Source organism: Williamsia muralis (genome assembly GCF_051487485.1).
Classification (GTDB): domain Bacteria; phylum Actinomycetota; class Actinomycetes; order Mycobacteriales; family Mycobacteriaceae; genus Williamsia; species Williamsia muralis_B.
The window spans coordinates 403,468-518,810 of the sequence record NZ_JAHVCV010000003.1; the positions used below are offsets into that span (position 1 = coordinate 403,468).

Genomic DNA, 115,343 nt, shown 5'->3' on the forward strand with positions numbered 1-115,343 from the left:
GTTCGCCCAGCACGGTGTGCGGGTGCACGTACTGCCGGCGGGCACCGCGTACGACGCCATCGCCGACATCAAACCGGACGGCGTGTTCCTGTCCAACGGACCCGGCGACCCCGCGACCGCCGACCACCCGGTGGACTTCACCCGCAGCGTGCTCGGTGACGGAATCCCGTTGTTCGGCATCTGCTTCGGGAATCAGATCCTGGGCCGCGCACTCGGCCGCGGTACCTACAAGATGAAGTTCGGCCACCGCGGGATCAACATCCCGGTGGTCGACCATACGACCGGAGCCGTGTCGATCACCGCCCAGAATCACGGGTTCGCCCTGGAGGGTGAGGCCGGCGAAGAGTTCGACAGCGATTTCGGGCGTGCCCGGATCAGCCACACCTGTGCCAACGACGGCACGGTGGAGGGCATCGAACTCATCGACGGCCGAGCGTTCTCCGTCCAATACCATCCCGAGGCCGCGGCAGGCCCCCACGACGCCGCGTACCTCTTCGAGAAGTTCGTCTCTCTGCTGCAAGGAGCGCGTGCCTGATGCCCCGCCGTACCGACCTCAAGCACGTCCTGGTCATCGGATCCGGACCGATCGTCATCGGTCAGGCCTCCGAGTTCGACTATTCGGGCACACAGGCCTGCCGGGTCCTCAAGGCCGAAGGCCTGCGAGTGAGCCTGGTCAATTCCAATCCCGCGACGATCATGACCGATCCGGAGTTCGCCGACGCGACCTATGTCGAGCCGATCACCGCCGCCTACGTGGAGAAGGTGATCGAGGCCGAGCGTGATGCCGGATATCCCATCGACGCCGTGCTCGCGACCTTGGGCGGGCAGACCGCGCTCAACACCGCAGTGGATCTGCACGATCAAGGCATTCTCGCCAAGTACGACATCGAGCTCATCGGCGCCGACTTCGAGGCCATCCAGCGCGGCGAGGACCGGCAGAAGTTCAAGGACATCGTTGCCAAGGTCGGCGGCGAAAGCGCCCGTTCGCGAGTGTGTTTCACCATGGAAGAGGTCCACGACACGGTGGCCGACCTCGGTTACCCGGTGGTGGTTCGCCCCTCGTTCACCATGGGTGGGCTCGGTTCGGGCATGGCCTATGACGCTGACGACCTCAACCGGATCGCCGGTGGCGGGCTGGCGGCGTCGCCGAGCGCCAACGTCCTGATCGAGGAATCGATCTTGGGTTGGAAGGAATACGAGCTCGAGCTGATGCGCGACAACCGCGACAACGTCGTGGTGGTCTGTTCCATCGAGAACGTCGATCCCGTCGGTGTCCACACCGGTGACTCGGTCACGGTGGCGCCGGCGATGACGTTGACCGACCGCGAGTACCAAAAGATGCGCGACCTCTCCATCGAGATCATCCGCGAGGTCGGTGTCGCCACGGGCGGCTGCAACATCCAGTTCGCGATGGATCCCGCCGACGGCCGGATGGTGGTCATCGAGATGAACCCCCGGGTGTCACGGTCGTCCGCCCTCGCATCGAAGGCGACCGGGTTCCCGATCGCCAAGATCGCGGCCAAGCTGGCGGTCGGCTACAGCCTCGACGAGATCCTCAACGACATCACCAAGAAGACCCCGGCGTGCTTTGAACCCACCCTCGACTACGTCGTGGTGAAGGCGCCGCGGTTTGCGTTCGAGAAGTTCCCCGGCGCCGACGACACCCTCACCACCACGATGAAGTCGGTGGGTGAGGCCATGTCGCTGGGCCGATCGTTCGCGGAGGCGCTCGGAAAGGTGATGCGTTCGCTGGAGACCAAGGCCGCCGGGTTCTGGACCGAACCCGAGACCGACGAACCGGCTCCGTTGCTCCCTGAACTGCTCGAACGGCTCCGCACGCCCAAGGACGGTCGGTTGTACGGCCTGATGCAGGCATTCGGCATGGGCGCGACCGTGGAGCAGCTGTTCGAGTCGACCGCCATCGATCCCTGGTTCCTCGCCGAGATCGAAGCAGTCCACCAACTCGGCCAGCGGGTCCGCGAGGCGGACACCCTGGATGAAAATCTGCTCCGCGAGGCCAAGAGCAACGGGTTGTCCGACCGGCAGATCGCCGCGCTGCGCGACGACGTGGACGACGAGACCGCGATCCGCGACCTCCGGCACTCGCTGGGCGTGCGTCCGGTCTACAAGACAGTCGACACTTGTGCCGCGGAGTTCGAGGCGGTCACGCCGTACCACTATTCGACGTACGAGCTCGATCCCGCCGCACAGAGTGAGGTCGCGCCACAACGCGAGCGTCCTAAGGTGCTGATCCTCGGGTCCGGCCCGAACCGGATCGGCCAGGGCATCGAGTTCGACTACTCGTGTGTGCACGCCGCCATGACGCTGTCGGAGGCGGGCTACGAGACGGTGATGGTCAACTGCAACCCGGAGACCGTGTCCACCGACTACGACACCGCCGACCGGCTGTACTTCGAGCCGCTGACCTTCGAGGACGTGTTGGAGGTGTTCCACTCCGAGTCGGAGTCGGGCACCGTCAAGGGCGTCATCGTGCAGCTCGGCGGGCAGACCCCGCTGGGTCTGGCCCACCGGCTCGAAGCTGCGGGCGTTCCGATCGTGGGCACCAGCCCGGCGGCGATCGATCTGGCCGAGGACCGCGGCGAGTTCGGCAACGTGCTTAGCGAGGCGGGTCTGCCCGCTGCGAAGTACGGCATGGCGACCACGTTCGATCAGGCCAAGGCCATCGCCGGTGACATCGGGTACCCGGTGCTGGTGAGGCCCTCGTACGTGCTCGGCGGGCGGGGTATGGAAATCGTGTACGACGAGGATTCCCTGGCCAGTTACATCTCCCGGGCCACCGAGATCACGCCCGAGCACCCCGTTCTCGTCGACCGGTTCCTGGAGGACGCGATCGAGATCGACGTCGACGCGCTCTACGACGGCACCGACTGCTACATCGGCGGGGTCATGGAACACATCGAAGAGGCAGGCATCCACTCGGGTGACTCCGCGTGTGCGTTGCCGCCCATCACACTCGGCCGCTCGGACCTGGAGAACGTCCGCAAGTCCACCGAGGCGCTGGCCAAGGGCATCGGTGTCCGTGGTCTGCTCAACGTCCAGTACGCGCTCAAGGACGACATCCTGTACGTCCTCGAGGCCAATCCGCGGGCCAGCCGTACGGTTCCCTTCGTGTCCAAGGCCACCGCGGTCCAGCTGGCCAAGGCCTGTGCGCGGGTGATGCTGGGCGCCACCATCGCCGAACTCCGTGCCAGTGGCATGTTGCCGGCCGAAGGGGACGGCTCCGAACTGCCCGACACCTCGCCGGTGTCGGTGAAGGAAGCCGTGTTGCCCTTCAACCGGTTCCGCCGCGCCGACGGCACCGGTGTGGACTCCCTGCTCAGCCCGGAGATGAAGTCGACCGGTGAGGTGATGGGTATCGACGCCGACTTCGGTCGTGCCTTCGCCAAATCACAGACGGCCGCCTACGGTTCACTGCCCGTGTCCGGCAAGGTGTTCGTGTCCGTCGCCAACAAGGACAAGCGCGCCCTGGTGTTCCCGGTCAAGCGGCTCGCTGATCTGGGGTTCGACATCCTCGCCACCAAGGGCACCGCGCATGTGTTGCGGCGCAACGGAATCAAGTGCACGCAGGTGTACAAGCATTCCGACAGCGATCTGCCCGAGGGTGAGGTCAGTGTGGTCGAGCGGATCCGGGCCGGGGAAATCGGCATGGTGATCAACACCCCTTACGGGAACTCCGGGCCGCGTATCGACGGCTACGAGATCCGTAGTGCCGCTGTGTCGGTGAACATCCCGTGTATCACCACGGTGCAGGGCGCGAGCGCGGCGATCCAGGGCATCGAAGCCGCGCTGGGCGGGGCCATGGGTGTGCAGTCGCTGCAGAAGCGGCACCGGACGATGCTGGGCGCGTAGGTGGACGCGAGATCGGGGGCGGTCGGCGGCTCATCGTTCGCCGACCGTTACCGGGCGGCGGTCACCGACCGCGGCCGGTTGTGCGCCGGTATCGATCCCCATCCGGAACTGCTCGAGGCGTGGGGCCTGCCGGTCGACGGTGCCGGCGTCCGTGCCTTCGGAGACATCTGTGTCGAGGCCTTTGCCGGGTCCGTAGCGGTGATCAAACCCCAGGTGGCGTTTTTCGAGACGTTCGGTTCGGCGGGTTTCGCGGCTCTGGAGTCGGTGATCAGCGGTTGCCAGGCCGGTGGCGCGCTGGTGATCGCCGACGGGAAACGCGGCGACATCGGATCGACGATGGCCGCGTACGCGCGGGCCTGGCTCGAGCCGGAATCACCGCTGTGCGCCGATGCCCTCACCGTCTCGCCTTACCTCGGTTTCGGATCGCTGAGCCCCGCCATCGAACTCGCGCGCTCGGAGGGACGGGCCGTGTTCGCCCTGGCTCGCACGTCCAACCCCGAGGGGGAGTCGCTCCAGCGGGCCCGGACCGACGGTGACGTGACGGTGGCCCAGAGCATCGTCGATGCGGCTGCGGCAGAGAACTCAGATGGTCGCGCGACCGTCGGACTGGTGGTCGGAGCCACCCGGCACCACGGCCTGCAGTTGGCGGATCTCGGCGCGCCGATCCTGGCTCCGGGCCTTGGTGCCCAGGGAGCCGCGGCGAGCGATCTGCCCGCTGTGTTCGCGGACGCAGATCAAAAGTGGGTGCTGCCGGCCAGCTCCCGATCGGTGCTGCGACACGGCCCCGACGTGACCGCACTGCGCGATGCCGCACGCCGCACCCGGGACGAGATCGAGGCGGCGTTCGGGGACCAGGTCTAGCCCGAGACCTCTTGTTCCAGTACGTCTTGTTCCAGTACGTCGGCCTGGCCGTCGCGGTGAGGCTTGGCATCGTCTGCCGGTGCAGAGTCCACCGGTAGCGACTCCAGAAATGCATCGATACGCGGCCACGTCCCTGACACGGCTTCGGGTCCGGCGATCAGTCCCAGATGACTTGTCTCGACGGTGTCGAAGTGCACCTGTGGTGATCCCTCGAGTAGGTCGACACCGTGCCGGGCAGCGGCCCACGGCACGATGGCGTCGCGGTGGCTCCCGAACAGCTGGACCGGGATCGCGATGCTCGTCAGATCGATGCGGCGCCCTCCGAGATCGAGCACACCGGTGGCCAGTTCACCCCGATAGATGAAGCACTCCCACATCTGTTCGGCCAGACGGCCCGGGTAGCCGGGGAATTCGCGCTGGAAGCGATTGACGATCTCCATCCGTGCGAGCCTCTCGGTGTCACCGAGATTGGACAAGATGAAGGCCGGCTTCTTCAGCTCGCGTTGCCATGCTGTGCCGCGGTAACCGATCTGCACCAGGGGCGCGGGAATGCCGCCGAGCAGCCGGAGAATGCCGGTGACCGCCAGACCCTTGGTCGGCCGGGTCAACTGCCGTACGAGGGGATAGGGGGGCACCAGCGCGTAGTCCAGGGGAGTGCCCACGGCTGTGACCGATCGGACGGGCAGGGCGGGATCGGCGGCGACGGTGAGCAGGCTGATCGTTCCGCCGAGACTCCACGCGATCAGGTCCACCTGACCGGGGCCATCGGTGCGCGTGGAGTTGTCCTGTTCCGGGGCGTAGAAATCGCTCTGCGCGCGGGTGATCGCCTGCGGGACGATGTCGTCGAAGAAGTCCTCGAAACCGAGGTGTCGGTCGCTTCTCCGGATCTCGCCGATGTCGAGCACGTACGGGATGCGGCCGGTCTGGAGCAGATGGTTGACCAACGAGTGATCTGGCTCGAGGTCGTAGCAGCTGGCGGGCGCAGCAATCGGCGGAACGAGGACCACCGGCGGGTGCCCGGCGCGGCGGGCGGCACGGAGTTGCTCGGTGTTGCCGAACCGGCGCAGACGACGGTGTGGTTCGTCGTGCAGCAGGACGTTCTCGGTCGACACCTCATCGCGGATGCCGTCCCCCAGGGTCAGCGCGTAGAGGTTCCGGAGCCGATCGGGCAGCAGACTCTCTCGCGGAGTCTGTTGGTTGGTCACGATGATGAAACCCCGTCCCGGCTGAGAATTGTCAGTGTGTGCGATCCACATCTAACACGAGGCGCTGAACGCGGTTCACGAGGCCATCGATGCGGTCGGGTGGGCATTCGCACAGGTCACACGGCCCTCCGACACGCGCGCACCGGCAAAAAACTTCGAAAAATCCCGATGCGGAACACCCGTCACAGCAGCACCACGGATGTGACCTACGTCATGCAGCCCGACATTTCTGTTGAGAACCTCGAATCCCGTTGTCGTGCAACGGCATTCGCTGGATCAATCAGATACTAGGCCGATTTAACTGCGACTGATGTGTGACGACGGGGAAGCTCGTTCGAAAGGCTTACAACACCCGTTTTAGTGGGGGAATGCCGGGGTGGGGGTCGCAAAAGGCGACGTGCGTGGGTACGGTCGCTTTCGCTGCCTCCCCACAGAGGCGGCCGCCCTGACGCCACCGGCGCGGGGCAGAGAATCACACAGACGAAATCGGAGGAACCGTGGCCCTTCCCCAGTTGACCGATGAGCAGCGCGCCGCTGCATTGGAGAAGGCAGCTGCCGCTCGCCGGGCCCGTGCCGAGCTCAAGGAGCGCCTGAAGCGAGGCGGCACCGATCTCCAGCAGGTTCTCAAGGATGCCGAGAACGACGAGATCCTGGGCAAGATGAAGGTGTCGGCACTGCTCGAGGCGTTGCCCAAGGTGGGCAAGGTCAAGGCGCAGGAAATCATGACCGAGCTCGAGATCGCTCCTACCCGCCGTCTGCGCGGGCTGGGTGATCGTCAGAAGAAGGCGCTGTTGGCCAAGTTCGACTTCGCCTGATCGCTGCTCAGTGAGCCCAGAACAACGACAGAGGGGCCGGCTTCTCGTTTTGGCCGGCCCTTCTGCTGTCGGAAAGTCCAGCGTGGTCCGCCGTCTGCGCGAACTGTTGCCCGACCTGATGTTCAGCGTCTCTGCGACCACCCGCGCCCCGCGCGCCGGTGAGGTCGACGGACGTGACTACTTTTTTGTCACCCCGGGTGAGTTCGACCGGTTGATCGCCGACGGCGAACTGCTGGAGTGGGCCGAGATCCACGGGGGCCTGCAACGCTCGGGCACACCCTCGCGGCCGGTGTTCGAGGCGATGGAGCAGGGTAGGCCCACGCTCGTCGAGGTCGATCTGGCCGGAGCCCGCAACATCAGGGCAGCGGTACCGGAGGCTGTGACAGTTTTCTTGGCGCCGCCGAGTTGGGAAGAACTGGTGTCCCGGCTACGCGGCCGGGGGACCGAATCCGACGAGGTGATCGAGCGGCGACTGCAGACCGCGAGGGCCGAATTGGACAGTGCCGACGAGTTCGATCACGTCGTGGTGAACGACGAAGTCGACTCGGTGGCCAAGCACTTGGTATCCTTGCTGGTTGAATCCCATTTGAATAATTCGTAGGAGCAATGTGAGCAGCTTGACCACCCCAGACGAGTTCATCGGCGAGGTCGACGCAACCGCGTACGACACACCCCTGGGCATCACGAACCCGCCGATCGACGAGCTGCTGGAACGCGCTTCTTCGAAGTATGCGCTGGTCATCTACGCCGCCAAGCGTGCGCGTCAGATCAACGACTACTACAACCAGCTCGGTGACGGCATCCTCGAGTACGTCGGCCCCCTCGTCGAGCCGGGCCTCCAGGAGAAGCCTCTCTCCATCGCCATGCGCGAGATCCACGCGGACCTTCTCGAGCACACCGAAGGCGAGTAGCTTCCCTTTACCCGGTCCGGAGGCGAGAGTTCGTGGGCGAGAACGTCAGTACGACGCGTAAGAACATCGTCATCGGGGTCGGTGGCGGCATAGCCGCGTACAAGGTCGGCTCGGTGGTACGTCACTTCACCGAGGCCGGCCATCATGTGCGTGTCATCCCTACCGAATCGGCATTGAAGTTCGTCGGGGCGGCCACCTTCGAGGCGCTCAGCGGTAACCCCGTCAGCACCGAGGTGTTCGACGATGTGCCGCGCGTGCCACACGTCCGTCTCGGTCAGGAAGCGGACCTGGTGTTGATCGCGCCGGCGACCGCCGATCTGATGGCCCGTGCTGCGAGTGGTCGCGCCGACGATCTGTTGACGTCGACGTTGTTGACCGCGCGCTGCCCGGTCCTGTTCGTCCCGGCCATGCACACCGAGATGTGGGAGCACCCGGCGACGCAGGCGAATGTGACCACCCTCCGAGAGCACGGCGCCACCGTGATGACCCCCGCATCGGGTCGACTGACCGGTGTCGACACCGGGGCCGGACGTCTGCCCGACCCGCAGGAGATAGCGCTGCTCGGTGAGCTGCTGCTCGACCGCCCCGACGCCCTCCCGTACGACCTCGCCGGGGTCAAGTTCCTGATCAGTGCCGGCGGCACGCGCGAACCCCTCGATCCCGTCCGCTACCTCGGCAACCGCAGCTCCGGAAAACAGGGTTACGCCCTGGCCCGCGCCGCTGCCCAGCGGGGGGCCCAGGTGACCATGGTCGCCGGCGCCACCTCCAACCTGCCCGATCCCGCGGGAGTGGAGATCATCCGCATCGCCACCGCAGCGCAGCTGGCCGACGAGATCGGGAAACGAGCTCCCGAGACCGACGTGGTGATCATGGCCGCGGCCGTGGCCGATTTCCGGCCCGTCCAGGTCTCCGACGCCAAGATCAAGAAGTCCGACAGCGGACCGGCCCCCATCGAACTGACCACCAACCCGGACATCCTCGCCGGTCTTGTCACCGCTCGCCGCAGTGGCTCGGTCCCGCAGTCGACGGCCATCGTCGGCTTCGCTGCCGAGACCGGCGACCTCCAGCACGGGGTTCTCGACCACGGCCGGGCAAAACTGGCCCGCAAAGGATGCGACCTCTTGGTCGTCAACGCGGTGGGTGAGGGCAAGGCATTCGGCATGGACCACAACACCGGTTGGATCCTGGCCGCAGGGGGCGAAGAAACCGCCCTGCCACTCGGGTCGAAAACACTCATGGCGACCCGAATACTTGACGCGATCAACGCTGTACGCACAGATGGTGTTGGCGCAGAAGGTCGATGTCCGTAGCTCGACCCACGTGTGTAATTTGAGGTCCGCGGGTAGTCGCGCACCGTACCGAACTCTTCAGGACCACCGCCTCCGAGAGGAAAACATGACCGATACCCGTTTGTTCACCAGCGAGTCCGTCACCGAGGGCCATCCCGACAAGATCTGTGACGCGATCAGCGACTCGATCCTCGACGCCCTGCTGACCGAGGATCCGCGAGCCCGGGTTGCGGTGGAGACCCTGGTCACCACCGGTCAGGTTCATGTGGCGGGTGAGGTGAACACGACGGCGTACGCCGACATCCCCAAGATCGTGCGTGAGAAGGTCCTGGATATCGGCTACGACTCGTCGGCCAAGGGGTTCGACGGCAACTCGTGCGGTGTCAACGTCGCCATCGGCGCGCAGTCCCCGGAGATCGCCCAGGGTGTCGACAACGCGTACGAGTCGCGCGTGGAAGGCATCACCGAAGACGAGATCGCTCGCCAGGGTGCCGGCGACCAGGGCCTGATGTTCGGGTACGCGACCAACGAGACCCCTGAGTTCATGCCGGTTCCGATCGCGCTTGCTCACCGTCTCGCCCGTCGCCTCACCGAGGTACGCAAGGAAGGTGTGCTGCCGTACCTGCGTCCGGACGGAAAGACCCAGGTCACCATCGAATACAACGGTGACAAGCCGGTCCGTCTCGACACCGTGGTGGTCTCCACGCAGCACGCCGCCGACATCGACCTCGAGAACCTCCTCACCCCCGACATCCGCAGCAAGGTCCTGGATTCGGTGTTCGCCGATCTCGATCTGCCGTTCCTCAACACCGATGATGTCCGTCTGCTGGTCAACCCGACCGGCAAGTTCGTCCTCGGCGGACCCATGGGCGACGCCGGACTCACCGGCCGCAAGATCATCGTCGACACCTACGGCGGCATGGCTCGTCACGGTGGCGGCGCCTTCTCGGGCAAGGACCCGTCGAAGGTCGACCGCAGTGCTGCATACGCCATGCGCTGGGTGGCCAAGAACGCAATCGCGGCAGGCCTGGCCAGCCGTATCGAGGTGCAGGTCGCCTACGCCATCGGCAAGGCTGCCCCCGTGGGCCTGTTCGTCGAGACCTTCGGCACCGAGACCGTCGACCCCGCCAAGATCCAGTCGGCCATCTCCGAGGTGTTCGACCTGCGTCCGGGCGCGATCATCCGTGACCTCGACCTGCTTCGGCCGATCTACGCCCCGACCGCTGCCTACGGACACTTCGGTCGCACCGACATCGATCTGCCGTGGGAGCACACCGACCGGGCCGACAAGCTGAAGGCTGCTGCCGGCGCGTGAAACCAGAGCGGCAGCTCGCACCTGAACTGCCGGTCGCGCGTGTTCTGCCGATGCTCGGGCTGGCCCATCTGGACCGGCCGTTCGATTACCAGGTACAAGATGCCCAGCACCTGGACGCCCAGCCGGGCGTCCGGGTGCGGGTGCGTTTTTCCGGCCGTCTCGTCGACGGATACATACTCGACCGCATCGAGGCGAGCGACCATCCCGGCAAGCTCGGGTGGCTCGAGAGGGTGGTCTCGCCGGAACCGGTCCTGACCCCTGAGCTGGCCACGTTGGCGCGGGCAGTCGCAGATCGGTACGCGGGCACCATGACAGATGTCCTGCGGCTGGCCATCCCGCCCCGTCATGCGCGCACCGAGCAGACCGTGGGTGCACCGCCAGGCACCCCCAGGCCACCGACCGTCGATGTGGACGGATGGAAACCATACGAGCATGCAGAGTCGTACCTGGCTGCTGTCGCCGATGGCAAAGCCGCTCGGGCGGCATGGCAGGCGGTGCCCGGGGAGGACTGGCCCCGGCGACTGGCCGAGCTCGCATGCCACACGGTGATCGCCGGCCGCAGCGCCATCATCGTGGTCCCCGACCAGCGCGATCTGGTACGGCTCGAGGCAGCGTGCGAGCCGATCTTGGGCGACCGGGTGGTGTCGTTGTCCGCGGGATTGGGCCCTTCGGCACGGTATCGGCGCTGGTTGCGAGCACTGCGCGGGCAGGCTTCGGTGGTGATCGGCACCCGGAGCGCAGTGTTCACGCCGATTCCCGACCTCGGACTGATCTGCGTGTGGGACGACGGGGACGACAGTCTGTGCGATCCACGTGCGCCGTACCCACATACCCGCGAAGTGGCGGTCCTGCGGTCGCACAGCGACAAGTGCGCACTGGTCCTCGGTGGTGTCGCTCGTACGGCGGAAACCCAGGCCCTCGTCGATGCCGGCTGGGCTCACGACCTCACCGCGTCACGCTCGGTCGTCCGTGAACGATCCCCCCGCATCTCGGCGCTCTCCGACGAGGACAACCGGGTGGCCCGTGACCCGCTTGCTCGGTCGGCCCGAATCCCGGCCGTCGCGTTCGATGCGGCCCGCGCCGCCGTGGCCGCCGACGCCCCCGTGCTCTTCAGTGTGCCCAGGCGCGGTTATCTACCGTCGCTGGCCTGTGAACGGTGCCGTTCGCACGTACGTTGCCGTCGATGCCACGGGCCGATGCAGGCAGACGGCCCGGTGCCGACCGACGGTGCCGGGCCCGACAGCAACTCGGTGGGTTTGTTGAGCTGCCGGTGGTGTGGTCATCCCGACGCCGATTTCCGCTGCACCGAATGCGGTTTCACCAAGGTGAGGGCGCTGACGACGGGGGCTCGCCGGACGGCCGAGGAACTGGGCCGCGCATTCCCGGGTGTTCCCGTCCTCACCTCGGGCGGAGACAAGATCGTCGACAGCATCGGCAGCGGTCCACGTGTTGTCGTCAGTACCCCGGGCGCCGAGCCCGTGGCCGAAGACGGTTACGGCGCCGCCATCTTGTTGGACACCTGGGCACAGCTCGACCGCACCGAACTGCGAGCCGGCGAAGAGGCGGTTCGCCGCTGGCTGTCCGCCGCCATGCTCGTACGTCCCCACGGACGTGGGGGAGCAGTGGTGATCGTCGCCGACGCGGGACTAGGTCCGGTGCAGTCGGTGATCCGTTGGGACCCCGTCGGCTTCGCCGAGAACGAGGTGGCACAGCGGACCGAACTCGGGTTCCCGCCTACGGTCACGATGGCCTCGATCGACGGCGCCGGTCCGGCCATCGTCGCCTTCGCCGAAACCGTCCACCTCCCGCCGGGTGGTGAGGTGCTCGGTCCGGTGGAGCTACCCGCCGGTGTGCGGTTGCCCTCAGGCCTCAATCGCGACGAGATCTCCGACCCGCAACGAATACTGCTGCGGTGCAAGAGATCTCAAGGTCGAGAACTGGCTGCTGCGCTTCATGCAGCGCAGGTCGGCCGGAATGCACAACACGATTCACAGCCGATCAGGGTGCAGATGGATCCGCCCACCATCGGCTAGGGCTTCTGGGTGGCTAGGCTGTTGGTCGGCCGCGAACACGCGGACCGAACTCGGAGATTGGGGTACTACATGCGGGTGGTGTTCGCAGGCACGCCCGAACCCGCGGTTGCGTCTCTCAAGGCATTGATCGAGTCGTCCCGCCATGAGGTCGTCGGCGTGATCAGTCGGCCCGATGCAGCAGCGGGCCGGGGACGGAAGATGACCCGCTCACCGGTGGCTGCCCTCGCCGACGAGCACGCCATACCCGTGATCACCCCGCGAAGGCTCAAAGATCCCGAGGCTGTCGAGCAACTACGAGAGTGGGCGCCCGAGTGCGCGCCGGTGGTGGCCTACGGCGGACTGGTACCGCCGGAGCTGCTGGATCTTCCCACCCACGGCTGGGTCAATCTGCATTTCTCGTTGTTACCGTCATGGCGCGGCGCTGCGCCGGTGCAGGCGGCGATCGCTGCCGGCGACGAGATGACCGGCGCCAGCACCTTCCGGCTCGAAGCAGGCCTCGACACCGGCCCGGTCTTCGGCGTGGTGACCGAACGGATTCGCTACACCGACACCGCAGGTGATCTGCTGGGTCGGCTGTCAGAGACGGGGGCGCACCTGCTGGTGACCACCCTCGACGGCATCGAGGACGGCTACCTGGAGGCCAAACCGCAACCGGCCGACGGCATCAGCACGGCTCCGAAGATCACCATCGACGACGCACGCATTCGCTGGGACCTACCGGCGCACCTGATCGATCGGCACATTCGGGCGATGACACCCCACCCGGGCGCCTGGACCACGCTGGATGATCTGCGGGTCAAGGTGTTACGTGCGTCGATGGTCACCGACCCGGTCGATGTGACGCCGGCTCCGGGCGAACTGGCCGTGACGAAGAAGGCCCTGTATGTAGGTACCAAGACGGTGCCGATTCGACTGGATTCCGTTCAGCCGCAGGGCAAAAAAGCAATGGCCGGTCCCGACTGGGCGCGCGGGGCCAGGCTCACCGATGGACAGGCACTCACATGAACCGCCCCGTTGACGATCAGGAACACACCCCGATAGATCCAGCCCGGCAGGCTGCCGTGGAGGTGCTGGCCGCAGTGCGTGAGCGCGACGCCTACGCCAACCTGGTGCTGCCGAAGATGTTGCGCGACCGCAAGATCACCGGTCGCGACGCCGCGCTGGCCACGGAACTGACCTACGGCACCAGCCGTGCGGTGGGGTTGCTCGACCAGATCATCTCCGAGGTCGCGAAACGGCCCGTCGAGGAGATCGACGGGGTGGTGCTCGATGTGCTGCGGTTGGGTGCATACCAACTGCTGCGGACGCGGATCGGCGCGCATGCCGCCGTCTCGACGTCGGTCGATCTCGTCCGGTCCCGCGCCGGTCACGGACCTGTGGGTTTCGCAAACGCAGTGTTGCGCAAGATCTCTCAGCGCACCGAAGAGCTGTGGGTGGACGCGCTCGCACCGTCGATCAGTGAAGACCTCATCGGCCATCTGGCATTTCAGTACGCCCATCCGCGCTGGATCGCCGAGGTGTTCGACGACGCGCTCGGTGGTTCGGCGGGTGCTCTGCAGGCCGCACTGGCTGCGGACGACGAACGCCCGTCGACCCATCTGGTCGCCCGGCCGGGCATGATCACCGCCGACGAACTCGCCGCCGTCACGGGAGGTGACGTGGGCCGCTACTCGCCCTACTGCGTGTACCTCGACAGCGGCGATCCCGGCGACATCGAGCCGATCCGTGAAGGTCTGGCCGGGGTCCAGGACGAAGGCAGTCAGCTGGTGGCGCGCGCCTTGGCGATCGCTCCACTCGACGGGGATGACGCCGGTCGATGGCTTGATCTGTGCGCCGGTCCTGGTGGCAAGGCGGCTCTACTCGGGGCTCTTGCCGACATAGATGGTGCCCGGGTCACCGCGGTCGAGAAAGCTCCGCACCGTGCCGAATTGATCCGTAAGGCGACCCGGGAGCTACCCGTCGACGTGATCGTCGGCGACGGGCGTGACCCGGGCCTGGAGCCCGGGTTCGACCGTGTCCTAGTGGACGCCCCGTGCACCGGTCTCGGTGCCCTCCGACGCCGGCCAGAGGCCCGGTGGCGACGCAATCCAGGCGACGTTCCCGATCTTGTCGCGCTGCAGAAGCAGTTGCTCGCGTCGGCGGTGGACCAGCTGCGGTCGGGCGGTGTGGTGGTCTACTCCACGTGCTCGCCACACCCGGCCGAAACCCGCGAGGTGGCGGATTGGGCGATCGCCGAGTTGCCGGTGAACGCACTGGACACCCGTGACCTGGTACCCGTCGACGATCTGACCGGAGGGCCGTACGTGCAGCTCTGGCCTCACCTGCACGGCACCGACGCCATGTTCTTCGCGGCGCTCCGCAAGAACTGATCGGCGGGATACGACGCGTCAAAACGCGTGTGCAGCAGTCCGGACCGGTCCGTTGGGTTGGGTCTCGACCCGACATTAGGATGACTGCATGTCGAATCAGCCGATGATCGCGCCGTCCATCCTGTCCGCCGACTTCGCCAGGCTCGGAGCCGAAGCAGATGCGGTGACCGGTGCCGATTGGCTACACGTCGATGTGATGGACGGTCACTTCGTCCCGAACCTCACTCTCGGATTACCGGTGGTGAAAAGCCTGCTCAAGAGCACGGATATCCCGATCGACTGCCACCTGATGATCGAGGACCCGAAGCGGTGGGCCCCGGGTTATGCCGAGGCGGGGGCACACAACGTCACATTTCACGCGGAGGCCACCGACGATCCCGTGGCCGTGGGGCGCGACATCCGGGCCGCCGGCGCGAAGGCGGGATTGAGTATCAAACCCGGCACGTCCCTCGACCCATACCTCGAGATCCTCAGAGAGTTCGACACGTTGCTCGTGATGAGTGTGGAACCCGGTTTCGGCGGACAGTCGTTCATCCCTGACGTGCTCGACAAGGTCCGGCGGATCCGGAAGCTCGTGGATTCCGGTGAATTGCGGGTGATCGTCGAGATCGACGGGGGCATCAACGCGGACACCATCGAACAAGCGGCCGCGGCCGGTGTCGATTGTTTTGTTGCAGGGTCGGCGGTCTACGGGGCCGATGACCCAGCGCAAGCCGTGGTATCGCTTCGCGCACAGGCGCTCAGCGCGCGACAGTGACGAGCGCGGCAACTCCCGTGACCGGCCCTGTCTCAGCGGCGATGCACCGCGCGATGAGTGAATCGATCGGTGCACGCGGACTGAGTACGCCGAACCCGCCGGTCGGCGCGGTGATCCTGGACGCCGACGGAAACGTGGCCGGGGTGGGACACACCAGGGAGGCCGGGGGCCCGCACGCCGAGGTGGTCGCTCTCGGGCAGGCAGGAGACAGAGCTGCGGGTGGGACCGCGGTGGTGACCCTCGAGCCGTGCAATCACACCGGGCGAACCGGGCCGTGTTCTGAGGCACTGATCGCCGCAGGCATCAGAGTTGTCCATTACGCGGTCGCCGACCCCAACCCCGTTGCCACGGGCGGACATCGGCGACTCGAGGATGCGGGACTCGAGGTGCACGGCGGCGTGTGCGCCGACGCGGTTGCCGCCGGCCCTCTGCGTGAATGGTTGTTCCGCCAGGAGCACGGTCGTCCGATGGTGACCGCCAAGTTCGCCGCATCGGTCGACGGCCGGGTCGCTGCGCCCGACGGCTCGAGCCAGTGGATCACGGGTCCGGCCGCGCGCGAGCGTGTGCACGACGAGCGTGCGCAGATCGACGCGATCGTGGTCGGCACGGGCACCGTACTGGCCGACGACCCGAGTCTCACCGCGAGGTACCCCGACGGCTCACTCCGCGAACACCAGCCACTGCGAGTTGTTGTCGGATCGTCGGCCATTCCGCCGGAGGCAAAGGTGTTCGACGGTCGAGCGCGCACGATCCGTGTTCGTGAGCACGAACCGGCGGCGGTGGTGGAGGCTCTGGCCGAGCTGAGCAATGTGCAGATCGAGGGCGGATCACGGTTGCTCGGTGCGTTTTTCGCGGCGGGTCTGGTCGACCGCGTGCAGGCGTATGTCGCCCCGCTGGTGATAGGCGGGGGACTCGCGGCAATCACGGATGACTCGGTCACCACGCTGCAGCAGGCGAGGCGATTTTCGACCGATCGTGTGGAGACACTCGGAGACGACGTTCTGCTCACCCTGACTGCAACCTGCTGACCGGCCATTTCGTGGTCTTCTCGCTGGTCAGCGGGATCGATGGATGTGCTAACTTCGTAAGTGGAAGTTCTCGGGGCGGGGTGCAATTCCCCACCGGCGGTAATCGTGGGCGACAGTTCGCCTGCGGAGCCCGCGAGCGCCCGCATCACCCGATGCGGGGTCAGCAGATTCCGGTGAGATTCCGGAGCCGACGGTGATAGTCCGGATGAAAGAGAACACCACGGCCGGTCCGATGGATCGGCACGTGCGACGCCGCCCTGAGATCGCAGCAGCGATGTGAGGAGTTGGCGATGTTCACCGGAATCGTCGAAGAACGCGGCAGTATCGTCGCGCGTGAAGACCTGTCCGACGCGGCGCGGTTCACCGTCCGCGGACCGCTGGTCACCAGCGATGCCGGTCACGGTGACTCGATCGCCGTCAACGGTGTCTGCCTGACCGTGGTCGAACTACGGCCCGGCGGTGAGTTCACCGTCGACGTGATGGCCGAGACCCTCAAGCGCAGCTCACTGGCCACCGTCAGTCCCGGCAGCCCCGTCAACCTCGAGCGTGCGATGCCCGCCGGTGGTCGTTTCGGCGGACACATCGTGCAGGGGCACGTCGACGGTGTCGGCACCGTCCAGACCGTGAACCAGGCGGAGAACTGGACCGTCGTGCGGATCGGTACCACAACAGCGGTTGCCCGGTACATCGTCGAGAAGGGCTCGATCACCGTCGACGGCGTGTCACTGACCGTTTCGGCCATCGGACCCGACTGGTTCGAGATCTCGCTCATCCCAACCACTCTCGATCTGACGACGCTGGGTGCGGCCGTCCCGGGGGTGGTCGTTAACCTGGAGGTCGACGTGATCGCCAAATACGTCGAACGGCTAGCCGCGATCGGAGCACAGCGATGAACAGTCCAACGGACGAGGTCGACGGCCTGCGCCAGACCACCAGGTTCGACACGGTGGAGCGCGCCATCGCCGATATCGCTGCCGGGAAAGCCGTTGTTGTCGTGGACGACGAGGACCGGGAGAACGAGGGCGACCTGATCTTCGCGGCCGAGAAGGCCACCCCCGAACTCGTGGCTTTCATGGTCCGCTACACCTCGGGATACCTGTGTGTGCCACTCGACGGTGCGGACTGTGACCGCCTCGGGCTTCCGCCGATGTACTCGATGAACCAGGACAAGCACGGCACCGCCTACACGGTGACGGTTGATGCCCGCGAGGGAATCGGAACAGGTATCAGCGCATCGGACCGCGCCGCCACCATGCGCCTGCTGGCCGACCCGGCGAGCACGGCGGGGGACTTCACCAGGCCCGGCCACGTGGTTCCCCTGCGCGCCAAGGAGGGCGGCGTGCTTCGTCGCCCAGGGCACACCGAGGCCGCGGTCGATCTGGCCCGGATGGCCGATCTGTCGCCTGCCGGGGTGATCTGCGAGATCGTCAGCCAGAAGGACGAGGGCGCGATGGCCCAGACCCCGGAACTGCGGGTGTTCGCCGACGAACACGACCTCGCGCTGATCTCCATCGCCGACCTGATCGCCTGGCGACGTCGCCATGAGAAGCATGTGGTCCGGGTGGCCGATGCCAGGATCCCGACCGCACACGGCACGTTCCGGGCTGTCGGCTACACCAGCATCTACGACGATGTCGAACACGTCGCGCTGGTACTGGGCGACATCGCCGGCGCAGACGGCGAGGGCAACGACGTGCTCGTGCGCGTCCACTCCGAATGTCTGACCGGAGACGTCTTCGGGTCACTGCGTTGTGATTGTGGTCCCCAGCTCGACGCCGCCCTGGAGATGGTGGCCGACGAAGGTCGCGGGATCGTCCTCTACATGCGGGGCCACGAGGGTCGCGGCATCGGCCTGCTGCACAAGCTGCAGGCCTATCAGCTGCAGGATGCCGGGTCGGACACGGTCGACGCCAACCTGGAGCTGGGGCTGCCTGCCGACTCTCGCGACTACGGTCTGGGGGCTCAGATCCTCGTCGATCTGGGTGTGTCGTCGATGCGGTTGTTGACGAACAACCCTGCCAAGCGGGTAGGCCTCGACGGCTACGGCCTGCATGTCACCGAACGAGTGCCGATGCCCGTGCGTCCCAACGCCGAGAACCTGCGGTACCTGCGGACCAAGCGTGACCGGATGGGTCACGACCTGGTCGGACTCGACGACGACCAGGGCCACCCCTTCAACGTGAGCGGAGGCAACCCCGCATGAGCGGCGCCGGAGAACCCGAACTCGAACTCGGTGACGCGAGCAGTCTGCGTCTGGCGATCGTTGCCTCGCAGTGGCATTCGACCATCTGCGAATCGCTGCTGAGCGGCGCCACCACGGCCGCGGCCAAGGCCGGGATCGACGCGCCGACGGTGATCCGTGTCGCCGGTGCCATCGAACTGCCCGTCATCGTGCAGGCGCTGGCCCGTACCCACGACGCCGTCGTGGCCCTCGGAGTGGTCATCAAGGGCGAGACGCCTCACTTCGAATACGTCTGCGATGCGGTCACCGCAGGTCTGACCCGGGTGTCGCTCGACGAGTCGACCCCCGTCGGCAACGGGGTGCTGACCACGCTGGACGAACAGCAGGCACTCGACCGTGCCGGACTTCCCGAGTCGAAAGAGGACAAGGGCGCCCAGGCCGCCACCGCGGCGATCGCATCGGCGCTGACCTTGCGGACACTCGCCCGAGACGACAACCCGGCCGAGGTCCGATGAGACTGCGTTCGACCGTGACCACGAACACCTCCGGCAGCCGGGACGAGGACCGTTGGCAGCTGGTGTACAGACCACGGAAGTCGCCGCGTTACGCGACCGTCGCGGCGGCCGCCATCATCATCGTCTTCATCGTGATCGCAGCGCTGCTTCGGGTCTCGGACACAGGGGCGTACTTCCGCACCTCCGACCAGGTCGCCATGGCGTTGATCGGTTGCGTGATCGGTGGGTCACTCCTCACCCTGACCCGCGCCCGCATCAGGGTCGGGGCGGAGGGCGTCGCGGTTCGGAACCTGTTGCAGGAGCGCATCTTCGACTGGAGCATCGTGCGCGGTGTCTGGTATCCGGACAGTGCGAACTGGGCGCGGCTGGAGCTCCCGGACGACGAACACGTCCCGGTACTGGCCATCCAGGCCAACGACGGTGAGAAGGCGATCGCGGCCATGAACGAGTTCCGTGCTCTGCGCGACCGATACACCCGCGACCCTGAACACTGACCTGGGCACCGTGGGTCCTCACCGGGGGCGACGGCCGCGTGTGCGGACTTGTCGGCGCGGGGTACTAGCCTGGAATCGTGCCTGACCCGTCTACGTACCGCCCGGCTCCGGGGAGCATTCCCACCCAGCCCGGTGTGTACAAATTCCGGGACATCCACCATCGGGTGATCTACGTGGGCAAGGCGAAAAGTCTTCGTTCGCGATTGACCTCGTACTTCGCGGACCTGTCCTCGCTGCACCCCCGTACGCGCCAGATGGTGACCACGGCGGCGTCGGTGGAGTGGACCGTGGTGTCCACCGAAGTCGAGGCCCTGCAACTCGAATACAACTGGATCAAAGAGTTCGACCCGCGTTTCAACGTCCGCTACCGCGACGACAAGAGCTACCCGATGCTCGCCGTCACGATGGCCGAGGAATACCCGCGGTTGTTCGTCTACCGCGGACCACGTCGCAAAGGGGTCCGCTACTTCGGTCCCTATTCGCATGCCTGGGCGATTCGCGAGACGCTCGATCTGCTCACCCGGGTGTTTCCTGCACGCACGTGCTCCTCCGGAGTGTTCAAGCGGCACAAGCAGATCGACCGACCGTGTCTGCTGGGTTACATCGACAAGTGCGCGGCCCCGTGCATCGGGCGCGTCAGCGCAGAAGAACACCGGACCATCGTCGAGGACTTCTGCGACTTCCTCGCCGGGCGCACCGATCGCATGATCAACAACCTCCAGGGCCAGATGGAACGCGCATCGGCAGACCTGGACTTCGAGCGCGCGGCCCGGCTGCGCGACGACATCGGGGCCCTGCGGCGGGCACTGGAACGGCAGGCCGTGGTGCTCGGAGACGGCACCGATGCCGATCTCGTGGCCATGGACGGCGACCAGCTCGAGGTGTCGGTGCAGGTCTTCCATGTCCGTGGCGGCCGCGTCCGTGGCCAGCGTGGGTGGATCGTGGAGAAGTCCGGCGACGACCAGATGGCCGAGCAGGTCGGACAGTTCCTCACGCAGTTCTACGGCGAGCAGGTCGATCAAGCCGACTCGATCGACGTGGAGGAGGGCCACGCGAAGGCCGACCCGGTACCCCGGGAGGTGCTGGTCCAGACGCTGCCCCCGAACGTCGACGAGGTCCGCGAATGGCTCTCGGGCCTTCGGGGGAGCAATGTGGACCTGCGCATCCCTCAACGCGGTGACAAAAGGGCGCTGATGGAGACCCTGGCGCGCAACGCCGCCGATGCCCTCAACCAGCACAAGCTCAAGCGTGCGGGTGACCTGACGACCCGGTCGGCCGCCCTCACCGAGATCCAGGACACCCTCGGCCTCGACACCGCGCCGCTGCGGATCGAATGTATCGACATCTCGCACGTGCAGGGCACGGACGTGGTTGCATCGTTGGTGGTGTTCGAAGACGGCCTGCCACGCAAGTCCGACTATCGGCACTACGCGATCCGTGAGGCCGCCGGGGACGGCCGGTCCGACGATGTCGCCTCGATCGCCGAGGTCACGCGCCGCCGTTTCCTGCGCCACCGTGCCGATGTCGCGGCCGCGGCTCCGGTGACAACCGCGGCGATCGGTGGGGGAACCGCGGCCGACGGCGTCGTCGAGGTAGATCCGAACGGGGGAGACATGGCGCCGGAAGCGGCGATCGACCCGAAGACGGGACGTCCGCGCAAGTTCGCCTACCCACCGAATCTGTTTGTCGTGGATGGCGGCGCACCGCAGGTGCATGCGGCGGCGGCGGTCCTGGACGAGTTGAACATCACCGATGTCGCGGTGATCGGTCTGGCCAAACGGCTCGAAGAGGTATGGGTGCCCGGCGACGACGATCCGGTCATCTTCCCCCGGACCAGCGAAGCGCTCTTCCTGCTGCAGCGGGTGCGCGATGAGGCGCACCGGTTCGCGATCAGCTTCCATCGCAGCAAGCGCAGCAAGCGGATGACCGCCTCGGCCCTTGACGGCGTGCCCGGGTTGGGAGCAACCCGGCGTGCGGCTCTCGTCGCGCACTTCGGGTCGGTGGCCAATCTCCGGCAGGCCACCATCGAACAGATCTCCGAGGTCCCCGGGATCGGCCAGACCACCGCTCGGGCGGTGCAAGAGGCACTTGTCGAACATAATCAGGGCAGTGAACAGACAGGATCCGCCAGGTGAGTGAATCGCAGGCCGGCACCACAACCGGTGCCCCGGGGCTGACCGAGGTGTTGCTGGTCACCGGACTGTCCGGTGCCGGCAGCAGTACTGTGGCGAACCTGCTGGAAGACGCCGGCTGGTACGTCGTCGACAACGTCCCGCACACCTTGATCAGGTCGATGGTGGACGTGGCCCGCCGCGACGACTCCGCCATCTCCCGGATGGCCATCGTGATGCGTATCCAGATCGACTCCTACGCCTCGGCCCTCGATGCCTTGCGCTCCGAACTGGTCGAGACCGGTGTCGATCCCAAAGTGGTGTTCATCGAGGCGTCCGACCAGGTGCTCGTACAGCGGTTCGAGCAGGTACGTCGCCGACATCCGTTGCAGGGCAACGGCACTCTGATCTCGGCCATCGCGACCGAGCGGGCGATGCTGGCTGCGGTGAAGGAACGGGCGGATCTTGTCATCGACACCTCGAACCTGTCGGTGGCCAGGTTGCGGGTGATCATCGAGGGCGCATATGCGAACGCGTCGGTCGCGGACGTGAGCGTGGTGGTCGAGTCGTTCGGGTTCAAGTACGGGCTGCCGATCGACGCGGACATGGTGGCCGACGTTCGTTTCCTGCCCAATCCGCACTGGGTGCCGGAGCTCCGCGACCACAACGGTCTCGAGGAGCCGGTGCGTGACTACGTCCTGGGTCAGGAGGGCGCCGATGAGTTCCTGGAGAAATACGAGCAGATCTTGAGACTGGTCGGTGCGGGATACCGGCGCGAAGGCAAGAGGTACATGACGGTGGCCATCGGATGCACCGGCGGAAAGCACCGAAGCGTCGCGATGAGCGAGGCCATCGCCGCCCGATTGTCGTGCCCGGCAGACGGTGCGGCCGCTTTCGCGGTGCGGGTGGCCCATCGGGATCTGGGCCGCGAATGACCGGCCGCGACCCCTCGATCGTCGCGCTGGGTGGGGGGCATGGTCTGTACGCCACCCTCACCGCCATGCGTCGGTTGAGCAGCAACGTGACCGCCGTGGTGACGGTCGCCGACGACGGCGGATCGTCCGGACGACTGCGGTCCGAACTCGGCGTCCTGCCGCCCGGTGACCTCCGGATGGCCATTGCCGCTTTGCTTGCTGCCACCGAACCAGAGGGCCGGGATGTCGCCGGGGTGGCCGGTGCACAGCCACCCGAGGAGTGGGCCGCGCTGTTGCAGCACCGTTTCGGCGGGCGCGGAGCTCTGGCCGGCCATCCGGTCGGAAATCTGTTGCTCGCCGGGCTCACCGAGGTCACCGGTGACGCGGTCAAGGCGCTGAAGATGATCACCACACTCTTCGGTGTGCAGGGCAGGGTGTTGCCGATGTCGGCCACCGCCCTCGACATCGAAGCCGATGTGTCCGGGCTCGAAGCCGACCCGCGGATCAGCCATTCGATCCGCGGTCAGGTCGCGGTCGCGACCACGCCGGGAAAGGTGCGCCGGGTCCGGTTGCTGCCGCACCAGCCGCCGGCGTGCCCGGAGGCCGTCGACGCCATCGACGGCGCCGACCTGGTGGTCCTCGGCCCGGGGTCCTGGTTCTCGAGCGTGATCCCGCATGTGTTGGTACCCGAGCAGCTCGCCGCACTCAAACGGACGGCTGCCCGCAAGATCCTCATCGTCAACCTCGCACCCGAACCCGGTGAGACGGCCGGTTTTTCGGTTGAACGCCACCTGCACGTCCTACTCGCTCACGCCGACGATTTCCGGGTCGACCACGTGGTCGTGGACTCGGCGTCGGTGCCGTTCGGACGCGAACGTGAGCATGTGGAACGAGCTGCCGCGAAGTTCGGAGCCACCCTGCACGACGGCGAACTGGCAGTCCCTGGCACCCACACCCATGACCCCGCTCGCGTGGCGGCTCTCATCGCCGGCCTGTGCGATAGTGAAGCCGCCAGTTACAGATCGATAGTTCCAAGAACCACAGAGGGAGACGGCGTCCGGTGGCGATGACATCCGCGGTCAAAGACGAATTGAGTCGTCTGGCGGTCACGCAGGTGAGCAGCCGCAAGGCAGAGGTCTCGGCTCTGCTGCGTTTCGCGGGCGGACTCCACATCGTCGCGGGACGAGTGGTGGTGGAGGCCGAGGTCGACCTCGGCAACGTCGCGCGGCGGCTGCGCCAGGCGATCTTCGACCTCTACGGGTACAACTCCGAATTCCACGTCCTCAGTGCCGGCGGCATCCGCAAGAGTGCCCGGTACATCGTCCGCGTCACCAAGGACGGCGAGGCCCTGGCCCGTCAGACCGGTCTGCTGGACATGCGTGGCCGGCCCGTGCGCGGCCTACCGGCCCAGGTGGTCGGCGGCACCATCGGTGACGCCGAAGCTGCTTGGCGCGGAGCATTTCTCGCGCACGGATCGTTGACCGAGCCTGGCCGTTCCTCGGCCCTGGAAGTCAGCTGCCCCGGACCGGAGGCCGCGCTGGCCCTGGTGGGTGCAGCTCGGCGACTCGGCGTCACCGCCAAGGCCCGTGAGGTTCGCGGCGCCGACCGCGTGGTGATTCGCGACGGCGAGGCCATCGGCGCGCTGCTGACCAGGATGGGAGCGCAGGACACCCGGCTCACCTGGGAAGAGCGCCGGATGCGCCGCGAGGTGCGTGCCACCGCCAACCGCCTTGCCAATTTCGACGACGCCAACCTGCGTCGGTCGGCGCGAGCCGCTGTTGCTGCTGCCGCCCGGGTGGAGCGCGCTCTCGAGATCCTCGGCGACCAGGTGCCCGATCACCTGATCTCGGCGGGACAGCTCCGGATCACCCACCGGCAGGCATCGCTGGAGGAGTTGGGCCAGCTCGCCGATCCTCCGATGACGAAAGACGCTGTGGCGGGCCGTATCCGGCGTCTGCTGTCGATGGCCGACAAAAAGGCGCGGACCGAAGGCATCCCCGACACCGAGTCGGCGGTCACCGCCGATCTGCTCGACGACGACTGACGAGCGCGGCCGGGCGCTTCGGCGTCCCATCACACCCGGTGCCAGGACCGGGCGTGCCTGGCTGTTCGGGGCCGACTAGGCTGATCACTGCCGCAGAGGCCGGGAGCCACACAATGGCCCAGCACACCGCATAGCTAAGGAGCTCACAGTGACCGTTCGGGTAGGCGTCAACGGATTCGGCCGGATCGGCCGCAACTTCTTCCGTGCCGTGGAAGCACAAAAGGCGTTGGGCACCACCGACGTCGAGATCGTCGCCGTCAACGACCTCACCGACAACGCGAGCCTGGCTCATCTGCTCAAGTACGACTCCATCCTGGGCCGCCTGCCGCAGGACGTCTCGCTCGAAGGTGACGACACCATCGTCGTCGGCGATCAGAAGATCAAGGCGCTGTCGTTGCGCGAAGGCCCGTCGGCGCTCCCGTGGGGTGACCTCGGTGTCGACGTCGTCGTCGAGTCCACCGGAATCTTCACCGATGCTGCCAAGGCGAAGGGCCACCTGGACGCCGGCGCCAAGAAGGTCATCATCTCCGCGCCCGCCAAGGGCGAGGACATCACCATCGTGATGGGCGTCAACGACGACAAGTACGACGGCAGCCAGAACATCATCTCCAACGCGTCGTGCACCACCAACTGCCTCGGCCCCATCGCCAAGGTCCTCGACGACGAGTTCGGCATCGTCAAGGGTCTGATGACCACGATCCACGCCTACACCCAGGACCAGAACCTCCAGGACGGACCGCACAGTGACCTCCGTCGTGCGCGCGCTGCCGCTCTGAACGTCGTCCCGACCGGCACCGGTGCCGCCAAGGCGATCGGGCTCGTGCTCCCGCAGCTGCTCGGCAAGCTCGATGGTTACGCACTCCGCGTGCCGATCCCGACCGGCTCGGTCACCGACCTCACCGCGAACCTCAAGAAGTCGGCCAGCGTCGACGAGATCAACGCCGCGATGAAGGCTGCCGCCGAGGGTCCCCTCAAGGGCATCCTGAAGTACAGCACCGACCCGATCGTGTCCTCCGACATCGTCACCGACCCGCACTCGAGCATCTTCGACGCGCCGCTGACCAAGGTGATCGACGACCAGGTCAAGATCGTGTCGTGGTACGACAACGAGTGGGGCTACTCAAACCGCCTCGTCGACCTCATCGGCCTGGTCGGCAAGTCACTGTAATCCGGTCCTTCCAGCGCCAGGAGACGACGTACCCGTGACCACCTCGGTTCCCACCCTCGCCGATTTGCTCGAGACCGGAGTGGAAGGAAGGACCGTGCTGGTCCGTTCCGACCTAAACGTGCCTCTCGACGGCGGCAAGATCACCGACGCCGGACGCATTGTCGCGTCGGCGCCGACCATCAAGGCTCTGTCCGACGCAGGTGCCAAGGTCATCGTGACCGCACACCTGGGCCGTCCGAAGGGGGCGCCCGACCCGGCGTTCTCCCTCGCGCCGGTCGCCGAGCGTCTCGGCACCGAGTTGGGCCGCAACGTCCAGCTCGCCGGTGACGTGGTCGGCGGGGACGCACTGGCCCGGTCGGAAGGTCTGACCGACGGCGACGTGCTGCTGGTCGAGAACGTGCGGTTCGATCCGCGCGAGACCTCCAAGGACGCAGCCGAGCGCGAGAAGCTCGCCAAGGCGCTGGTGGAGTTGACCGGTGACGAGGGCGCGTTCGTCTCCGACGGATTCGGTGTGGTGCACCGCGAGCAGGCATCGGTGTACGACGTGGCAAAGCTGTTGCCGCACTACGCCGGTGGCCTGGTCGCAGCCGAGGTCGAGGTTCTGGCCAAGCTGACCACCGACACCGCCCGGCCATACGCGGTGGTGCTCGGCGGCTCCAAGGTGTCGGACAAGATCGGCGTCATCGAGGCCCTGGCACCCAAGGTCGACACCCTGGTGATCGGCGGCGGTATGGCATTCACCTTCCTCGCCGCACGTGGCCTGTCGGTCGGTTCGTCGTTGCTGCAGGAAGACCAGATCGAGGTCTGCAAGTCCTTGCTCGAGCGGTTCGGAGACGTCATCCACCTTCCGGTGGACGTGGTCGTGGCCGACAAGTTCGCGGCCGACGCCGAGGCCAAAACCGTGTCGGCAGAAGAGATCCCGGACGGATGGATGGGCTTGGACATCGGTCCCGAGTCGGTCAAGCGCTTCGCGGCGGTGTTGCACGAGGCCAAGACCGTGTTCTGGAACGGTCCGGCCGGTGTCTTCGAGTTCGAGAAGTTCGCCGCCGGCACCAAGGGTCTGGCCCAGGCGATCATCGAAGCCACCAGCGGGGGAGCGTTCTCCGTGGTCGGCGGCGGCGACAGCGCGGCGGCGGTCCGGACCCTCGGTCTCCCCGAGGACGGGTTCTCGCACATCTCGACCGGCGGCGGTGCGTCTCTGGAGTATCTCGAAGGCAAAGAGTTGCCCGGACTGAAGGTGTTGGAGAACTGAGATGGCCAATCGTAAGCCGCTGATCGCAGGCAACTGGAAGATGAACCTCAACCACCTCGAGGCCATCGGTCTGGTGCAGAAGATCGCATTCGCGTTGCCCGCCAAGTACTTCGACAAGGTCGACGTTACGGTGATCCCCCCGTTCACCGACATCCGTAGCGTGCAGACGGTTGTCGACGGCGACAAGTTGCTGTTGACCTACGGTGCGCAGGACCTTTCGGCGCACGATTCGGGTGCGTATACCGGCGAGATCAGTGGCGCGTTCCTGGCCAAACTCGGGTGCACATTTGTGGTGGTCGGGCATTCCGAGCGGCGCACGATGCACGCGGAGACCGACGACGTGGTGCTCGCGAAGACCAAGGCAGCGCTCAAGTACGAGCTGACCCCCATCGTCTGTGTCGGCGAAGGCCTCGAGGTGCGTGAGGCCGGTCAGCACGTCGACCACAACATCGCGCAGCTCAAGGGATCGCTTGCAGGTCTGTCCGCCGAGGACATCAGCAAGGTTGTCATCGCCTACGAACCCGTGTGGGCCATCGGCACCGGCCGTGTTGCCAGTGCCGCCGACGCCCAGGAGGTGTGCGCAGCGCTGCGTGCCACGCTCGCCGAATTGGCCGACGCCAAGGTCGCCGACTCGGTGCGCATCCTCTACGGCGGATCTGTGAATGCCAAGAACGTCGGCGAGATCGTCGGACAGACCGACGTCGACGGTGCCCTGGTGGGTGGCGCGTCGCTCAAGTCCGACGAGTTCGCCACCCTGTCGGCGATCGCCGCCGGGGGACCGCTGCCCTGACCAACCGATTTTGTGCCCTCTTGGCGGTGCTGACCTGCGGGTTTGTTCGCCAAAAGGGCACAATTCTGGGATGGGGGACGCGGCCGGTACAGTTGAAGATCGGCCGTCAGTACAACTCTTTGATAGGAAACGACACGTGAAGCTTGCCCTGGACATCGGACTGGTGGTCACCAGCGTCTTGTTGATCGTGTTGGTCCTGCTGCACCGCGGCAAGGGCGGCGGACTCTCGTCGCTGTTCGGCGGCGGTGTGCAGTCGAGTTTGTCCGGCTCCAGCGTTGTCGAGCGAAATCTCGACCGCCTCACAGTGTTCGTCGGCGTCATCTGGCTGATCTTCATCCTCGGCATCGGTCTGGACATCAAACTCTCGTAACTTCGGCGGACACGGGCCATGTCCGAGATGCGCGAGCACGGACCGGCCAGAGATACTTGACCGGTGACTGACAAGCGCCCCATCGTGCCCCGTCCGGAAGCCGGCAGTACCGACCGCGAGCTCACCGAACCACTCCGCGAGGATATTCGGTTGCTCGGCGGGATCCTCGGGCAGATCGTGCGCAAACACGCCGGAGAAGACACCTTCGAACTGGTCGAGAAAGCGCGCGTCGAGTCGTTCCGGATCCGCCGCGACGAAATCGACCGCACCGAACTCGAAGACCTCTTCCGCGACATCGACGTCCAGGACGCGATCTCGGTCATCCGGGCGTTCAGCCATTTCGCCTTGCTCGCCAACCTCGCCGAAGACATTCACCGCGAGCGTCGCCGCGCCATCCACGTGCGCGCCGGCGATCCTCCGCAGGACTCGAGTCTCGCCGCCACATATTCGAAGCTGTCTGCCGCGGGTCTGACCGATGAGCAGGTGGGATCTGCGTTGGCAGATGCGACCGTGGTGCCCGTGATCACCGCCCACCCCACCGAGACCCGACGTCGCACGGTCTTCGAGGTGCAGCGCCGCATCACCGATCTGATGCGCTTCGCCGGACGTACGGAACTGACACCCGCTGAGCGCGACGAGGTTCACACCGCGCTGAACCGGCAGATCCTCACGCTGTGGGAAACCGCGTTGATCCGACTGGAGCGTCTCCAGATCCAGGATGAGATCGAGGTGGGTCTGCGGTATTACGATGCGGGATTCTTCGAGGTCATTCCCCGGGTCAATGCCGAGCTACGGGCGTGGCTCCAAGAGCACTATCCAACTGCGGGCATCGTCGACGATCCGATTCTCCGGATGGGCTCATGGATCGGTGGAGACCGCGACGGTAATCCGTTTGTCACCGGTGAGATCGTGGGCATGGCCACCCGGCGTGCCGCTGAAACCGCTGTGGCACACCATCTTTCTGAATTGACCACCCTGGCACAGGAATTGAGCCTGACATCGCGGCTGACGGAGGTCGACGACGAGGTGTTCACCCTCGGTGGCGTGGAGCGTGGAACCCCCGACGCCGACGAACCCTATCGCCAGGCATTGCGGGCCGTTCGGCGTCGATTGGCTGCAACCGCCGGTTCGTTGTTCGACGATCGTTTTGTGGCCGTCAACGACGGGGGCTTCCCCAAAGACGGTGCCGAGACGTACGCCGATGCCGAGCAGTTGCTGGCGGACCTCGACATCATCGATACGTCACTACGGGCGAACGGCGACGACGAACTCGCCGATGACCGATTGCTGACTCTGCGCGAAGCCGTGCGCGCGTTCGGATTCCACCTTTCCGGCCTGGACATGCGGCAGAACTCGGACATGCACGAGGAGGTGGTGGCCGAACTGCTCGCCTGGGCCGGGGTCCATCACGACTACACGTCGTTGTCCGAGCACGAGCGGGTCGAGTTGCTGACGACGGAACTGAGCAACCGTCGACCACTGGTCGGGCCCGGCGCCACACTGTCCGAGCTCGCCGACAAGGAGCTCGCGATCGTTCGAGCCGCAGCCTCCGCGGTCGCGGCTTTCGGTCCGCAAGCCGTTCCGAACTACGTCATCAGCATGTGCACATCGGTCAGCGATCTGTTCGAGGCGATCGTGCTGCTCAAGGAAGCAGGCCTGTTCGACCCCGGTGACGCGAAGACACCTCCGACATCGACCGTCAGGGTCGTCCCTCTCTTCGAGACCATCGAGGATCTGCAGCAAGGCGCGGCCACTCTTCTTGCAGCACTGGATGTTCCGCTGTACCGCGCGTTGGTTGAACAGCAGGAGGGCATGCAGGAGATCATGCTCGGCTACTCGGACTCCAACAAGGACGGAGGGTATCTCGCCGCGAACTGGGCGCTCTACCGCGCCGAACTCGACCTTGTCGAAGCCGCCAAGAAGGCCGGAATCCGGTTGCGGCTCTTCCACGGCCGGGGCGGTACCGTCGGCCGAGGGGGTGGGCCGAGCTACGACGCGATCCTCGCCCAGCCGCCGGGCGCCGTCCAGGGGTCGCTCCGCATCACCGAGCAAGGTGAGGTGATCGCGGCCAAATACGCCGAACCCGTTGTCGCCCGGCGCAATCTCGAGACGTTGCTGGCCGCGACCATCGAGTCGTCGCTCCTGGACACCGAGGGCCTCGGAGAAGAAGCGGAAGCGGCGTACGCGGTGCTCGACGAACTCGCTGCGCTGGCTCGCCGTACCTACAGCGAGCTGGTTCACGAGACACCTGGATTCGTAGAGTATTTCGTGAACTCGACACCTCTGTCGGAGATCGGGTCGCTGAACATCGGTAGCCGTCCGGCGTCTCGCAAGCAAACCGAGAAGATCTCTGACCTCCGTGCGATCCCGTGGGTGCTCTCGTGGTCTCAGGCTCGGGTGATGCTGCCCGGGTGGTACGGCACGGGTTCGGCCTTCGAACAGTGGGTGGGAGACGACAGCAGCCGGCTGGAGACGTTGTCGGACTACTACGAGCGCTGGCCGTTCTTCCGAACGGTGATGTCGAACATGGCGCAGGTGATGGCAAAGTCGGATCTCGGGCTGGCCGAACGTTATTCGCGACTCGTCCCGGATGAGGACCTGCGTGCCAAGGTCTTCGGGATGATATCTGCCGAGCATGAACGCACAACGGCTATGTACTTCAAGATCACCAAGACGGACGATCTCCTGGCCGACAACCCAGCGCTCAAACGGTCGGTCTTCAACCGTTTTCCGTACCTCGAGCCGCTGAATCACCTCCAGGTGGAGCTTCTGCGGCGTTACCGCGGCGGGGACGACTCCGAGCTGGTCCGCCGCGGCATCCAGCTCACGATGAACGGTCTGGCAACGGCTCTGCGCAACAGCGGCTGACGGCTCGCCTGGCCGGTCCGGTCGGCCAGGCGCCCCATCACTCGCGCAGGGCCGCGTTCAATCGTGCCGCCTGGCGCGTGAGGTGGTCACGTTCGGGCATGCTGGGCGCCGATCGGGCGGCGTCGGCATACAGTCGCGCCGCGGTCTGGATGTCGCCGTCGCGTTCGTGCAGGTAGGCGCAGACGGCCGTATACCGGGGCAGTGCAGTGTCGAGCCCGGCGAGGGCTGCCAGCCCGGCTCGCGGTCCGTCCGCCTCACCGACCGCCACGGCGCGATTGAGCCGAACGATCGGGCTGTCGGTGAGTCGCACCAGTTCGTCGTACCACTCCACGATCTGCACCCAGTCGGTCTCCGAGGCCGATCGGGCGTCGGCGTGCAGGGCAGCGATGGCGGCCTGTGCCTGGAACTCGCCCAGGTTGTCGCGGGCGAGCGCGTTCTGGAGTACGTCGACTCCCTCGGCGATCATCCCGGTGTCCCAGAGGCGCCGGTCCTGATCGGCGAGTGGCACCAGGCCGCCGTCGGGGCCTATCCGTGCCGGCCGCCGGGCGTGGTGGAGCAGCATGAGTGCGAGCAGGCCGGAGACCTCCTCCTGCCGCACCATCGCATCGAGCTGACGGGTCAGTCGGATGGCCTCACCGGCCAGGTCGATGTCGCCGGAATATCCTTCGTTGAACACCAGATAGAGCACCCGGAGCACTGTTGCGAGGTCACCGGGCTGGTCGAAGCGGACGTCTGACACGGTTCGTTTGGCTCTGCTGATCCGCTGGGCCATCGTTGCCTCGGGGACGAGATAGGCCTGCGCGATCTGCCGGGTACTCAGGCCGCCGATCGCCCGGAGGGTGAGCGCGACGGCCGACGCCGGCGTGAGAGATGGGTGGGCGCAGAGGAAGTACAGGTGGAGCGTGTCGTCGGCGATCTGTCCAGGGCCGGGTGGCGGCTCGTTCTCCACACGGACCTCACGGTCGCGCCGAGCGTTCTCCGACCGCACCGAGTCGAGGAACTTGCGCCAGGCGACAGTGACCAGCCAGCCTTTCGGATCCCGTGGAGGATCAGTCGGCCACAGCTTCATCGCCTCCACCAGTGCGTCCTGCACGGCGTCCTCGGCCGTCGCGAAGTCGACTCCGCGACGTACGAGGACGCCGATCACAGCAGGCGTGAGGTTCCGTAAAAGAGCCTCATCCACCGCGTGTCACTCCGTGATCGCGGTGGGTGCGGTGAGGAAGGGGCGTACCTCCAGCCACTCGCGAAGAGGTTCACCGCCCGCGCCGGGCGCAGCAGACAGTTCGGCAGCGAGCTCGAGAGCACGGTCATAGCTGTCGACATCGATCGCCATCCAGCCTGCGATCAGATCCTTGGTCTCAGCGAACGGGCCGTCGGTGACCGGCGGGCGACCCTCACCGTCGTAGCGCACGAACGTGCCCTCCATCGACAGCGCCTGGCCGTCCACGAACTCGCCGTTGCGTTGCAGGCGGGTCGCGAAGTCCTCCATGAACTGCATGTGGGCGGACACCTCCTCGGGCTTCCACTGGTCCATCGGTGTGTCGAACAGCGGTGCCGGGCCACCCCGGTAGTGCTTGAGCAACAGGTACTTGGCCATCTTCTTCTCCTTGGTGGGTACGGCCCATTGTGGCCGTTTCACTACGGGGACGGAGTCGCTCGGTGCTTCTCGACATCGGCTTGTCCATGAATTCAGAAAATGTGCCGGACGATGTGAGACGATTACGCAAAACAGTCTCAACCTTTGCTCTACCCCGAGGAGAACCTGTGTCCGCGACACTGCCAGACCAGCGTGTACCCGTCCCCGGTTTCCCGTCGGCCGTCAAGTACAGCGCGGCCCAGGACAACCGGTGGCTCAGGACCGTCCGTCGAGCAGCTGCCAAGACAACTGGTCGCGACCTCTTTCCGACGGACGAACAGATCCGGACATTCGCCGAAGACATGTTCCGCAGCGACCCGGTGGCCGAACGATTTGTCGACGAGGTGTACGGCGAGCTTGGAGCGCCCGCTGCCCGCGCCCTTCTCGACAAGGCCTTGACCGACGGGCTCGATTCCATCGAAAACCCTCCCGCGGCGATGAAGGCGCTGTTCGAGGAATTCGAGACCGTCCCCGAGTGGGTGGATCCGGCGATGATCGCCGAAGGAGAGGCCATCTGGCGTCGATGGGGCACCTCGCTCTTCAGCGTGGCGGGTGGCATCACCTTGGAGATGTACACCGAGGCGGCTGTGGCCACTCCGCTCTCGTTGGCGGGCGGTTACGCCGGGGACAACGCCCTGCGTAGGTTCCTCGAGACGGCCCGTTTCTGGATCGACGTGTCCGAACCGGACGCCCTGCTCACACCGGGGTCCGCGGGCCGCGCCACGGCCATGCGCGTGAGGGTGATGCACGTGTGGGTGCGGCGAAAGGTCGCCGAGCATCCCGAATGGGACACCGAGCGCTGGGGTGTGCCCATCAGCCAGTCGTATCAGCTGTTGACGTTGCTCGGTGGCAGCGTGGTCCCGGCGATGGCTCTCTGGCTGGTGGGTGTGCAGACCTCGCTCCGGGAGATCAGGGTGCTGTTGCACTATCAGCGCTATCTCGGTCATCTCCTGGGCGTCCGCATGCAGTGGTATCCCGAATCGATCGCCGACTCGCTCCGGCTCCTGGCGTTGGTCAACTCCACCCGCAGTTACGACGCGGGCGATCACGGCGCCGAACTCATCGAATCGTTCCCAGCCGCTTTTGCACCTCGAGATGGTCACACCGGTGTTCGCCGCTTGCGGGAAAAGTACAACGCCACAATGTATTCCGCCTATTCGGCGGTTTTCATGATGCCGTGGACGCGCCGCCGGTACAACATGCCGAGTGCGGTGCCCGGGATTGCCTGGATCATCGCGCGACTGCCTGCGGTGGTGCTGATCGAAACCGTGCGCCGGATCTGCCCTCCGTTCGCCCGGCTCCACGAGACGATCATGCGCAAACACCGGGAGAACTGGCACGACGCGCAGATGGAAGGCCGGTCGGCCGAATTCGACGCCAGCGGGGGATTGCGCCGCTGATCAGGTGAGCTGCGACGCCGCGTCCGGGTCGACGAACCACACGGTTGCGTCCGTGCCGTGCGCCCCGGCACACGGCCAGTCCAGAGGATCGGCCCCGCCGACTCCGGCGGCCACCGCCTCGGCCTTCTCGGCACCGGACACCAGGAACCAGACCTCGCGGGCCCGGGCGACAGCGGGGAACGTCAGCGTGATCCGCTGGGGCGGTGGCTTGGGTGAGTCGGTGACGGCGACCACGGTGGCGTCGGCTTCGGCAGTGGCCGCACTGTGGGGGAACAAGGAGTTGATGTGCCCCTCACCGCCCATCCCGACCAGATGGACGTCGAACTCCGGTACCAGATGGCCGTCGCCGGCTTTCGACGACAACGTCGCCGCGTAATCGGCCGCCGCCGCTTCGATGTCGTCGCCGAAATCGCCATCGGACGCAGCCATGACAAACACCCGATCCGGTTGCACCGGAACGTGATTCAGTAGCGCAGCATAGGCCTGCCCGGCATTCCGTTCGGGGTCGTCGGTGGCGACGAACCGTTCGTCACCCCAGTAGATGTCCACCGCGGACCAGTCGATGTCGCCGGAGTCCTCGGCCAGAGCTTCCAGCAGGGCGATTCCATTGCTACCCCCGGTCAGCACCACCGAGGCGCTGCCGCGCGCCGCCTGCGCCGAGGTGACCGTGGCGATGAACCGCGCCGCCACCGATTCGACGAGCGCGGACTTGTCCGCGCAGTGGATCACCTGCGCATCGGCGGTCATGCGTGCACCTTGTCTTTCGCTCGGGTCAGCCCATCGACGCCCTGCAGGGCGAGGTGGTAGATCTCGTCCGGATCGAGTCGCCGCAGTTCTTCGGCGAGGCAGTCGCGGATGTCACGACCGGGTAGGGCCACCTTGCCGTCCGGCTTGCCCGGGATGGAGATGATGGCCTGGTTGCTCATACCGACGCACAGCACCAGCGGTCCGGCCTCGCGTTCGAGGGTCACCTTGAAGCTGCCGACCGATCGGGTCACCGGCACGTCCAGAACGGCATGCAACCAACCGGCGAGCAGGTCGACCGCGGGAGATCCCGCAGGGCCCTCGACCTCGGCGGACACCGCTGCACTGTGCGGCGGTTGATCCAGCGCCGAGGTGAGCAAGGCGCGCCAAGGGGTGATCTGGGACCACGCGATGTCCGAATCGCCGGGGGAGTACGTCCTCAGTCGCTCGGCGAGGGCGGCGGGCACATCGGGTGCTTTGTTGGTGTCGGTGATACGGCGCCTTCCGAGCTGCCCCATCGGATCGGCGGCAGGATTCTCGGGTGGTTGGCCCGGCCACCACGTCACCACCGGCGTGTCTGGCAGCATGAACGGGATGACCACGCTCTCACCGTGATTCGCCAATTCGCCGTAGAGATGCAGCACCACCACCTCCGAGGCGCCTGCGTCGCCGCCGACCCGGATCTGTGCGTCCAGTCGAGACTTCATCCGACGGTCGCCACACGACACCACGATCACCCGGCAGGGATGCTCGCGGCTGGCCTCGTTGGCCGCGTCGATCGCGCCTTCGGTGGGTTCGCCTTCGTCCGAGCAGACGAGCAAGGTCAACACCCGGCCCGACGTGAAAGCACCGCCGGCATCACGGATCTTGATGAGTTCCTTGCTGATCGCGGTGGTGCTGGTATCGGGCAGTTCGACAATCACGACTGGACCTCCTTCGTCGGCATGACTACAACTCCTTGGTCGCACTCGCAGCGCGGCTGCTCCATCTGCCCGACACCGATCACGGACGTCGCCAGGTCCGTCCGTGCCGGGCCAGCATCTCCTCGGCCGATCTCGGCCCCCAGGTGCCCGATTCATAGCCGTCGGGCTTTCCGTTCGCTGCCCAGTGTTCGAGCACCGGGTCGAGGATCTTCCAGGACAGTTCGACCTCGGCATTGACCGGGAACAACGATGGTTCGCCGAGCAGCACGTCGAGGATCAGACGCTCGTACGCCTCGGGGGACGACTCGGTGAAGGCCTGCCCGTAACTGAAGTCCATGTTGACGTCCCGGACTTCCATGGACGACCCCGGCACCTTCGACCCGAAACGCAACGTGATGCCCTCGTCCGGCTGCACCCGGATCACCAGTGCGTTCTGGCTGAGCTCTTCGGTCATCGTCTGATCGAACGGCAGGTGCGGCGCGCGTTTGAACACCAGTGCGATCTCTGTGACCCTGCGGCCCAGGCGTTTTCCCGTCCGTAGGTAGAAGGGCACGCCCGCCCATCGCCTGCTGTCGACCTCGAGTGCGATGGCGGCGAAGGTCTCGGTGGTCGAGTCCGCGGCAAAGCCCTTCTCGTCCTTGAGCCCCGGCACCTCTTCGCTGCCCTGCCAGCCGGCCTCGTACTGTCCGCGTGCGGTGTTCTCATCGAGCGGCAGGATGTTGCGTGTTGCGGAGAGGACCTTGATCTTCTCGGTCTGCAGCTCGTGTGGTTCGAACGAGATGGGTTCTTCCATCGCGATCAGGGCCATCAGCTGGATCAGGTGGTTCTGGATCACATCGCGGGCGGCGCCGATGCCGTCGTAGTAGCCGGCCCGGCCTCCGAGTCCGATGTCCTCGGCCATCGTGATCTGCACGTGGTCCACATAGTGCGAGCTCCACACCGGATCGAACAGCTGGTTGGCAAAGCGCAGCGCCAGGATGTTCTGCACGGTCTCTTTGCCGAGGTAGTGGTCGATGCGGAACACCGAGTGCTCGGGGAAGACGGTGTTCACCACCGCGTTCAGCTCTTTGGCGCTTTCCAGGTCGTGGCCGAACGGCTTCTCGATGACCACGCGTCGCCAATGGTCGTCGGACTGCTCGGCCAGCCCCGACTTCGACAGCTGCTCACACACCACAGGGAAGGCCGCCGGCGGGATCGACAGGTAGAAGGCGTGATTGCCCTCGGTTCCGCGCTTCTCGTCGAGTTCGCCGAGGGTGTCCCGGAGCTTCTCGAAGGCCGTGTCGTCGTCGAAGGTGCCCTGGACGAACCGGAAGCCTTCGCTGAGCCGCTCCCAGACGTCCTCGCGAAACGGCGTACGGGAATGAGCGCGCACGGCGTCGTGCACCACCTCGGAGAAGTCCTCGTGGTCCCAGTCCCGGCGGGCGAATCCGACCAGCGCGAAACCGGGGGGAAGAAGCCCCCGGTTCGCGAGGTCGTACACCGCGGGCATCAACTTGCGCTTCGCGAGGTCGCCGGTCACGCCGAAGATGACAAGACTGCTGGGCCCGGCGATGCGGGGCAGACGCTTGTCACGGTCGTCGCGCAGCGGATTCGTCCACTGCCCGGCTGCGTCCTTGGCCAAGGGATCAGGCCTTCGAGCCGGCTGCCAACTGTTCCGCGGTGGCGTCGAGCAGTTCCTGCCACGCCACCTCGAACTTGTCCACGCCCTCGTTCTCCAGCGTCAGGAAGACGTCGGTGAGGTCGACCCCGATCGCGGAGAGCGCATCGAACACCTCCTGCGACGCGGGACCCTGGCCGATGATCGAGTTCGGGTTGACCTTCCCGTGATCGGCGAAGGCATCCATGGTCTTCTCGGGCATCGTGTTCACCGTTCCGGGGGCCACCAGCTCGCCGACGTACAGGGTGTCCGGCAGGCTCGGGTCCTTGACGCCGGTGGAGGCCCACAGTGGGCGTTGGGCATTGGCCCCGGCAGCGGCCAGTGCGCGGAAGCGCGGCTGATCCTCGAACACCTTCTGGTAGGCGACGTAGGCGAGTCGGGCGTTGGCCAGGCCGGCCTTTCCCTTGAGTGCCTTCGCCTCGTCGCTGTCGATGGCATCGAGTCGCTTGTCGATCTCGGTGTCCACGCGAGAGACGAAGAAGGATGCGACCGAGTGGATCTTGGACAGATCGTGCCCGGCTGCCGATGCCTTCTCCAGGCCCTCGATGTAGGCGCCCATGACCAGCTCATAGCGTTCGACGGAGAAGATCAGCGTCACGTTCACGCTGATGCCCTCGGCGATGACCTTGGTGATGGCCGGGATGCCCGCTTCGGTTGCGGGGATCTTGATCAGCAGGTTGGGACGATCGACGATCTTCCACAGCTCCACCGCCTGCGCCACCGTCTGGTCGGAATCGTGGGCGAGACGCGGGTCGACCTCGATCGACACCCGCCCGTCGACACCCTTGGATGACTCGTACTGCGGGGCGAGCACGTCACAGGCATTGCGCACGTCGTCCGTGGTGACCGTGCGGATGGTGGCATCCACATCGGCGCCGCGGGCGGCCAGCTCATTGACCTGATCGTCGTAGGCGTTGCCCTTGGACAATGCCGCCTGGAAGATCGACGGGTTGGTGGTGACACCCACCACCGACTTGGTGGCGATCAGTTCGGCGAGATTGCCGGACTGGATGCGGGTGCGAGAGAGATCATCGAGCCAGACCGAGACGCCGGCCTGGGACAGTGCGGCAAGATTGGCGTTCTGTTCGCTCATTTTGCGCTCCAATTCAAATGTTGTGCAGATCTCAGTTGGTTTTTGCGACCGAACGCTCGGCGGCGGCGATGACGGCCTCTGCGGTGATACCGAACTTCTCGTAGAGCACCTTGTAGTCGGCAGAGGCGCCATAGTGCTCGATGGACACGATCTCACCGGCGTCGCCGACCAGGCGATACCACGGCATCGCGATACCGGCTTCGACAACCACTCGGGCCTTCACCGTGGGCGGCAGCACCGAATCGCGGTAGCTGCTGTCCTGCTCGTCGAACCACTCCATGCATGGCATCGACACGACGCGGGCATTGATTCCCTTGTCCTTCAACGCCTTTTGTGCCTCGACGGCGAGGTACACCTCGGAGCCGGTGCCGATCAAGATGACCTGAGGATCTCCCTCGGGCTCTGACAGGACGTATCCGCCCTTCGCCACACCCTCGGCCGACGTTCCCTCGAGAATCGGGATGTTCTGCCGGGTGAGCGCCAGCCCGACCGGATTGTGCCGCCGGGTCATGATGGCCTGCCACGCGTAGGCCGTCTCGTTGGCATCGCCGGGGCGAACCACGTCGAGATCGGGGATCGCGCGCAGCGCCGCCAGGTGCTCGATCGGCTGGTGGGTGGGTCCGTCTTCGCCCAGTCCGATCGAGTCGTGGGTCCACACATAGATGGGATCGGTCTTCATCAGCGCGGCCAGTCGTACGGCCGGCCGCATGTAGTCGGCGAACTGGAGGAACGTTCCGCCGTACGCGCGGGTCGGTCCGTGCCGGACGATGCCCGACAAGATCGCACCCATCGCGTGCTCACGGATGCCGAAGTGCAGCGTGCGCCCGTATGGGTTCGCGCTCCAGTTCTTGGTGCTGATCCCGGTGGGGCCGAAGGACGCGGCTCCGTCCATGGTGGTGTTGTTGCTGCCCGCGAGGTCAGCGGACCCACCCCACAGTTCGGGCAGAACGGGTCCGAGAGCCGAGAGCACCTTGCCCGACGCCGAACGGGTGGCCACATCCTTGTCGCCGACCTCCCACTTGGGGAGGGCATCGGTCCAGCCGTCGGGCAGACCGTTCACCACGAGGCGGTCGAGCAGGGCCTTGCGATCCGGATTCGCCTCGGCCCACTCGTCGAACGACTTCTCCCAGGCCTTGCGCCGTTCGGCGCCCCGGTCCACGAGCTGCCGGGTGTGCGCGATGACCTCGTCCGCGACCTCGAACGTCTGGTCGGGGTCGAAACCCAGCAGCTTCTTGGTCTCGGCGACCTCATCATCGCCGAGCGCGCTGCCGTGGGCGCTGCCGGTGTTCATCTTGTTGGGTGCGGGGTAGCCGATGATGGTGCGCAAGACGATGATCGACGGCTTGTCGATCACGGCCTTGGCCTTCTCGACGGCCTCCTCGATCGCGGTGACGTTCTCGCCGCCCTCGACGTGCTGGACGTGCCAGCCGTAGGCCTCATAGCGAGCGGCGACGTCCTCGGACAGCGCGATGTCGGTGTCGTCCTCGATCGAGATGTGGTTCTTGTCGTAGAACACGATGAGGTTGCCCAGCTGCTGGGTGCCTGCCAGCGAGCTGGCCTCCGACGTGACGCCTTCTTCGATGTCGCCATCGGAAGCGATCACGTAGATGTAGTGGTCGAACGCACTCTGTCCGACCGGTGCGTCCGGATCGAACAGTCCACGCTCGTAGCGGGCGGCCATCGCCATCCCGACCGACGAGGCAAGTCCCTGACCGAGTGGCCCGGTGGTCATCTCCACGCCGCGCGTGTGGCGGTACTCGGGATGGCCGGGCGTCTTGGACTCGTAGGTGCGCAGCGCCTTCAGGTCGTCGAGTTCGAGGCCGAATCCGCCGAGGTAGAGCTGGATGTAGAGCGTCAGGCTCGAGTGTCCGCAGGACAGGATGAAGCGGTCGCGGCCCATCCAGTCCGTATCCGTGGGGTCATGCCGCATCACTCGCTGGAACAGCGTGTAGGCCAGCGGCGCCAGACTCATGGCTGTGCCGGGGTGTCCACTGCCGCACTTCTGAACCGCGTCTGCGGCCAGAATCCGCACTGTGTCAACGGCTTTGGTGTCCACCTCGCTCCAGTCAGCAGGGTGTGAGGGCTGTGTTAGCGCGCGAATCTCATCTGTTGCTGACACGATTGTGTGAACTCCTCCAAGCTCGACTTTCCGTACATGGCAGGCTGCGAACAGCCCACGTCAAGCCTAGACGTCTCCCGGTCCCATGGCGCGATACGGGACTGAATAACTCTCCGGTTCACCTTCGGGGACCTGACCGGCGAGGTCAGGCGCCGGATCCGACCTCGATTGCCGTTCTGGGGTACCGGCCGTCTACCATTCCCTGTAGTAGATGAGCGAGTCAGGAGATCTAGTGCGGATTGGGGAACGTGTGAGCGGACACGGTTTCGCCTCCTCCCCAGCGTCAGGTGGTGGTGAGGCTCCGCCCATGCAGCGCCCCACCAGCATGCGCGGGAGGATCTCGGGAACGGCCTTGGCCTATCTCGCTCTCACCAAGCCACGGGTCATCGAGTTGCTCCTCGTGGCGACCATCCCCGTGATGCTGCTGGCCGACCGCGGTCGGGTGGACCTGGCCCTGATGGCCTGGACCCTGCTGGGCGGCTGGCTCGGCGCAGCGAGCGCCAACACGCTCAACATGGTGGTCGACGCCGACATCGACCAGAAGATGAAGCGCACCGAACGCCGGCCTCTGGCCCGCCACGCGGTGTCCACCAGAAGCGCACTCATCTTCGGGATCGTGCTGGGCGCGGCATCGTTCGCGGTGTTGTCGACGATGGCAAACCTGCTCAGCGCCCTGTTGGTGATGGCGACGATCGCGTTCTACGTCTTCGTCTACACGATGGTGCTCAAGCGCCGTACGTGGCAGAACGTCGTGTGGGGCGGAGCGGCCGGATGTATGCCGACCCTCGTCGGCTGGGCTGCCGTCACCGGCAGCCTGAGCTGGCAGCCTGTTGTGCTGTTCATGGTGATCTTCTTCTGGACGCCACCGCACACCTGGGCGCTCGCGATGCGTTACAAAGAGGACTACCGCGCAGCGGGTGTGCCCATGCTCCCCGTCATCGCCACCGAGATCCAGGTCACCCGGCAGATGCTGTTCTACACGTGGGCAACGGTGCTCAGCACGCTGGTGTTGTGTCTGGCCACGGGCTGGATCTACACGGCCGTGGCCCTCGCCGCGGGCGGCTGGTTCATCTACGTGGTCCACAAGCTCTACCGCGCCACCCTGCGCGGTGAGGAAGTCACCCCGCTCAAGGTCTTCTTGCAGTCCAACGAATATCTCGCGATAGTCTTCTGCGGACTGGCGATCGATTCGGTGATCGGATTGCCGACGCTGACAAGCCTGTTCTGACAGGCACCACCGGCCGCTGGCCGGTGCGAGGTGATTTGGGGGAAACATGTCGTACCCACCTGGGCAGGGTCAGGGGCCCGGAAACAACGACTGGCGGCCGTATTCGGAGCCGACTCAGGTCGGCCAACCCCAGTTCGGTCCATCGCAGTACGGTCAGCAGCCGCCGCCAGACAACGGTCAGGGCGGCCCGTTCTACGGCCAGCCCGATCCCGCCTACAACCCGTATCAGCCCTACCCGGCTGCCGGCGGGCAGTGGGGCCCGCCCCAGCCCCGAAAATCACGCACGCCGCTGATCATCGGCCTCGTCGTGGTCGCAGTGCTCGTTGTCGTGGCTGTTGTGGTTGCCCTCGTCGTCGCGCTCGGCGGGGGAGGCGCGAGTAGCGATCCGGAGTCAGCAGTGGAGGGGTATCTCACGGCGCTGTCCGACGGCGATGCCGCCAAGGCGCTGGACCTGTCCAAATCTCCGGCGTCCGAACTCCTGCTCACCGACGACATCCTGAAACAACAGCAGGAGATCGCCAAGATCTCGGACATCTCGATCGTGGATGTCCAGAAGATGGGCGAGATGGCCACGGTCCAGGCCACCTACCAATTCGGAGACCGCAAGGCCGACGAGAGTTTTGTCCTGCACAAGACCGGGGATTCCTGGCGGCTGGACGAGGGTGTCGTCGCAGTGGACGTCAGCAGCCTCGGAGGCATTCCAGGGCTCACCGCCTTCGGCGTCCCTGTCGACGGCGAGGCCAAGGTGTATGTGTTCCCCGGGCCCGTGAAGTGGGGCAGTGCCGACGAGAACTTCGCGGTTGTGAACGGCAAAGAAAAGGACTTCCCGGTCGCAGGGACGAGTTACGGGTCGTTCCCGGACCTGACTGCTGAACTCAGCGGCAAAGGACAGAACGCGGTGAACACGGCGGTCCAGGCCCACCTGGACGAGTGCGCGTTGTCGGTCCAGGTCGACGCGGCAACGGACAAGCCGGACTGCGGCCAGCGGACGTACGCCTACAACGCCGAACCGGGCTCGGCGAAATGGACTGCGCCGGCGAAACTGCCTGCGCTCGACTACCGCCTGGGATACGACAACCCCGAGGAAGTGTCGGTCGACGGCGAGATGGCGTGGTCGGTGACATTCCGCACAACCGTGTCGGGTTCACGACCGGCCGAGACCAAGACGGAGACCGTCACGGACTACCTGTACGGCACCGTCGACCTGGCGCAGAATCCGCCGGTGTTCACACCCGAAGGATGACCGGCCTGCGCCTCATCTCGACTGAGGCGTCAGGACAACCGACCCCGTGGTCGCGCGTGCGGCCAGATCGATGTGCGCCTGCCTCGCCTCGGCCAGTGGATACGAGTGCGCCACCCGCACGGTGACGCTGCCGTCGGCGATCCCGTTCATCACCTCGCCGGCGCGCCACGCCAACTCTTCGGGGTCGGAGATGAAGTGCCTGAGGGTCGGCCGGGTGACCGACAGTGAGCCCGCAGCGTTGAGTCGTTGCAGGTCGAAGGGCGGGACCGGTCCGCTGGCCGCGCCGAAGAGAACAACGATTCCTCGGACCGCGGTCGCGGCAAGACTCTGCTCGAACGTGTCTGCGCCGACGCCGTCGTAGGCGACGGACACACCCGCGCCGCCGGTGAGGGCGCGCACCTGTTCGGCCACCTGGTCCCCGTAGCGCAGCACTTCATCGGCCCCGGCCCGCCGGGACAGGTCTTCCTTCGCGTCGTTCGACACGGTGGTGATGACCCGCAGTCCTCTGGCCTTGGCCATCTGGGTGAGCACCAGGCCGACGCCGCCTGCGCCGGCATGGACGAGGACGGTGTGGCCCGGGCGCGGGTGGGCGGCACCATCGAGCAGGTAGTGCGCAGTGATCCCCTGGAGCAGAGCGGACGCCGCGACGTCGTCGGCGATGGTGTCGGGTACGGCCACGGCGCGCGCTGCCGGCACCACGACGAGTTCGGCGTAGCTCGAGGGTGCATCGCACCACGCGACCCGCTGGCCCACCGATATCGAGTCCACATGGGGGCCGACCGACACGACCTCACCGGCGCCCTCACTGCCCGGGATGAACGGCAGCGTCATCGGATACATGCCGGACCGCTGGTAGGTGTCGATGAAGTTCACGCCGATCGCCGCGACGCGAACCAGGACCTCACCAGCACCGGGTTCGGGGTCTGCGGTCTCGACCACATCCATCACTTCGGGCCCACCGTGCTGACTGACCTGGATCGCATGCATGACTTCAGTTGTACCGAGCCCCTCAGAGTGTCCGGTGATCGGCCCCGCCGCGGTGCGCAATATGCTGTGACACATGAGCGACCACAAGGGTGTCATCTCGGCCATTTCGAAGTTCGTGGCCCGCGAGGGTGGTTCGGCCACCGCTGTCCTGCAGGGGATCGGCGCCTCAGGCGTCCGCATCACCCTGGTGGGCGGAGCGGGCGGGATCCTGGGCGATCAGGTGGTCCGGGATATGGAGACCGCAAAGCAGATCGTGGAACAGGTCGACGGGGTCGAGATCGGCGAGTGGGATCGCGACCTCACGTCGGCGGTCGATGTCCGTCCCGGGCACTACCGCAAGATGGCCGGCTGGGTGGCCAACACCTAAACGGCAGCCGCCCCTATCCGAAGGGGGTCGTCAGACCGCTGCCGCCGCTCGTGGCTCGGCCGGCGACGCCGTCAGTGGATTCCCTGCTGATCGGGGACGCATTCCCACCCAGAGTGCTGCTGTCGCGGCAACACAGGCTCCCGCTCCGGCGACGTGCATGACCACCAGCGCCGCGGGGATGTCGGTGAGGTACTGGGTGATCCCGATGACCGCCTGCGCTACGACCACAGCCACCACCACGTAGAGCCGGCGTTTGAGTCTGCTCGGAGCGCCGACCGCGAACAGCGCGAAACCGATCGCCAGGAGCAGCGACAGGTAAGCGATCAGGAGATCGGCGTGAAGGTGCACCAGTGTGGTCACCTCGATCTTCAAACGGGGAACAGGCGTGTCGATGCTCTTGTCACCGGCGTGCGGGCCGGCTCCGGTCACCATCGTTCCGGCGATCAGAACTCCGGTCATCACCACAGCTGACAGGACGGTGAGCCACCGGAGGGCAGCCGGGACCACGGGGACGGCTTGCACGTCATCCGGCTCCCTGACCTTCTCGAGAAGAAGTACGGACAACCACACCATGGCCATCGACAACAGAAGATGGATGGCGACCGTCCACCACAGCAGTCCGGTGAGCACGGTGATGCCGCCGACAACGGCCTGAACCACGGTGGACGCCGGCATCAGCCAGGCGTACACCCGGACCTCGTATCTGCGTCGTGCCCTGGTGACCGCGATGACGATCAACGCGGCGGTGAGCACGACTGCGAACGTGAGGAGCCGGTTACCGAACTCGACGGCCTGATGAATCGCTGCGACTTCGGGGTGCGCGGTGGGTGTGAAGCTGCCGGGGAAGCACTGGGGCCACGTCGGGCATCCCAGGCCTGAGGACGTCACGCGAACCACCGATCCGGTGACCGCGATTCCCGCCTGGGTGAGCACCACCGCCAACGCCAGCAGGGTCTGGACGCGGAGCGAGGGGAGGGGGAGCCGGTCGACTAGCCGGACAAACAGGCGGTACACGCCTTCGATGGTAGGGGCAGGGCGAATGTGACCTGGGTCCAGGTGAGGCAATCAGGTGAAGCGGAAATACCGGACGGCGGCGATGCCTGCCGCGGCGCCCCAGATCGCCAGGACGGCGAGTCCGAACACATCGACAGAGCCCGCGGTGGCCTGGTGCAGTGCCTCGCTGAGGGCTCCGGACGGAGTGCATCGGGCAAACCATTCGACGAGGTCGGGAACGCGGTCGCCGATCACCACGATGGACCCGATGCCGATGAATGCGAACCACAGCAGATTGGCCAGAGCCAGTACCACCTCGGCTTTGAGCGTGCCTCCGAGGAGCAGTCCCATCGCCGAGAACGCCAGCGTGCCGATCGCGATCGCGATGATGCCGAGCAACAGCCCGCCGATCGACGGTCGCCAGCCCAGTGCTGCACCGATCAGCCCCAGCACGACGGCCTGTCCGCTGACCACGATGGCCACCGCGACGGATTTGCCGACAATGACACCCCATCGCGGGAGCGGTGTCGCGCCCAGCCGTTTCAGTGCGCCGTACCGACGGTCGAATCCGACGGCGATCGCCTGACCGGTGAATGCGGTGGACATCACGGCCACGGTCATGATGGCGGGAACAAAGGTGTCCGTACGAGATTCGTCGAAGTCACCGATCGGCAGGAGGCACAGCCCGACCAGCAAGGTGATCGGAATGAACATCGTCAGGAGTTGCTGCTCGCCGTTGCGCAGCAGCAACATCAGCTCGATCCGGGACTGCGCCACGATCATCTGACGGATGGGGGCGGGTCTCGGACGTGGGCTGAAAGTGCCGGCAGCGAAACGGTTCGGCGTGCTCATCCGCGCATGCCCCGGCCTGTCAGCTCGAGGAACACATCTTCCAGACTCCTGGTCTCGACCCGGAGGTCGGTGGCGAGGACATTGATCTTCGCGCACCACGACGTCACGGTGACCAGCACCTGCGGCGTCACCTGGCCGGTCACCAGGTAACCGCCGGGGGTCACCTCGGTGCACGAATACTCTTCGGGCAGAACAGTTCTGAGCAAAGTAAGGTCCAGTCCCCGTGGTGCTTGGAATCGCAGCTCGTTCTCGGCGCCGCGGCTGGTCAGTTCGGCGGGAGTGCCTTTGGCCACCTCGATACCGTGGTCGATGATGAGCACCTGGTCGGCCAGTTCTTCGGCTTCGTCCATCAGGTGAGTGGTGATCAGCACCGAGACGCCGTCGGCCCGCAGGCGATCGATCAGCTCCCACACCATGATCCGAGCGTGGGCGTCCATGCCGGCAGTCGGTTCATCGAGGAACACCACTTCGGGACGACCCACCAACGCGCAGGCCAGGGCAAGTCGTTGTTGCTGCCCACCGGACAGCCGTCGGTAGGAGGTGCGCTGGGCGTCCACGAGTCCGAGGTTCTCCAGGAGCCAGTCCGTGTCGATGGGGTCGGCGGAGTACGACGCGCACAGGCGCAGCATTTCTCCGGCACGGGCGCCTGGATAGGCTCCGCCACCTTGGAGCATCACACCGATCCGGCTTCGTACTTGGTCGTTGTCGGCGAGTGGGTCCAGACCGAGGAGACTCACCTCGCCCTCGTCAGGAGCCTGAAAACCCTCACAGATCTCGACGGTGGTGGTCTTACCCGCTCCGTTCGGACCGAGAATCGCCAGGATCTCGCCGCGCTGCAGTTCGAGGTCGAGGCCGCCCACGGCGGTGGTGTCACCGAAACGTTTGACGAGTCCCTTGACCGACAGCGCGGGTCCATCGACTCCGACGCCGGCGATACCGGGGGCGGACGATGGGCTGCTCACAACCACCAAGAGTAAGCGCCCGTTTGCCCGCCTCGGTACACGGGTGAGGCGAACCGGTTGCGTCGCCGATCAGTTGTCGACCGCGGCAGGTGCTGCCTGTGCGACTTTGGCGCGCCGTCGGCGCTGCCAGGGCATCTCCTCGAAGAACAGGGCTGTGAGAACGGCCACCAACAGGACCGCGGCGACGATGGCCTCGGCCAGCTGGAAGCCGCGGGTACCCGCCCCGGTGGGCAACACCACGACGGAGATGATCGCCGAGATCGACACCGCGATGATCCGGAACCACCGCCCGGTCGCCCATGCGGCGAGCGGGATGATGGCCCACAGCAGGTACCACGGCTGCACGAAGGGGAAGAACAGCACGACGGTTCCCATCGCCAATCCCAGTGCGCCGACCGGGTGCAGCCGGCCCGCCAGGGCCGCCAAGAGCCAGCGCACGACGAGGACCGCAGCAACCGCCTGCGCGGTCGGGCGCGCGACATCGAGCATTGCCTGGGTGTGGTCGCCCAGGCCGAGCAAAACCCCGATCCGTCCGGTCGTCACCGACAGGAACGTGGGCATGGACATCCACGAGCGCACCACGTCGCCGGTGGAGAGGGTCTTGGTCCATCCGAACCCGAGACCGGTGCCGACACAGATCGCCACCATCACCGCGACCAGGATGACGCCGAGGAATGCGGCCGATGCCGACAACGCTCCGAGACTCCGTCTGGACCGCTGCCAGTACTCGCGGGGAGGCGCGTGCCGCAATGCCGGCAGGGTCGCTCCCCACCGACGGGCCAGCGCGATGCCGACAAAACCGAAGGCCAGGATGGACGCGATCTTGATCATGCAGGAGGCGGCGATCACGACGGCGCCCGCGATCAGGAGCAGCCCGGCCCGGCTGGGCCACACCGAACCGGGTCTTCGGAGCCGGTCTGGTGAGTCGAGTCCCCGGAAGCACAGTTCCATACCTGCGAGCATCATCCCGAGCATCAGGGCTTCGTTGTGGATGCCACCCACCAGATGCAAGATGAGCAGGGGATTCATCGCTCCGAGCCACAGGGCGGCCACCGGCGACACCCCACACCGCTTGGCCAGTCGCGGCAGGGCCCACACGATGAGGCCGACCCCGAAGAGGGCGAGTGCCCGATGCGCCACCAGTGCCGCGGGGATGTATTCGCCGGTGACGTGGGTGATGTTGTCACCGAGCCACAAGAACAGCGGCCCATAGGGGGCCGGCGTCTCGCGCCACAGATTGGGGACCGATCTGGTGAAGACGTGGTCGATGCCCAGTCCGGCGGCGGGGCTGACGACGTAGGGATCAAGGCCGCGGGCGGCGATCTCGCTCTGCGCGAGGTAGGAGTAGACGTCCTTGCTGAGCATCGGCGGGGCCACGACGAACGGCATCAGCCAGACCAGCAACGTGCGGTCGGCTTGCCTGCGGGTCATCCGCCGCGGCGGGGCATGCCCTTTCATGACGTCGCCGCCCACCCGGCCGACGGCGAACCGGCCGAGGAGAAGCCACGCGAGGACGAGGATCACGGTGCCCGCAAGAGAGAAGGTCAGCGCTGTGGGCCACATCCGCGACGGCAGCGACAGCACGCGAGCACCGGCGAGTGGGTTCTGCAGCACCGGCAGCGCACCGGTCCCCAATGAGCCGACCAGGACCAGCACCGCGCCGGTTGCGCCGAACAGACGAATCCGCAGCAGTCGTTTGGATTCCTCGGGGTTGAGTGGACCCACCTCGCCCTCGTCGCCGTGCAATCGCGCCACGGTGAGCCCGTAGTCGCCGGTCGCGTCGCGGTCGGGCGGGCCGTCCCCGTTCCGAAGCCCCAGGTAATCGAGGGTTCGGCGGAAACCGGTACGCACGGGGGTCGATCGGGCCGGCGCCGATGCCTTCGGCTCGGGTTCGGTGACTGTGGTTTCCGGCACAGCAGAGACTGTAGTGGTCGCTCCTGGGCAGCGGCCCCGGCCTGCATGTTCGGTGATCATCGTCGTCCGGATGGTCGGAGAAAGAGGCCCTGAAAGGGCCAGCCGGACCAGGCAAGGGCACCCTTGGTGGAAATAGTCTCCTAATTCGGTAACACTTGTGTTGTGAAAACGGCTCACGAAATCTCGCATGCCTCGGACGTGGCATCGATCGACGCTGCGCCGGCAATCCACATCGCGGACGACGTGCACAGCCCGGTCCCGGTCACCCACGACGGACAGACCCGGTCCGCGGTGGTCACCCTCATCCTCGAGCAGGGCCCGGTTACCGCAGGTCACATCTCAGAAGCTCTCGGGATAACGCCCACCGCGGTACGCCGCCATCTCGACGCCATGATCGCCTCGGGCGACGTGGTCGCGACCGCGGCGCCCCGCTACGCCCATCGGGGCCGGGGTCGTCCTGCCAAGCATTTCCAGCTCACCGCCGCAGGTCGTGGTCGTCTCAAGCACGCATATGACGACCTCGCAGGCGCGGTGATGCGGCGCCTGCGGCGCATCGGTGGCGACGCAGCGGTCGAGGACTTCGCCCTCGAGCGTGCCGAGCAGATCGTGGCCGATGTGCCGGTGGCAGGGGATTCGGCCGCCGATCGGGAGGGCACCGCGCAACAAATTGCCGAAGCTTTGACCGAAGCGGGATTTTCTGCGACTACCCGGCGCGTTGGTAATGGTGTGCAGATCTGCCAGCACCACTGCCCGGTCGCGCACGTGGCAGCGGAGTTCCCTGAGTTCTGCGAAGCCGAAACAGCGGTCTTCACCAAAGTCCTAGGTACACACGTGCAGCGTCTGGCAACCATCGCCAACGGCGACTGCGCATGCACCACTCATGTGCCGCTTGCGAATCCGCAGGTGGCAAATCAGGTCGACGCCCAGCCCGCGTCGGCACCGGCAGCCTCCGGAAGGAGTCACTCATGACGGTCACAGACCCGACACCCACACAGGCAACTGCCGCTGCGGCAGTGCTGACGCAGGAAGAGACGATCGATTCGTTCGGCGCGTACGGGTACGGCTGGGCGGATTCCGACGTCGCGGGCGCCAGCGCCAAGCGCGGCATCTCCGAAGCCGTGGTCGCCGACATCTCGGCGAAGAAGAGCGAGCCCGAATGGATGCTCGCCGCACGCCTCAAGGCCTTGTCGATCTTCGAGCGCAAGCCCATGCCGAACTGGGGCTCGAACCTCGACGGCATCGACTTCGAGAACATCAAGTACTTCGTCCGCTCGAGCGAGAAGCAGGCAGCGACCTGGGACGATCTGCCCGAGGACATCAAGAACACCTACGACAAGCTCGGCATCCCCGAGGCCGAGAAGCAGCGTCTGGTGTCGGGTGTGGCAGCGCAGTACGAGTCCGAGGTCGTCTACCACTCGATCCGCGAGGATCTCGAGGCCCAGGGTGTGCTGTTCCTCGACACCGACACGGCCCTGCGTGAGCAGCCCGAACTGTTCCAGGAGTACTTCGGCACGGTCATCCCGGCCGGCGACAACAAGTTCTCCGCGTTGAACACCGCGGTCTGGTCCGGTGGATCCTTCATCTACGTCCCCCCGGGCGTGCACGTCGACATCCCGCTTCAGGCCTACTTCCGGATCAACACCGAGAACATGGGTCAGTTCGAGCGCACCCTGATCATCGTCGACGAAGGTGCATACGTGCACTACGTCGAGGGTTGCACCGCGCCGATCTACAAGACCGATTCGCTGCACTCGGCCGTGGTCGAGATCATCGTGAAGAAGGGTGGTCGCTGCCGGTACACCACCATTCAGAACTGGTCGAACAACGTCTACAACCTGGTCACCAAGCGGGCCAAGGCCGAGGCGGGCGCCACCATGGAGTGGGTCGACGGGAACATCGGCTCGAAGGTCACCATGAAGTACCCGGCCGTGTGGATGACCGGCGAGCACGCCAAGGGCGAGGTTCTGTCCGTGGCGTTCGCCGGACCGGGTCAGCACCAGGACACCGGTTCCAAGATGGTGCACCTCGCGCCGAACACCTCGTCGAACATCGTCAGCAAGTCGGTTGCCCGTGGCGGTGGCCGGGCCTCTTACCGTGGGCTGGTCCAGATCAACAAGGGCGCACACGGCAGCCGGTCGACCGTGAAATGCGATGCGTTGCTGGTCGACCAGATCTCGCGCAGTGACACCTACCCGTACGTCGACATCCGCGAGGACGACGTCACGATGGGTCACGAGGCGACCGTCTCGAAGGTCAGCGATGACCAGCTGTTCTACCTGATGAGCCGCGGCCTCACCGAGGACGAGGCCATGGCCATGGTGGTCCGCGGGTTCGTCGAGCCCATCGCCAAGGAATTGCCCATGGAGTACGCCCTCGAGCTGAACCGCCTGATCGAGCTGCAGATGGAGGGTTCGGTCGGATGAGTTCTCCCACTGGTGTGGTCGGCGCTGTCTCCGGCGAGAATCAGGGCCCGGCGGTCAACAAGGGTGAGCAGTTCACCTCGTTCGACGTCAACGCATTCGAGATCCCGCGGTCGAAGGACGAGGCCTGGCGCTTCACGCCTTTCCGGCGCCTTCGTGGACTGCACGACGGCTCGGCGCAGCCGACCGGACAGGCCACGGTCGCCGTGGACGGTCTGGTGGACGGAGCTCGCGTCGAGACCGTAGGGCGCGACGACGCCCGTCTCGGACAGGGTGGCGTTCCCTTCGATCGCATTGCGGCACAGGCGTATTCGTCGTTCACCGAAGCCACGGTCGTGACCGTGGACAAGGAGACCGAGATCGCCTCACCGATCACGGTCACCATCGATGGCCCCGGCGAGGGCGAGACCGCGTTCGGTCATGTCCAGGTCCGGCTCGGTGCCTTCGCCAAGGCCGTGGTGGTCATCGACCAGCGGGGCAGCGGCACGTACGCCGAGAACATCGAGTTCGTGATCGGTGACAGCGCCCACCTGACAGTGGTGAACATCCACGACTGGGCCGACGACATGGTCCACGTCGCAGCCCACCATTCCCGGCTCGGACGTGACGCGGTGCTCCGGCACTTCGCGATCAGCCTCGGCGGAGATTTCATCCGCTTGAGCCCGGTGGTGCACTACGACGGTCCCGGCGGCGACGCCGAACTGTGGGGCCTGTACTTCGCCGATGCCGGGCAGCACCTCGAACAGCACCTGCTGGTGGACCACTCGCAGCCGCATTGCCGGTCGAACGTCGTCTACAAGGGCGCGTTGCAGGGCGTGGCGGGTGACCGCAGTCGCGAAGCCCATACCGTGTGGGTCGGCGATGTGCTCATCCGAGCCGAGGCCGAGGGCACCGACACCTTCGAACTCAATCGCAATCTGATCCTCACCGACGGCGCCCGCGCCGACTCCGTCCCCAACCTGGAGATCGAGACCGGCGAGATCGTCGGAGCCGGACACGCAAGTGCAACCGGCCGGTTCGACGACGAGCAACTGTTCTACCTCCAGGCTCGTGGCATTCCCGAGGACCAGGCTCGCCGACTGGTGGTCCGTGGGTTCTTCGGTGAGGTCATCGCCAAGATCGGTGTGCCGGAACTGCGCGAACGTCTCGAGGCGGCTGTGGAAGCCGAACTCGAGGTCGCAGGCGCCTGAGCCGCACCCAGCCCCAACACTTCAGCCCATACCAGCAAGGAATTCGATAACCGTGGCCATTTTGGAAATCCGCGATCTGCACGTCAACGTGAAGCAGACCGACACCGACGCCGAACCGATCTCCATCCTCAAAGGTGTGAACCTGACCGTGGAGTCGGGCAAGACCCACGCCATCATGGGCCCCAACGGGTCAGGCAAGTCGACGCTGTCGTACGCGATCGCCGGCCACCCGAAGTACGAGGTCACCCAGGGTTCGATCACCCTCGACGGTGAAGACGTGCTCGAGATGACCGTCGACGAGCGCGCCCGGGCCGGTCTGTTCCTCGCGATGCAGTACCCGGTCGAGGTTCCCGGTGTGTCGATGTCGAACTTCCTCCGGACCGCTGCCACCGCCGTGCGCGGTGAGGCACCGAAGTTGCGTCACTGGGTCAAAGAGACCAAAGAAGCCATGAGCGAACTCGAGATCGATCCGTCGTTCGGCGAGCGCAGCGTGAACGAAGGCTTCTCCGGTGGCGAGAAGAAGCGCCACGAGATCCTGCAGCTCGGGCTGCTCAAGCCGAAGATCGCCATTCTCGACGAGACCGACTCAGGCCTCGACGTCGATGCGTTGCGCGTGGTCTCCGAGGGCGTGAACCGCTTCAAGGCGAACGAGGACGGCGGCGTTCTGCTCATCACCCACTACACCCGGATCCTGCGCTACATCCAGCCCGACCACGTGCATGTGTTCGTCGGTGGCCGGATCGTCGAATCCGGTGGACCCGAGCTCGCCGACGAGCTCGAAGAAAACGGATACATCCGATTCACCCAGGCTGCGAACGCCTGAGGTTCGAACTTCCAGGAGGCCAGACGTGACGAGCATCGATCAGGCTGTTGCCCCGACATCGCATGAGGTCACCGCGCTGGACGTGACCGCGGTTCGTGCCGACTTCCCGATCTTGGGGCGGACCGTGCGGGACGACAAGCCGCTGGTCTACCTCGACTCGGGGGCCACCAGCCAGCGACCGGTACAGGTCCTCGACGCCGAGCGAGAGTTCTTGGTGACCCGTAACGCTGCGGTTCACCGCGGTGCGCATCAGCTGGCCGAAGAGGCCACCGACGCGTACGAGAACGCGCGCGCGGTCATCGCCGAGTTCGTCGGTGCCCAGTTCGATGAGTTGGTGTTCACCAAGAACGCCACCGAGTCGCTGAATCTGGTGACGTACACCTTGGGTGACGAGCGGAGCGCGGGCGTCCTGGGCGGCAAACCACTCGGACCCGGCGACACCGTGGTGATCACCGAACTCGAGCACCACGCGAACCTCGTTCCGTGGCAGGAACTCTGCCGCCGGACCGGGGCGACGCTGCGTTGGTACGGCGTGACCGACGACGGCCGGATCGACCTCGACTCACTGGTGCTCGACGATTCGGTCAAGGTCGTCTCGTTCACCCATCAGTCGAACGTCACCGGTGCCATCGCCGATGTCCCGGAACTGGTCCGTCGCGCTCGCGCTGTCGGTGCCCTCGTGGTTCTTGATGCCTGCCAGTCGGTTCCTCACATGGTGGTGGACTTCGCCGAGCTCGACGTGGACTTCGCCGCCTTCTCCGGACACAAGATGTTCGGTCCCTCGGGTGTCGGTGTGCTGTTCGGCAAGCGTGCGTTGCTCGCCGAGCTGCCGCCCTTCATCACCGGTGGCTCCATGATCGAGACCGTCACCATGGAGGTCTCCACCTACGCGCCGGCTCCCCAACGGTTCGAGGCGGGCGTACCGATGACTTCTCAGGTCATTGGTCTGGGCGCAGCCGTCCGCTACCTGCAGGGACTGGGTATGGCGGCGGTTGCGGCACACGAACATTCGCTGACCGAAGCGGCCTTGAAGGCGCTGTCGGAGATCGAAGGAGTACGCATCGTCGGTCCGTCCACCGCAGATCGGCGCGGAGGTGCGGTGTCCTTTGTGGTCGACGGCATCCACGCGCATGATCTCGGGCAGATCCTCGATGACGAGGGTGTCGCGATCCGCGTGGGTCACCATTGCGCGTGGCCGCTGCACAAGCGTTTCGGGGTCGCCGCGACAGCGCGCGCTTCGTTCGCCGCGTACAACACCCTCGACGAGGTCGAGGCGCTCGCCAAGGCGATCGTCCGTGCCAAGGAGTTCTTCGGGGTCGGTGCCTGATGCGGATGGAGCAAATGTATCAGGAAGTGATCCTCGATCACTACAAACACCCGCAGGGGCGAGGTCTGCGTGACCCGTTCGGTGCCGAGGTCCACCACGTCAACCCGACGTGCGGGGACGAGGTCACCTTGCGCGTGCAGCTCTCCGACGACGGAGAAAAGGTCACCGACGTCTCGTATGACGGCCAGGGGTGTTCGATCTCTCAGGCGTCCACGTCGGTGCTCTTCGAGCAGCTGGTCGGGCAGAACGTCCAGGAAGCCCTGGCGACCGTCGACGCGTTCAACCAGATGATGACGTCGCGGGGCACTGTCGACGGTGACGAAGAGGTCATCGGCGACGGAGTGGCCTTCGCCGGAGTGAGCAAGTACCCGGCGCGCGTCAAGTGCGCGCTCCTGGGATGGATGGCATTCAAAGACGCGTTGGCACAGACGGTGGTCAACAGAGAAGCACCGGCCGACAACAACAATTCCGCTAGGGAGTCAGCATGAGCGATCAAGCCCCGCCGACAGAGATCAAGGCGCCTGAGGAAGTTCAGACCTCTCTGCCGAAGATCGAGGACATCGAGGAGGCCATGCGCGACGTGGTCGACCCCGAACTCGGCATCAATGTCGTTGATCTCGGCCTGGTCTACGGACTCGACGTCACCAACGACGCGGTAGCCAAGATCGACATGACACTGACCTCGGCGGCCTGCCCTCTGACCGACGTGATCGAGGATCAGACCCGGTCGGTCCTGGTGACATCCGGTCTGTGCACCGATATCGAACTGAACTGGGTGTGGCTGCCGCCGTGGGGCCCGGACAAGATCACCGACGACGGCCGCGAACAGTTGCGGGCGCTCGGCTTCACCGTCTGACCCTTCTGGGGCAGTGGCAGAAACGTTCGAGACCCGGATCGATCGGCTGATCCGGGAAGCACAAGAACGCGGTGAGTTCGACAACCTGCGCGGTGCCGGCCGCCCGCTTGATCTCAGTGATGCCGACGACCCCGAATGGTGGGCAAAGCGCAAGATCAAGGAAGAGAACTTCGACAGCTCGGCGCTGTTGCCTCCGACGCTTCAGTTGCGCCGGGAGGCCCAAGGGTTTCCGGAATCGCTTGCCTCTCTCCGTGAGGAGTCGGCGGTGCGTCATGTCCTCGAAGACTTCAATCGCCGGGTCCGGCGAGACCGGCTCGCACCGAGTCTCGGGCCGGCGTCCTATGTGATCGTCCGAACCGTGGACGTCGAGGCGATGGTGGAGCGATGGCGCGAACTCCGGCGACGCAGATGACGTGGACAGGCGAGTTGGGATCGACGTAAATCGGTTGTGGTCACCGATACTGTTCTCAGAGTGTTGCTGACCATCGAAACGACCGGATCATCGTCCGATCACCGGATTCCTGCGACCGATCTCGGGTTCCTGTTGCACAAGCACCCGGATCGGGTCCAGCAGTTCGCCACCTCGAGTGGAACCGCGACCGTCTTCTATCCACTCGCCGACGCCTCGCGATGCCGCGTGGTTCTTCATGTCGGGGGCGAAGACCCCTCACGGTCCACGCTGGGGGCTGCTGACCGCTACGTGAACACGTTGCCGTACGCGGGATCGTCTCGACTGATGGTGGCGATGGCCAAGGTGATGTCGGATGCGCTCGGTGGCCGCTGTGTACACCGCCCTGACCTGGTCGACACGGTGTGGCAGCTGCAGGTGACGGTGAGCTCGGTGCCCACCACCGGCGGCGCCGATCTCACTCGCGACTTCTTCGAACCGCTGGGCTGGGCGGTGCTTTCCACTGCCACCGTGCTGCAGCCGGATGAGTGGGGCCCGTCCCGGTTTGTGCAGTTGCAGATGAGTGGTGAGTTCACGGTGCGCGACGCACTGTCGCACATGTATGTGCTGATCCCCGCGCTCGCGGCGGACAAGCACTACTTCATCGGTGACGACGAGGTCGACAAGCTGTTGCGTCTGGGCTCGCGCTGGCTGCCGAATCATCCTGCGCGCGAACAGATCACACGGCGGTACCTGAAGGGATTGCATTCGCTCACCAACGACGCGCTGGCACGGCTGATACCCGACACCGCGTCGCACGAACCACTGCCGAAACGCCGCACATTGATGCAGGAGCTGCGTCGTACCGCAGTGGTCGACGCGCTTCGTATGGTCGGCGCACGGTCGGTCCTCGACGCGGGATGCGGGGAAGGCAGCCTCTTGCGGGAGCTCGTCACCGAGCCGGGCATCGGCCGACTGGCAGGAGTGGATGTGTCGGTTGCCGCGCTTGGCCGGGCCAATGACTCGTTGTCCAGATTCGCAGCGGTAGAACTGTGGCAGTCGTCGCTGATGTACTCGGACAACCGGTGCCGAGGATTTGATGCCGTCGTGCTGATGGAGGTGATCGAGCACGTCGAGCCTGATCGCCTCGACACAGTCGAGTCGTCCGTGTTCGAGACCATGGCTCCGTCATCGGTGATCGTCACGACCCCCAACCGCGACTACAACGAGCTCTATGGGCTCGGCTGCAACGAATTCCGCCATCCTGATCACCGATTCGAGTTCAGCCGCGCCGAGTTCGAGCACTGGTGTGAACGGGTGGCCGACGAATACCGGTATTCGGTGACGGCGAGCGCGATCGGAGAGATGGACATGGATGTGGGCTCATCGAGTCAGCTGGCAGTCTTCCGCCGGATCGACGCAGAGGCGCCGGAGGCCCAGCGATGACGGCACTCGAGATCCCCGAACTGTCGCTCGTGGTGCTCATCGGTGTCACCGGCGCAGGCAAGTCGACGTTCGCAGCCAACAATTTTCGTGAGACTGAGGTGTTGTCGTCCGATCGGTTCCGAGGTCTGGTCGCCGATGACCCCACGTCACAGGAGGCAACCGGCGACGCGTTCGAGGTGCTCGAGCTGGTTGCGGGCAAACGATTGGCGGCCGGGCGCCTCACCGTGATCGATGCGACCAGCGTCCGCGTCGAGGACCGCAAGCGGCTTGTCGCGCTGGCGAGGTCCCATGACGTCTTACCTGTTGCCATCACCCTGGACGTGCCCCCGGACGAGTTGCGCAAGCGTGCCCGCGATCGGACAGACATCACGGTCGGTGTTGTCGAACGCCAGTACGCGCACCTGCAGCGCAATCGGAAGGGCTTGCGCAAGGAAGGGTTTCGACACGTCCATCAGCTCGATGGTGTTGCGGACATCGATGCCGCGACGATCGTGCGTACCCCCTTGTTCAGCAACCTCAACGATCGGCATGGCCCGTTCGACATCATCGGTGACGTCCACGGTTGCTTCACCGAGTTGACCACGTTGCTCGGCAAGGTCGGGTGGCGTCTGCAGACCGACACGGACGGCATCGTTGTCGGCGCCGTACCGCCCGAGCCGGGACGGACAGCGATCTTCGTCGGGGATCTGGTGGACCGTGGCCCGGACACTCCGGCTGTCCTGCGGCTGGTCATGTCGATGGTTCGTCAGGGCAGTGCGTTCTGCGTGCGCGGAAATCACGAGGACAAGTTGCTCCGCGTCCTTCGTCAGCGCAGCGGCCGTTCCCGAGAGGCGCAGCCGATTGCGTTGACCCACGGTCTTGCGGAGTCGATGACGCAACTCGACGCGCAGCCTCCCGAGTTCACCCGGGATGTTGTCGACTTTCTCGATTCCCTTGTGTCGCACTACGTGTTCGACGACGGCCGGCTCGTCGTCGCCCACGCCGGGCTGGCAGAGAAGTACCACGGGCGGGCATCGGGCCGCGTCCGTGACAAAGCTATGTACGGCGAGACGACAGGGGAGACGGATCGCTGGGGTTTCCCGGTACGGCTCGATTGGGCGGCGGACTATCGAGGCTCGGCACGGGTGGTCTACGGCCACACCCCGGTCCCGGACGCGGCGTGGATCAACAACACGATGTGTGTGGACACCGGCTGCGTGTTCGGGGGTCGATTGACGGCGCTGCACTACCCGGAGATGGTCTTGTCGGCCGTCCCTGCCGAGCAGACCTACCACGACCCCGGCCGACCGATGGGTTTCGGGACCACACGCGCGGACGTCCGCGTGCGAACCACACTGAACCTGTCGGACGTGGTGGGTAAGCGGATCATCGACACCGGATTCGGGCCACCGATCACCGTCCGAGAGGACAACGCCGCCACCGCATTGGAGGTGATGTCGCGGTACGCGGTTGATCCACGCTGGATCCGGTACCTGCCGCCGACGATGGCCCCGGTTTCTCCCGGGCGGGCCGATCTGCTCGAAGACCCGCGTGCAGCGTTCGAGTCGTACGCAACACGCGGTGTCTCCCAGGTTGTCTGCGAGGAAAAGCACATGGGTTCCCGGGCGATCATCGTGGTCACGAAGGACGAGTCCGCAGCGGCGCGGGCGTTCGGCGTCACACAGGGCAGTGGCGCGCTCTACACCCGGACCGGTCGCAGCTTCTTCGAACCGTCGGTCACGGAGCAACTGATTGTCCGAATCCGGCGAGCGTGCGCTGAATTGTTCGATCAGCTCGACTCCGACTGGCTGATCCTCGATGCCGAGTTGCTGCCATGGAACGTCAAGGGGGAAGGCCTGATTCGCGACCAGTTCGCCTCTGTCTCGGCAGCGGCGGGCCCCGAGCTGCATGCACTCGGCGCAGAACTGGCGACGGCCGCAGACCGAGGTCTGGATGTCCAGACCATGATCGACGCGAACACGAAACGGCGTGCGGATGTCAAGGCGTACACGGATGCCTATCTTCGCTACGTCGATGTCGACGCGCGGCCGGACACCGTGTCGCTTGCGCCGTTCGAGGTATTGGCAAGTGCAGGCACCGAATACGGCGGGTCGTCGCACGGTTGGCACCTGGAGGTGGCTGCGCGGCTCGCTGCGGCCGACCCTGTTCTCTTCCGGCCGACGCGGCACATCGTGGTCGACACCGGTTCGGAGGCTTCGTGCCTGGAAGGAGCTCGGTGGTGGGAGAACCTGACCGCGGCCGGATCCGAAGGGATGGTCGTCAAACCGGCCGGGAACCTCACCCGTGTCGGCGGCAAGCTGATCGATCCGGGTGTGAAGGTCCGCGGCCGCGAGTATCTGCGGATGGTTTATGGACCCAGCTACTTGGATGATCTGCCGACCCTCCGGTCACGCGACCTGCGGCACAAGCGGTCCATGTCGATGCGCGAGTATCAACTGGGACGTGAGGCCCTCGCCCGCCAGGCACGGTCCGAGCCACTCTGGCGCATCCACGAATGTGTCTTCGCGATCCTGGCGCTGGAGAGCGAGCCGGTGGATCCCCGACTCTGACGTCACCCAGGGATGAAGCGCGGCTGATCTGCCGGGCTCGCGGGGTCAACGGGCTGGACGTCCACCCACGTGACGTCGACGCGGTCGGCCACGGTGATCCGTAATGAACCGAGCCGGCCGCGGACGGCGTCACGGACCTGCTCGCTCATCGCGCCGATCTGATCGCCGTACCGGGCGACCATCTCGACGCGTATGTTGCGGACGGATCCGTGGTCGGTGGTGATGTGGATTGCGGCGACATCGCGCCGACATGATCGGTGGATCGCGCGGGCAAGGAGCGGGCGGATCGCTCGCTCGTTGATCTCGATGCCGGGATCGTCGGTGACGATCGGGACACCCAACCGCGTGGCCGAGCGAAGCCGGGGCCCGAGCCGTTCGAGGACCGCTCCCTCGTCGCCGTGCTCGAGGTGGGCGGCGGCATCGCTGATCCAGGTATCCGCTTCATCGGGGCGCTGGACTGTCATCTCGCCTTCTTTCCGTCGTCGGTCGCGGGATCTGATGTCGGATGCGTCCGGATGATCTGATCTCGTCGGCATCGGGGCCGTCGGGTCGCCACGCGGAGAGTCGTTCGGCCAACTGTGATCGTGCACGCTGCAGATGTCCACGCACCGACCCGCGCGAGATGGTGAGCGCCGTGCCGATCTCGTCGTGCGACAGGCCTTCGACCTCGCGTAGCCACCAGCATGCGCGCGCCTGGTAACCGAGCCTGCCGAGCTCGGTCTGGAGTGCGACGAAAAACGAGTGTTCAACCGTGCGAGCAGCTGGGCCGGGGGCCCGCACTTCCATCGCCTCGAAGGTGTTGTCGGAAACCACGACGGCGCTCTGCCGTCGCTGGAGATCGACCGTCTTGCGCGAGGCGATGGTGAACAGCCACGTGCGGAAGCTCGACCGGAACCCGAACCGGTCCAATCCGCGCCACGCGGCGAGGAACGTCTCCTGAGTGATGTCCTCCGCTGCTGTCGGAGATCCGGTCAGCCGGGTCGTGTACCGGAGGACGGGCGTCAGATGGCACCGCATCAGCTGGTCGAACGCCTGGCGATCGCCCAGGGCAGCCGCGCGAATCAATGATTCTTCGGCGGGCGCATCCATTTGTTCAGCGTGCCAGAAAGTCGTGCGTGCAACATGCGGTTCTCAACCCGTCAAACGGGTGGGAGAGCAGATCATCCGGTCTGCCATCCGCACACCGAACCGACGAGGGAGCACCTTATGACCACCACGACCTCCAGGCAGGATGACGAGCCCACCATTGCCGGGGACGAACACCGTGACAGCGGCGGCCGTGGGCCCGACCAGAGTGACGCGGGGGGCAAGACGTCGATCGCCGACGTCGTGGTGGCCAAGATCGCCGGGATCGCGACTCGCGAGATCGACGGCGTCTACGACCTCGGTGGCGGCGCGGCGCGGGCGGTTGGCAAGTTGCGCGAAACCCTGCCGGGAACCGCTGCCGACGTCACCCAAGGTGTGTCGGTGGAAGTCGGGGAGAAGCAGGCCGCAGTCGATGTCGGATTGGTTGCCTACTACGGCGTGGCGATCCACCAGCTTGCCGAGTCCATCCGGACCAACGTGATCGAAGCGATCGAGAAGATGACGGGTCTGGAGGTCACCGAGGTGAACGTGACCGTGCACGACGTCCACCTCGACACCGACGACCCGACCACAGCGCTCGACGGCCAGACACCGCGGGTCCAGTGACGATCACAGCGGCCTCCGCGGAGCTCATCCGCGAACGGGTGCTGTCCGTGGACGGCGTGGCAGACCTGCACGCGGGCACCTTCGGCGAGAACGCCACACATCTGCCCGGCCGGCGGGTGAACGGTGTGCGAGTCGGCCGTGCCGGCGTCGACATCCATGTGGTCGCCTACCTCGACGTCGACGTCGCGGGGGTGGCCCGAAACGTCCGTGCGGCCGCGGTGTCGGCCGCACCGGGAGCGATCGGCTACACCGTCGTCGTCGAAGATGTTGTTGCGCGCCAGGACTTTCGAGTCGCAGTTCCGGATACCGGCCGGGGTACCTCCACAGAAACGAGTCAATCATGAACAATTCCGTGATCGGGCTGTTCGTCGGCCTGCTGTTCGCTTTGGCGGTCACCACCGGAGGGTTCTCCGGTCTGATGGTCGCGGTGGTGTTCGCGGCCATCGGCGTGGCCGTCGGCGCCCATCGTGACGGCCGCATCGACCTCGGTGCACTGCTGCGGAGCAAAGGCCGTGGCTGAGGCGGCAACTGCCGAGCGCTTCGGCGGTTCCCACCTACCGGCACCCGAGCACCGAGGCTCCCTGCAGATCGAATCGCGCGTGATCTCTCAGATCGCCCGCCAGGCAGCGCTCGAGGTCGACGGCGTGGTGCCGTACTCGGTGACGTTGGGGTCACTCACAGGTCGCAATCTGCCTCGCGCACTGGCTGATTCCGATCCGCGCCATCCGGCGATCACCGTGGAGATCGCGGTGAGCTGGCCGATGCCGGCAGTTGATGTCGCCGAGCGGGTTCAGCAACACGTCATCGAGGTGGCCACCCGATTGACCGGACGCCGGCCGGCGCGAGTGGATGTCGAGGTCACCGAGGTTGTCCAATCGAGGATGTTGCTGGGGGAGGAGCTGGCCGGAGTGTCCACTGCCGAACCCGGCGCGGACACGGGCACCCAGGCGGCGCCGACGCACAGTCGCACCAGGGCCGAGGGCGGGCCGCCTCGAAGCTTTCCGACTGCGGGATGGCTTGCGCCTGTGCTGGGCCTCGGACTGCTTGCACTCGCCGTTGTCGCCGGCCGGGAGTATGCCGTTGTCCAGGGCCACTACCGGTCCGAGGCCTGGATCGAACCCTCTGCTCGTTGGGTGTCGGGGACCGAGTGGAGACCGTGGATGGTCGTGGTCGCCGTGGTGTGCGTGGTGGTGGGGCTCTACTTCCTGTACGCGGCCGTACGGCCTCGACGTCGCACCCACCGACCACTACGGGTCACGGGCGTGTGGACTCGCGACACCGACGTGGCCCGCCGGCTCAGCGCCATCGCACTCGACGACAACAACACCGTGTCCGCCACCACCAAGGTGACGCCGGGCCGCGCCCATGTACGTGTGTTCGTCACCTCACCGACGGAGAGCGACCTCTCGGGCCGCCTCGAGGCATCGGCGGCAACGTTGGCCCACCCGCCCCGCGTGAGCGTGGATCTTCGTGGCGTCTCCCATCCGAGCTCGACCGCAATCGACGAGAGGGAGCCTGATGCGGCGCACCCTGAACGCTCTTGACCGCCTCGCGGTGGGCCTGATCGGCTTGCTTCTCGCCGCGGCCGGCCTGATCGCGCTGCTCCGCTGGGCGGGCGTGGGACCGGTGACCGATGCGGTCGGCAACGTCGACACCGATCAGATCTACTCGTCGTCGGGACAACCGTGGTGGGATTGGGCGCTGCTGGCCGCGACCGTCTTGCTGGGGATCTGTGGTGCGTGGCTGCTGCTGGCCAACATCTCGCCGAATCGTCTGCGGTCGGTGACCGTTCGACCGCAGGGTGAACCGTTTGTCGGCGAGATCGACATCGCCGTGACCGACGTGGCCCGGGCGGCGGGCAGGTCCCTGGAACGACATCGTCATGTCCGCTCCTCAGCGGTCCGGTCGTACGTCGACGGCGTGACCCCTGTCGTAGAGATCACGGTGACGGCTTCTCCGACCGCCGACGACGACGATCTCGGCGCCGCCGTGAGCGGGGTGAGGGAGCTGCTCCTGTCGTCACTCCGGGGCAGCGACGTCCAGGTACGCATGCTGCTGCACCGCGAACCCAATCACTGAGCAGTAGGACTGCCCGCCGGTGAACAGCCGTCAGGTCCGGGAGAGCACAGCACCGCGCATGATGCGCAGGGCGAGGGTGCGGTCGGTGAGCCCGATCATGCGACTCATCGACAAGGCCACCCCGGCGAGGTCGTCGCGCGAACTGAGATATGTCCGCTGGCGTTCGAGCGACATCTCGAAAAACCCGTCGAAGAACCTGACCACGTCGGTGGGAGCGAGTCCGAGGAGCGAGGACAGGCCGCGACGACGCAACCGATGGACGGCGCGGGCCTGAGCGGTCCACAGCGCAGCCTTCGGATCACGTTCGTTCGCCATGGCGTCGACGACTGCGTCGGCCGCCGTCAACGATGCCGCCACGCTGTATCCGGTCGCCGGATGCATCAACCCACCCGCTGCGCCGAACAGGAGCGGATCGGACCGCCATGGTGGCACTGAGTTGGCACCACACAACGCGAAGTACACCCGCTCGGTCGGCGCGGCGTCGACGGTCGGCCGGGTGATCCCCATGTGTTCGAGGCGACGCCGTAGCCGATCCTGGAGTTCGGCCAGCGGAACCGGCGGGGCGCCGGCGAGGCAGGTCTCCTCCAGCAGCACCCTGCCACCGGCCACGGGGATCGCGTAGAGGAACGAGGGGGCTCGATCGGGCTCGACCCCTCTCCAGTCCATCAGCACCGCGGTGTCCGAGCCGAGATAGGGCGCTGCGATCTCGCTGTCGACAAAGATCCCGAACGCCGACTGCGCCGGCGCGTGTGGAGCTCGCAAACCGCGCGCATCGATGACTGTGCGTGCCGTCACTTTTCGGCCATCTTGCAGGCCGACGTTGTCGGCGCTCACGGATGTGGCCGTGTCTGCGAAGGTCTTCACAGCGGAGATGTCGAGGCTCTGCTGCAGAGCACGGGTGTTCAGAGTGACGTACGCGCGCTCGATCACGTGGCGGCCAGGGGTGAACACGGCGACCGTGTCGGACTGCGCGGCAATGACTTTGGTGCCGACCCAGCTGGGGAGTTCGTCGGACCACGCTCCGTAGGTGACGTGCCAGGCCCGGTCCGGCGCCGGATCGACCAGTGCGGTGTCGAGGCCTGCAGCCGCCGATCGTGCGGCGACCGCCCGGCCGGCCGGACCCGCACCGACGACTGCCACGTCATATGTACGACCTCCGTGGTGGTCGTCGCCCGCCTCGCTCATAAGGGCACGGTATCGTTTTGGCGTACACTGGCGCGTCGTGATCACGGCAACCGACCTCGAGGTACGCGCGGGCGTACGCACCCTACTGAGCGCCCCTGGTCCGGCGCTACGGGTGCAACCCGGTGACCGCATCGGATTGGTCGGTCGAAACGGCGCCGGCAAGACCACGACGATGCGAATACTCGCCGGCGAAGGCGAACCCTACGCCGGTTCGGTGACCAACAGCGGCGAGATCGGATATCTCCCTCAGGATCCCCGGGAAGGCGACCTGGAGGTCATCGCCAAGGACCGTGTGCTCTCCGCGAGAGGCCTGGATACGCTGCTGCGCGACCTGGAGAAACAGCAAGCACTGATGGCCGAAGCCGTCGACGACAAGGTGCTCGACAAAGCTGTCAATCGGTACGGGCAGCTGGAAGACCGTTTCTCGGCGCTCGGCGGATATGTCGCAGAATCCGAGGCGGCCCGCATCTGCAACAGCCTCGGCCTTCCCGACCGGGTGCTGGCGCAGCCCTTGAAGACGTTGTCCGGTGGTCAACGGCGAAGGATCGAGCTGGCTCGCATCCTGTTCGCCGCCTCGGACGGAAGCGGCGGCAAATCGGGCACCACCCTGTTGCTCGACGAACCGACCAACCACCTCGACGCCGACTCGATCGGCTGGCTGCGCGGTTTCCTGCAGAACCACGACGGTGGACTCATCGTGATCAGCCACGACGTGGAACTGCTTGCCGACGTGGTGAACCGGGTGTGGTTCCTCGACGCGGTACGCGGCGAGCCCGACATCTACAACATGGGATGGAAGAAGTACCTCGACGCGCGGGCGACGGACGAACAGCGCCGCAAGCGTGAACGTGCAAACGCAGAGAAGAAGGCGGGCGCACTGCGGGTACAGGCGGCGAAGATGGGCGCCAAGGCAACCAAAGCCGTTGCGGCACAGAACATGCTCAAGCGCGCCGAACGCATGCTCGACAACCTCGATGAAGAACGGGTGGCCGACCGCACCGCGAAGATCCGGTTCCCCGAGCCGGCACCCTGCGGCAAGACTCCGTTGATGGCGTCGGGCCTGACGAAGATGTACGGATCGCTGGAGATCTTCGCCGGTGTGGACCTCGCCATCGACCGCGGAAGCCGGGTGGTGGTGCTCGGGCTCAACGGCGCAGGCAAGACCACGTTGCTGCGTTTGCTGGCAGGCACCGAGAAGGCCGAGCACGGCACACTCGAACCCGGCCACGGACTCAAGATCGGCTACTTCGCGCAGGAGCACGACACCCTCGACGACAACGCGAGCGTGTGGGACAACATCCGCCATGCGGCGCCCGACGCCGGCGAGCAAGATCTACGTGGCCTGCTCGGCGCGTTCATGTTCACCGGGCCCCAGCTCGATCAGCCCGCGGGGACGCTGTCCGGCGGTGAGAAGACCAGGTTGGCACTCGCTGGGCTCGTCTCGTCGGCCGCGAATGTTCTGCTGCTCGACGAACCGACGAACAACCTCGACCCGATCTCGCGGGAACAGGTGCTCGATGCGCTACGGAGTTACAAGGGCGCGGTTGTGCTGGTCACCCACGACCCGGGTGCAGCGGCAGCGCTCGACCCGCAACGGGTGATCCTGCTGCCCGACGGTACCGAGGACCATTGGTCAGCCGAGTACCAGGAGCTCATCGAACTCGCCTGACCCAAACCCCCGAAAGTGGTGGGTTCGGGCGCGCATGTGCGCAGGTCGCGCCCGCACAAACCCACCACTTCCGGGTTCTTGGTCAGACGTAGTTCTTCTGCAACTCCCGCTTCACCAATTTTCCGGTGGGCGTGCGGGGGAGTTCGTCCACGAAGTCGACCGACTTGGGTGCCTTGTAGTGCGCAAGGCGCTCCCGCACGAAGTCGATCATCTCCTGAGCCAGCTCAGGGGACGGGTTCACACCTGGCTCGAGCTGAACGCATGCCTTGGCGACCTCACCGAGATCTGGATCGGGCACCCCGATCACGCCGACGTCGAAGACGTCAGGGTGCCCGATGAGGACGTTCTCGGCTTCCTGCGGATAGATGTTCACGCCGCCGGAGATGATCATGAACGACTTACGGTCGGTGAGGTACAGGAAACCCTCCGCGTCGACGTAGCCGACATCGCCGCTTGTCGTCCAGGCCGGGTGCTCGGGATGCTGCGCGGACTTCGTCTTCTCCGGATCGTTGTGGTACTCGAACGGCAGTTCGTCGCGTTCCCAGAACACCGTGCCGATCTCGCCGGTGGGCAGTTCGTTGCCGTCGTCGTCGCAGATGCGCACCACACCCAGCAAGGGTTTGCCCACCGAACCGGGGTGGGTCAGGGCTTCCTCGCTGTTGATGAACGTGGCGCCGGCACCCTCGGTGGAGGCGTAGTACTCGTGGATCACCGGGCCCCACCACTTGATCATCGCCTGCTTGACCTCGGGAGGACACGGCGCTGCCGCGTGGATCGCGATCTTCATGCTGCTGACGTCGTATTTGGCGCGGACATCCTCGGGCAGTTTGAGCATGCGGATGAACATCGTGGGCACCCACTGACTGTGGGTGACCCGGTACTCGTCGATCAGGCTGAGCGCACCTTCGGCGTCGAACTTGTCCATCAGCACGATCGTGCCACCGACGGAGTTGACCATGCCGCAATAACGTAGCGGCGCAGCGTGATACAGCGGAGCGGGGCACAGATACACACACTCCTGGTCGAACCCGTACAGCAGTGAGAACACCGCCGTGTACGGGTCGGGGATCTCGTTCACCTGCCCGTCCTGCAGCGGTACCTTGATGCCCTTGGGCCGGCCGGTGGTACCGGACGAATACAGCATGTCCTGGCCGCGAGGCTGGTCGGTCAGGGGCTCGTCAGAGGCGTTGGCGAGGATCTCGTCGAACGACTCGAAGCCCGGGATGTCGCCACCCCAGGCGATTCGGTGTGTCACTCCGGACACCTGATCCGCAGCGCTGACCGCATCGGCCACCTCGGCGGAGGCGAACAGGGCGACCGCGCTGCAGTCGCCGAGGATGTAGTTGACCTCGTCGGGGGTGAGGTGGTTGTTGATCGCGGTGACGTACATTCCCGAACGCACTGCCGCCCAATAGATCACGAGCACGCGGATGTCGTTGTTGGAGACGATGGAAACGTTGTCGCCGCGGCCGAGGCCGAGGTCGTCACGCAGGTAGTGGGCGACTTGGGTCGATAGCCTGTCGAGCTCGGCGTAGGTGATCGACTCACCGGTCGCCGGTCGCACGACGGCGACCTTGTCAGGGGTGGTGGCGACAAAATTGCCCGGGAACATCAACGACCTCCGGCTCAGCGAATCCACGAGGCGGCCCGAACGGCCGCGATATGTTAACCAGAACTATCACATTCCTCACCGTTGCCGAGGAGTTATCCGGAGGAGTCATGAGGCCGGCGTAACAGATGTCGTGGACGCGGCACGCAAAAGCCCCCGTCCACCGCGCCAGGGGCACGATGGACGGGGGCCAAGGTCGGCGCCGTCAGCGGGTACGGCGGACCGATTCCTCCACGAGGTCGAGAACCGCGTGCAGATCGTCGGTCGCAGCGCCCGATGCCAGCCGGGTGGTGAGCCCGTCGAGGATGAGATCGAGATAGGCCACCAGAACGCGTGTGGGTAGGTCGTCGCGCAACCGTCCGGCTGTCCGCTGCCGCTCGAGGCGAGCCAGTGTGGCCGACTCGAGCTCGGCGGAACGTTCCTTCCAACCAGAACGAAACGCCGCGTCGGTGCGCAACTTACGGGCGATCTCCAGACGTGTTCCCAGCCAATCGAACTCCTCGGGATGGTTGAGCATGTCGCGCATCACCTGGACAAGACCTTCGTTCGCGGCCACGTCGGCCATCCGCTCGGCGTCCTCGTGTGCCAGCGCGAGGAAGAGCGCCTCCTTGTCCCGGAAGTGATGAAAAATCGCTCCTCGGGACAAGGAGGTTGCCTCCTCGAGCCGACGCACGGTGGCGCCGTCGTAACCGAACTCGGCAAAACAACGGCGCGCACCGTCGAGGATCTGACGTCGCCGGGCTTCCAGGTGGTCTTGGCTTACCTTGGGCACCCGCGGAGTCCTCTGGTCAGCTCTTGAGCATGCTGCGCAGGACGTACTGCAGGATACCGCCGTTACGGTAGTACTCCGCCTCACCCGGCGTGTCGATGCGAACCTTGGCATCGAACTCGATGGTGCTGCCGTCGTCCTTGGTGGCCGTCACCTTCACCGTCTGGGGAACGGTGCCGTTGTTGAGTTCTTCGATGCCGCTGATGTCGTACACCTCGGTGCCGTCCAGGCCGAGCGAGCCGTGTGACTCACCCTCGGGGAACTGCAGCGGGATGACGCCCATACCAATGAGATTCGACCGGTGGATACGTTCGAAGCTCTCGGTGATGACCGCACGCACACCGAGTAGCGAGGTGCCCTTGGCCGCCCAGTCACGAGACGATCCGGTGCCGTACTCCTTGCCGCCGAGCACCACCAGAGGGGTTTTCTCGGCCGCATAGTTCTGCGCAGCGTCGTAGATGAACGACTGCGGCGCACCGTCCTGGGTGAAGTCCCGGGTGTAGCCGCCGGAGACACCGTCGAGCAGCTGGTTCTGCAACCGGATGTTGCCGAACGTCGACCGGATCATCACCTCGTGGTTACCACGTCGGGCACCGAGCGAGTTGTAGTCCTTGCGCTCAACACCTTTGGAGTCCAGGTACTGGGCCGCCGGAGTGCCCGGCTTGATGGTGGATGCAGGGGAGATGTGGTCGGTGGTGACCGAATCGCCCAGCTTGGCCAACACACGTGCACCCTTGATGTCGGTGACGGGCGCGGGATCTCGCTGCATGCCCTCGAAGTACGGAGGCTTACGCACGTAGGTGGAATCCTCGTCCCACTCGAACGTCTTGCCGTCCGGGGTGGGCAGGTTCCGCCAGCGCTCGTCGCCCTTGAAGACGTCTGCGTAATCCGACGCGTACTGCTCGGGTGAGATCGAGTCCGTGATGGTCTGCTCGATCTCCTCACCCGAGGGCCAGATGTCCCTGAGGTAGACGGGGTTTCCGTCGGTGTCGTTGCCGAGGGGATCGGACTCGAAGTCGAAGTCCATCGTGCCCGCAAGTGCGTAGGCGATGACCAACGGCGGCGAGGCCAGGTAGTTCATCTTCACATCGGGGTTGATGCGACCCTCGAAGTTGCGGTTACCCGACAACACCGCGGTGGCGGTCAGGTCGTTCTCGTTGATGGCCTTGGAGATCGCCTCGGGCAGCGGGCCGGAGTTGCCGATACACGTGGTGCAGCCGTAGCCGACCAGGAAGAAGCCGAGCTTCTCCAGGTAAGGCCAGAGTCCGGCCTTCTCGTAGTAACCGGTGACGACCTGCGAACCCGGGGCCATCGATGTCTTCACCCACGGCTTGGACGTCAGGCCCTTTTCCACCGCGTTGCGGGCCAGGAGGCCGGCACCGAGCATCACCGACGGGTTCGAGGTGTTGGTGCAGCTGGTGATCGATGCGATCGAGACGATCCCGTGGTCCAGGATCATCTTGCCGTTCTCTGTTTCCACCTCCACCGGCTTGGTGGGCCGTCCCTCCGCGCCCTTGGCTGCGGAGAGGACCTCTTTCTGGCTCGCGGGCAGATCTGCGTCGTCGTCGGCGAACGAGAGCGTCGCCGGATCCGAGGCCGGGAACGTCTCTTCGACCGCTTCGTCGAGTTGCGTGTGGTGAGCGGAATCGCCGTTCTCGACGTAGTTGTAGATGTCCTTGCGGAATGCGGTCTTGGCATCCCACAGGCCGATGCGGTCCTGCGGACGCTTCGGTCCCGCGATCGAGGGGACAACCTCGTTGAGGTCGAGTTCGAGGTACTCGGAGAAGACCGGTTCGGTATCTGCGTCGAGCCACATGCCCTGCTCTTTGGCGTAGGCCTCGACGAGCGCGAGCTGCTCCTCGCTGCGGCCGGTGAGCCGTAGGTACTTCATGGTCTCTTCATCGATCGGGAACATCGCGCACGTGGAGCCGAACTCCGGGCTCATGTTGCCGATGGTGGCGCGGTTGGCCAGCGGGACCGCCGAGACACCCTTGCCGTAGAACTCGACGAACTTGCCGACCACGCCGTGCTTACGCAGCATCTCGGTGATGGTGAGCACCACGTCGGTGGCGGTCACGCCGGGCTTGGTCTCACCGGTCAGCTTGAAGCCGACCACGCGGGGGATGAGCATCGAGATGGGCTGGCCGAGCATGGCTGCCTCTGCCTCGATGCCACCGACGCCCCAGCCGAGAACGCCGAGGCCGTTCTCCATGGTGGTGTGCGAATCGGTGCCGACGCAGGTGTCGGGGTAGGCCTGCTGTACGCCGTCGGCGTTCGGCCGGACCATGATCGAGCGTGCGAGGTGCTCGATGTTGACCTGGTGCACGATGCCGGTGCCGGGCGGGACGACCTTGAAGTCGTCGAAGGCGCCCTGGCCCCAGCGCAGGAACTGGTAGCGCTCGCCGTTGCGCTGGTATTCGATGTCCACGTTGCGCTCGAAGGCCTGGGCGTTGCCGAAGGCCTCGATGATCACCGAGTGGTCGATCACCATTTCCGCCGGAGCGAGCGGGTTCACCTTGTTCGGGTCGCCGCCGAGCTCCTGGACGGCCTCACGCATGGTGGCGAGGTCGACGATGCACGGCACGCCGGTGAAGTCCTGCATGATCACGCGCGCAGGCGTGAACTGGATCTCGATGCTGGGGTCGGCGGTGGCGTCCCAGTTCGCGATCGCGGTGATGTGGTCTTTGGTGATGTTCGCGCCGTCCTCGGTGCGAAGCAGGTTCTCGGCGAGAACTTTGAGGGAGTAGGGGAGTTTGTCGGTTCCCTCGACAGCGTTCAGGCGGAAGATCTCGTACGAGTTCTCACCGACCGTCAGCGTGCCGCGGGCGCCAAAGGAATCGATACTCATCGCTTTACGTCAGCTCCACTCTTCGTGTTGTCGGCCGGCGGGGGCTGTGCCGGTCCGGATAGTTGTCGGCAACTTCACCGATCTGGACGCAAGCAGTGGGCTGCACCGCATGCGCTCTACCGACGATTCTAGCAGTACGAGCGTACTGGTAAAGCCGCCGGGTCGGTTCCGGGCATGTCCGGTGTGTCGGACAGGCGCGGTGATGCTGGGACTCCCCAATTGTGTCGTAATGTGCAGCCGTAGGTTGGCTTCTGCCAGCAATGCCCCCGATCCACAGATTCGGAGAACACGTGGCACCCACGCCGAGCTTGACCATCATCCCGCCGGACGTGAACCTGCCCGAGCTGCAGGCCGGACTGGCCGATGACGGAGTGGTGGCACCACCGGAGATGACCCCGCGAATCCTGCAGGTTGTCGCCGAGGCGAAGGACAAGGGCTACGACGTGCATTTCGTGGTGACGGACAAGGTGTATCCCCGGATTACCTACTACCGCGACATCGCCACCGAATTGCAGCAGGACACTGGCGGCACCGTCATCGTTCTCGGAGGCAATTACGTCGGTTCGGCAAGTGACGAGTTCAGCCGGGTGCAATTGGAACAGGCCACCGACAATCTGACGATTTCGAATCCTCCCGTCGCAGCCGAGCAGATGTTGGATCGGATGACCGAGCAGACCCAGGTTCCGTGGACCGTTGTCACGCTCGTGCTGATCGCCGTGGTGGCCGTGGGTGCGGTGGTGGCCCGCAAGCTGCAGTTGCGCAAGGGAACTCCCGCCGAGACCGATCCGGCCAATGCCGATACCGCCCCTGAAGCGTCGGCCACACCGCGCGCCGGCGACGGCTCTTCTGCCACCACCGTCTGAATTGACGCCAGAACTACACAAATGTAGTTCTGCGATATCCAATTTGTGACCTTCGGCATTGTCCGAGTTCACGGCGTTTCCGCAGGTAATGACGCTAATGTAATTTGTGACTGCTGTTTCCTTCGGGGTTCTTGTGGCGTACGGTTCCGTATGTCATCGGTGGTGCTAATGGGGAAGTTGATCACCATCGTGGCGATGGCCAGGTATGCCGCTGATTCGGCGGCGACCGGCGCAATGTCAGATCTGCGAGGGAGTTCTTTGTGAGGCGACGCACTGCATTCGGCATACGCCGTCGACCTTTTTCCGTGTCAACCCGACGGCGTGGTGGTGCCCGAACATCGGTGGCAGTCGCGTTTGTTGCGGCGGTCGCGGTGGGCTTCGGGCAGTTGTCCGCAGGGACAGCGGTCGCCGAGCCACCCAGCAGTGCCGACAAGATCGCCACACTGATCAATCAGATCGCCGATACAAATCAGAACCTGGTCAACCTGGACGGCGACGTCGCGGTGAAGCGCGAAGCGGTCAACCGCGCTCTCGTCGACCTCCAGAACGCCAGGGAAGCGCAGCGACTGGCGGCCATCGCCGTGCGTGGGGCCCAGGAGGCCCTACAGGGCGCGGCCGGCGCAATCGCCCTGGCGGAGACCGACTTCGACGGGTTCATCCGGAGTCTGTACACCCAGGGCAACAGCCAGGGATCGATGGCTGCATATCTCTCCGGTGATCCCGGTGCGGTCCTCGATCGCGCCTCGGTCATCGATCAGCTGAGCAAAGATCAGCAGGAGACGATCGACCGGCTGCAGCAGGCCCGCAACGAGGAGGCCAACCGTGCGGCCACCGCGCAGGCCACCGAACAACAGGCCTCGTTCGCCGCCACCACCGCCGAGAACCGCCAGGCCGACGCGCAGAGCGCGATCACCGAGGCCATGGAGGCAGTCAAAGCCGAGAACTCCCGGCGCCAGAAGCTGCAAGCCGATCGTGACGAGGCGCAGCGGCAGCTCGAGGCGCTCCGAGGACAGCCGACGCCTGTCACCTCACCGGGTGCACCGGGCTCGATCCTGCCCGATCAGCAGGCCGCGATCGAGGACGAGGCGCATCAGGCTGCGTTGCGTGCTGCGGCCGATGCGGCAGGCAAGCTGGCGCTGAACACCAGCCAGCAGATGCTCGCTGCGCTGGTCGGATCTTTGACCCCGCCGCACACCGACATCGATGAGCCGACGACGCCGACCACTCCGGTCGATCCGACCACTCCGACCACCCCGGTCGACCCGACCGATCCGACCACCCCTGTCGACCCCACCACCCCGACTGAGCCCACCACGCCGACGACCCCGGGACCGGGGACGGTCGACCCGGGCGCTGAAGGCCCCGCTGCGGTGGAAATCGTGGTCAACCGCGCGATGTCGCAGCTGGGTGTGAGCTATTCGTGGGGTGGTGGTGACGCGAATGGCCCCACCCTCGGTATCCGTGACGGCGGCGTGGCCGACTCGTACGGCGACTACAACAAGGTGGGCTTCGACTGCTCCGGGCTGATGATCTACGCATTCGCCGGCATCGGGATCTCGCTTCCGCACTACACGGGTTATCAGTACACGTCGGGTCCGCAGTTCCCGCTCTCGGAGATGCAGCGCGGCGACATGATCTTCTACGGGCCCAACGCGAGCCAGCACGTCGCCCTCTACCTCGGGGACAACACGATGATCGAGGCGCCGCAGTCGGGTGACGTCGTGAAGATCTCGCCGTTGCGGACCAGCGGAGCGATGCCCTACGTGGTGCGGCTCGCCTGATCTGATCGATCCAGCCCGGCCCGGGGCCGCATGTCGACCCGCCGCAGATGCCGGACGTGGCTGGCTCCACCGGCGGCCCAGTACCCTCGGTGCAGTCAGTACAACGATCGAACAGACCCCGGAGGGTATCGGTGACCTCAGCGCAGGACGACAGCAAGACCTCGGCAGAGGAATTCAAGCTCACGCAGTCCGACGTCGCCTTGCTCGAGAAGGCGATGTTCGAGGTCAAGAGGGTCATCGTCGGTCAGGACCGCCTGGTCGAACGCATCCTGGTCGGTCTCCTCGCCCGCGGTCACATCTTGCTCGAAGGTGTACCGGGTGTGGCGAAGACCCTTGCAGTCGAGACGTACGCGACTGTCATCGGTGGCAGCTTCTCGCGAGTGCAGTTCACCCCCGACCTGGTGCCCACCGACCTCATCGGTACCCGTATCTATCGCCAGGGTCGTGAAGAGTTCGACACCGAACTCGGGCCTGTGGTGGCCAATTTCCTGCTCGCCGACGAGATCAACCGTGCACCCGCGAAGGTGCAGTCGGCGCTCCTGGAGGTGATGGCCGAGCGGCATGTCTCCATCGGCGGCACCACCTATCCGATGCCCGACCCGTTCCTGGTGATGGCGACGCAGAACCCCATCGAGAACGAGGGCGTGTACCCGCTGCCCGAGGCGCAGCGCGACCGGTTCCTGTTCAAGATCCTGGTCGACTACCCGGCGGTCGAGGAAGAACGCGAGATCGTCTATCGGATGGGCAACGTCCCACCGAAGGCATCCCGCGTTCTCGACGCCGAGACGATGGTCCGGCTGCAGAACACCGCAGCGAATGTCTTTGTGCATCACGCCCTGGTCGACTATGTGGTCCGCGTGATCAACGCGACCCGGCGACCGGCCGAACTCGGCATGCACGATGTCGCGGGATGGCTGGCATACGGCGCCTCCCCACGCGCCACGCTGGGCATCGTTGCGGCCTCGCGCGCACTCGCGCTGGTTCGTGGCCGCGACTACGTGATTCCCCAGGACGTCGTCGAGCTCATTCCCGACGTGCTCCGCCACCGGTTGGTACTCAGTTACGACGCGCTGGCCGACGAGGTGGATGCCGATGCCGTCATCACCCGCGTGTTGCAGACGGTCGGTCTGCCCCAGGTCAGCGCGCAGCCGCTGGCCACCCCGCCCACCGTTGGTGGACAGGCCCCGCCGCAGCAGTCGCCACAGCAAGGCCAACAGCCGTATTCGCAGGGGCCTGGTCCTCTGACCAAACCTGCTGCCGCGCAAGCCAACCCGGCGCAGGGCAACCAGTCGCACTATGGCGGATAACAGCACGCTCCCGTCGTTCGGCGGCGGTACCCTCGAGGACCCCAAGCTGACCGCAGCACTCAAGACCCTGGAGATCGTGGTTCGCCGCAAACTCGACGGGGTGCTGCAGGGTGAACACCTCGGGCTCATCCCAGGACCGGGGACCGAGCCGGGGGAGGCCCGCGAGTACCAGCCCGGCGACGACGTACGCCGGATGGATTGGTCGGTGACGGCCCGGACAACCCATGCTCACGTCCGTCAGATGGTGGCCGATCGCGAACTCGAGACCTGGCTTGTCGTCGACATGTCGGCGAGCCTGGACTTCGGCACGGTCAACACCACCAAACGTGACCTGGCCGTGGCGGCGTGTGCGGCCATCGCCCACCTCACGCTGGGCGGAGGTAACCGGTTGGGCGCGGTGGTGTGCACCGGCGATCAGGTGGTGCGAATCCCGGCCCGCGGTGGCCGGGCCCACGCTTTGAACACCCTCAAGACCATCGGCACCACCACCCGCGCGAACGACGGTGTCCGCGGCGACCTGTTCGCCGGCATCGACGCCTTGCGCAGGCCCGAACGACGCCGTGGGCTGGCCGTGGTGGTCAGCGACTTCCTCGGGCCGATCAACTGGGACCGCCCACTGCGGGCAGTGTCCGGTCACCACGATGTCCTCGGTGTCGAGATCCTCGATCCGCGCGACATGGAATTGCCTGCGGTGGGTGAGGTGGTGCTGCGCGACGCCGAATCGGGACAGATCCGCGAACTGACGATCACCGACAAGGTGCGGGCCGATTTCGCCAGAGCCGCCGAAGACCACCGGATGGCGGTGCAGCGCGCGTTGAGGCAGTGTGGCGCACCGACATTGGCGTTGCGCACCGACCGCGACTGGATCGCCGACGTCGTACGATTCATCGCGCAGCGGAGGCGGGGAATGAACGCGGGGGCCACCCGATGAGCTGGTTCGACTTCGCGTCCCCCTGGTGGCTGCTGATCATCCTCGTGGTGGCCGCGGTGGTGGCCGGCTACATCTACATGCAGCGGCGACGGCAGAACCGCGCCCTGAAGTTCGCCAATCTGGATCTGCTGAACACGGTCGCCCCACAGACCCGCAACCGGACGCAGCACATTCCGATCGTGCTGATGGTGATCGCCCTGCTCGTGCTGACGGTGGCGATGGCCGGTCCTCAGGCCGACCGAAAAGTGCCGCGTAACAAGGCCACCGTGATGCTTGTCATCGACGTGTCCCGATCGATGGACGCCACCGACGTGGCCCCGTCGCGGCTCAAGGCTGCTCAAGAGGCCGGTAAGAAGTTCGCGGACGAACTCACCGAGGGCATCAACCTGGGGTTGATCTCGTACGCCGGAACGGCCACCACTCTGGTGTCGCCGACACCTGACCGTGCCGCCACCAAAGACGCGATCGACAAATTGCGCCTCGACGACAAGACCGCCACCGGCGAAGGCATCCTCGCCGCGGTCACGCAGATCAAGACCCTCAATGCCGTGCTCGGCGGCGACAAGGGCGCTCCGCCCGCGCAGGTGGTGTTGCTCTCGGACGGCAAGGAAACGGTGCCCGACGACCCCGACGACCCCCGCGGAGCTTTCACCGCGGCCCGTAAGGCGAAAGAGGACCGAATTCCGGTCAACACCATTTCGTTCGGAACCCGCGGCGGCACAGTCGAACTGGAAGGCGACCGGATCCCGGTACCCGTCGACGACGATTCACTCCGCAAGATCGCGCAGTTGTCGGAGGGCAAGTTCTTCACCGCCTCGAGTCTCGATGAGCTCAACCAGGTCTACGGCAATCTCCAGGATCAGATCGGTTACGAGACCCGGCGAGGCGACGCGTCCCGCCCGTGGCTGATCGCCGGCACGCTGCTCGTACTCCTCGCGGTCGGCAGTGCCGTGGCGATCAACCGGCGCCTGCCCTGATGGGACCACGTACACCTCCACCGACAACAAGGCGATAGGTTGACCGTCATGGCTGACAGCAACGAACAGGTGTCCCGATCGGTTCTGGTGACCGGGGGCAACCGTGGAATCGGATTGGCGATCGCGCAGCGGCTGGCCGCGGATGGGCACAAAGTGGCCGTCACACACCGTGGTTCGGGCGCGCCCGAGGGCTTGTTCGGCGTCGAATGCGACGTCACCGACACCGAATCGATCACCCGGGCCTTCGCGGCCATCGAGGAACACCAGGGTCCGGTGGAGGTGCTGGTCTCCAATGCCGGTGTCACCGACGACACCCTGCTGATGCGGATGACCGAGGAGCAGTTCGAGAGGGTCGTGGACGCCAACCTCACCGGTTCGTTCCGCGTCGCCAAGGCCGCCTGCCGGTCCATGCTGCGCAAGCGATTCGGCCGCTTCATCTTCCTGGGATCCGCGGTGGCGATGATGGGGACCCCCGGCCAGATCAACTACGCGTCTTCCAAGGCGGGACTGATCGGCATGGCCCGATCGCTCACCCGTGAACTCGGATCTCGTTCGATCACCGCCAATGTCGTGGCGCCCGGACTGATCGACACCGACATGACCGCCGAACTACCGGCCGAATACAAGGAACAGGCCGTGAAGCTGATCCCCGCGGCGCGCGTCGGTAGGCCGGAAGAAGTGGCCGCCGTGGTGAGCTGGCTGGCGTCCGACGATTCGGCGTACGTGTCCGGTGCCGTGATCCCTGTCGACGGCGGTCTGGGCATGGGCCACTGACCGTCTGACCTGTAACAGCCCACATCCAAAGCAAGGGAGCACCAGTGAGCGGACTTCTCGACGGCAAGACCATCCTGATCACCGGGATCATCACCGATTCCTCGATCGCGTTCCACGCGGCAGCAATGGCGCAGGAGCAGGGCGCGCGAGTCATCATCACCGGATTCGACCGCCTGCGGTTGATCGACCGGATCGCTCAGCGACTCCCCAAGGAGGTCCCTCCCGCCGTGGAGCTCGACATCACCGACGAGGAGCACCTGGGCACGCTGGCCGACCGGCTCAAAGAGCTTGCGCCCGAGGGTATCGACGGTGTGCTGCACTCGATCGCCTTCGCGCCGAGGACCCTGATGGGCCCCGAGGCCAAGCCGTTCCTGGAAGGTCCCGGCCCCGATGCAGCGCAGTCGTTCCAGGTGTCTGCCTGGAGTTATGCCGCACTCGCGCGAGCAGTTCTGCCTGCGATGAACGAGGGTGGCTCGATCGTGGGGATGGATTTCGACCCGCGCACGGCGATGCCCTACTACAACTGGATGGGTGTGGCCAAGGCCGCGCTCGAATCGGTGAATCGGTATGTGGCGCGTGAGGTGGGCGAGGCCAAGCGGATCCGCTCCAACCTGGTGGCCGCAGGCCCCATCAAAACCCTTGCCGCCAAGGCGATCGCGGGTACGGCCACCGGCGACGCCAAGAAGCTCAACCAGCTCAACGAGTACTGGGATGGTGCGTCGCCGATCGGCTGGGACGTCGATGACGCCACCGTTGTGGCGAAGTCGATCTGCGCGCTGCTGTCGGACTGGCTGCCGGGCACGACCGGGTCGATCGTCTACGTCGACGGCGGGGCCAGCCACAACACCTGGTTCCCGGAAGACATGTAGGTCCACCGGATGAGCGCAGACTTCGATGCTGTTCTGGTGTTGTCCTTCGGTGGGCCCGACAAGCCCGCCGACGTACGGCCGTTCCTCGAGAACGTCACGCGCGGTAGGGGTGTGCCACCGGAACGGCTCGACGAGGTCGCCGAGCACTACTACCACTTCGGCGGTGTGTCTCCGATCAATGCGCTCAACCGCGACCTGATCGCCTCGTTGGAAACCGAACTCGCGCGGTCGGGCATCGATCTACCCGTCTATTTCGGCAACCGCAACTGGCACCCGATGATCGAGGACACGCTCGCGCGCATCCACTCGGACGGGCACCGTCGGGTGCTGGTGTTCCCGACGTCGGCGTGGGGCGGGTATTCGGGCTGCCGACAGTACGATGAGGACATCGCCCGTGCCCTGGACTCGCTGGGGCCGGATGCGGATTCGATGGTGCTGCGCAAACTGCCACACTTCTGGAATCACCCGGCGATGACAGCTGCGTGCGCCGACGCGATCCGCGTTTCCGTCGGACGTCTCCCGGAAGACAAACGGGATGACGTACGGCTGATCTTCACCGCCCACTCGATCCCCGACTCGGCCGACAAGGCGGCCGGCCCGCCCGAGGACGGGGGACGGCTCTACAGCAAGCAGGTCGCCCAGGCGTCCCGATTGGCCGCGGCCGCTGCGGGTTTCGACGTTTACGACCAGGTCTGGCAGTCGCGCTCGGGACCACCCCAGATCCCGTGGCTGGATCCTGATATCTGCGACCATCTGGAAGACGTTGCAGCCCAGGGTGTTCCATCGGTGATCGTGTGCCCGATCGGGTTCGTGTCAGACCATCTCGAAGTGCTCTGGGATCTGGACAACGAAGGCAAGGACAAAGCCGGCGAACTCGGGCTGACGTACGAGCGAGCCGCCACCGTCGGCACCGATCCGCGGTTCATCTCCATGATCGTCTCGCTGATCAGCGAGCAGCTTGCCGGGGAAGTGCCGTTTCGGCCGGGGATGACCGAGAACGGTTCTCCCTGTGCGCAGGGATGTTGCGCGCCGGTGCGACGGCCCGCCTGACCTCAGACCCGGTTGTTCGACAACAACTCTGAGATCACTGCATTGGTCGCACTCATCCGGGCCACCCGGACGGTGCGGGCGAGATCACGGAGGGCTGAATCGCCGGTCTGCTGTTCGCCGACGCTGTACCCGAAATCGGGGGCCGCGTGCTGCGCCACGGAGAGAATGGCCGCCACGTGTGCCGCCTGTTCGAGGATGCGTTCCGCGCGCGCATTGACTCCCGGTGGCAACTGCTGAGCCGCCAGCCGGGTCAGTTCTGCGACCTTCTTGCGAGGGTCGGTCAATGAATCCGTTGCCGTCGATCGTGGCATCCGCAAGCCGTCCAGAAGGTCGGCGGCAGAGCGGATACCCTCCCGTAGGTCGTATTCGACGGCGCCGAGGGAATGGATGACGGGGATCATCGCCGTCTCGACGGTGTGCACACCCCAGCCGATCGTGTACCGGTCGAGCCGGCGGGGGACGAGGGCATACCTTCCGGGGACGACGAGGAGTTCACCCGACTCGAGTGCTGCGTTGGTGATCGGTCCGCGAGGCGGCAAGCCGAGCATGTCGCCGGGAGCCACGAGCAGTACCGCCAGTCCCTGCGTCGAGCTGCCACCTCGAACGAGCCGCAGCAGGGCGTCGCTCTCCTCACCTCGGGGGTCGAGTGAAAGCGATTGCGCCGCAATGGCATCAGCAGCCAGTACGCGATGTCGCGCGCTCCACCAACCGAGGACGTCGAGTAGGTCGTCGGGGGAGCATCGGCCCGACTGCCAGGCTGCACCCCACGCACCCAGAGCGCTGCTCACGCCCTGCGTGTCGGTCGGGTATTCGAAATCCGCGTCAGTCATCGTGCTTCCTGGTTGCTGTTCTGCGAGCCACGCTCAGCCCGTTCACCCGGCCACTTTAGCGCCGAAAACGGGTACGCGGCGTGCCTGGCGGAATGCACCCGGAACGGGCCCTAACGTGGTGGCGGTGAACAGCACTGGACCACATCACCGAGTCCCGGATCGTTACGGTCGCGATGTACTCTCCGAGCCCCGGCGGCCCACTCGCCCGGCGGTTCCCGAGGTGAAGGCCGAACGGGACCTGGTCGTCGAGGACGCTGCCAGCGGATTCTGCGGTGCGGTGGTCGGTTTCGAACGCAGTTACGACGGGGAGTTCGTGCGGTTGGAAGACCGGCGAGGATTGACCCGGATCTTTGCATTGCGCCCCGCAGCATTCCTCATCGATGGGTCACCGGTGACCCTGGTCAAACCCGTTCAAAAGGCGCCTGGGGCGCCGGCCCGCACGGCCTCGGGTTCCGTGGCTCCGGTCAGCAGGAGAGCCCGCGTGGCCCGCGCCAGCAGGTTGTTCGTCGAAGGTGTGCACGACGCTGCATTGATGGAACGCATCTGGGGTGATGACCTGCGGGTGGAAGGTGTGGTGGTCGCCAGCCTCGACGGCCTCGACAATCTGGATGAAGCCCTCGCCGAGTTCGGGCCCGGGCCGACCCGGCGGGCGGGTGTCCTGGTCGACCACCTCGTCGCCGGATCGAAGGAATCGCGGCTCACCGAACGTGTCGGTCCGCATGTGCTGGTCTGCGGGCACCCCTACATCGATGTGTGGGAGGCGGTGAAACCGGCAGCGGTCGGCATCAGTGCGTGGCCGAAGATCCCGCGCGGGATCGACTGGAAGACAGGGGTGTGCAACGAACTGGGCTGGGGTTCGCCACGCGACGGTTGGCGCAAGGTGAACAGCTCGGTGTCGAGTTTCCGGGACATCGAGGTGCCGCTCATCCGCGCAGTGGAGGAACTGATCGACTTCGTCACCGCTGTCGACTCCTAGAGCCGCACCGACCGGTGGTGTGCATGGCAAACTGGGGGAATGGGCGCACTCCTCTGGTTGGTCGCCGGATTGATCCTGATCGGCGCCGAGACCCTCAGTGGTGATCTGATCCTGCTCATGCTGGCCGGTGGTGCGCTTTCGGCCGCGGGTGTCAGCGCAGTGTTCGACCCCCCGTTGTGGGTGGACGGGGTTGTCTTCGCGGTGGTGTCCCTGCTCCTGCTCTTCGCCGTACGCCCGGTCGCGCGCAGGCATATGTTCACCCGCCCCCGCCTTGCCACCAACACCGAGGCACTCGTGGGCCGACAGGCCCTGGTGATCACACCGGTGGACGAACGTAGTGGACAGGTCAAGTTCAGTGGCGAGGTCTGGTCAGCCCGCGCAGCCACTCCCGGTGACCACTTCTCCGAGGGCGAATCGGTGACGGTACTCGAGATCGACGGTCCGACCGCCGTCGTGTGGAAAGGATGAACGCCGTGATCGTCGGACTCATCATCATCGCCGTCCTCGTGCTGGTGGTCGGGGTGATCCTCGTCAAGTCCATCGCGCTGATCCCGCAGGCCGAGGCGGCGGTGATCGAACGCCTTGGCCGCTACACCAAAACGGTGTCAGGTCAGCTGACATTGCTGGTGCCGTTTGTCGACCGCATCCGCGCCCGGATCGATCTGCGAGAACGCGTGGTGTCGTTTGCCCCGCAACCCGTCATCACCGAGGACAACCTGACCGTTCTGATCGACACCGTCGTGTATTTCCAGGTCACCGTGCCGCAGGCGGCGGTGTACGAGATCAACGACTACATCGTCGGCGTCGAACAGTTGGCCACCACGACGCTGCGCAACGTCGTCGGTGGGATGACCCTCGAAGAAACGCTGACCTCACGAGACTCCATCAACGCGCAGTTGCGCGGAGTCCTGGACGAGGCGACCAGCCGCTGGGGGCTGCGCGTGGCTCGGGTCGAACTCAAGAGCATCCTCCCGCCGCCGTCCATCCAGGAGTCGATGGAAAAACAGATGAAGGCCGACCGGGAGAAGCGGGCCACAATTCTGACGGCTGAGGGCCAGCGGGAATCGGCGATCAAGACCGCCGAGGGCAACAAGCAGAGTCAGATCCTCTACGCCGAAGGCGCCAAGGCGGCCGCCATCCTGACCGCGGAGGGCGAACGGCAGTCACGGATCCTGCAGGCGCAGGGCGACCGCGCCGCTTCGTACCTCCGCGCCGAAGGTGAAGCCAAGTCGATCCAGAAGGTCTTTGCCGCGATCAAAGCCGCAAAACCGACCCCGGAACTGCTGGCTTACCAGTATCTCCAGCAACTACCGGAGATGGCCAAGGGCGAAGCCAGCAAGGTGTGGGTGGTTCCGAGTGACTTCGGTTCGGCGCTAGAGGGATTCGCGAGATCATTCGGTGTCCAGTCCGATGACGGGGTGTTCCGGTACGAGCCGCCCGCCGACGACGGCAGCGCCCAGCCGGACGACACCGACATGTCCAGCTGGTTCGAAACCGCAGCCGACCCCAAGGTGGCCCAGGCCGTCGCCGAGGCCGAGGCAGTGGCTCGCAAGCCGGTCGATGACGACCCGCTCCTGACCCGGCCGCGCACGGATCCGGGCACCGATCAGGCTGGGGCATCGGACCAGCCCGACTGGCAGACGCCGGCAATCGACCCCGGCAGGGTTGAGCACTAGCTCCGATCTCAGTGCAGCAGTAGATATCCGGTGCCGGCCACCGCGGCAGCCCACAGCACCGATGCCAACGTCCCGATGATGAACTGTTCGGCGGCGCCCGGTTCGCGGAGTTCGGGATAGCGACCCAGTCCCTTGACCGCCAGCACTATTGCTATCGCCTCGGGCCATCGCAGACCCAGCGCTGCCACCACCGCGATTCGCTCCAGGTATCCGATGACGCGTCCTCCGCGCAGTGGCGTCGGCGCTGGTGGCTCCGGTGCATCTCCGGAGCCTGCCGCCTCCGGTTCCGGTGGCCGGGCGTCCAGTTGCCACGGCTCTATGCCCCCGAGCAGCAAGGCGCCGCGAACCAGCAAGGTGCCGCCGGTGACCGCGGCCAGAACGGTGAGGCAGTAGGTGATCACCGCGGCCGCGCCGGAGGCCCGATCCGCGAGCAGGGCGAGCACCGCCACCCCGCCGAGAGCCAAGGGCGTGGCCACCGCGGCGATGAGGTTCGGACCGGTCCGATGGCCGATCGGCGCTGCAGCAAGGACCAGTGGCAGCACCGCGGTGACCCCGAGCAGGACAAGCGCAGCGATGATCATGAATGTGCCGACTGCAGTAGATGTATGGCCAGCAAACGCGTCTCCTCCTCGATGTACCAGTCCGCGGCACGCAATCGCTGCGACAGCGCCTGCGGGGTGATCCCGAGTGTGGCAGCAGCCACCGACTGAGTCTGTCCCGAACGCATCTGACGGGCCGCGGCGTGTCCGGCATCCGACCGTCCGGCGATCGTGCGGGCCAGCAACCGAAGCCCGGTCTGGGCGTATGTGCAGGGCGCCGGATCCGGCCCCACGACGGCGACGCTGTAAGGATTGGTCTTCGCGGCGTTGACCGCGTCGCGTGCGCGTTCGAACGCGGGCCCCCGCCCGGCGCGAGTGATGGACGGCAACGGGAGTTCCACGGTGCCGATTCCGACCCCGATACTCCACCCACCTTCTTCGGCGAGGGTGAGCACGGTGTCGATGACTGCGGCGGGGTCGTCGAGTACCGCCTGGAACTCATCTCCCGCGGTTCGATCGAACGGGCGGATGACCGGGATGTGGGTCAGCGACTGCAGCGCGTGGGGTACCCGGTCGGCTTCTCGTCGGCTGTGCCGTTGGTCGATGGTGACGACGTACATCGGGCATCCCGTCCGTATCAAGTGCATAACCTTGATCTGAGGGTATCAAGCCAGAAGCCTTTACTTCAAGGAATTCCGTTCTCAGCCTTGTCGGACGGCGGCCCTCGGTGAGCTCATCCTTGGGGCAGGAGCCACCTTCGCTCAACCAGCACGGTTCGAGAGTTCACCTGCAGGCTTGTCGGTGTTCTCCACATCGCCATCGGTGGGTTCCCTCACCGACAGCCTCGTGTCGAGGATCAGACCGAAGACGCCGAGGCTGAACAGGCCCGCCGACAATGCCAGCATGACCGGATCGCCGTCTCCCGCGAGAGCATTGCCGAGGATCACCACGGCAGCTGTTCCCGGTGCCACACCGATCACCGTGGCGAGCGCATAGGGCACGAACTTGATGGCAGACAGAGCTGCGACGTAGTTGGTGACAGAGAACGGAAACGCGGCGATCAGTCGGAGTGACCCGACCGCAAGCCATCCCCGGCGTTCCATGCGCAGTTCCACCGACCGCGCGACCGGGTGGCGCAGATAAGGCCGGATACGTTCTCGTCCCAAGCGTCTGACCAGTACAAAAGCCATCAAAGCCGCGAATATGGTGGCCAGCATCGCACCGACGAAACCCACCAGTGGACCGAACAGCAAACCGGATGCTGCCGTGAACGCCGAGCGCGGTACGGGTCCGATCGCAATGACGGCATAGGCGATGAAGAAGATCCAGACGAAGTTCGGCCCGAACGAGTCGGCCCAGTCTCGCAGCCTGCCCACCGAGGGCAAGGGGATCAGGTAGGCGCCGAGCAGGACGGCGAGCACCACCACCAGTCCGCCGAGCGCCCGGATCACCGCGGTTCGCCCGGTGAGCCGGCCACTGAATTTCACGGTCTCAAGGATACGGGCGAAAAAAGTCGCGAAGATGTGCGCGACGCCACTGTCCGGGCACCGACTCCCCGTACCGGGCCGAGCGTTCGATCGGATAGTGTCGATTCACCTCAAGATGCGATAGAGATCACGACGTCACAAGCAGATCGAAGGGCTCACGCCGAATGCCGGATACCCGACCAGACCTCAACGACCTGGAGTCCAGTTACCAGCAATGGTCCGACTCCGCCGCACAGGTGCTCGCGAAGTCCAAGCGCGTCGACGTCGCCGATCTGCGCGACACCCCAGAGACGCTCTTGTCGACCACCACCCCGGATGCGTTGACCATCAAGCCGCTCTACACGCGGCGCGACCAACTCGACGAGCCCGGGTTGCCCGGGTCCTACCCGTTCGTCCGAGGCAGCGACCGCGTCCGGGACGTCAACATGGGGTGGCGTGTCACCGAGCGCTTCGGCGACCCGGTCGGCGAGCCCCAGGATCCGGCGGCCCTGAACCAGGCGATTCTGGAGGCGCTGAACAACGGGGCCAGCGGACTGTGGCTCACGGTCGGTGACTCTGCCATCGCTCCGAAGAATCTCGCCGCTGTTCTCGACGGCGTCTACCTCGACCTGGTCCCGGTCACACTCGACGCCGGTGCCGCGGGCATCGAGGCCGCGCAGGTCCTTCAGCCGCTCCTCCCGGACTCCGCGACGGTCGGCACGGTCAGCTCCTATGGCCTCGCACCTCTGACTGCCGCGTTCTCCGGGCGTCCGGCGGTTGCACTCGCCGATGCGATCGGGGTGGCGGCATCGGCGGGCGCGGCCGTGCGGTCCATCCGCGTGGACGGCACCGACTTCGCCCTCGGTGGCGCCACCGATGTGCAAGAACTCGCTTTGGTCACCGCCGCCGGCGTCGAGTACCTCAGGGCCCTCACCGCGGCCGGACTGGCTGTCGACAAGGCCCTGAACCAGCTGACGTTCGCACTGTCGGCCACCGACGACCAATTCGGAACGGTGGCCAAATTCCGCGCGATCCGCCGCCTTTGGGGACGGGTCGCCGAGGTCAGCGGAGCACCCGAGGCCGGGGGAGCGGTGACCCACGGGGTGACCGCGCTGAGCATGATGAGTCAGCGTGACCCCTGGGTGAACATGCTGCGGGTGACCACGGCCACCTTCGGCGCCGGAGTCGGCGGTGCCGACCAGATCACCGTGCTGCCCTTCGACGTGGCGCTGCCACCGGCAGACCGGACCACCAGCCCGAGCTTCTCCCGCCGGATGGCACGCAACACCCAGCTGCTCCTCATCGAGGAGTCGAACGTGGCAAAGGTGCTCGACCCCGCAGGTGGTGCATGGTTCGTCGAGTCGCTCACCGACGACCTCGCTGCATCGGCGTGGGCACTGTTCCAGGAGATCGAGGCCAAGGGCGGGTATCAAAAGGCCCTCGACGACGGATGGATCGCCGAGCAGGTCTCCATCTCCCTGGCCGCCCGAGATGAGGCCGTCGCCCACCGGACCACCTCGCTCACCGGCATCAACGAGTTCCCCAACCTGGCCGAGAAGCCGCTCACCACACCAGGTTCGGCCGACTTCGTCAACCTGCCGACCGCAGCGCCGAATCTGGCCCGCACCGCTCGGCCGTTCGAGCGTCTGCGTGATCGTTCCGATGCGTTTCTCGCATCCCACGGAGAACGGCCGCTCGCCATGTTGCTCCCACTCGGGTCGGTCGCCGAACACAACGCCCGTACGACGTTCATCGCGAACCTGCTGGCGGCCGGCGGCATCGAGTCGATCAATCCGGGACCGCTGACCGCCGACGCCATTGCTGCCGCGAGGGCGACGTCCGGAGATCCGGTTGTCGCGGTCCTCTGCGCGGCCAACCCGCGCTATGAGAGCGACGGCGCAGGCGCCCTCGCGGCCGCTCGCGAGGCCGGATTCCACACCGTCCTGCTAGCGGGCCCCGCCAAGGCGTGGACTGATGAGCAGAACGCGCCGGACGGGTACCTGCAGATCGGGATCGACGCGATCTCGACGTTGACAGAACTGCTGGACACGATCGAGGCGGAGAGCTGACATGACCAGTACTCAGAACAAGTCGACCACCGCGCCGTCCGGGGTGCCGAACAGTTTCGCCGACGTCCCATTGGCGGGACAGGCCGCGGTCGCGGCACCGGGAGACAGCGATCAACTCGTGGCCGATCTCGCTCAGGCACATGGCTATTCGACCGAGCAGGTCACGTGGACCACCCCCGAGCAGATCGACGTCCGCCCGTTGTACACCCGCTCGGACCGTGATGCCATCACCACCGACGGCGAGCACCCCTATCCGCTGGACACCGTGCCCGGTGCCGTTCCGTATCTTCGCGGGCCGTACCCGACGATGTACGTGAACCAGCCGTGGACCATCCGGCAGTACGCCGGATTCTCGACCGCCGCAGAGTCCAATGCCTTCTACCGCCGTAACCTCGCTGCCGGCCAGAAGGGCCTGTCGGTCGCCTTCGACCTGGCCACCCACCGCGGTTACGACTCGGACCATCCACGAGTGGCCGGTGATGTCGGGATGGCGGGCGTGGCGATCGACTCCATCCTCGACATGCGTCAGTTGTTCGACGGTATCGATCTGGGTTCGGTGTCGGTGTCGATGACCATGAACGGTGCCGTACTCCCGATCCTGGCACTGTACGTGGTGGCCGCAGAGGAGCAGGGTGTTCCCCCGGAGAAGCTGGCCGGGACCATCCAGAACGACATCCTCAAAGAGTTCATGGTGCGCAACACCTACATCTATCCGCCGAAACCGTCGATGCGGATCATCTCGAACATCTTCGAGTACACCAGCACCAAGATGCCGCGCTTCAACTCGATCTCCATTTCCGGCTACCACATCCAGGAGGCCGGGGCCACAGCCGATCTCGAGCTGGCCTACACCCTCGCCGACGGTGTCGAGTACATCCGGGCGGGCATGGAAGCCGGCCTCGACGTGGACAAGTTCGCGCCGCGCCTGTCGTTCTTCTGGGGCATCGGCATGAACTTCTTCATGGAGGTCGCCAAACTCCGGGCCGCCCGGCTGATCTGGAGTGAGCTGGTCGCGAAGTTCGATCCGAAGAACGCCAAATCGCTGTCGCTGCGCACACATTCGCAGACCTCGGGCTGGTCGCTGACGGCACAGGACGCGTTCAACAACGTGGCCAGGACGTGCATCGAGGCAATGGCCGCGACGCAGGGCCACACCCAGTCGCTGCACACCAATGCCCTCGACGAGGCCCTCGCGCTGCCCACGGACTTCTCGGCCCGGATCGCGCGTAACACCCAGCTGCTGCTGCAGCAGGAGTCGGGCACCACCCGGCCGATCGACCCATGGGCGGGTTCGAATTACGTGGAATGGCTGACGCATGAGCTGGCCAACAAGGCCCGCGCGCACATCGCCGAGGTCGAAGAGGCAGGCGGGATGGCCCAGGCCATCAACGAGGGGATCCCGAAGCTCCGGATCGAGGAGGCGGCTGCCCGTACCCAGGCGCGGATCGATTCGGGTCAACAGCCCGTCATCGGCATCAACAAATACCAGGTCGACGAGGACCAAGAGGTCGAGGTCCTCAAGGTCGAGAACTCCAAGGTGCGCGGAGAACAGCTCGAGAAGCTGAAAACGCTTCGCGCGAACCGGGATTCCGACGCGGTCGAGGCCGCGCTGGCAAACCTCACCCGCGCCGCCGCCGACGACAAGGGCGGCATGGACAACAACTTGATGGCGCTGGCGATCGAGGCGGCGCGGCATCAGGCGACCGTGGGCGAGATCTCCGAAGCGCTCGAGAAGGTCTACGGTCGCCATCAGGCAGAGATCCGCACGATCAGTGGGGTGTACCGACATGAGGCCGGACAGGTGAGCAACATCGACGCGGCGATCGACATCGTCGAGAAGTTCGCCGAGGCCGAGGGGCGCCGTCCCCGCGTGCTGGTGGCGAAGATGGGGCAGGACGGCCACGACCGCGGCCAGAAGGTCATCGCCACCGCGTTTGCCGACCTCGGCTTCGATGTCGACGTGGGCCCCCTGTTCCAGACCCCCGACGAGGTCGCCCAGCAGGCGGCCGACAACGACGTTCACGTCGTGGGGGTCTCGTCGCTGGCCGCGGGTCACCTGACCCTGGTGCCGGCGCTGCGCGACGCGCTGGCCAAGGTCGGGCGCGGCGACATCATGATCGTGGTCGGTGGCGTGATCCCGCCGGGAGATTTCCAGGAGCTCTATGACGCCGGCGCCGCAGCCATCTTCCCGCCGGGAACGGTCATCGCCGACTCGGCGGTCGAGCTGATCACGAAGCTGGCCGCCGAACTGGGGCACGAGCTGGCGTCTTGAGGCACTCATAGGTATGGCCAGACCACCACTGGATCTGGCGCAGTTGGCTGACGCCATCCGCGCAGACAAACGGCCCGATCTTGCTCGAGCCATCACTCTGGTCGAGTCGACGAGGGCCGATCACCGGGCGCAGGCACAAGAGTTGCTCCTGGCGCTGGGCCCCGACTCGGGCGATTCCTATCGTGTCGGCATCACCGGCGTGCCGGGAGTCGGCAAGTCCACCACGATCGAAGCGCTCGGCATGCACCTCATCGAGCAGGGCCACAAGGTTGCGGTGCTGGCGGTCGACCCGTCGTCGACACGCACGGGCGGGTCGATCCTCGGCGACAAGACCAGGATGGGTCGGCTGTCGGTGAACCCGAACGCCTACATCCGGCCATCACCGACGTCGGGAACGCTCGGCGGCGTCGCCAAGGCCACTCGCGAGACCATCGTGTTGCTCGAGGCGGCGGGCTTCGACGTGGTCCTGGTGGAGACCGTCGGGGTCGGCCAGTCGGAGGTGACCGTCGCGAACATGGTCGACGTCTTCTGCTTTCTCACCCTCGCCCGCACGGGAGATTCCTTGCAGGGCATCAAGAAAGGCGTGCTCGAACTCGCCGACATCGTGGTGGTGAACAAGGCCGACGGAAAGCATCAACGCGAGGCGCGCAGTGCCGCAAAAGAACTCCAGGGTGCGCTCCGGTTGCTGTCGCCACATGACGCCCTCTGGCGGCCTCCGGTGCTCACCATGAGTGCGATGGAGAATGTCGGGGTCCGGGAGTTCTGGGAGACTGTCCTCAAGCACAAGGACGTGCTCCAGCAAGCGGGGGAGTTCCAGGCTCGGCGCAACAAGCAGCAGGTCAACTGGATGTGGTCGATGGTCACCGACCAGTTGCTCCGCCGACTGGACTCGAGCAAGGCAGTGCGGGGGATCCGTGGCCGGATCGAGGAAGAGGTACGGGCCGGCACCCTGACGCCGGCGCTGGCCGCGACCAGGATCGTCGAGGCGTTCGACGGCTAGTCGTCGGAACCAAATCCGCTCCTGCTGCCCGCGAACGCACCACTTACAACAGGCGCGCGCGTAGGCAACCGGAGCGAATTCAGTCGGCGACCAGGATCAGGGAGGCGCTGGCAGCGTCCGCTGCACCGTCACCGCAAACGCCGCCACGCGTTCGATGAGCGCATCGAAGAACAGTTCGGGATCGGTTCCGTCGGCGATGTCCGCGTTGTTCTCCCTACCCCAGAACTGCCGTTCGTCGGCAATGGTCGTCCCACGTGTGAGAGCACCCTCGGTCTCCACGTCCACGCACGCGGGCCGAGTACGCGCGATAGCAGGATCGAGCGCAACCGCGGCCGCGAACGGGTCGTGCATGTGGCAGATGTATCCCTCGGCGTGGGCCTCGTGGAACTCGAAGTAGAACCGGACGGCGTCGACCAGATGCCGGACGACAACATTGCTCGCAACCGACCGGACCCCCGGTTCATCATCGGGTCCCGGCTGTTCGACGGGACTCGACTCGGCGAGCGCGGCCAGGCGACCCAGGTGGTCCGGCGTCATCCGGATCGTCTCGGTGAGATCGAGCGGGCAGATGATCGGCCGTGGGGCACCATCCACACCGAATGCCGCGAACACCTCTTTTGCTGCCTCCGGATCCACGGCGATGTTCCATTCGGACGTGGGCGTTGTGTTACCGGGGTGATGGAACGTCCCGCCCATGATGACCAGCCGCCGCAGCCGGGTCGGCAGGGCCGGATCGCGCCGGATGGCAAGCGCAAGGTTGGTCAGGGGCCCCGTGACGAGACCGACGAGGTCACCCGAATGTTCTTCGCTGAGTTCGATCCAGGCGTCGGCCGCATCGCGATGTGAGGGGGACGACGTGGGCGCCGGCAACTGCGCGTAACCGATCCCCAGCGGCCCGTGGGTGTCCTCGGTGGTCATCAGCGACCCGGTGAGTGGGCCTGGTGCTCCGAGACACACCTCGACGTCGTCCCGGCCGCACAGTTCGAGCCACGCCAGGTTGTTCCCACACACCACATCCGTCGGCACGTTGCCCCCGGTCGACAGGACAGCACGTAGATCTGCGGCCGGATGGGCGAGCAGGTAGAGCAAGGCCAGCGAGTCGTCGATGCCCGTGTCGCAATCGAAGATCAGGGGGACTGTAACCACCCGATGACCCTAGTGGATGGCCGGAATGGTGCCGAGAAAGTGTGCCGGAACTGGCACGTGTTCTCGTTTTGGTGCTAATCTGATCACAAGCGTTTCCCGATGGAAGGTTTCCGATGACGATTGCCGAGTCCGTTCCGACCAACACTGCCGCGCCGGCACGTCCCCGGATCGCTGCGCCCGGTGAAGGCGAAGATTCTCTGATCAACAACATCGACGGCGACATCGAGCTGATCCCGCAGGACTCGATCACCGCCGAGTTGACCGGACATTTCACCTTCCTGCCGGTCAACGGCGCGGCTTTTGTCATGCAGGTGATGCTCCCGGTGATCGGTGACGTGGTGGACAAGTACTCGGTGTTTCGCACCGACCCCGCGGGGCGGGCGATCCGGTCGGTGGATTCTGTTCTCCGCTGGATCTACGGCGGGCAGGAAGCGATCGAAGAAGGCAAGAGACTGCGCCGGATGCACCAGCCGCTGCAGATGAAGAACTCGCAGGGCAAACACATCAGCGCACTCAATCCCGAGGCGTACCAGTGGGTCATCGCCACCGCATATCCCACGACGATCAAGGCCGGACCACTGCTGATCGGCCGGGAATTCAACGCCGAGGAGAAGCAGGAGATCTTCCGCGACAACCGTCGTATCGCCAAGATCGTGCAGGTGCCGATGAAGGGTTACCCGACCACGATCGAGGAGTTCGGCGAGTACTACGAAGACTTCGTCAACAACAAGCTGGTCGCGCACAAGGTCGCGCTGGAGTTGATCGGTCAGATGCGCGAAGCGCCCCCGATTCCCGACTCCGTTCCGGCCGCGCTGCGACCGGCGGCGAAGAAGGCCGCCAAGTTCGCCATGTCACCGGTTCAGAACCTGAACTACCTGACCACGGTCGGGGTGATGGATCCACGCGTCCGCGAGATTCTCGGCCTCACGTGGAGTGACCGCGAGCAGCGTGACCTCGAGCGGATGCACACCGTGATCCGTGGTTCGTACAAGGTGCTGCCCGAGCGACTGACCTACTTCCCGCTGGCGTACCACGCCCGCCGCCACCACGCCGCCATCCAGGCGATGAAGAAGCGCGAATTAGGCGGTGCCGCATACAAAGTCGGTAAAGATCACGCCTGACGAAGGACGTCGCGTGTGAGCTCGAGCTGGCCGAGGTGCTGGGCCAGCTCGCGCACCACGTGGGTCAACACCCACTCCGGGGTGGCGGTTGCGACCTCCGGACGGGTGGAACCGATGACGGTCCGATCGCGAATGCCTTCGCGTAGTGCGACATCCACCCACTCGGGCAGACGCGCACGAACATCATCGACCCGGGTGATCAGGTCATCGACCCGGCCGGTGGCAGTGAACTCGGCGGCGCGGTCCCGCGGGATCCTCAGGCCGGCGATGACCGACCCCGCCCAGTGCTCGATCACGCCGACACAGTGGAACACGATGGCGTAGGGACTGTTCGCGCCCGGCAGATCCGGTCTGGTGTTGGCCAGCTCGTCTCCCAGGCTCTTCAGGATTTCCGTCATCGACGACAGGCTCTCACCGGTGATCGCCAGAGTCGGTGCAGCCAGACGGCTTTCGGCGTCGTCTTGCCCCGACGTCACCACGGGTACGGCTCGAAGTCTTTGAGGAAACAGCCGTACAGGTCGATGCCGGCTTCGCCCTGCACCACCGGGTCGTACACCCGGGCCGCTCCGTCGACGAGGTCGAGGGGAGCACGGAAGCCCTCCTCTGCCAGTCGGATCTTGCTGGTGTGTGGCCGTTCGTCGGTGATCCACCCGGTGTCGACGGCGGTCACCAGGATCCCGTCCTCATAGAGGTCGCCGGCACTCGTGCGCGTCAGCATGTTCAGCGCCGCCTTCGCCATGTTGGTGTGGGGGTGGCCGGGCCCCTTATAGCCACGCGAGAAGATGCCCTCCATCGCCGACACGTTCACCACATACTTGCGTCGTGCCGTCGACGCACGGAGGGCCGGCGTGAGCCGTGACAGCAGGATGAATGGAGCCACGCTGTTGCACAGCTGGACTTCCAGCAACTCCAGCGGGTCCACCTGGTCGACTGTCTCCACCCAGCTGTTGCTGTCGACCAGGTCGGGCAGCAATCCGCCCGCGTCGATGGCAGTTCCGTCTGCGATGCGTGCGGGAGCCGCAGATCCCGCGGTCATCGCCAGGGAGGCGAGCGCCTTGGCCGCCGAATCCGAATCGCCGCCTGAGGCGAGCGACTGTGGATGCAGCTCACTGCTGTCGCCCATGGTCAGCACCGGTACCGCTGCCGCGGGGCCGGTGAGCGGTGCTCGTTCGGCGTCGGCGAGCGAACTGTACGCGCCGGGGGTGCGCCGGACCGTCTGTGCGGCGTTGTTGATGAGGATGTCGAGAGGTCCTTGTGCCGCAACCGAATCCGCCAGCGCTGTCACCTGTGCGGGATCGCGGAGGTCGATACCGACGATGCTCAGGCGGTGCAGCCACTCGTCGGCGTCCGGCTGCCGGGCGAATCGCCGGGCGGCATCCTTGGGGAACCGGGTGGTGATGGTGAGGTCGGCACCGTCGCGGAGCAGCATCAGCGCGATGTACATGCCGATCTTTGCCCTGCCACCGGTGAGAAGCGCGCGGCGCCCGCTCAGGTCGGTGTGCTGGTTGCGTTTGTCGCGGTTGGCGGCCGCGCATCGTGGGCAGAGTTGATGGTGGAACGCGTCGACCCGGGTGTAGTCCTGCTTGCAGATGTAGCACGGCTGGGGGCGGATGAGCGTTCCGGCGGTGCTGCCGGGCGCACCCGTCAGCGGTAGGCCGGCGGTCTCGTCGTCGATGCGGTCGGGCGAACCCGTCGCGGTGGCCGCCAGCACCTTCCGGTCGGCGTCGAGTCGGGTCTGATGAGCCTGTTTCTTGCGGCGCCGTTTGGCTCGCTTGAACATCAAGGCCACGGCCCGTTGGACCGTGATCGAATCAGGATGATCTGCGTCGAGTTCGGTCACCTGGTCGAGGACACGGTGGAAGACCGCCAGGTCGGCGGGATCGATGGGGTCGGCGTGCACCCGAGTATTGTAGTGCGCTCGATCGACCACCCTGACCGCCGCGATACGTCCCTCCGCTTCCGGCCGAGCGTGGCAGTCAGCGCCCAGTTGCGGCGACTCCGGGGACGGTGGTGCCGGTGGGGCCCGCCTCCCCGGCACCGTCGTCGGTCGGTAGCGCCCGCGGAGGCGTCATCGTGACGAACCAGGCTTCCTGGACTCCGAGGACCACGATGATCGACAGCAGCAGTCCTTCGGCCTCGATGGGGGACAGGCTCAGATTCATCGCACCGACCACGTCGGGGAACAGGGCGACGACACACACCAAGACGTACAGCGGCACACCCGCACCGCCGAGCACCCAAGGCATCACCTTCGCCTCTGTGTGCGTGCGGAACTGCACCGCGAGCATTGCGATCCCGATGGCACCGATGAGTCCGGCGACCGAGAAGCCGGTGCGCCACACGGCGGTGATCTCGGGAGCCACCTGCGCGAACAACGAGACCGCGGCGGCGACAACAAATTGCAGCGAGACGAGATACGCCAGGTTGCTGCCGCGGCCGTCTCGGCCGGTGAGGTCGTCGCGGTCTTTGACCGCGACCCACCAGAGACCCAGCAGTGTGAAGTTGGTGGCCGCCACGACGCCATAAAACGCGGATTGATCCATGCCCAGCACAGTAGGCCGTGCGCGAGTGCGCCGATAGTTGCTTTTCGATCGACAGCCAGGTGCAGCATCACGCTGTACCGGCAAAGTGTGTCCGAGGGGGGACTTGAACCCCCACGCCCGTTAATAGGGCACTAGCACCTCAAGCTAGCGCGTCTGCCATTCCGCCACTCGGACCAGTCACGCCGACAGTCAACCTGCCAGCGCCGGATAACATTAGCCGACTGCCGGCCCGCAACCCAAATCCCCAGGACACGACCATCGCGAGACGATTCTGGTCTACCGATGCGGGCAAGGTGCTAACAATCTGTCTCATGGACCTGGACACGGTGATCTGCCGTACCTGCGCCGTCGAGCACGGCAGCGAGCGACCACAGACGTGCCGAATCTGTGCCGACGAGCGCCAATACGTACCGCCAGGTGGGCAACAGTGGGTCTCTCTCGCCGAGCTGACGGCGGAAGGCCATCACGTCGAGATCAAAGAACTCGAACCGGGGCTCCACGAGCTGTGCGCCATACCGGGAGTCGGGATCGGTCAGCGGAGCAAATTGTTGTGCACCCAGGCCGGAAATCTGTTGTGGGACCCCCCCGGCTTCATCGACGAGCGGTCGGTTGCCGCAGTCCGCGATCGAGGAGATGTGGTGGCCATCGTGGCCAGTCATCCGCACATGTTCGGTGTCCAGGTGGAGTGGAGCCACGCACTGGGGCGGGTACCGGTCCTGGTGGCCGATGCCGATCTCGAGTGGTTGGCCCGGACGGACCCGGTCATCGAATCCTGGAGTGGTGACCTCGGAGTCCTGCCGGGGGTCACACTCGCGCAACCGGGCGGGCATTTCCCCGGCAGTGCCGTGGCGTACTGGGGTGCCGGAGCGCAGGGGCGCGGCGTGCTGCTTTCCGGAGACACCGTCCTGCCCAATCCCGACCGGGCCACCGTGTCCTTCATGCGTAGCTATCCGAACCGCATCCCACTGTCGGCGGCGGTGGTGGACCGGTTGGCCCGAGACCTCGGGAGGTTCCGGTTCGACCGCCTGTACGGAAACTTCGCCGAGTTCATCGCCGCCGATGCGGCCACCGCGGTCCAGCACTCGGCGCAACGCCACATCGGTTGGGTGCGGGGCGATTTCGACCATTTGACCTGACATTCGACTCATCGACTCCGCTGAGCGCCCGGTCCGAACGTCGTCAGGATGATAGGAATGAGCAGGTGAGCCCCGACACCGACACTCCTTCCGCAACCGATGAAGTCGTCGGCCTGGTCAGCAGGCTGATCCGCTTCGACACCAGCAACACCGGTGAGCTCGAGACCACCAAGGGCGAGGAAGAATGCGCCCGCTGGGTGCAGCAGCAACTCGAGGAAGTGGGCTACCGGACCGAGTATGTCGAATCGGGCCAGCCCGGCCGGGGCAATGTCTTCGCAACCCTGCCCGGCAGCGACTCCACCCGAGGCAAGTTGTTGCTGCACACCCATCTTGATGTCGTACCGGCCGAGCCTGCCGACTGGAGCGTCCATCCGTTCTCCGGATCTGTCGAGGACGGTTACATCTGGGGCAGGGGCGCGGTCGACATGAAGGACATGGTGGGAATGGCGTTGGCCCTTGCCCGGCAGTTCAAACGCGACGGCACCGTTCCTCCTCGCGACATCGTGTTCGCCTTTCTCGCCGACGAAGAGGCCGGCGGCAAGTGGGGTTCGCACTGGCTGGTGGAACACCGGCCCGATCTCTTCGAAGGGGTCACCGAAGCTGTCGGTGAGGTGGGCGGTTTCTCTCTCACCGTCGACCGGCCCGACGGCGGACAGAAGCGCCTGTATCTCGTCGAGACGGCGGAAAAGGGCATCGCCTGGATGCGGCTGACGGCAACGGCAACAGCCGGCCACGGATCGTTTCTGCACGACGACAACGCCGTCACGATCTTGTCCGAGGCTGTCGCGAGGCTGGGCAGGCACACGTTCCCGTTGGTGATGACCGAGTCGGTGTCGGAGTTCTTGGCCGCGGTGTCGGAGGAGTCCGGGCTCGAACTGCATCCGGACACACCGGATCTGGAAACCGCCCTGTTCAAGATCGGCTCGATCGCCCGGATCATCGGAGCCACCCTGCGGGACACGGCCAACCCCACGATGCTCGATGCCGGGTACAAGGCCAATGTAATCCCGCAGAAAGCCACCGCCGTGGTGGACTGCCGGGTCTTGCCCGGGCGTCAGGCTGCCTTCGAAGCCGAGGTCGACGCCCTCATCGGGCCACAGGTCACCAGGGAATGGGTCACGAAACTCGACTCGTACGAGACCACGTTCGACGGCGACCTCGTCGATGCGATGAATGACGCGATCTTGGCCCATGATCCCGATGGCCGCACCGTGCCGTACATGCTGTCCGGCGGCACCGACGCCAAAGCCTTTGCACGCCTGGGTATCCGGTGCTTCGGCTTCGCTCCGCTGAAACTGCCGACCGACCTCGATTTCGCCGCGCTGTTTCATGGAATCGATGAGCGGGTACCGGTGGAGTCGGTTCTGTTCGGTACCGATGTCCTCGAGCACTTCTTGCTCCACAGCTGATCGCCACACGCTTCAAGGATTGACCCCTACGGAAAGGACGCGAACGACATGTCGAGTTACAACCCGTACGACGCACTACCTCATCTGCCCGGTTTCACCCTGACGTCCGAGAGCATCACCGACGGCGCACCACTCGGCAAGGCGCAGGTCTCCGGGATCATGGGAGCCGGCGGCGAGGACGTCTCGCCTCAGCTCAGCTGGTCCGGCTTCCCGGAGGACACCAAGAGTTTCGCAGTCACCGTGTACGACCCGGATGCTCCCACCGCGTCGGGATTCTGGCACTGGGCCGTCGCGGACATCCCGGCGTCGGTTACGTCGCTCGACGCCGGCGTCGGTGATGGGGCCGACGGGTCACTTCCGTCCGGAGCCGTCACCCTCAACAACGACGCCTCGGCGCCGCGGTTCATCGGCGCCGCCCCGCCACCCGGGCACGGCCCGCACCGGTACTTCGTCGTGGTGCACGCGGTGGATGTCGAGAGCCTCGGACTGCCCGAGGGTGCGACGCCGGCCTACCTCGGATTCAATCTGTTCAGCCATGCGATCGGACGTGCCGTGATTCACGGCACGCACGAGCAGCCGGCCGGGGACTAGTCGGACAAGGGTGCCGCGCTGCCGACCGCCTCGGTGATCGAGGTGTACCCGGCAGCGCGCACCTTGTCGGCCAGTCCTTGATGAATGTGCTTGGCCCACAACGGACCGCCGTAGATGAAGCCGGTGTAACCCTGGATCAGCGACGCACCGGCCCGGATGCGTTCCCAGGCCTGATCTGCCGTCTCAATGCCGCCGACGCTGACCAGCGTCAAGCTGCCGCCCACCCGGGCGTGCAGTCGGCGTAGGACCTCGAGCGAGCGGTCCGCGAGCGGAGCGCCCGACAACCCACCTGCGCCCATCGCCTCGACCTCATGCGCAGGCGTGGCCAACCCGTCCCGGCTGATGGTGGTGTTGGTGCACACGATGCCCGCCAGCCCCAATTCGACTGCCAGGTCCGCGATTTCGTCGATGTCGTCGTCGGCGAGGTCGGGGGCGATCTTCACCAGCACCGGAATGTCCACCGACTCCTGTACCGCGGCAAGCAGCGGCCGCAGCGAGGCCACGGCCTGAAGATCCCGCAGTCCCGGCGTGTTCGGCGAACTGACGTTCACGACGAGGAAGTCCGCCAGCGGTCCGAGTAGTCGAGCGCTGATCAGGTAGTCCTCGACCGCATCGTCGGCCGCGACAACCTTGGTCTTGCCGATGTTGGCACCGATGGGCACCATCGTCGTTGTCGTCTTGCGTTGTCTGAGCAGGTTGGCTGCCGCGCCCGCCCCATGATTGTTGAAGCCCATCCTGTTGATCAGCGCACGGTCGGCAGGCAGACGGAACAGCCGGGGTCCCGGGTTTCCGGGCTGAGCAGCTCCGGTGACCGTACCGATCTCGGCAAATCCGAAGCCGAGGGCGCCCCAGGCGTCGATCCCTTCCGCGTTCTTGTCGAATCCCGCGGCCAACCCGAGAGGCGCGGGGAAGTCGATCCCGAAGACGCGCGAGCGCAGGACCGGATCGTGGGTCATCAAGACGCGACCGGCGAGGAGGCGAAGCGGTTTGACCCGGCCGACCAAGATGATGATCGCCGCCGCGACGCGGTGGATCCGCTCTGCCGGTACACGGAACATCAGTGTGAGGAGCAGCGGATAAAGCCGCCGATAGAGCGACTCGATCACGCGCTCAACCCGGTGTCGGGAAGGTCGGTCGGCGCCAGCTTCGGCCTGCGTCTACGGAGCAGGACCTTGCGGCTACCGTCCGAATACAACCGCACCCGCGACAGCTCCCACCCCCCGAACTCCGCCTGAATCGACAGCCGCATCGATGCCGTCACCCGCGTCACGTCGGGCGGGAGGCGCAGGGGGACGTATTCGTAGTCGTCTGCCGACATATCCCATTCCCGCGGAAATCCACGGTTGCGCTTACCTGCCAATCGAAAGTCACCTCACTGCTGGTCGGGGCCGATGATCTGCAGACCCTCACCACGGGCCGAGAGCAGATACACCGTTCCCGTCTTCGGGTCAACCACCATCGAGTTCGCCTGCCCGACTGTCTGGAACTGGCGTTGCTGAACCGGTGTTCCGGTGGACAACTCGTAGGCGGTGACCTTGTTGTTTCCGGTGGTGCTCACCCACGCCAGGTTGTGGATGTCGTCGTAGTCTACGGCGTACGGTCCGAAGGCCACCGGATAGCGGAACTTGTTGACCAACGGGTCGCCGTTGAATGCCAGCAACTCACCTCCGCGGGTGTCGGTGGTCAGAAAACGCCCGAAGCGATCGACCGTGAGATTCGTCGCACCATCGCCCGCACGGATTGCGACCCCGAGGTCGTCATCCGCCAAGTCGAGTTCGGTCACCGACGACTGCGCACGGTCGAGAACAACCACCTGGCCGTCGTGTTCGGCGAGTGCATCCGCCCGGACGAGTCCGTCGATCGTCCCCGTGACCGCGCCTTGGGCGTCCACGCGGAGGACTTCACCACCCTCGGTACCGATGAAGGTTTCCCCGGTCGAGCTCAGCAACGACGACAACGGGGTTCCCGGCACGTCGGTGGTCGTGATCGCGCCGTCTGCCGAATCGACGGTCAACATCGCGTCGGCGACAAGCACCTGCAGCTTCCCACCGCTGAACGTTCCGAACCCGGATGCCCTGTCGGGCAAGGTGACTGTGCGAGCAGGCGCACTCCCGGGTGCCAGACCGGCGGTGGGATAGAAGAGAACCGTCCGCCCGTCGTCGGACAGCAGCGCGAGCTGGGAAGTGCTCGGGCAGAACGCCAATGCAGTCCCGGCTCCGGGTACCGGCACGACAACGCCGGCGGGCCGATCGGACCCATCTGCCGCGGGTGCGGCGATCGGGGTCTGCGGGGTGATAGTCGGGACGTCCGGAGTCTCTTCCGAATCCGAGCAACCCGCCACCACGAGTGCCGCGACCACCATTGCCACGATCAGGCCTCTGCCGCGCACATTCATGGGAACCATCTTGCTCGTTGACGACCGGGGCATGGACGGCCGGGGGGAGTGCGCGTCGCTGGACAGGAGCGAGGCCGCACGTCCCGTAGCATCGGCTGCCGTGACCGACTCGATGAGCTGGGCCCAGTCGATCGTCCTGGGTGCCGTGCAAGGCCTGACCGAATTTTTGCCCGTATCGTCCTCCGGCCACCTGCGCATCGTCTCGGAGGTGTGGTTCGGCGACGATGCCGGCGCGTCGTTCACGGCGGTGACCCAGCTCGGCACCGAGGCCGCGGTGCTGGTCTATTTCGCTCGGGACATCGTCCGCATCATCGCGGCGTGGTTCCGCGGCCTGCGCCGCCCCGAAGCCCGGGATCTCGACTATCGGATCGGCTGGTATGTGATCATCGCCACCATTCCGATCGGCGTCCTCGGCTTCTTGTTCAAAGACCAGATCCGCACCGGCGCACGCAACCTGTGGCTGATCGCCACCATGCTCATCGTCTTCTCGTTGGTGATCTTTCTGGCCGAACGGTACGGCGCCAAGAAACGACCGATCGAACAACTCACCCGGCGCGACGGTCTTGTCATGGGATTTGCGCAGTGCCTGGCTCTGATCCCCGGTGTCTCCCGTTCCGGTGCCACCTCGAGCGCCGGACTGTTCCTGGGCCTCGAGCGAGAAGCTGCGGTGCGCTTCTCCTTCCTGCTGGCCATCCCGGCCGTGACCGCGTCGGGGCTGTTCAGCCTGCCGGATGCTTTCAGCCCGAGTGGCGACGGCATGCAGGCGAGTGGACCACAGCTGCTGGTCGCCACCCTGGTCGCCTTCGTCATCGGTTTCGCCTCGATCGCCTGGCTGCTGAAGTTCGTCGCCAACCACTCCCTGAACTGGTTTGTCGCCTACCGGATCATCCTCGGACTGGTCGTCATGGGTCTACTCGCCGGCGGGGCGATCAGTGCCACCTGAGTCCCTTCATCAGAATCTGTTCCTGTTCGACGCTGCGTCCGCAACCGGGCGCAGTGCCCTCGTCCGCCTAAGCTGATTCGTGTGACGGTCATTCTGCTTCGCCATGGTCGGTCGACGGCCAACACTTCCGGGGTCCTGGCCGGTCGTACCGAGGGCGTGAACCTCGACGACCACGGCCGCACCCAGGCCGCCGCATTGATCGAACGACTGGGCGGGCTCAGCGGACTCGCAGCCGTCGTCCGATCACCCCTGCAGCGATGTGAGCAGACCGTTGCGCCACTTGTCGAGCACTTCGGCTGTCCCGAGATCGTCGAGGACAGGCTCGTGGAGGTCGACTACGGCCAGTGGTCGGGGCGGCCGATCAAGGAGCTCTTGTCCGAACCGCTGTGGCGCGTGGTCCAGCAACAACCGTCCGCGGCCATCTTCCCGGGCGGGGAGGGGCTCGCGCAGGTGCAGTCGCGCGCCGTGGCGGCAGTTCGTGAACTGGACGCCAGCTTCGCAGGCGAGGACGGCGCCGGTGTGTGGATCGCATGCACGCACGGCGACGTCATCAAAGCGGTGCTGGCCGACGCGATGGGCATGCATCTCGACGCATTCCAGCGGATCGTGGTCGAGCCCGCGTCGATGAGTGTGATCCGGTACAGCCTGGCCAGGCCGTACGTACACGCGGTGAACTGCACTTCCACGCTGCCGTCGATCCCGAGTGCGCCGAAACCGAGCGAAACAGCGGAACAGAAACCCTCCGACTCCGGCGAACCACAGTCCGACGAGGCGGTGGTGGGTGGCTCGACGGGCACCTGACCGCCACGGCGCGTGGGCGGCATCCAGCGGCGGCCTCGTGTCGTGGGCGAACCGCCATCAAATGGGGATAATCGAACTCGGAAAAGGGAGGTGCCATGGCCAGAGCGATACACGTCTTCCGTAGTCCCGACCGTTTCATCGCCGGAACGGTGGGCCAACCGGGCGACCGGACCTTCTATCTACAGGCTGTCCACGAGACACGCGTGATCAGCGTGATGCTCGAGAAGCAGCAGGTCCAGATACTCGCCGACCGGATCGGCGCGTTGCTCGAAGAAGTGCACCGCCGCTTCGGCACGCCACTGCCCGCGGAACTGTCCCGGGTCGAAGACCTCAGCCCGCTCGTCATGCCGGTCGATGCCGAATTCCGGGTCGGCACGATGGGACTCGGCTGGGATTCGGAATCCGAGGCCGTGGTGGTGGAGCTCCTGGCCATCACCGAGGGCGAGTTCGACGAGAGTGTGGTGCTCGACGACACCGAGGACGGGCCCGATGCCGTCCGCGTGTTCCTCAGCACCGGCGCCGCGCGTGAGTTCGCGACCCGCTCGAGCCGCGTCATCTCTGCCGGACGCGAACCCTGCCCGTTCTGCGGCGAACCGCTCGACAACGCCGGGCACATCTGCGTCCGCACCAACGGATACCGCCGGGACACCGAGTTCGGCCCCTCACTCGAGTTCATCGATCCAGACCTCCTCGAAGGCATCGAGGACGACGAACCCGGCGACGACCCCGGTCCCGCCTCCGGCGACGAGCCGGGTCGGTAGTCCACGGTGGCAGCACCCAGTGAGAAACCCGTCGATGTGGCAGAGGTGCTCGCCGAGGGCGACCTCGAACTGATCGGGCAGATCCGGTCCGCCAGCAACGCCACACTCGTGTGCGACGCGGTGGTCGGGGAGACCTCGGTCCGCTGCGTCTACAAGCCGGTGCGGGGCGAACAACCGCTGTGGGACTTCCCCGACGGCACGCTGGCCGGCCGGGAGGTCGCGTCGTACCTGGTGTCCGAGGCGTTGGGATGGTCGGTGATCCCGGTGACGCTGCTGCGTGACGGACCCTTCGGCCCCGGGATGGTGCAGCGCTGGATCGACACCCCCGAGCCCAGCGACGGACTGCCCACGCGGCTCGACGTGGTCGACCTCTGTTCGCCGGACCTGGTTCCGGAAGGCTGGAAAGTGATCCTGTCGGCCATCGACGCCCGGGGCGAGGACGTGGTGCTCGTGCATGCCGACGACCCGCGCCTGCAACGGATGGCCGTACTCGACGTGCTGATCAACAACGCCGACCGCAAGGGCGGGCACGTCCTCGAAGGCCTCGACGGTCAGGTGTACGGCGTCGATCACGGCATCTGCCTGCACAGCGACGACAAGCTCCGCACGGTCCTGTGGGGCTGGGCAGGCGAGAACATCCCGGCGCACCTCCTCGACGACGTCGGCGGCCTGCTCGACGCGCTGAAAGAGGAGACCTCACCGCTTCGGGAGATGCTCAGCGGGCTCATCACCGCAGCCGAGATCGAGGCCCTGGCCATGCGTGCGGCCGTCATGCTCGGTGACCCCGTGATGCCTGACGCGAACAGGTCCAGGCCGATTCCCTGGCCGGCGTTCTGAGCGCCGTCGCCGTGCCTGGCCCGCTTTACCCGAGCGCAAGTTCGGCCCAGAAATCGGTTTCCCCCGTCCCCGCCCTAAGGTGTTGTCATGCAGTCGTGGTCTGACACCGCCGTTCCGCCAGTACCCGGTAGAGGGCCGGCTCTACGGCTCTATGACACCTCCGACCGTCAGGTGCGTCCGGTGAGCCCCGGCCCCACGGCGACCATGTATGTGTGCGGCATCACACCTTATGACGCAACACATCTGGGTCACGCAGCCACTTACCTGACCTTCGACCTCGTCAACCGTGTGTGGCGCGACCTCGGTCACGATGTCCACTACGTCCAGAACATCACCGACGTGGACGACCCCCTGTTCGAACGAGCGAACCGCGATGGGATCGACTGGGTGGATCTCGGTCAACGCGAGATCAACCTGTTCCGAGAAGACATGGCCGCGTTGCGGGTGCTTCCTCCTCGCGACTACATCGGTGCGGTGGAGTCCGTCGGCGAGGTGGTCGAGGTGGTCGACAAGCTGCTGGCCTCAGGCGCCGCCTACATCGTCGACGATCCGCAATACCCGGACATCTACTTCCGCACCGACGCCACAGAGCAATTCGGATACGAATCAGGCTACGACCACCAGACGATGCAGCGGTTCTTCGCCGAACGCGGCGGTGACCCCGATCGTCCGGGCAAGCGCGATCCCCTCGACGCCCTGGTGTGGCGTGCCGCCCGCGAGTCCGAGCCGTCGTGGGACTCACCGCATGGCCGTGGCCGCCCGGGTTGGCACATCGAGTGTGCCGCAATAGCTTTGAACCGGATCGGTGCCGAGTTCGATGTGCAGGGTGGGGGCAACGACCTGATCTTCCCGCACCACGAGTTCTCCGCGGCGCACGCAGAGGCTTTGACGGGTGTCCGCCGATTCGCCAAGCACTATGTGCACACGGGAATGATCGGACTCGACGGCGAGAAGATGTCGAAGTCGCGGGGCAACCTCGTTTTCGTGTCCAAACTGCGGGCGGCACAGGTCGATCCGGCCGCGATCAGACTGGGCCTGCTGGCCGGGCACTACCGCACAGACCGCGCCTGGACCGACGACGTGCTCGCGGAGGCGACGGCGCGCCTGGACCGGTGGCGTCGTGCCGTGCAGCGCAGCGCAGGACCGGACGCCGCCCCGACGATCGAGCGACTACGTCAGCACCTCGCCGACGACCTCGACACGCCCAAGGCTCTTGCGGCGATCGATGCCTGGGCGGCCGACAGTCTCGACGGTCTGGGCAGTGTCGCCTCCGCGCCTGCGGATCTCGGTGCCGCCGTCGACGCCCTCCTCGGGGTCCCACTCACCGACACCGGGGCCGAAGGGTCCCCAATTGTTCTCACCGACAGCGAATCCCGCTGACGGCTTGGGTAAGGTTCCCTCCGTGGCCAACGTTCGAGAGATCGATCCCAGCACCGACGATGGCGTCTGGACCGTGGTGACCCGCACGTCGACCTATCTGCTGGACTTCGGTGAGATGACCCTGCTACGGGCTCCCGGCGTCGGTGGCACCGACGACGAGGACTGGGCCGTCAGTCGATTGCGCCGCGACTCCGAGGACATCCCTCTGCTGGGCGTGAAGTCGTGCCGGGTCGGAGAGTCGGCGCAATTCTGGGTGCGCGCCGCGGACGACCCCGATGTGCGTACCTGGCGTATCACCACACCGGTCGTCTCGATCGAGCGGATCTCCTGACCCCACCGGACACCGCGCCAACCGTGCCCTGAAACCCGTCGACCGTGCCGCCAGCGCTGCCGACCTGGCCCTCGTTCGCACCAGAGGCCCGATCGACGGCCATCAGGCCCACACGTGGATCATCCCGTCTCTGACCTCGGCTCGGTAGTGCGGTAGCGCTTCGATGTCGTCGCTGTTGGTGCATCTGCCGTCCTCGAACGAAAAGGTGTACTGGTGCAACGGGCACATCACCTTCGTCGAGTCGGTCTGGCCGTCGGCGATCGGCCCGCCGCGGTGCGGACAGACCGCGCCCAACGCCCGCACAGTGCCGTCCGACATCCGGAAGACGGCCACCTGGCTGCCGTCCACCACGTAGGCCCGGCCCTCTCCGACTGTGAGGTCGCTCAGTGGGCCCACCGCCGTGGATGCGGGCGCGCTCATCGGACCGGCACCAGAGGCAGCTTGATGAGCGGCAGGGCCGGAGTGAACTGTGCCGGCGACTTCGGTGCCAACCGCTCCTTCCACGGATCGCTGTAGGCCGCGATGGACATGCCGATACGTTCGAGCAACCCGTCGACGATGCCATCACGATCGTCGATCAGGATCGCCCGCAGCTCCTCGATGCCGATTCGGGGCACCCATGCGTAGGTCCGTTCGAGCCACTTGGCCGTCTCGCGGTAGTACTGGATGAAAACGCCGCAGATGCGGATGACCTCGTCGGCCCCGTTCGCGGTCGCGAGCAGATCACCTTTACGGATGTGGGCACCGGCAGCCCCGCCGACATAGATCTCCCAACGGCCATCACCGACAGCCACCACACCGAAGTCCTTACACAGCGCTTCGGCGCAGTTGCGTGGGCACCCCGTGACCGCCAGTTTCAGCTTGGCGGGCGACTCGAGCCCTTGGTAGCGCTCCTCGATCGCAATCCCGAGGCCGGTGGAGTCGTCGAGACCGAACCGGCAAAAATCGGTTCCCACACAGGTTTTCACCGTCCGGAAGCTCTTTCCGTAGGCGTATCCCGAGGGCATGTCGAGGTCTTCCCAGACCTTGGGCAGGTCTTCCTTGCGAATACCGAGCAGGTCGATCCGCTGTCCACCGGTCACCTTGATCATCGGGATGTCGTACTTGTCGGCCACATCGGCGATCTTGCGCAGCTGGGTGGGATTGGTGACACCGCCCTTCATCTGGGGCACAACAGAGAAGGTGCCGTCGCGCTGGATGTTGGCATGCACGCGGTCATTGATGAACAGCGCGCCGCGTTCGTCCTCCCACTCATTGCCCCAGATGATGCGGAGCAGAGATGCCAGTGGCATCTTGGCTGTGACGTCTTCGCCATCGGGTGCGAGTTCGGCGAGGATCGCCGACACCGATCGCAGATTGCGTTCCCTGATCTGTTCGATCAGCTCGGGCTTGCTCAGCGGAATGGCAGGTACGTACCAGTCCGCAGACGGGTCTTCGGCCAGCGCTCCGCCCGCGGCACAGGCGACGACATCGGCGACCAGGCCCTTGCAAGAGCCACAACCCTTTCCGGCGCGTGTCTTCGCAACCACTTCGCCGACCGATTTCGCCCCGGCATGCACGCACGCCACGATGTCGCCTTTGGTGACGCCGTTGCAGTTGCACACCTGTACTTCGTCGGCCAGTTCGGCTGCACCTGTCGCGGCGCTGGGTGTGCCCATGTCGAAGAGCATGCTGATGCGCTCGTCGGGTAGCGGCACCTTCTCATCGAAGGCCTGGGTGAGAAAGCTGACCTTGCTGATGTCGCCGAGCAACATCGCACCGATCAGCTTGTTGTCTCGCACAACAACGGATTTGTATGTGCCGCTGCGAGGTTCATAGAACTGGACGAACTCGTCCGTATCGCGTTCGGGACCCTTGACACCCATGGCCGCGACATCGACTCCGGCCACCTTCAGCTTGGTCGTCAGACGCGAACCGTGGTAGGCCGCTTTGGGATCGGCTCCGGTCAGTACGTCTGCGAGCACACCCGCCTGCTCCCACAGTGGTGCGACGAGACCGTAGACCTCGCCGCGATGCTGACAGCATTCGCCGACCGCGTAGATGGAACCTTCGTCCTCACAACGCATCTGGTCGTCGACGACGATTCCGCGCTCGACCACCAGTCCGCCGAGGCGAGCGAACTCGACGTTGGGTCTGATGCCGGCGGTCACCACGATCATGTCGGCCGGCAGCGAGGTGTCGTCATTGAAACCGACTCCGGTCACCCGGCCCTCGTCGTCGCGCAGCACAGCGGTGGTGCGCTTGGATGTGTAGACCCCGACACCGAGTTCTTCGATCTTGTTGCGCAGCACCCGGCCGCCGCGTTCGTCCAATTGCTGGTTCATCAGGTGACCGGGGGAGTGCACCACGTCGACGTCGATACCTTGTGTCCGCAGTCCGTAGGCCGCCTCGAGGCCGAGGAGTCCGCCACCGATCACCACTGCCCGCATACCGTCCCTGGACAACGCCATCTGCAACATGCCGTTGGTGTCCTCGATGGTGCGGAACCCGAACACGCCGCGGGCGAGGTGCCCGTCGGCTGCCCGTAGGCCGTCCATGTTCGGGAAGAAGGTGTTGCTGCCGGTCGCGATCACCAGGGTGTCGTAATCGATGAGGCGGCCGCTCTCGCAGGTGACGGTCTTGGCGAAGCGATCGAGCGCGACCGCGCGGTCACCGGCATAGAGCTTGACGTCGTTCTCCCGGTACCAGGCCATCGGGTTGAGCATCAGATCGTCGTCGTCGATGGAACTCTCACCCGCGAGTACGTGCGAGAGCATGATGCGATTGTAGTTGCCGTACGGTTCGTCGCCGATCATCGTGATCTCGAATCGCGTCCCCCCACCGCGCTCGAGTATCTCTTCCACGGTTCGCGCGCCTGCCATCCCGTTGCCGACCACCACCAGGCGTTCCATCAGAACTCCACGAATCCGAAGTCGACGACGATTTCGCCGCTGCACCCCTCGGGCGCGGCGAAGACGAGCTCGAGCAAGCTGTCCGGATCCACGTCTTCCACGACGCGCAACGGAACGTTGACCGATGCCCTTGCTCCCATCGGGAACCATCTCATCGGCTGCTGATCACGGTGCAACGCCACGTAGACGAGTTCTGAACTGCTGTTTCCTCCCCGGAAATACAGCGGTTGAACGGTCATCCCGGGCGGCACCTGATACGTCAGAGAAGGGTCCAACGGCGCTGCCTTGGTCAATCCGGTACCGGTGAACGAGAAGACACCCTGCAAGAACTTCGGAGTACTGGACATGCCGTCACTAAACGTGAACTCGATGAACCACTACTTGCAGCCGCGTTACATCTCGATTGTCGAGAACTCACCGCGCCGGCCGCCGGACGGTGATCAAGGTCGGTTCTGCGCCCTCAGGCGCCGAAACTGCCGCCCGGACCACGCCTGCGGAGATACCGCTCGAACTCGGCTGCCAGCGCATCGCCGTCGATTTTCGAGAGTGTCTCGTCCACGCTGACCTCCGCGTCGCCGCGCTCCTCGAGGCCGCGGACGTAATCGGCGATCTCTTCGTCGTCCTCGGTCATCTCGGTGACCGCGCGCTCCCATTCCTCTGCCTGTTCCGGCAGTTCGCCGAGTGGCACCTCGACATCGAGCACTTCCTCGAGCTGACTGAGCAGTGCTGCCGATGCCTTGGGATTGGGTGGGGTGGACACATAGTGCGGAACGGCCGCCCAGAAGGAGATGGCCGGGATCCCTGCCTTCACACATTCGTCCTGCAGCACACCGGTGATCCCGGTAGGCCCTTCATACCGACTTTCCTCGAGCTTGAACTGTTTGGCCGATTCACTGCTGTAAGCCGCACCGGTGACCGGGACCGGACGAGTGTGCGGGGTATCGGCGAGCAGAGCGGCCAGGATGACCACGGTGTCCACCTCGAGGTTGCGGGCGATGTCGAGGATCTCGGCGCAGAACCCCCGCCAGCGCATGTTCGGCTCGATACCGCGCAGCAGAACGATGTCCCGGTCCGATCCCGGCGGCGTACAGTACGAGATCGATGTTGTCGGCCAATCGATTCGCCGGGTCACCCCGTCGATCTGTTTGATGGTCGGCCTGTTGACCTGGAAGTCGTAGTAGTCGTCGGAATCGATGTCGGCGAGCGGAACAGCATCCCAGACGAGTTCGAGATGTTCGACCGCTCCGCTGGCCGCATCACCGGCGTCATTCCACCCTTCAAAGGCAGCAACCAGCGTGGGGCGGCGCAATCGTGGAAGGTTTGCGCTCTGCTCAGCGTTCACTGATCCAGCCTACGACCGAACACCGATGGAGAGCGAACTACCCTGATAACCATGTCTGCCGCAACTTCAGCATCATTCGATACCGAATTGCTCGCCGCGATGAACAAACGCGTCCTGATCGGTGACGGTGCCATGGGAACAATGTTGCAGGCAGCGGACCTGACATTGGACGATTTCCTGGGACTCGAGGGTTGCAACGAGATCCTCAACGACACCCGTCCGGACGTCCTGCGGGAGATCCACCGCGCCTATTTCGAAGCCGGCGCGGACGCGGTCGAGACCAACACGTTCGGTTGCAACCTCTCGAACCTCGGCGACTACGACATCGCCGACCGCATCCGGGAGTTGGCCTTCAAGGGCACCAAGCTCGCCCGGGAGGTCGCCGACGAGGTCGGACCGAGCGCCGACGGCATCCCTCGCTTTGTTCTCGGTTCGATCGGCCCGGGCACCAAACTTCCCACTCTGGGCCACACCACCTTCGCAGCGATCCGCGATGCATACCAGGAATGTGCGCTGGGAATGGTCGAGGGCGGTGCCGACGCCATCCTGATCGAGACGTCCCAGGACCTGCTGCAGGTGAAGGCCGCCGTTCTCGGTTCACAGCAGGCGATGGACGAACTCGGCCGCCGGATCCCGATCATCACCCACGTCACCGTGGAGACCACCGGCACCATGCTGCTGGGCTCGGAGATCGGCGCCGCACTCACCTCGCTCGAGCCCTTGGGCATCGACATGATCGGTCTGAACTGCGCCACCGGTCCCGCCGAGATGAGCGAACACCTCCGGTATCTCACCCGGCACGCCCGGGTGCCCGTGTCCGTGATGCCCAACGCCGGGCTGCCGACCCTGGGCAAAGACGGTGCCGAGTACCCGCTCACGCCAGAAGAACTCGCCGAGGCACTCAAGGGTTTCGTCGAGGAGTACGGACTGTCGTTCGTCGGTGGATGCTGTGGCACCACACCCGAGCACATCCGGCAGGTCGCCGAAGCGGTTCGCGGCGCCGACAAGGCCGAACGGCGTCCGGAACATGCCGCCGAGATCTCGTCGTTGTACAGCTCGGTGCCGTTCCATCAGGACGCCAGCATCCTGATGATCGGTGAGCGCACCAACTCCAACGGGTCGAAAGCATTCCGCGACGCGATGCTCGCCGGGGACTACCAGAAGTGCCTCGACATCGCCAAGGACCAGACGCGCGACGGTGCACACATGCTCGACCTCAACGTCGACTACGTCGGCCGCGACGGCGCCGCCGACATGTCCGCGCTCGCCAGCCGGCTGGCGACGTCGTCGACGTTGCCGATCATGCTCGACTCCACCGAGCCCGAGGTGCTGGAGGCCGGGCTCGAGCACCTGGGTGGCCGTTGCGCGGTGAACTCGGTGAACTACGAGGACGGCGACGGCCCCGAATCGCGGTTCACCCGCACGATGAAGCTGGTCAAGAAGCACGGCGCCGCGGTGGTCGCGCTGACCATCGACGAAGAGGGCCAGGCCCGAACCGCCGACTGGAAGGTGAAGGTCGCCGAGCGCCTCATCACCGACATCACCGAGAACTGGGGCCTCAACGAAGAGGACATCATCATCGATGCCCTCACGTTCCCCATCTCGACAGGTCAGGAAGAGGTTCGCCGCGACGGCATCGAGACCATCGAGGCGATCCGCCGGCTGAAGGCGAGTCATCCCGACGTCCACTTCACCCTCGGCATCTCGAATGTGTCCTTCGGACTCAATGCCGCCGCCCGTCAGGTGCTCAACTCGGTGTTCCTCCACGAGTGTGTGGAGGCAGGTCTCGACACGGCCATCGTCCACGCCTCCAAGATCCTGCCGATGGCCCGGATCCCCGATGACCACCGGGAGATCGCCCTCGACCTGGTCTACGACCGGCGCCGAGAAGGCTACGACCCGCTTCAGAAGCTCATGCAGCTGTTCGAGGGCGTGTCGGCGGCGTCGGCGCGGGAGAGCCGCGCGCAGGAACTGGCGAAGCTACCGCTCTTCGAGCGTCTCGAGCGCCGGATCGTCGACGGCGAACGAGCCGGCCTCACCGATGATCTCGACGAGGCGATGACGCAGGTGCCTCCGCTCGAGATCATCAACGAGACGCTGCTCTCCGGCATGAAGACAGTCGGTGAGCTCTTCGGGTCCGGACAGATGCAGTTGCCGTTTGTGCTCCAGAGCGCAGAGGTCATGAAAATGGCTGTGGCGCATCTGGAACCACACATGGAGGCCACCGGAGAAGACGGCAAGGGCCGCATCGTACTGGCGACGGTCAAGGGCGATGTGCACGACATCGGGAAGAATCTTGTCGACATCATCTTGTCCAACAACGGCTACGAAGTGGTCAACATCGGCATCAAACAGCCGATCGCGAACATCATCGAGGCCGCCGAGGACAAGAACGCCGACGTCATCGGGATGTCCGGCCTGCTGGTGAAGTCCACGGTGGTGATGAAGGACAACCTCAAGGAACTCAACAGTCGGGGTCTGGCCGAGAAGTTCCCCGTACTGCTCGGCGGTGCGGCACTGACCCGCTCCTATGTGGAGAACGATCTCAGCGAGACCTACGAGGGCGACGTGCATTATGCGCGAGACGCTTTCGAGGGCCTGCGGTTGATGGACGACATCATGCTGACCAAGCGTGGCGGCGCTCCGGCACCGGACAGTCCCGAGGCGCTGGCCGCGGCGGAGAAGACCGCCGAACGCAAGAAGCGCCACGACCGGTCCAAGCGGATCGCCGAGAAGCGTAAGGCCGAGGCGGAACCGGTGGTGGTGCCCGAGCGCTCAGATGTCGCCGCGGGGCTTCCGGTGCCCACGCCTCCCTTCTGGGGTTCACGCATCGTCAAGGGTGTGCCGGTGGCTCAGTACCTGTCGTTGCTCGACGAGCGTGCCCTGTTCCTGGGGCAGTGGGGTCTGCGCGGCGCCCGGGCCGGTGAAGGGCCGAGTTACGAAGATCTGGTGGAGACCGATGGGCGTCCTCGTCTGCGGTACTGGATCGACCGGCTGGCGACGGAGAACATCCTGCAGCACGCCGCCGTGGTGTACGGCTTCTACCCGGCCGTCAGCGAGGGCGACGTGGTGCACGTGCTCACCGAGCCGCGCCCAGACGCGCCGATCCGGCACAGCTTCGAGTTCCCGCGGCAGCAGCGAGGGCGGTTCCTCTGCATCGCAGATTTCATCCGGTCGCGTGCCGACGCGATCGAAACCGGTGAGGTGGACGTTCTGCCGTTCCAACTGGTCACCATGGGGCAGCCGATCGCCGATTTCGCCAACAAGCTGTTCGCCGAGGATGCCTACCGCGACTACCTCGAGGTGCACGGCATCGGTGTGCAGCTGACCGAGGCGCTTGCCGAGTTCTGGCATCAGCGGGTGCGCGAGGAACTGCGTTTCGGTGACACCGCCATGGCCGCGGAGGATCCGGACAACCCGCAGGACTTCTTCGACCTCAAGTACCGGGGCGCGCGCTTCTCGTTCGGCTACGGCGCCTGCCCGAATCTCGAGGATCGAACCAAGATGATGGACCTGCTCGACCCGGGTCGCATCGGCGTCGAACTGTCGGACGAGTTGCAGCTCCATCCGGAGCAATCCACGGATGCGTTTGTGCTGCACCACCCCGAGGCGAAGTACTTCAACACGTAGGCGGCAGCTCGTCAGGTGGGCACCAGTTCGATTCAGTGTGAGTCGAACTGGTGCTTCTGGCGCGGTCGTGGCCAACACTTCATGCCATGACATCAACTGTTGCTGCTGCTGGAGCCTTCACCGACACCGAACTCGACGATCGTTTTCGTCCGGCCTTCGAGAGCATCGCCGCCGGTGCGACCGAGCGGGAGGTGGATCGAAGGTTGGCATACGACGAGGTCGGCCGGTTACGTGAACTGGGTTTCGGAGCGCTGCGGGTGCCCGTGGAGTTCGGCGGGCTCGGCGCCACTGTGCGCCAACAGTTCCGACTTCTCATCGACCTCGCCGCGGCGGAATCGAACCTTCCACAGGCGTTGCGTGTCCACTTCAGTTTCGTCGAAGATCAGCGGCTCGCCGAGGTGAGCGACGCCCGGGACACCTGGCTTCGTGCGACGGCCGGTGGTGTTCTCGTCGGAAACGCGATCACCGAACCGGGCGTGGGTGCCGTGGACCGGTATCAGACGCGCCTGACCCGCGACGGCGACCAGTGGGTGCTCAACGGTACGAAGTACTACAGCACCGGGTCGCTGTATTCGGA

Annotated in this window: 106 protein-coding genes, 1 tRNA gene and 1 riboswitch (2 of these 108 only partly in view); of the genes, 72 read left to right on the top strand and 35 right to left on the bottom strand. The window is 65.7% G+C overall.

From position 1 onward, the window contains the following. The 3 genes in view from carA to pyrF are tightly spaced (each overlapping or abutting the next) and all read left to right on the top strand, a layout consistent with a single transcriptional unit that may run on beyond the window. Positions 1 to 535, top strand: the 3' end of a protein-coding gene (gene carA, locus KXR83_RS10280; RefSeq protein ID WP_437424746.1) for a glutamine-hydrolyzing carbamoyl-phosphate synthase small subunit. 641 nt of this gene lie to the left of the window's left edge; only the last 535 of its 1,176 coding nucleotides appear in the window; its start codon lies beyond the left edge, outside the window; its stop codon occupies positions 533 to 535. Beyond that, positions 535 to 3,870, top strand: coding sequence for a carbamoyl-phosphate synthase large subunit (gene carB / locus KXR83_RS10285; RefSeq protein ID WP_437424747.1), 3,336 nt, complete (start codon positions 535 to 537; stop codon positions 3,868 to 3,870). Before carA ends, carB begins: the two co-directional genes overlap by 1 nt. Further along, positions 3,871 to 4,731 (top strand): orotidine-5'-phosphate decarboxylase, encoded by an 861-nt coding sequence (gene pyrF / locus KXR83_RS10290; protein WP_437424748.1) that lies wholly within the window; start codon positions 3,871 to 3,873, stop codon positions 4,729 to 4,731. On the opposite strand, the gene KXR83_RS10295 is transcribed toward pyrF, so the two are convergent. Further along, a complete protein-coding gene (locus KXR83_RS10295; protein ID WP_437424749.1) occupies positions 4,728 to 5,936 on the bottom strand; it encodes an alpha/beta hydrolase in 1,209 nt (402 codons plus the stop codon). The genes pyrF and KXR83_RS10295 overlap by 4 nt on opposite strands. A gap of 497 nt (positions 5,937 to 6,433) precedes the next feature. Between KXR83_RS10295 and mihF the strand changes: the two genes are divergently transcribed. From mihF to ppc, 23 genes are all read left to right on the top strand, one after another. Beyond that, on the top strand, positions 6,434 to 6,751 hold the full coding sequence (mihF, locus tag KXR83_RS10300; protein WP_023959453.1) for an integration host factor, actinobacterial type: 318 nt from the start codon (positions 6,434 to 6,436) through the stop codon (positions 6,749 to 6,751). Positions 6,752 to 6,761: 10 nt separating this feature from the next. Continuing rightward, positions 6,762 to 7,352: a guanylate kinase gene (gmk, locus tag KXR83_RS10305; protein WP_116915404.1), complete on the top strand. Its 591-nt coding sequence runs from the start codon at positions 6,762 to 6,764 to the stop codon at positions 7,350 to 7,352. Further along, positions 7,345 to 7,662 (top strand): DNA-directed RNA polymerase subunit omega, encoded by a 318-nt coding sequence (gene rpoZ / locus KXR83_RS10310; protein WP_369792635.1) that lies wholly within the window; start codon positions 7,345 to 7,347, stop codon positions 7,660 to 7,662. Before gmk ends, rpoZ begins: the two co-directional genes overlap by 8 nt. A gap of 32 nt (positions 7,663 to 7,694) precedes the next feature. Further along, a complete protein-coding gene (gene coaBC / locus KXR83_RS10315; protein WP_437424750.1) occupies positions 7,695 to 8,972 on the top strand; it encodes a bifunctional phosphopantothenoylcysteine decarboxylase/phosphopantothenate--cysteine ligase CoaBC in 1,278 nt (425 codons plus the stop codon). An 85-nt stretch (positions 8,973 to 9,057) separates the two neighbouring features. Continuing rightward, the gene (metK, locus tag KXR83_RS10320; protein WP_437424751.1) at positions 9,058 to 10,266 is read left to right on the top strand and encodes a methionine adenosyltransferase; all 1,209 of its coding nucleotides are present in this window, start codon (positions 9,058 to 9,060) and stop codon (positions 10,264 to 10,266) included. 50 nt (positions 10,267 to 10,316) lie between these two features. After that, on the top strand, positions 10,317 to 12,299 hold the full coding sequence (locus tag KXR83_RS10325; RefSeq protein ID WP_437424946.1) for a primosomal protein N': 1,983 nt from the start codon (positions 10,317 to 10,319) through the stop codon (positions 12,297 to 12,299). Positions 12,300 to 12,368: 69 nt separating this feature from the next. Beyond that, positions 12,369 to 13,304, top strand: a complete 936-nt coding sequence (gene fmt / locus KXR83_RS10330; RefSeq protein ID WP_437424947.1) for a methionyl-tRNA formyltransferase — start codon at positions 12,369 to 12,371, stop codon at positions 13,302 to 13,304. Further along, positions 13,301 to 14,668, top strand: coding sequence for an RsmB/NOP family class I SAM-dependent RNA methyltransferase (locus KXR83_RS10335; protein WP_437424752.1), 1,368 nt, complete (start codon positions 13,301 to 13,303; stop codon positions 14,666 to 14,668). The genes fmt and KXR83_RS10335 overlap by 4 nt, the downstream gene beginning before the upstream one ends. Before the next feature lie 88 nt (positions 14,669 to 14,756). Next, positions 14,757 to 15,425, top strand: a complete 669-nt coding sequence (gene rpe / locus KXR83_RS10340; protein WP_437424753.1) for a ribulose-phosphate 3-epimerase — start codon at positions 14,757 to 14,759, stop codon at positions 15,423 to 15,425. A gap of 41 nt (positions 15,426 to 15,466) precedes the next feature. Beyond that, positions 15,467 to 16,453, top strand: coding sequence for a bifunctional diaminohydroxyphosphoribosylaminopyrimidine deaminase/5-amino-6-(5-phosphoribosylamino)uracil reductase RibD (ribD, locus tag KXR83_RS10345; RefSeq protein WP_437424948.1), 987 nt, complete (start codon positions 15,467 to 15,469; stop codon positions 16,451 to 16,453). A 62-nt stretch (positions 16,454 to 16,515) separates the two neighbouring features. Next, positions 16,516 to 16,674: riboswitch (FMN riboswitch) on the top strand. A 69-nt stretch (positions 16,675 to 16,743) separates the two neighbouring features. Beyond that, on the top strand, positions 16,744 to 17,346 hold the full coding sequence (locus KXR83_RS10350; RefSeq protein ID WP_437424754.1) for a riboflavin synthase: 603 nt from the start codon (positions 16,744 to 16,746) through the stop codon (positions 17,344 to 17,346). Next, positions 17,343 to 18,656, top strand: coding sequence for a bifunctional 3,4-dihydroxy-2-butanone-4-phosphate synthase/GTP cyclohydrolase II (locus KXR83_RS10355; protein ID WP_437424755.1), 1,314 nt, complete (start codon positions 17,343 to 17,345; stop codon positions 18,654 to 18,656). Before KXR83_RS10350 ends, KXR83_RS10355 begins: the two co-directional genes overlap by 4 nt. Then, positions 18,653 to 19,150 carry a 6,7-dimethyl-8-ribityllumazine synthase gene (gene ribH / locus KXR83_RS10360; RefSeq protein ID WP_062798011.1) on the top strand — a complete coding sequence of 166 codons (498 nt, stop codon included), beginning with the start codon at positions 18,653 to 18,655 and terminating at the stop codon, positions 19,148 to 19,150. The genes KXR83_RS10355 and ribH overlap by 4 nt, the downstream gene beginning before the upstream one ends. A 14-nt stretch (positions 19,151 to 19,164) precedes the next feature. Beyond that, the gene (locus KXR83_RS10365) at positions 19,165 to 19,644 is read left to right on the top strand and encodes a PH domain-containing protein (protein ID WP_437424756.1); all 480 of its coding nucleotides are present in this window, start codon (positions 19,165 to 19,167) and stop codon (positions 19,642 to 19,644) included. 77 nt (positions 19,645 to 19,721) lie between these two features. Beyond that, positions 19,722 to 21,779 (top strand): excinuclease ABC subunit UvrC, encoded by a 2,058-nt coding sequence (uvrC, locus tag KXR83_RS10370; RefSeq protein WP_437424757.1) that lies wholly within the window; start codon positions 19,722 to 19,724, stop codon positions 21,777 to 21,779. Next, positions 21,767 to 22,690, top strand: coding sequence for an RNase adapter RapZ (gene rapZ / locus KXR83_RS10375; RefSeq protein ID WP_437424949.1), 924 nt, complete (start codon positions 21,767 to 21,769; stop codon positions 22,688 to 22,690). The genes uvrC and rapZ overlap by 13 nt, the downstream gene beginning before the upstream one ends. Further along, positions 22,687 to 23,739: a gluconeogenesis factor YvcK family protein gene (locus tag KXR83_RS10380; RefSeq protein ID WP_437424758.1), complete on the top strand. Its 1,053-nt coding sequence runs from the start codon at positions 22,687 to 22,689 to the stop codon at positions 23,737 to 23,739. The genes rapZ and KXR83_RS10380 overlap by 4 nt, the downstream gene beginning before the upstream one ends. After that, positions 23,730 to 24,713: a DNA-binding protein WhiA gene (gene whiA, locus KXR83_RS10385; protein ID WP_023959419.1), complete on the top strand. Its 984-nt coding sequence runs from the start codon at positions 23,730 to 23,732 to the stop codon at positions 24,711 to 24,713. Before KXR83_RS10380 ends, whiA begins: the two co-directional genes overlap by 10 nt. A gap of 148 nt (positions 24,714 to 24,861) precedes the next feature. Beyond that, positions 24,862 to 25,881: a type I glyceraldehyde-3-phosphate dehydrogenase gene (gap, locus tag KXR83_RS10390; protein WP_437424759.1), complete on the top strand. Its 1,020-nt coding sequence runs from the start codon at positions 24,862 to 24,864 to the stop codon at positions 25,879 to 25,881. Positions 25,882 to 25,915: 34 nt separating this feature from the next. After that, on the top strand, positions 25,916 to 27,133 hold the full coding sequence (locus KXR83_RS10395) for a phosphoglycerate kinase (protein ID WP_030163118.1): 1,218 nt from the start codon (positions 25,916 to 25,918) through the stop codon (positions 27,131 to 27,133). A gap of 1 nt (position 27,134) precedes the next feature. After that, positions 27,135 to 27,923: a triose-phosphate isomerase gene (gene tpiA, locus KXR83_RS10400; protein WP_437424760.1), complete on the top strand. Its 789-nt coding sequence runs from the start codon at positions 27,135 to 27,137 to the stop codon at positions 27,921 to 27,923. 136 nt (positions 27,924 to 28,059) lie between these two features. Continuing rightward, a complete protein-coding gene (gene secG, locus KXR83_RS10405; protein WP_023959413.1) occupies positions 28,060 to 28,293 on the top strand; it encodes a preprotein translocase subunit SecG in 234 nt (77 codons plus the stop codon). 63 nt (positions 28,294 to 28,356) lie between these two features. Next, positions 28,357 to 31,161 (top strand): phosphoenolpyruvate carboxylase, encoded by a 2,805-nt coding sequence (gene ppc, locus KXR83_RS10410; RefSeq protein WP_437424761.1) that lies wholly within the window; start codon positions 28,357 to 28,359, stop codon positions 31,159 to 31,161. 37 nt (positions 31,162 to 31,198) lie between these two features. Here the strand turns inward: ppc and KXR83_RS10415 are convergent, their stop codons facing one another. Beyond that, entirely contained in the window at positions 31,199 to 32,344 is a 1,146-nt protein-coding gene (locus KXR83_RS10415; protein ID WP_437424762.1) for an RNA polymerase sigma factor, read from the bottom strand. Between the two features lie 6 nt (positions 32,345 to 32,350). Then, positions 32,351 to 32,758: a YciI family protein gene (locus KXR83_RS10420; protein WP_030163110.1), complete on the bottom strand. Its 408-nt coding sequence runs from the start codon at positions 32,756 to 32,758 to the stop codon at positions 32,351 to 32,353. A gap of 167 nt (positions 32,759 to 32,925) precedes the next feature. Here KXR83_RS10420 and KXR83_RS10425 point away from each other — a divergent pair, with 167 nt between their 5' ends. Further along, positions 32,926 to 34,197: an oxygenase MpaB family protein gene (locus KXR83_RS10425; RefSeq protein ID WP_437424763.1), complete on the top strand. Its 1,272-nt coding sequence runs from the start codon at positions 32,926 to 32,928 to the stop codon at positions 34,195 to 34,197. Here the strand turns inward: KXR83_RS10425 and pgl are convergent, their stop codons facing one another. From pgl to tkt, 5 genes are all read right to left on the bottom strand, one after another. Then, positions 34,198 to 34,944, bottom strand: coding sequence for a 6-phosphogluconolactonase (gene pgl, locus KXR83_RS10430; RefSeq protein ID WP_437424764.1), 747 nt, complete (start codon positions 34,942 to 34,944; stop codon positions 34,198 to 34,200). Further along, entirely contained in the window at positions 34,941 to 35,864 is a 924-nt protein-coding gene (locus tag KXR83_RS10435) for a glucose-6-phosphate dehydrogenase assembly protein OpcA (RefSeq protein WP_437424765.1), read from the bottom strand. The genes pgl and KXR83_RS10435 overlap by 4 nt, the downstream gene beginning before the upstream one ends. A 79-nt stretch (positions 35,865 to 35,943) precedes the next feature. Continuing rightward, the gene (gene zwf, locus KXR83_RS10440) at positions 35,944 to 37,485 is read right to left on the bottom strand and encodes a glucose-6-phosphate dehydrogenase (RefSeq protein WP_437424766.1); all 1,542 of its coding nucleotides are present in this window, start codon (positions 37,483 to 37,485) and stop codon (positions 35,944 to 35,946) included. 4 nt (positions 37,486 to 37,489) lie between these two features. Beyond that, on the bottom strand, positions 37,490 to 38,614 hold the full coding sequence (gene tal / locus KXR83_RS10445; RefSeq protein WP_437424767.1) for a transaldolase: 1,125 nt from the start codon (positions 38,612 to 38,614) through the stop codon (positions 37,490 to 37,492). 31 nt (positions 38,615 to 38,645) lie between these two features. Then, positions 38,646 to 40,733, bottom strand: a complete 2,088-nt coding sequence (gene tkt / locus KXR83_RS10450) for a transketolase (RefSeq protein ID WP_437424768.1) — start codon at positions 40,731 to 40,733, stop codon at positions 38,646 to 38,648. Between the two features lie 307 nt (positions 40,734 to 41,040). On the opposite strand from tkt, the gene KXR83_RS10455 reads away from it, so the two are divergent. Continuing rightward, the gene (locus KXR83_RS10455; protein ID WP_062798037.1) at positions 41,041 to 41,961 is read left to right on the top strand and encodes a heme o synthase; all 921 of its coding nucleotides are present in this window, start codon (positions 41,041 to 41,043) and stop codon (positions 41,959 to 41,961) included. 46 nt (positions 41,962 to 42,007) lie between these two features. Then, entirely contained in the window at positions 42,008 to 43,204 is a 1,197-nt protein-coding gene (locus KXR83_RS10460; RefSeq protein ID WP_437424769.1) for an Rv0361 family membrane protein, read from the top strand. A gap of 12 nt (positions 43,205 to 43,216) precedes the next feature. Here the strand turns inward: KXR83_RS10460 and KXR83_RS10465 are convergent, their stop codons facing one another. After that, positions 43,217 to 44,191 carry a quinone oxidoreductase family protein gene (locus KXR83_RS10465; protein WP_437424770.1) on the bottom strand — a complete coding sequence of 325 codons (975 nt, stop codon included), beginning with the start codon at positions 44,189 to 44,191 and terminating at the stop codon, positions 43,217 to 43,219. Between the two features lie 73 nt (positions 44,192 to 44,264). Here KXR83_RS10465 and KXR83_RS10470 point away from each other — a divergent pair, with 73 nt between their 5' ends. Further along, positions 44,265 to 44,558, top strand: a complete 294-nt coding sequence (locus KXR83_RS10470) for a hypothetical protein (protein WP_099382366.1) — start codon at positions 44,265 to 44,267, stop codon at positions 44,556 to 44,558. Between the two features lie 30 nt (positions 44,559 to 44,588). On the opposite strand, the gene KXR83_RS10475 is transcribed toward KXR83_RS10470, so the two are convergent. The 4 genes from KXR83_RS10475 to mptB all read right to left on the bottom strand — a co-directional run bounded on the left by KXR83_RS10475 (position 44,589) and on the right by mptB (position 49,216). After that, positions 44,589 to 45,572 (bottom strand): COX15/CtaA family protein, encoded by a 984-nt coding sequence (locus tag KXR83_RS10475; protein WP_437424771.1) that lies wholly within the window; start codon positions 45,570 to 45,572, stop codon positions 44,589 to 44,591. A 51-nt stretch (positions 45,573 to 45,623) separates the two neighbouring features. Further along, positions 45,624 to 46,403, bottom strand: coding sequence for an ABC transporter permease (locus KXR83_RS10480; RefSeq protein WP_437424772.1), 780 nt, complete (start codon positions 46,401 to 46,403; stop codon positions 45,624 to 45,626). Next, positions 46,400 to 47,365: an ABC transporter ATP-binding protein gene (locus tag KXR83_RS10485; RefSeq protein ID WP_437424773.1), complete on the bottom strand. Its 966-nt coding sequence runs from the start codon at positions 47,363 to 47,365 to the stop codon at positions 46,400 to 46,402. Before KXR83_RS10485 ends, KXR83_RS10480 begins: the two co-directional genes overlap by 4 nt. A 69-nt stretch (positions 47,366 to 47,434) precedes the next feature. Beyond that, positions 47,435 to 49,216 (bottom strand): polyprenol phosphomannose-dependent alpha 1,6 mannosyltransferase MptB, encoded by a 1,782-nt coding sequence (mptB, locus tag KXR83_RS10490; protein WP_437424950.1) that lies wholly within the window; start codon positions 49,214 to 49,216, stop codon positions 47,435 to 47,437. Positions 49,217 to 49,441: 225 nt separating this feature from the next. Between mptB and KXR83_RS10495 the strand changes: the two genes are divergently transcribed. Genes KXR83_RS10495 through KXR83_RS10540 form a run of 10 tightly spaced genes read left to right on the top strand, consistent with a single transcriptional unit; the run spans position 49,442 to position 60,278 of the window. Beyond that, positions 49,442 to 50,248 carry a helix-turn-helix transcriptional regulator gene (locus KXR83_RS10495; protein WP_437424774.1) on the top strand — a complete coding sequence of 269 codons (807 nt, stop codon included), beginning with the start codon at positions 49,442 to 49,444 and terminating at the stop codon, positions 50,246 to 50,248. Beyond that, positions 50,245 to 51,702 (top strand): Fe-S cluster assembly protein SufB, encoded by a 1,458-nt coding sequence (gene sufB, locus KXR83_RS10500; RefSeq protein WP_247208697.1) that lies wholly within the window; start codon positions 50,245 to 50,247, stop codon positions 51,700 to 51,702. The genes KXR83_RS10495 and sufB overlap by 4 nt, the downstream gene beginning before the upstream one ends. After that, positions 51,699 to 52,889: a Fe-S cluster assembly protein SufD gene (sufD, locus tag KXR83_RS10505; RefSeq protein ID WP_437424775.1), complete on the top strand. Its 1,191-nt coding sequence runs from the start codon at positions 51,699 to 51,701 to the stop codon at positions 52,887 to 52,889. Before sufB ends, sufD begins: the two co-directional genes overlap by 4 nt. A 52-nt stretch (positions 52,890 to 52,941) precedes the next feature. Continuing rightward, positions 52,942 to 53,712, top strand: a complete 771-nt coding sequence (gene sufC, locus KXR83_RS10510) for a Fe-S cluster assembly ATPase SufC (protein ID WP_437424776.1) — start codon at positions 52,942 to 52,944, stop codon at positions 53,710 to 53,712. A gap of 25 nt (positions 53,713 to 53,737) precedes the next feature. Continuing rightward, entirely contained in the window at positions 53,738 to 55,039 is a 1,302-nt protein-coding gene (locus tag KXR83_RS10515; protein ID WP_437424777.1) for a cysteine desulfurase, read from the top strand. Then, positions 55,039 to 55,527, top strand: a complete 489-nt coding sequence (gene sufU / locus KXR83_RS10520) for a Fe-S cluster assembly sulfur transfer protein SufU (RefSeq protein ID WP_437424778.1) — start codon at positions 55,039 to 55,041, stop codon at positions 55,525 to 55,527. The genes KXR83_RS10515 and sufU overlap by 1 nt, the downstream gene beginning before the upstream one ends. Then, on the top strand, positions 55,524 to 55,895 hold the full coding sequence (locus KXR83_RS10525; RefSeq protein ID WP_023959366.1) for a metal-sulfur cluster assembly factor: 372 nt from the start codon (positions 55,524 to 55,526) through the stop codon (positions 55,893 to 55,895). Before sufU ends, KXR83_RS10525 begins: the two co-directional genes overlap by 4 nt. 13 nt (positions 55,896 to 55,908) lie before the next feature. Next, entirely contained in the window at positions 55,909 to 56,307 is a 399-nt protein-coding gene (locus tag KXR83_RS10530) for a DUF1992 domain-containing protein (protein WP_437424779.1), read from the top strand. A 60-nt stretch (positions 56,308 to 56,367) separates the two neighbouring features. After that, a complete protein-coding gene (locus tag KXR83_RS10535) occupies positions 56,368 to 57,729 on the top strand; it encodes a 3' terminal RNA ribose 2'-O-methyltransferase Hen1 (protein ID WP_437424780.1) in 1,362 nt (453 codons plus the stop codon). Further along, positions 57,726 to 60,278: a polynucleotide kinase-phosphatase gene (locus KXR83_RS10540; RefSeq protein WP_437424781.1), complete on the top strand. Its 2,553-nt coding sequence runs from the start codon at positions 57,726 to 57,728 to the stop codon at positions 60,276 to 60,278. Before KXR83_RS10535 ends, KXR83_RS10540 begins: the two co-directional genes overlap by 4 nt. Before the next feature lie 2 nt (positions 60,279 to 60,280). On the opposite strand, the gene KXR83_RS10545 is transcribed toward KXR83_RS10540, so the two are convergent. Both KXR83_RS10545 and KXR83_RS10550 read right to left on the bottom strand, forming a co-directional pair. Next, positions 60,281 to 60,742, bottom strand: a complete 462-nt coding sequence (locus KXR83_RS10545) for a hypothetical protein (RefSeq protein WP_437424782.1) — start codon at positions 60,740 to 60,742, stop codon at positions 60,281 to 60,283. Further along, entirely contained in the window at positions 60,720 to 61,367 is a 648-nt protein-coding gene (locus KXR83_RS10550) for an RNA polymerase sigma factor (protein WP_437424783.1), read from the bottom strand. Before KXR83_RS10550 ends, KXR83_RS10545 begins: the two co-directional genes overlap by 23 nt. A 117-nt stretch (positions 61,368 to 61,484) precedes the next feature. Between KXR83_RS10550 and KXR83_RS10555 the strand changes: the two genes are divergently transcribed. From KXR83_RS10555 to KXR83_RS10575, 5 genes are read left to right on the top strand one after another with little or no spacing between them, the layout of a single operon-like run. After that, a complete protein-coding gene (locus tag KXR83_RS10555; RefSeq protein ID WP_437424784.1) occupies positions 61,485 to 61,970 on the top strand; it encodes an Asp23/Gls24 family envelope stress response protein in 486 nt (161 codons plus the stop codon). Further along, positions 61,967 to 62,314 (top strand): hypothetical protein, encoded by a 348-nt coding sequence (locus KXR83_RS10560; protein ID WP_437424785.1) that lies wholly within the window; start codon positions 61,967 to 61,969, stop codon positions 62,312 to 62,314. The genes KXR83_RS10555 and KXR83_RS10560 overlap by 4 nt, the downstream gene beginning before the upstream one ends. Continuing rightward, positions 62,311 to 62,490 (top strand): DUF2273 domain-containing protein, encoded by a 180-nt coding sequence (locus KXR83_RS10565; protein WP_030163059.1) that lies wholly within the window; start codon positions 62,311 to 62,313, stop codon positions 62,488 to 62,490. Before KXR83_RS10560 ends, KXR83_RS10565 begins: the two co-directional genes overlap by 4 nt. Continuing rightward, positions 62,483 to 63,514, top strand: coding sequence for an Asp23/Gls24 family envelope stress response protein (locus KXR83_RS10570; RefSeq protein ID WP_437424786.1), 1,032 nt, complete (start codon positions 62,483 to 62,485; stop codon positions 63,512 to 63,514). The genes KXR83_RS10565 and KXR83_RS10570 overlap by 8 nt, the downstream gene beginning before the upstream one ends. Next, a complete protein-coding gene (locus tag KXR83_RS10575; RefSeq protein ID WP_437424787.1) occupies positions 63,489 to 64,049 on the top strand; it encodes a hypothetical protein in 561 nt (186 codons plus the stop codon). Before KXR83_RS10570 ends, KXR83_RS10575 begins: the two co-directional genes overlap by 26 nt. 30 nt (positions 64,050 to 64,079) lie before the next feature. Here KXR83_RS10575 and KXR83_RS10580 read toward each other — a convergent pair whose 3' ends face one another. Beyond that, positions 64,080 to 65,234: a lycopene cyclase family protein gene (locus tag KXR83_RS10580; protein WP_437424788.1), complete on the bottom strand. Its 1,155-nt coding sequence runs from the start codon at positions 65,232 to 65,234 to the stop codon at positions 64,080 to 64,082. A 37-nt stretch (positions 65,235 to 65,271) separates the two neighbouring features. Here KXR83_RS10580 and KXR83_RS10585 point away from each other — a divergent pair, with 37 nt between their 5' ends. After that, positions 65,272 to 66,903: an ABC-F family ATP-binding cassette domain-containing protein gene (locus tag KXR83_RS10585; RefSeq protein ID WP_030163052.1), complete on the top strand. Its 1,632-nt coding sequence runs from the start codon at positions 65,272 to 65,274 to the stop codon at positions 66,901 to 66,903. Positions 66,904 to 66,985: 82 nt separating this feature from the next. Here KXR83_RS10585 and KXR83_RS10590 read toward each other — a convergent pair whose 3' ends face one another. From KXR83_RS10590 to KXR83_RS10600, 3 genes are all read right to left on the bottom strand, one after another. After that, complete coding sequence (locus tag KXR83_RS10590) at positions 66,986 to 68,515, bottom strand: AMP-binding protein (RefSeq protein ID WP_437424789.1); 1,530 nt, start codon at positions 68,513 to 68,515, stop codon at positions 66,986 to 66,988. Between the two features lie 202 nt (positions 68,516 to 68,717). Continuing rightward, positions 68,718 to 69,284 carry a TetR/AcrR family transcriptional regulator gene (locus KXR83_RS10595; RefSeq protein WP_023959339.1) on the bottom strand — a complete coding sequence of 189 codons (567 nt, stop codon included), beginning with the start codon at positions 69,282 to 69,284 and terminating at the stop codon, positions 68,718 to 68,720. A gap of 16 nt (positions 69,285 to 69,300) precedes the next feature. Next, the gene (locus tag KXR83_RS10600; RefSeq protein ID WP_437424790.1) at positions 69,301 to 72,129 is read right to left on the bottom strand and encodes an aconitate hydratase; all 2,829 of its coding nucleotides are present in this window, start codon (positions 72,127 to 72,129) and stop codon (positions 69,301 to 69,303) included. A 290-nt stretch (positions 72,130 to 72,419) separates the two neighbouring features. On the opposite strand from KXR83_RS10600, the gene KXR83_RS10605 reads away from it, so the two are divergent. The 8 genes from KXR83_RS10605 to KXR83_RS10640 all read left to right on the top strand — a co-directional run bounded on the left by KXR83_RS10605 (position 72,420) and on the right by KXR83_RS10640 (position 80,681). Next, entirely contained in the window at positions 72,420 to 72,992 is a 573-nt protein-coding gene (locus tag KXR83_RS10605; protein ID WP_437424791.1) for an Rv1476 family membrane protein, read from the top strand. A gap of 260 nt (positions 72,993 to 73,252) precedes the next feature. After that, the gene (locus tag KXR83_RS10610) at positions 73,253 to 74,773 is read left to right on the top strand and encodes an NlpC/P60 family protein (protein ID WP_437424792.1); all 1,521 of its coding nucleotides are present in this window, start codon (positions 73,253 to 73,255) and stop codon (positions 74,771 to 74,773) included. Positions 74,774 to 74,820: 47 nt separating this feature from the next. Next, on the top strand, positions 74,821 to 76,080 hold the full coding sequence (locus KXR83_RS10615; RefSeq protein WP_437424793.1) for an AAA family ATPase: 1,260 nt from the start codon (positions 74,821 to 74,823) through the stop codon (positions 76,078 to 76,080). Continuing rightward, the gene (locus KXR83_RS10620) at positions 76,070 to 77,011 is read left to right on the top strand and encodes a DUF58 domain-containing protein (protein ID WP_437424794.1); all 942 of its coding nucleotides are present in this window, start codon (positions 76,070 to 76,072) and stop codon (positions 77,009 to 77,011) included. Before KXR83_RS10615 ends, KXR83_RS10620 begins: the two co-directional genes overlap by 11 nt. Further along, positions 77,008 to 77,988, top strand: a complete 981-nt coding sequence (locus tag KXR83_RS10625) for a VWA domain-containing protein (RefSeq protein ID WP_030163041.1) — start codon at positions 77,008 to 77,010, stop codon at positions 77,986 to 77,988. Before KXR83_RS10620 ends, KXR83_RS10625 begins: the two co-directional genes overlap by 4 nt. A gap of 48 nt (positions 77,989 to 78,036) precedes the next feature. Further along, on the top strand, positions 78,037 to 78,762 hold the full coding sequence (gene fabG1 / locus KXR83_RS10630; protein ID WP_317714056.1) for a 3-oxoacyl-ACP reductase FabG1: 726 nt from the start codon (positions 78,037 to 78,039) through the stop codon (positions 78,760 to 78,762). Between the two features lie 44 nt (positions 78,763 to 78,806). Further along, positions 78,807 to 79,631, top strand: coding sequence for an NADH-dependent enoyl-ACP reductase InhA (gene inhA / locus KXR83_RS10635; protein ID WP_030163033.1), 825 nt, complete (start codon positions 78,807 to 78,809; stop codon positions 79,629 to 79,631). Between the two features lie 9 nt (positions 79,632 to 79,640). Further along, on the top strand, positions 79,641 to 80,681 hold the full coding sequence (locus KXR83_RS10640) for a ferrochelatase (RefSeq protein ID WP_437424795.1): 1,041 nt from the start codon (positions 79,641 to 79,643) through the stop codon (positions 80,679 to 80,681). A 2-nt stretch (positions 80,682 to 80,683) separates the two neighbouring features. On the opposite strand, the gene KXR83_RS10645 is transcribed toward KXR83_RS10640, so the two are convergent. Then, on the bottom strand, positions 80,684 to 81,511 hold the full coding sequence (locus KXR83_RS10645) for a hypothetical protein (RefSeq protein WP_437424796.1): 828 nt from the start codon (positions 81,509 to 81,511) through the stop codon (positions 80,684 to 80,686). A 118-nt stretch (positions 81,512 to 81,629) separates the two neighbouring features. Between KXR83_RS10645 and KXR83_RS10650 the strand changes: the two genes are divergently transcribed. From KXR83_RS10650 to KXR83_RS10660, 3 genes are read left to right on the top strand one after another with little or no spacing between them, the layout of a single operon-like run. Next, on the top strand, positions 81,630 to 82,487 hold the full coding sequence (locus KXR83_RS10650; protein WP_437424951.1) for a DUF3097 domain-containing protein: 858 nt from the start codon (positions 81,630 to 81,632) through the stop codon (positions 82,485 to 82,487). A gap of 39 nt (positions 82,488 to 82,526) precedes the next feature. After that, the gene (locus tag KXR83_RS10655) at positions 82,527 to 82,955 is read left to right on the top strand and encodes an NfeD family protein (protein WP_437424797.1); all 429 of its coding nucleotides are present in this window, start codon (positions 82,527 to 82,529) and stop codon (positions 82,953 to 82,955) included. Continuing rightward, entirely contained in the window at positions 82,952 to 84,163 is a 1,212-nt protein-coding gene (locus tag KXR83_RS10660; RefSeq protein WP_437424798.1) for an SPFH domain-containing protein, read from the top strand. The genes KXR83_RS10655 and KXR83_RS10660 overlap by 4 nt, the downstream gene beginning before the upstream one ends. Before the next feature lie 8 nt (positions 84,164 to 84,171). Here the strand turns inward: KXR83_RS10660 and KXR83_RS10665 are convergent, their stop codons facing one another. The 3 genes from KXR83_RS10665 to KXR83_RS10675 all read right to left on the bottom strand — a co-directional run bounded on the left by KXR83_RS10665 (position 84,172) and on the right by KXR83_RS10675 (position 86,189). Continuing rightward, on the bottom strand, positions 84,172 to 84,744 hold the full coding sequence (locus KXR83_RS10665) for a hypothetical protein (RefSeq protein ID WP_437424799.1): 573 nt from the start codon (positions 84,742 to 84,744) through the stop codon (positions 84,172 to 84,174). Beyond that, on the bottom strand, positions 84,741 to 85,322 hold the full coding sequence (locus KXR83_RS10670; RefSeq protein WP_437424800.1) for a hypothetical protein: 582 nt from the start codon (positions 85,320 to 85,322) through the stop codon (positions 84,741 to 84,743). The genes KXR83_RS10665 and KXR83_RS10670 overlap by 4 nt, the downstream gene beginning before the upstream one ends. Before the next feature lie 141 nt (positions 85,323 to 85,463). Beyond that, positions 85,464 to 86,189 carry a TVP38/TMEM64 family protein gene (locus KXR83_RS10675; RefSeq protein ID WP_437424801.1) on the bottom strand — a complete coding sequence of 242 codons (726 nt, stop codon included), beginning with the start codon at positions 86,187 to 86,189 and terminating at the stop codon, positions 85,464 to 85,466. Positions 86,190 to 86,353: 164 nt separating this feature from the next. Here KXR83_RS10675 and KXR83_RS10680 point away from each other — a divergent pair, with 164 nt between their 5' ends. Genes KXR83_RS10680 through meaB form a run of 3 tightly spaced genes read left to right on the top strand, consistent with a single transcriptional unit; the run spans position 86,354 to position 91,509 of the window. Then, complete coding sequence (locus KXR83_RS10680) at positions 86,354 to 88,237, top strand: methylmalonyl-CoA mutase family protein (RefSeq protein WP_437424802.1); 1,884 nt, start codon at positions 86,354 to 86,356, stop codon at positions 88,235 to 88,237. A 1-nt stretch (position 88,238) separates the two neighbouring features. After that, positions 88,239 to 90,509: a methylmalonyl-CoA mutase gene (gene scpA / locus KXR83_RS10685; protein WP_437424803.1), complete on the top strand. Its 2,271-nt coding sequence runs from the start codon at positions 88,239 to 88,241 to the stop codon at positions 90,507 to 90,509. A gap of 13 nt (positions 90,510 to 90,522) precedes the next feature. Further along, positions 90,523 to 91,509 carry a methylmalonyl Co-A mutase-associated GTPase MeaB gene (meaB, locus tag KXR83_RS10690; RefSeq protein ID WP_437424804.1) on the top strand — a complete coding sequence of 329 codons (987 nt, stop codon included), beginning with the start codon at positions 90,523 to 90,525 and terminating at the stop codon, positions 91,507 to 91,509. A 96-nt stretch (positions 91,510 to 91,605) separates the two neighbouring features. On the opposite strand, the gene KXR83_RS10695 is transcribed toward meaB, so the two are convergent. Beyond that, positions 91,606 to 92,655: a nucleoside hydrolase gene (locus KXR83_RS10695; RefSeq protein ID WP_437424805.1), complete on the bottom strand. Its 1,050-nt coding sequence runs from the start codon at positions 92,653 to 92,655 to the stop codon at positions 91,606 to 91,608. Positions 92,656 to 92,768: 113 nt separating this feature from the next. Between KXR83_RS10695 and KXR83_RS10700 the strand changes: the two genes are divergently transcribed. After that, the gene (locus KXR83_RS10700) at positions 92,769 to 93,776 is read left to right on the top strand and encodes an oxygenase MpaB family protein (protein WP_437424806.1); all 1,008 of its coding nucleotides are present in this window, start codon (positions 92,769 to 92,771) and stop codon (positions 93,774 to 93,776) included. On the opposite strand, the gene KXR83_RS10705 is transcribed toward KXR83_RS10700, so the two are convergent. The 4 genes from KXR83_RS10705 to KXR83_RS10720 form a co-directional block, all read right to left on the bottom strand. Beyond that, positions 93,767 to 94,252: a DinB family protein gene (locus KXR83_RS10705; protein ID WP_437424807.1), complete on the bottom strand. Its 486-nt coding sequence runs from the start codon at positions 94,250 to 94,252 to the stop codon at positions 93,767 to 93,769. The two genes, KXR83_RS10700 and KXR83_RS10705, sit on opposite strands and share 10 nt — an antisense overlap. Continuing rightward, on the bottom strand, positions 94,249 to 95,676 hold the full coding sequence (locus KXR83_RS10710) for an SDR family NAD(P)-dependent oxidoreductase (RefSeq protein ID WP_437424808.1): 1,428 nt from the start codon (positions 95,674 to 95,676) through the stop codon (positions 94,249 to 94,251). The genes KXR83_RS10705 and KXR83_RS10710 overlap by 4 nt, the downstream gene beginning before the upstream one ends. A gap of 76 nt (positions 95,677 to 95,752) precedes the next feature. Further along, complete coding sequence (locus KXR83_RS10715) at positions 95,753 to 96,319, bottom strand: hypothetical protein (protein WP_437424809.1); 567 nt, start codon at positions 96,317 to 96,319, stop codon at positions 95,753 to 95,755. An 88-nt stretch (positions 96,320 to 96,407) separates the two neighbouring features. Beyond that, a tRNA-Leu gene (locus KXR83_RS10720) sits at positions 96,408 to 96,493 on the bottom strand. A gap of 137 nt (positions 96,494 to 96,630) precedes the next feature. Between KXR83_RS10720 and KXR83_RS10725 the strand changes: the two genes are divergently transcribed. The 3 genes from KXR83_RS10725 (at position 96,631) to KXR83_RS10735 (ending at position 99,455) form a co-directional block, all read left to right on the top strand. After that, positions 96,631 to 97,455: a hydrolase gene (locus KXR83_RS10725; RefSeq protein WP_437424810.1), complete on the top strand. Its 825-nt coding sequence runs from the start codon at positions 96,631 to 96,633 to the stop codon at positions 97,453 to 97,455. 65 nt (positions 97,456 to 97,520) lie between these two features. Next, on the top strand, positions 97,521 to 98,864 hold the full coding sequence (locus KXR83_RS10730) for a M20/M25/M40 family metallo-hydrolase (RefSeq protein WP_437424811.1): 1,344 nt from the start codon (positions 97,521 to 97,523) through the stop codon (positions 98,862 to 98,864). A 48-nt stretch (positions 98,865 to 98,912) separates the two neighbouring features. Beyond that, complete coding sequence (locus KXR83_RS10735) at positions 98,913 to 99,455, top strand: YbhB/YbcL family Raf kinase inhibitor-like protein (protein WP_437424812.1); 543 nt, start codon at positions 98,913 to 98,915, stop codon at positions 99,453 to 99,455. On the opposite strand, the gene KXR83_RS10740 is transcribed toward KXR83_RS10735, so the two are convergent. Genes KXR83_RS10740 through KXR83_RS10750 form a run of 3 tightly spaced genes read right to left on the bottom strand, consistent with a single transcriptional unit; the run spans position 99,452 to position 101,859 of the window. Beyond that, a complete protein-coding gene (locus tag KXR83_RS10740) occupies positions 99,452 to 100,561 on the bottom strand; it encodes a quinone-dependent dihydroorotate dehydrogenase (protein WP_437424813.1) in 1,110 nt (369 codons plus the stop codon). The genes KXR83_RS10735 and KXR83_RS10740 overlap by 4 nt on opposite strands. Next, positions 100,558 to 100,773: a DUF5703 family protein gene (locus KXR83_RS10745; RefSeq protein ID WP_437424814.1), complete on the bottom strand. Its 216-nt coding sequence runs from the start codon at positions 100,771 to 100,773 to the stop codon at positions 100,558 to 100,560. Before KXR83_RS10745 ends, KXR83_RS10740 begins: the two co-directional genes overlap by 4 nt. Positions 100,774 to 100,827: 54 nt before the next feature. Continuing rightward, positions 100,828 to 101,859 carry a YncE family protein gene (locus KXR83_RS10750; RefSeq protein WP_437424815.1) on the bottom strand — a complete coding sequence of 344 codons (1,032 nt, stop codon included), beginning with the start codon at positions 101,857 to 101,859 and terminating at the stop codon, positions 100,828 to 100,830. Positions 101,860 to 101,950: 91 nt separating this feature from the next. Between KXR83_RS10750 and KXR83_RS10755 the strand changes: the two genes are divergently transcribed. The 6 genes from KXR83_RS10755 to KXR83_RS10780 all read left to right on the top strand — a co-directional run bounded on the left by KXR83_RS10755 (position 101,951) and on the right by KXR83_RS10780 (position 106,903). Then, on the top strand, positions 101,951 to 102,793 hold the full coding sequence (locus KXR83_RS10755; RefSeq protein WP_062798600.1) for an undecaprenyl-diphosphate phosphatase: 843 nt from the start codon (positions 101,951 to 101,953) through the stop codon (positions 102,791 to 102,793). Between the two features lie 81 nt (positions 102,794 to 102,874). Then, on the top strand, positions 102,875 to 103,594 hold the full coding sequence (locus tag KXR83_RS10760; RefSeq protein ID WP_437424816.1) for a histidine phosphatase family protein: 720 nt from the start codon (positions 102,875 to 102,877) through the stop codon (positions 103,592 to 103,594). A gap of 95 nt (positions 103,595 to 103,689) precedes the next feature. Beyond that, positions 103,690 to 104,355: a DUF3090 domain-containing protein gene (locus KXR83_RS10765; protein ID WP_437424817.1), complete on the top strand. Its 666-nt coding sequence runs from the start codon at positions 103,690 to 103,692 to the stop codon at positions 104,353 to 104,355. A gap of 6 nt (positions 104,356 to 104,361) precedes the next feature. Beyond that, positions 104,362 to 105,192 (top strand): SCO1664 family protein, encoded by an 831-nt coding sequence (locus KXR83_RS10770; protein WP_437424818.1) that lies wholly within the window; start codon positions 104,362 to 104,364, stop codon positions 105,190 to 105,192. 87 nt (positions 105,193 to 105,279) lie between these two features. Further along, positions 105,280 to 106,572, top strand: a complete 1,293-nt coding sequence (gene mshC / locus KXR83_RS10775; RefSeq protein ID WP_437424819.1) for a cysteine--1-D-myo-inosityl 2-amino-2-deoxy-alpha-D-glucopyranoside ligase — start codon at positions 105,280 to 105,282, stop codon at positions 106,570 to 106,572. A gap of 22 nt (positions 106,573 to 106,594) precedes the next feature. Further along, positions 106,595 to 106,903 (top strand): hypothetical protein, encoded by a 309-nt coding sequence (locus KXR83_RS10780; RefSeq protein ID WP_030162983.1) that lies wholly within the window; start codon positions 106,595 to 106,597, stop codon positions 106,901 to 106,903. 102 nt (positions 106,904 to 107,005) lie between these two features. Here KXR83_RS10780 and KXR83_RS10785 read toward each other — a convergent pair whose 3' ends face one another. From KXR83_RS10785 to KXR83_RS10800, 4 genes are all read right to left on the bottom strand, one after another. Next, positions 107,006 to 107,323 carry a Rieske (2Fe-2S) protein gene (locus tag KXR83_RS10785; RefSeq protein ID WP_437424820.1) on the bottom strand — a complete coding sequence of 106 codons (318 nt, stop codon included), beginning with the start codon at positions 107,321 to 107,323 and terminating at the stop codon, positions 107,006 to 107,008. Further along, a complete protein-coding gene (gene nirB / locus KXR83_RS10790) occupies positions 107,320 to 109,794 on the bottom strand; it encodes a nitrite reductase large subunit NirB (protein ID WP_437424821.1) in 2,475 nt (824 codons plus the stop codon). Before nirB ends, KXR83_RS10785 begins: the two co-directional genes overlap by 4 nt. Then, entirely contained in the window at positions 109,794 to 110,141 is a 348-nt protein-coding gene (locus KXR83_RS10795) for a molybdopterin oxidoreductase (RefSeq protein ID WP_437424822.1), read from the bottom strand. The genes nirB and KXR83_RS10795 overlap by 1 nt, the downstream gene beginning before the upstream one ends. A gap of 113 nt (positions 110,142 to 110,254) precedes the next feature. Beyond that, on the bottom strand, positions 110,255 to 111,136 hold the full coding sequence (locus KXR83_RS10800) for a PAC2 family protein (RefSeq protein ID WP_023959262.1): 882 nt from the start codon (positions 111,134 to 111,136) through the stop codon (positions 110,255 to 110,257). Between the two features lie 51 nt (positions 111,137 to 111,187). Between KXR83_RS10800 and metH the strand changes: the two genes are divergently transcribed. Together metH and KXR83_RS10810 are read left to right on the top strand one after the other, a co-directional pair. After that, on the top strand, positions 111,188 to 114,766 hold the full coding sequence (gene metH, locus KXR83_RS10805) for a methionine synthase (RefSeq protein WP_437424823.1): 3,579 nt from the start codon (positions 111,188 to 111,190) through the stop codon (positions 114,764 to 114,766). An 86-nt stretch (positions 114,767 to 114,852) separates the two neighbouring features. After that, positions 114,853 to 115,343, top strand: the 5' portion of a protein-coding gene (locus KXR83_RS10810; RefSeq protein WP_437424824.1) for an acyl-CoA dehydrogenase family protein. Its footprint extends 721 nt past the window's final position; only the first 491 of its 1,212 coding nucleotides appear in the window; the start codon lies at positions 114,853 to 114,855; its stop codon lies off the right edge, out of view.

Excerpts from the sequence above, each read along its gene's own strand:
- carB (WP_437424747.1), top strand. The coding sequence starts at position 535 with ATGCCCCGCCGTACCGACCTCAAGCACGTCCTGGTCATCGGATCCGGA.
- metK (WP_437424751.1), top strand. The coding sequence starts at position 9,058 with ATGACCGATACCCGTTTGTTCACCAGCGAGTCCGTCACCGAGGGCCAT.
- KXR83_RS10325 (WP_437424946.1), top strand. The coding sequence starts at position 10,317 with ATGCTCGGGCTGGCCCATCTGGACCGGCCGTTCGATTACCAGGTACAA.
- fmt (WP_437424947.1), top strand. The coding sequence starts at position 12,369 with ATGCGGGTGGTGTTCGCAGGCACGCCCGAACCCGCGGTTGCGTCTCTC.
- KXR83_RS10335 (WP_437424752.1), top strand. The coding sequence starts at position 13,301 with ATGAACCGCCCCGTTGACGATCAGGAACACACCCCGATAGATCCAGCC.
- rpe (WP_437424753.1), top strand. The coding sequence starts at position 14,757 with ATGTCGAATCAGCCGATGATCGCGCCGTCCATCCTGTCCGCCGACTTC.
- ribD (WP_437424948.1), top strand. The coding sequence starts at position 15,467 with ATGCACCGCGCGATGAGTGAATCGATCGGTGCACGCGGACTGAGTACG.
- KXR83_RS10350 (WP_437424754.1), top strand. The coding sequence starts at position 16,744 with ATGTTCACCGGAATCGTCGAAGAACGCGGCAGTATCGTCGCGCGTGAA.
- KXR83_RS10355 (WP_437424755.1), top strand. The coding sequence starts at position 17,343 with ATGAACAGTCCAACGGACGAGGTCGACGGCCTGCGCCAGACCACCAGG.
- ribH (WP_062798011.1), top strand. The coding sequence starts at position 18,653 with ATGAGCGGCGCCGGAGAACCCGAACTCGAACTCGGTGACGCGAGCAGT.
- KXR83_RS10380 (WP_437424758.1), top strand. The coding sequence starts at position 22,687 with ATGACCGGCCGCGACCCCTCGATCGTCGCGCTGGGTGGGGGGCATGGT.
- tpiA (WP_437424760.1), top strand. The coding sequence starts at position 27,135 with ATGGCCAATCGTAAGCCGCTGATCGCAGGCAACTGGAAGATGAACCTC.
- KXR83_RS10420 (WP_030163110.1), bottom strand. The coding sequence starts at position 32,758 with ATGGCCAAGTACCTGTTGCTCAAGCACTACCGGGGTGGCCCGGCACCG.
- pgl (WP_437424764.1), bottom strand. The coding sequence starts at position 34,944 with ATGACCGCCGATGCGCAGGTGATCCACTGCGCGGACAAGTCCGCGCTC.
- tal (WP_437424767.1), bottom strand. The coding sequence starts at position 38,614 with ATGAGCGAACAGAACGCCAATCTTGCCGCACTGTCCCAGGCCGGCGTC.
- KXR83_RS10455 (WP_062798037.1), top strand. The coding sequence starts at position 41,041 with ATGCAGCGCCCCACCAGCATGCGCGGGAGGATCTCGGGAACGGCCTTG.
- KXR83_RS10460 (WP_437424769.1), top strand. The coding sequence starts at position 42,008 with ATGTCGTACCCACCTGGGCAGGGTCAGGGGCCCGGAAACAACGACTGG.
- KXR83_RS10465 (WP_437424770.1), bottom strand. The coding sequence starts at position 44,191 with ATGCATGCGATCCAGGTCAGTCAGCACGGTGGGCCCGAAGTGATGGAT.
- KXR83_RS10470 (WP_099382366.1), top strand. The coding sequence starts at position 44,265 with ATGAGCGACCACAAGGGTGTCATCTCGGCCATTTCGAAGTTCGTGGCC.
- KXR83_RS10480 (WP_437424772.1), bottom strand. The coding sequence starts at position 46,403 with ATGAGCACGCCGAACCGTTTCGCTGCCGGCACTTTCAGCCCACGTCCG.
- sufB (WP_247208697.1), top strand. The coding sequence starts at position 50,245 with ATGACGGTCACAGACCCGACACCCACACAGGCAACTGCCGCTGCGGCA.
- sufD (WP_437424775.1), top strand. The coding sequence starts at position 51,699 with ATGAGTTCTCCCACTGGTGTGGTCGGCGCTGTCTCCGGCGAGAATCAG.
- sufU (WP_437424778.1), top strand. The coding sequence starts at position 55,039 with ATGCGGATGGAGCAAATGTATCAGGAAGTGATCCTCGATCACTACAAA.
- KXR83_RS10525 (WP_023959366.1), top strand. The coding sequence starts at position 55,524 with ATGAGCGATCAAGCCCCGCCGACAGAGATCAAGGCGCCTGAGGAAGTT.
- KXR83_RS10540 (WP_437424781.1), top strand. The coding sequence starts at position 57,726 with ATGACGGCACTCGAGATCCCCGAACTGTCGCTCGTGGTGCTCATCGGT.
- KXR83_RS10545 (WP_437424782.1), bottom strand. The coding sequence starts at position 60,742 with ATGACAGTCCAGCGCCCCGATGAAGCGGATACCTGGATCAGCGATGCC.
- KXR83_RS10550 (WP_437424783.1), bottom strand. The coding sequence starts at position 61,367 with ATGGATGCGCCCGCCGAAGAATCATTGATTCGCGCGGCTGCCCTGGGC.
- KXR83_RS10555 (WP_437424784.1), top strand. The coding sequence starts at position 61,485 with ATGACCACCACGACCTCCAGGCAGGATGACGAGCCCACCATTGCCGGG.
- KXR83_RS10565 (WP_030163059.1), top strand. The coding sequence starts at position 62,311 with ATGAACAATTCCGTGATCGGGCTGTTCGTCGGCCTGCTGTTCGCTTTG.
- KXR83_RS10575 (WP_437424787.1), top strand. The coding sequence starts at position 63,489 with ATGCGGCGCACCCTGAACGCTCTTGACCGCCTCGCGGTGGGCCTGATC.
- KXR83_RS10580 (WP_437424788.1), bottom strand. The coding sequence starts at position 65,234 with ATGAGCGAGGCGGGCGACGACCACCACGGAGGTCGTACATATGACGTG.
- KXR83_RS10590 (WP_437424789.1), bottom strand. The coding sequence starts at position 68,515 with ATGTTCCCGGGCAATTTTGTCGCCACCACCCCTGACAAGGTCGCCGTC.
- KXR83_RS10600 (WP_437424790.1), bottom strand. The coding sequence starts at position 72,129 with ATGAGTATCGATTCCTTTGGCGCCCGCGGCACGCTGACGGTCGGTGAG.
- KXR83_RS10615 (WP_437424793.1), top strand. The coding sequence starts at position 74,821 with ATGCCGGACGTGGCTGGCTCCACCGGCGGCCCAGTACCCTCGGTGCAG.
- KXR83_RS10620 (WP_437424794.1), top strand. The coding sequence starts at position 76,070 with ATGGCGGATAACAGCACGCTCCCGTCGTTCGGCGGCGGTACCCTCGAG.
- KXR83_RS10625 (WP_030163041.1), top strand. The coding sequence starts at position 77,008 with ATGAGCTGGTTCGACTTCGCGTCCCCCTGGTGGCTGCTGATCATCCTC.
- fabG1 (WP_317714056.1), top strand. The coding sequence starts at position 78,037 with ATGGCTGACAGCAACGAACAGGTGTCCCGATCGGTTCTGGTGACCGGG.
- KXR83_RS10640 (WP_437424795.1), top strand. The coding sequence starts at position 79,641 with ATGAGCGCAGACTTCGATGCTGTTCTGGTGTTGTCCTTCGGTGGGCCC.
- KXR83_RS10645 (WP_437424796.1), bottom strand. The coding sequence starts at position 81,511 with ATGACTGACGCGGATTTCGAATACCCGACCGACACGCAGGGCGTGAGC.
- KXR83_RS10655 (WP_437424797.1), top strand. The coding sequence starts at position 82,527 with ATGGGCGCACTCCTCTGGTTGGTCGCCGGATTGATCCTGATCGGCGCC.
- KXR83_RS10660 (WP_437424798.1), top strand. The coding sequence starts at position 82,952 with ATGAACGCCGTGATCGTCGGACTCATCATCATCGCCGTCCTCGTGCTG.
- KXR83_RS10665 (WP_437424799.1), bottom strand. The coding sequence starts at position 84,744 with ATGATCATCGCTGCGCTTGTCCTGCTCGGGGTCACCGCGGTGCTGCCA.
- KXR83_RS10670 (WP_437424800.1), bottom strand. The coding sequence starts at position 85,322 with ATGTACGTCGTCACCATCGACCAACGGCACAGCCGACGAGAAGCCGAC.
- KXR83_RS10680 (WP_437424802.1), top strand. The coding sequence starts at position 86,354 with ATGCCGGATACCCGACCAGACCTCAACGACCTGGAGTCCAGTTACCAG.
- scpA (WP_437424803.1), top strand. The coding sequence starts at position 88,239 with ATGACCAGTACTCAGAACAAGTCGACCACCGCGCCGTCCGGGGTGCCG.
- meaB (WP_437424804.1), top strand. The coding sequence starts at position 90,523 with ATGGCCAGACCACCACTGGATCTGGCGCAGTTGGCTGACGCCATCCGC.
- KXR83_RS10700 (WP_437424806.1), top strand. The coding sequence starts at position 92,769 with ATGACGATTGCCGAGTCCGTTCCGACCAACACTGCCGCGCCGGCACGT.
- KXR83_RS10715 (WP_437424809.1), bottom strand. The coding sequence starts at position 96,319 with ATGGATCAATCCGCGTTTTATGGCGTCGTGGCGGCCACCAACTTCACA.
- KXR83_RS10725 (WP_437424810.1), top strand. The coding sequence starts at position 96,631 with ATGGACCTGGACACGGTGATCTGCCGTACCTGCGCCGTCGAGCACGGC.
- KXR83_RS10735 (WP_437424812.1), top strand. The coding sequence starts at position 98,913 with ATGTCGAGTTACAACCCGTACGACGCACTACCTCATCTGCCCGGTTTC.
- KXR83_RS10745 (WP_437424814.1), bottom strand. The coding sequence starts at position 100,773 with ATGTCGGCAGACGACTACGAATACGTCCCCCTGCGCCTCCCGCCCGAC.
- KXR83_RS10750 (WP_437424815.1), bottom strand. The coding sequence starts at position 101,859 with ATGGTTCCCATGAATGTGCGCGGCAGAGGCCTGATCGTGGCAATGGTG.
- KXR83_RS10765 (WP_437424817.1), top strand. The coding sequence starts at position 103,690 with ATGGCCAGAGCGATACACGTCTTCCGTAGTCCCGACCGTTTCATCGCC.
- mshC (WP_437424819.1), top strand. The coding sequence starts at position 105,280 with ATGCAGTCGTGGTCTGACACCGCCGTTCCGCCAGTACCCGGTAGAGGG.
- KXR83_RS10785 (WP_437424820.1), bottom strand. The coding sequence starts at position 107,323 with ATGAGCGCGCCCGCATCCACGGCGGTGGGCCCACTGAGCGACCTCACA.
- nirB (WP_437424821.1), bottom strand. The coding sequence starts at position 109,794 with ATGGAACGCCTGGTGGTGGTCGGCAACGGGATGGCAGGCGCGCGAACC.
- KXR83_RS10795 (WP_437424822.1), bottom strand. The coding sequence starts at position 110,141 with ATGTCCAGTACTCCGAAGTTCTTGCAGGGTGTCTTCTCGTTCACCGGT.
- metH (WP_437424823.1), top strand. The coding sequence starts at position 111,188 with ATGTCTGCCGCAACTTCAGCATCATTCGATACCGAATTGCTCGCCGCG.